The organism is Metallumcola ferriviriculae (assembly GCF_035573695.1).
Lineage (GTDB): Bacteria > Bacillota > JADQBR01 > JADQBR01 > JADQBR01 > Metallumcola > Metallumcola ferriviriculae.
Map to the genome: position 1 here is coordinate 2,930,733 of NZ_CP121694.1, position 115,343 is coordinate 3,046,075.

At 45.4% G+C, this 115,343-nt stretch carries 122 protein-coding genes, 2 pseudogenes and 2 riboswitches (2 of these 126 cut by a window edge); of the genes and pseudogenes, 17 read left to right on the plus strand and 107 right to left on the minus strand.

What is annotated here, in order from left to right; all coding sequences use genetic code 11:
* The 7 genes from MFMK1_RS14445 to cobC form a co-directional block, all read right to left on the minus strand.
* A protein-coding gene (locus tag MFMK1_RS14445) for a site-2 protease family protein (RefSeq protein WP_366922393.1) crosses the window boundary here: on the minus strand, window positions 1–298 show its 5' portion. The gene continues 323 nt to the left of window position 1, outside the view; the window shows 298 of its 621 coding nt (coding positions 1–298); it begins with the start codon at window positions 296–298; the stop codon falls past the left edge of the window.
* Window positions 299–2,926: a CBS domain-containing protein gene (locus MFMK1_RS14450; RefSeq protein WP_366922394.1), complete on the minus strand. Its 2,628-nt coding sequence runs from the start codon at window positions 2,924–2,926 to the stop codon at window positions 299–301.
* Between the two features lie 108 nt (window positions 2,927–3,034).
* Entirely contained in the window at window positions 3,035–3,757 is a 723-nt protein-coding gene (locus MFMK1_RS14455; RefSeq protein ID WP_366924956.1) for an amino acid ABC transporter ATP-binding protein, read from the minus strand.
* 20 nt (window positions 3,758–3,777) lie between these two features.
* Complete coding sequence (locus MFMK1_RS14460) at window positions 3,778–4,434, minus strand: amino acid ABC transporter permease (RefSeq protein ID WP_366922395.1); 657 nt, start codon at window positions 4,432–4,434, stop codon at window positions 3,778–3,780.
* 155 nt (window positions 4,435–4,589) lie between these two features.
* Window positions 4,590–5,387 carry a glutamine ABC transporter substrate-binding protein GlnH gene (gene glnH, locus MFMK1_RS14465; RefSeq protein ID WP_366922396.1) on the minus strand — a complete coding sequence of 266 codons (798 nt, stop codon included), beginning with the start codon at window positions 5,385–5,387 and terminating at the stop codon, window positions 4,590–4,592.
* Between the two features lie 183 nt (window positions 5,388–5,570).
* A complete protein-coding gene (lysA, locus tag MFMK1_RS14470; RefSeq protein ID WP_366922397.1) occupies window positions 5,571–6,914 on the minus strand; it encodes a diaminopimelate decarboxylase in 1,344 nt (447 codons plus the stop codon).
* A 134-nt stretch (window positions 6,915–7,048) separates the two neighbouring features.
* Window positions 7,049–7,234, minus strand: a riboswitch (Lysine riboswitch).
* A gap of 122 nt (window positions 7,235–7,356) precedes the next feature.
* Window positions 7,357–7,968, minus strand: a complete 612-nt coding sequence (cobC, locus tag MFMK1_RS14475) for an alpha-ribazole phosphatase (protein WP_366922398.1) — start codon at window positions 7,966–7,968, stop codon at window positions 7,357–7,359.
* Between the two features lie 230 nt (window positions 7,969–8,198).
* Between cobC and MFMK1_RS14480 the strand changes: the two genes are divergently transcribed.
* Window positions 8,199–8,957 carry an HAD family hydrolase gene (locus tag MFMK1_RS14480; protein ID WP_366922399.1) on the plus strand — a complete coding sequence of 253 codons (759 nt, stop codon included), beginning with the start codon at window positions 8,199–8,201 and terminating at the stop codon, window positions 8,955–8,957.
* A 228-nt stretch (window positions 8,958–9,185) separates the two neighbouring features.
* On the opposite strand, the gene MFMK1_RS14485 is transcribed toward MFMK1_RS14480, so the two are convergent.
* The 4 genes from MFMK1_RS14485 to MFMK1_RS14500 all read right to left on the minus strand — a co-directional run bounded on the left by MFMK1_RS14485 (window position 9,186) and on the right by MFMK1_RS14500 (window position 13,740).
* Entirely contained in the window at window positions 9,186–10,550 is a 1,365-nt protein-coding gene (locus MFMK1_RS14485; RefSeq protein ID WP_366922400.1) for a TrpB-like pyridoxal phosphate-dependent enzyme, read from the minus strand.
* Window positions 10,551–10,703: 153 nt separating this feature from the next.
* A complete protein-coding gene (locus MFMK1_RS14490) occupies window positions 10,704–11,666 on the minus strand; it encodes an acyl-CoA dehydratase activase (protein ID WP_366924957.1) in 963 nt (320 codons plus the stop codon).
* Window positions 11,667–11,668: 2 nt separating this feature from the next.
* Window positions 11,669–12,763, minus strand: a complete 1,095-nt coding sequence (locus tag MFMK1_RS14495; RefSeq protein WP_366922401.1) for a CoA protein activase — start codon at window positions 12,761–12,763, stop codon at window positions 11,669–11,671.
* A complete protein-coding gene (locus MFMK1_RS14500; RefSeq protein WP_366922402.1) occupies window positions 12,754–13,740 on the minus strand; it encodes an acyl-CoA dehydratase activase-related protein in 987 nt (328 codons plus the stop codon). The genes MFMK1_RS14495 and MFMK1_RS14500 overlap by 10 nt, the downstream gene beginning before the upstream one ends.
* 99 nt (window positions 13,741–13,839) lie before the next feature.
* On the opposite strand from MFMK1_RS14500, the gene splB reads away from it, so the two are divergent.
* Window positions 13,840–14,868 (plus strand): spore photoproduct lyase, encoded by a 1,029-nt coding sequence (gene splB / locus MFMK1_RS14505; protein ID WP_366922403.1) that lies wholly within the window; start codon window positions 13,840–13,842, stop codon window positions 14,866–14,868.
* Window positions 14,869–14,879: 11 nt separating this feature from the next.
* Here splB and MFMK1_RS14510 read toward each other — a convergent pair whose 3' ends face one another.
* The 26 genes from MFMK1_RS14510 to MFMK1_RS14635 all read right to left on the minus strand — a co-directional run bounded on the left by MFMK1_RS14510 (window position 14,880) and on the right by MFMK1_RS14635 (window position 43,111).
* Complete coding sequence (locus tag MFMK1_RS14510; protein WP_366922404.1) at window positions 14,880–17,084, minus strand: ECF transporter S component; 2,205 nt, start codon at window positions 17,082–17,084, stop codon at window positions 14,880–14,882.
* The gene (locus MFMK1_RS14515) at window positions 17,068–18,711 is read right to left on the minus strand and encodes an ABC transporter ATP-binding protein (protein WP_366922405.1); all 1,644 of its coding nucleotides are present in this window, start codon (window positions 18,709–18,711) and stop codon (window positions 17,068–17,070) included. Before MFMK1_RS14515 ends, MFMK1_RS14510 begins: the two co-directional genes overlap by 17 nt.
* A complete protein-coding gene (locus tag MFMK1_RS14520) occupies window positions 18,693–19,592 on the minus strand; it encodes an energy-coupling factor transporter transmembrane component T (protein WP_366922406.1) in 900 nt (299 codons plus the stop codon). The genes MFMK1_RS14515 and MFMK1_RS14520 overlap by 19 nt, the downstream gene beginning before the upstream one ends.
* 18 nt (window positions 19,593–19,610) lie before the next feature.
* On the minus strand, window positions 19,611–20,579 hold the full coding sequence (locus MFMK1_RS14525; protein WP_366922407.1) for a DUF4430 domain-containing protein: 969 nt from the start codon (window positions 20,577–20,579) through the stop codon (window positions 19,611–19,613).
* A 17-nt stretch (window positions 20,580–20,596) separates the two neighbouring features.
* Window positions 20,597–24,202: an S-layer homology domain-containing protein gene (locus tag MFMK1_RS14530; RefSeq protein WP_366922408.1), complete on the minus strand. Its 3,606-nt coding sequence runs from the start codon at window positions 24,200–24,202 to the stop codon at window positions 20,597–20,599.
* A gap of 125 nt (window positions 24,203–24,327) precedes the next feature.
* Window positions 24,328–24,493, minus strand: a riboswitch (cobalamin riboswitch).
* A gap of 140 nt (window positions 24,494–24,633) precedes the next feature.
* A complete protein-coding gene (locus MFMK1_RS14535; protein WP_366922409.1) occupies window positions 24,634–25,818 on the minus strand; it encodes a Na+/H+ antiporter NhaA in 1,185 nt (394 codons plus the stop codon).
* A gap of 258 nt (window positions 25,819–26,076) precedes the next feature.
* The gene (locus MFMK1_RS14540; protein ID WP_366922410.1) at window positions 26,077–27,594 is read right to left on the minus strand and encodes a spore germination protein; all 1,518 of its coding nucleotides are present in this window, start codon (window positions 27,592–27,594) and stop codon (window positions 26,077–26,079) included.
* Window positions 27,591–28,172 carry a stage V sporulation protein SpoVABEA gene (gene spoVAEA / locus MFMK1_RS14545; protein ID WP_366922411.1) on the minus strand — a complete coding sequence of 194 codons (582 nt, stop codon included), beginning with the start codon at window positions 28,170–28,172 and terminating at the stop codon, window positions 27,591–27,593. The genes MFMK1_RS14540 and spoVAEA overlap by 4 nt, the downstream gene beginning before the upstream one ends.
* A 2-nt stretch (window positions 28,173–28,174) precedes the next feature.
* Window positions 28,175–28,531, minus strand: a complete 357-nt coding sequence (gene spoVAE, locus MFMK1_RS14550; RefSeq protein ID WP_366922412.1) for a stage V sporulation protein AE — start codon at window positions 28,529–28,531, stop codon at window positions 28,175–28,177.
* A 65-nt stretch (window positions 28,532–28,596) separates the two neighbouring features.
* Window positions 28,597–29,550: a stage V sporulation protein AD gene (gene spoVAD / locus MFMK1_RS14555; RefSeq protein ID WP_428846311.1), complete on the minus strand. Its 954-nt coding sequence runs from the start codon at window positions 29,548–29,550 to the stop codon at window positions 28,597–28,599.
* A gap of 97 nt (window positions 29,551–29,647) precedes the next feature.
* A complete protein-coding gene (gene spoVAC, locus MFMK1_RS14560) occupies window positions 29,648–30,136 on the minus strand; it encodes a stage V sporulation protein AC (protein ID WP_366922414.1) in 489 nt (162 codons plus the stop codon).
* A gap of 100 nt (window positions 30,137–30,236) precedes the next feature.
* Window positions 30,237–30,452, minus strand: a complete 216-nt coding sequence (locus tag MFMK1_RS14565) for a dodecin family protein (RefSeq protein ID WP_366922415.1) — start codon at window positions 30,450–30,452, stop codon at window positions 30,237–30,239.
* A gap of 236 nt (window positions 30,453–30,688) precedes the next feature.
* Window positions 30,689–31,471 (minus strand): RNA polymerase sporulation sigma factor SigF, encoded by a 783-nt coding sequence (sigF, locus tag MFMK1_RS14570; protein ID WP_366922416.1) that lies wholly within the window; start codon window positions 31,469–31,471, stop codon window positions 30,689–30,691.
* Window positions 31,472–31,485: 14 nt separating this feature from the next.
* The gene (spoIIAB, locus tag MFMK1_RS14575; RefSeq protein WP_366924958.1) at window positions 31,486–31,884 is read right to left on the minus strand and encodes an anti-sigma F factor; all 399 of its coding nucleotides are present in this window, start codon (window positions 31,882–31,884) and stop codon (window positions 31,486–31,488) included.
* A 54-nt stretch (window positions 31,885–31,938) separates the two neighbouring features.
* Window positions 31,939–32,277, minus strand: coding sequence for an STAS domain-containing protein (locus tag MFMK1_RS14580; protein WP_366922417.1), 339 nt, complete (start codon window positions 32,275–32,277; stop codon window positions 31,939–31,941).
* A gap of 198 nt (window positions 32,278–32,475) precedes the next feature.
* Window positions 32,476–33,618: a D-alanyl-D-alanine carboxypeptidase family protein gene (locus tag MFMK1_RS14585; protein WP_366922418.1), complete on the minus strand. Its 1,143-nt coding sequence runs from the start codon at window positions 33,616–33,618 to the stop codon at window positions 32,476–32,478.
* 90 nt (window positions 33,619–33,708) lie between these two features.
* Window positions 33,709–35,034 (minus strand): pyrimidine-nucleoside phosphorylase, encoded by a 1,326-nt coding sequence (locus tag MFMK1_RS14590; protein ID WP_366922419.1) that lies wholly within the window; start codon window positions 35,032–35,034, stop codon window positions 33,709–33,711.
* A 25-nt stretch (window positions 35,035–35,059) separates the two neighbouring features.
* Window positions 35,060–35,872: a purine-nucleoside phosphorylase gene (locus MFMK1_RS14595; protein WP_366924959.1), complete on the minus strand. Its 813-nt coding sequence runs from the start codon at window positions 35,870–35,872 to the stop codon at window positions 35,060–35,062.
* A complete protein-coding gene (locus tag MFMK1_RS14600) occupies window positions 35,869–37,095 on the minus strand; it encodes a phosphopentomutase (RefSeq protein ID WP_366922420.1) in 1,227 nt (408 codons plus the stop codon). The genes MFMK1_RS14595 and MFMK1_RS14600 overlap by 4 nt, the downstream gene beginning before the upstream one ends.
* 18 nt (window positions 37,096–37,113) lie before the next feature.
* Window positions 37,114–38,004, minus strand: coding sequence for a site-specific tyrosine recombinase XerD (xerD, locus tag MFMK1_RS14605; protein ID WP_366922421.1), 891 nt, complete (start codon window positions 38,002–38,004; stop codon window positions 37,114–37,116).
* 77 nt (window positions 38,005–38,081) lie between these two features.
* Window positions 38,082–38,402, minus strand: coding sequence for a hypothetical protein (locus MFMK1_RS14610; RefSeq protein WP_366922422.1), 321 nt, complete (start codon window positions 38,400–38,402; stop codon window positions 38,082–38,084).
* An 88-nt stretch (window positions 38,403–38,490) separates the two neighbouring features.
* A complete protein-coding gene (locus MFMK1_RS14615) occupies window positions 38,491–39,855 on the minus strand; it encodes an alanine/glycine:cation symporter family protein (RefSeq protein ID WP_366922423.1) in 1,365 nt (454 codons plus the stop codon).
* A gap of 40 nt (window positions 39,856–39,895) precedes the next feature.
* Window positions 39,896–41,011, minus strand: coding sequence for an alanine dehydrogenase (gene ald / locus MFMK1_RS14620; RefSeq protein ID WP_366922424.1), 1,116 nt, complete (start codon window positions 41,009–41,011; stop codon window positions 39,896–39,898).
* 193 nt (window positions 41,012–41,204) lie between these two features.
* Window positions 41,205–41,825 (minus strand): stage II sporulation protein M, encoded by a 621-nt coding sequence (gene spoIIM, locus MFMK1_RS14625; RefSeq protein WP_366922425.1) that lies wholly within the window; start codon window positions 41,823–41,825, stop codon window positions 41,205–41,207.
* A 48-nt stretch (window positions 41,826–41,873) separates the two neighbouring features.
* On the minus strand, window positions 41,874–42,560 hold the full coding sequence (locus MFMK1_RS14630; RefSeq protein WP_366922426.1) for a hypothetical protein: 687 nt from the start codon (window positions 42,558–42,560) through the stop codon (window positions 41,874–41,876).
* Window positions 42,561–42,586: 26 nt separating this feature from the next.
* Complete coding sequence (locus MFMK1_RS14635) at window positions 42,587–43,111, minus strand: NUDIX domain-containing protein (protein ID WP_366922427.1); 525 nt, start codon at window positions 43,109–43,111, stop codon at window positions 42,587–42,589.
* Window positions 43,112–43,189: 78 nt separating this feature from the next.
* On the opposite strand from MFMK1_RS14635, the gene MFMK1_RS14640 reads away from it, so the two are divergent.
* Window positions 43,190–43,321 (plus strand): hypothetical protein, encoded by a 132-nt coding sequence (locus tag MFMK1_RS14640; protein WP_366922428.1) that lies wholly within the window; start codon window positions 43,190–43,192, stop codon window positions 43,319–43,321.
* Between the two features lie 26 nt (window positions 43,322–43,347).
* On the opposite strand, the gene MFMK1_RS14645 is transcribed toward MFMK1_RS14640, so the two are convergent.
* The 12 genes from MFMK1_RS14645 to MFMK1_RS14700 all read right to left on the minus strand — a co-directional run bounded on the left by MFMK1_RS14645 (window position 43,348) and on the right by MFMK1_RS14700 (window position 55,270).
* Window positions 43,348–44,427 (minus strand): DUF3866 family protein, encoded by a 1,080-nt coding sequence (locus MFMK1_RS14645; protein ID WP_366922429.1) that lies wholly within the window; start codon window positions 44,425–44,427, stop codon window positions 43,348–43,350.
* A 204-nt stretch (window positions 44,428–44,631) separates the two neighbouring features.
* Complete coding sequence (locus MFMK1_RS14650; RefSeq protein WP_366922430.1) at window positions 44,632–45,453, minus strand: hypothetical protein; 822 nt, start codon at window positions 45,451–45,453, stop codon at window positions 44,632–44,634.
* Window positions 45,446–46,135: a glycosyltransferase family 2 protein gene (locus tag MFMK1_RS14655; RefSeq protein WP_366922431.1), complete on the minus strand. Its 690-nt coding sequence runs from the start codon at window positions 46,133–46,135 to the stop codon at window positions 45,446–45,448. The genes MFMK1_RS14650 and MFMK1_RS14655 overlap by 8 nt, the downstream gene beginning before the upstream one ends.
* A gap of 14 nt (window positions 46,136–46,149) precedes the next feature.
* Window positions 46,150–47,268, minus strand: coding sequence for a putative cytokinetic ring protein SteA (gene steA, locus MFMK1_RS14660; protein ID WP_366922432.1), 1,119 nt, complete (start codon window positions 47,266–47,268; stop codon window positions 46,150–46,152).
* Between the two features lie 127 nt (window positions 47,269–47,395).
* Window positions 47,396–48,166: a sporulation transcription factor Spo0A gene (spo0A, locus tag MFMK1_RS14665; RefSeq protein ID WP_366922433.1), complete on the minus strand. Its 771-nt coding sequence runs from the start codon at window positions 48,164–48,166 to the stop codon at window positions 47,396–47,398.
* Window positions 48,167–48,281: 115 nt separating this feature from the next.
* Window positions 48,282–49,652, minus strand: coding sequence for a SpoIVB peptidase (spoIVB, locus tag MFMK1_RS14670; protein ID WP_366922434.1), 1,371 nt, complete (start codon window positions 49,650–49,652; stop codon window positions 48,282–48,284).
* A 364-nt stretch (window positions 49,653–50,016) separates the two neighbouring features.
* A complete protein-coding gene (gene recN / locus MFMK1_RS14675) occupies window positions 50,017–51,684 on the minus strand; it encodes a DNA repair protein RecN (protein ID WP_366922435.1) in 1,668 nt (555 codons plus the stop codon).
* A gap of 9 nt (window positions 51,685–51,693) precedes the next feature.
* The gene (gene argR, locus MFMK1_RS14680) at window positions 51,694–52,146 is read right to left on the minus strand and encodes an arginine repressor (RefSeq protein WP_366924960.1); all 453 of its coding nucleotides are present in this window, start codon (window positions 52,144–52,146) and stop codon (window positions 51,694–51,696) included.
* Entirely contained in the window at window positions 52,143–52,727 is a 585-nt protein-coding gene (mnmM, locus tag MFMK1_RS14685) for a tRNA 5-(aminomethyl)-2-thiouridylate-methyltransferase MnmM (RefSeq protein ID WP_366922436.1), read from the minus strand. Before mnmM ends, argR begins: the two co-directional genes overlap by 4 nt.
* On the minus strand, window positions 52,714–53,586 hold the full coding sequence (locus MFMK1_RS14690) for an NAD(+)/NADH kinase (RefSeq protein WP_366922437.1): 873 nt from the start codon (window positions 53,584–53,586) through the stop codon (window positions 52,714–52,716). The genes mnmM and MFMK1_RS14690 overlap by 14 nt, the downstream gene beginning before the upstream one ends.
* 5 nt (window positions 53,587–53,591) lie before the next feature.
* The gene (locus tag MFMK1_RS14695) at window positions 53,592–54,110 is read right to left on the minus strand and encodes a hypothetical protein (protein WP_366922438.1); all 519 of its coding nucleotides are present in this window, start codon (window positions 54,108–54,110) and stop codon (window positions 53,592–53,594) included.
* A gap of 116 nt (window positions 54,111–54,226) precedes the next feature.
* Entirely contained in the window at window positions 54,227–55,270 is a 1,044-nt protein-coding gene (locus MFMK1_RS14700; RefSeq protein WP_366922439.1) for a GGDEF domain-containing protein, read from the minus strand.
* Between the two features lie 186 nt (window positions 55,271–55,456).
* Between MFMK1_RS14700 and MFMK1_RS14705 the strand changes: the two genes are divergently transcribed.
* The gene (locus MFMK1_RS14705; protein WP_366922440.1) at window positions 55,457–55,867 is read left to right on the plus strand and encodes a hypothetical protein; all 411 of its coding nucleotides are present in this window, start codon (window positions 55,457–55,459) and stop codon (window positions 55,865–55,867) included.
* Window positions 55,868–55,913: 46 nt separating this feature from the next.
* Here the strand turns inward: MFMK1_RS14705 and MFMK1_RS14710 are convergent, their stop codons facing one another.
* Window positions 55,914–56,849: a magnesium transporter CorA family protein gene (locus tag MFMK1_RS14710; RefSeq protein WP_366922441.1), complete on the minus strand. Its 936-nt coding sequence runs from the start codon at window positions 56,847–56,849 to the stop codon at window positions 55,914–55,916.
* A 119-nt stretch (window positions 56,850–56,968) separates the two neighbouring features.
* Here MFMK1_RS14710 and MFMK1_RS14715 point away from each other — a divergent pair, with 119 nt between their 5' ends.
* Complete coding sequence (locus MFMK1_RS14715; RefSeq protein WP_366922442.1) at window positions 56,969–57,391, plus strand: c-type cytochrome; 423 nt, start codon at window positions 56,969–56,971, stop codon at window positions 57,389–57,391.
* Window positions 57,391–58,806 carry a cbb3-type cytochrome c oxidase subunit I gene (locus tag MFMK1_RS14720; protein WP_366922443.1) on the plus strand — a complete coding sequence of 472 codons (1,416 nt, stop codon included), beginning with the start codon at window positions 57,391–57,393 and terminating at the stop codon, window positions 58,804–58,806. Before MFMK1_RS14715 ends, MFMK1_RS14720 begins: the two co-directional genes overlap by 1 nt.
* An 85-nt stretch (window positions 58,807–58,891) precedes the next feature.
* Here the strand turns inward: MFMK1_RS14720 and MFMK1_RS14725 are convergent, their stop codons facing one another.
* The 9 genes and pseudogenes from MFMK1_RS14725 to MFMK1_RS14765 form a co-directional block, all read right to left on the minus strand.
* Window positions 58,892–59,023 carry a rubredoxin-like domain-containing protein gene (locus MFMK1_RS14725; protein WP_366922444.1) on the minus strand — a complete coding sequence of 44 codons (132 nt, stop codon included), beginning with the start codon at window positions 59,021–59,023 and terminating at the stop codon, window positions 58,892–58,894.
* 2 nt (window positions 59,024–59,025) lie between these two features.
* Window positions 59,026–59,517, minus strand: coding sequence for a ferritin-like domain-containing protein (locus MFMK1_RS14730; RefSeq protein WP_366922445.1), 492 nt, complete (start codon window positions 59,515–59,517; stop codon window positions 59,026–59,028).
* A gap of 5 nt (window positions 59,518–59,522) precedes the next feature.
* Entirely contained in the window at window positions 59,523–60,137 is a 615-nt protein-coding gene (locus MFMK1_RS14735; RefSeq protein WP_366922446.1) for a flavodoxin family protein, read from the minus strand.
* A gap of 53 nt (window positions 60,138–60,190) precedes the next feature.
* Window positions 60,191–60,730, minus strand: coding sequence for a rubrerythrin (gene rbr, locus MFMK1_RS14740; RefSeq protein ID WP_366922447.1), 540 nt, complete (start codon window positions 60,728–60,730; stop codon window positions 60,191–60,193).
* 36 nt (window positions 60,731–60,766) lie between these two features.
* Window positions 60,767–61,146, minus strand: a pseudogene (locus MFMK1_RS14745) (desulfoferrodoxin).
* 13 nt (window positions 61,147–61,159) lie between these two features.
* Window positions 61,160–61,324: a rubredoxin gene (rd, locus tag MFMK1_RS14750; protein ID WP_366922448.1), complete on the minus strand. Its 165-nt coding sequence runs from the start codon at window positions 61,322–61,324 to the stop codon at window positions 61,160–61,162.
* A 225-nt stretch (window positions 61,325–61,549) separates the two neighbouring features.
* Window positions 61,550–62,980 (minus strand): sigma-54-dependent transcriptional regulator, encoded by a 1,431-nt coding sequence (locus MFMK1_RS14755; RefSeq protein ID WP_366922449.1) that lies wholly within the window; start codon window positions 62,978–62,980, stop codon window positions 61,550–61,552.
* 3 nt (window positions 62,981–62,983) lie between these two features.
* Window positions 62,984–64,588: a GAF domain-containing sensor histidine kinase gene (locus MFMK1_RS14760; protein WP_366922450.1), complete on the minus strand. Its 1,605-nt coding sequence runs from the start codon at window positions 64,586–64,588 to the stop codon at window positions 62,984–62,986.
* Window positions 64,589–64,623: 35 nt separating this feature from the next.
* Entirely contained in the window at window positions 64,624–65,772 is a 1,149-nt protein-coding gene (locus MFMK1_RS14765) for an iron-containing alcohol dehydrogenase (protein ID WP_366922451.1), read from the minus strand.
* A 427-nt stretch (window positions 65,773–66,199) separates the two neighbouring features.
* On the opposite strand from MFMK1_RS14765, the gene MFMK1_RS14770 reads away from it, so the two are divergent.
* From MFMK1_RS14770 to MFMK1_RS14780, 3 genes are all read left to right on the plus strand, one after another.
* On the plus strand, window positions 66,200–67,363 hold the full coding sequence (locus MFMK1_RS14770) for an iron-containing alcohol dehydrogenase (RefSeq protein WP_366922452.1): 1,164 nt from the start codon (window positions 66,200–66,202) through the stop codon (window positions 67,361–67,363).
* A 305-nt stretch (window positions 67,364–67,668) separates the two neighbouring features.
* Window positions 67,669–69,393, plus strand: coding sequence for an aldehyde ferredoxin oxidoreductase family protein (locus tag MFMK1_RS14775; protein WP_366922453.1), 1,725 nt, complete (start codon window positions 67,669–67,671; stop codon window positions 69,391–69,393).
* Window positions 69,394–69,404: 11 nt separating this feature from the next.
* The gene (locus MFMK1_RS14780) at window positions 69,405–69,641 is read left to right on the plus strand and encodes a MoaD/ThiS family protein (protein ID WP_366922454.1); all 237 of its coding nucleotides are present in this window, start codon (window positions 69,405–69,407) and stop codon (window positions 69,639–69,641) included.
* Between the two features lie 141 nt (window positions 69,642–69,782).
* On the opposite strand, the gene MFMK1_RS14785 is transcribed toward MFMK1_RS14780, so the two are convergent.
* The 12 genes from MFMK1_RS14785 to MFMK1_RS14840 all read right to left on the minus strand — a co-directional run bounded on the left by MFMK1_RS14785 (window position 69,783) and on the right by MFMK1_RS14840 (window position 81,234).
* A complete protein-coding gene (locus tag MFMK1_RS14785) occupies window positions 69,783–70,340 on the minus strand; it encodes a hypothetical protein (RefSeq protein WP_366922455.1) in 558 nt (185 codons plus the stop codon).
* A 64-nt stretch (window positions 70,341–70,404) separates the two neighbouring features.
* On the minus strand, window positions 70,405–71,199 hold the full coding sequence (locus MFMK1_RS14790; RefSeq protein ID WP_366922456.1) for a TlyA family RNA methyltransferase: 795 nt from the start codon (window positions 71,197–71,199) through the stop codon (window positions 70,405–70,407).
* Between the two features lie 6 nt (window positions 71,200–71,205).
* On the minus strand, window positions 71,206–73,110 hold the full coding sequence (gene dxs, locus MFMK1_RS14795) for a 1-deoxy-D-xylulose-5-phosphate synthase (RefSeq protein WP_366922457.1): 1,905 nt from the start codon (window positions 73,108–73,110) through the stop codon (window positions 71,206–71,208).
* 4 nt (window positions 73,111–73,114) lie between these two features.
* The gene (locus MFMK1_RS14800) at window positions 73,115–73,693 is read right to left on the minus strand and encodes a CNNM metal transporter family protein (RefSeq protein WP_366922458.1); all 579 of its coding nucleotides are present in this window, start codon (window positions 73,691–73,693) and stop codon (window positions 73,115–73,117) included.
* 884 nt (window positions 73,694–74,577) lie between these two features.
* Entirely contained in the window at window positions 74,578–75,468 is an 891-nt protein-coding gene (locus tag MFMK1_RS14805; protein ID WP_366922459.1) for a polyprenyl synthetase family protein, read from the minus strand.
* A complete protein-coding gene (locus MFMK1_RS14810; RefSeq protein WP_366922460.1) occupies window positions 75,468–75,707 on the minus strand; it encodes an exodeoxyribonuclease VII small subunit in 240 nt (79 codons plus the stop codon). The genes MFMK1_RS14805 and MFMK1_RS14810 overlap by 1 nt, the downstream gene beginning before the upstream one ends.
* The gene (gene xseA, locus MFMK1_RS14815) at window positions 75,686–76,918 is read right to left on the minus strand and encodes an exodeoxyribonuclease VII large subunit (protein ID WP_366922461.1); all 1,233 of its coding nucleotides are present in this window, start codon (window positions 76,916–76,918) and stop codon (window positions 75,686–75,688) included. Before xseA ends, MFMK1_RS14810 begins: the two co-directional genes overlap by 22 nt.
* Before the next feature lie 94 nt (window positions 76,919–77,012).
* Window positions 77,013–78,404 carry an NADPH-dependent glutamate synthase gene (gene gltA, locus MFMK1_RS14820; RefSeq protein WP_366922462.1) on the minus strand — a complete coding sequence of 464 codons (1,392 nt, stop codon included), beginning with the start codon at window positions 78,402–78,404 and terminating at the stop codon, window positions 77,013–77,015.
* Window positions 78,395–79,237 carry a sulfide/dihydroorotate dehydrogenase-like FAD/NAD-binding protein gene (locus MFMK1_RS14825; RefSeq protein WP_366922463.1) on the minus strand — a complete coding sequence of 281 codons (843 nt, stop codon included), beginning with the start codon at window positions 79,235–79,237 and terminating at the stop codon, window positions 78,395–78,397. Before MFMK1_RS14825 ends, gltA begins: the two co-directional genes overlap by 10 nt.
* A 335-nt stretch (window positions 79,238–79,572) precedes the next feature.
* Entirely contained in the window at window positions 79,573–79,785 is a 213-nt protein-coding gene (locus MFMK1_RS14830; RefSeq protein ID WP_366922464.1) for a hypothetical protein, read from the minus strand.
* Between the two features lie 92 nt (window positions 79,786–79,877).
* Complete coding sequence (locus MFMK1_RS14835; RefSeq protein WP_366922465.1) at window positions 79,878–80,744, minus strand: sensor histidine kinase; 867 nt, start codon at window positions 80,742–80,744, stop codon at window positions 79,878–79,880.
* Window positions 80,725–81,234 carry a hypothetical protein gene (locus MFMK1_RS14840; protein ID WP_366922466.1) on the minus strand — a complete coding sequence of 170 codons (510 nt, stop codon included), beginning with the start codon at window positions 81,232–81,234 and terminating at the stop codon, window positions 80,725–80,727. Before MFMK1_RS14840 ends, MFMK1_RS14835 begins: the two co-directional genes overlap by 20 nt.
* Before the next feature lie 736 nt (window positions 81,235–81,970).
* Between MFMK1_RS14840 and MFMK1_RS14845 the strand changes: the two genes are divergently transcribed.
* Together MFMK1_RS14845 and MFMK1_RS14850 are read left to right on the plus strand one after the other, a co-directional pair.
* Complete coding sequence (locus tag MFMK1_RS14845; protein WP_366922467.1) at window positions 81,971–82,486, plus strand: C39 family peptidase; 516 nt, start codon at window positions 81,971–81,973, stop codon at window positions 82,484–82,486.
* Between the two features lie 89 nt (window positions 82,487–82,575).
* Window positions 82,576–83,586 carry a hypothetical protein gene (locus tag MFMK1_RS14850; protein ID WP_366922468.1) on the plus strand — a complete coding sequence of 337 codons (1,011 nt, stop codon included), beginning with the start codon at window positions 82,576–82,578 and terminating at the stop codon, window positions 83,584–83,586.
* Window positions 83,587–83,825: 239 nt separating this feature from the next.
* On the opposite strand, the gene MFMK1_RS14855 is transcribed toward MFMK1_RS14850, so the two are convergent.
* Entirely contained in the window at window positions 83,826–84,536 is a 711-nt protein-coding gene (locus MFMK1_RS14855; RefSeq protein WP_366922469.1) for a LytR/AlgR family response regulator transcription factor, read from the minus strand.
* Between the two features lie 237 nt (window positions 84,537–84,773).
* Here MFMK1_RS14855 and MFMK1_RS14860 point away from each other — a divergent pair, with 237 nt between their 5' ends.
* From MFMK1_RS14860 to MFMK1_RS14870, 3 genes are all read left to right on the plus strand, one after another.
* On the plus strand, window positions 84,774–84,914 hold the full coding sequence (locus tag MFMK1_RS14860; RefSeq protein ID WP_366922470.1) for a cyclic lactone autoinducer peptide: 141 nt from the start codon (window positions 84,774–84,776) through the stop codon (window positions 84,912–84,914).
* A 100-nt stretch (window positions 84,915–85,014) separates the two neighbouring features.
* The gene (locus MFMK1_RS14865) at window positions 85,015–85,647 is read left to right on the plus strand and encodes a hypothetical protein (protein ID WP_366922471.1); all 633 of its coding nucleotides are present in this window, start codon (window positions 85,015–85,017) and stop codon (window positions 85,645–85,647) included.
* A 15-nt stretch (window positions 85,648–85,662) separates the two neighbouring features.
* Window positions 85,663–86,043, plus strand: a complete 381-nt coding sequence (locus MFMK1_RS14870) for a hypothetical protein (RefSeq protein WP_366922472.1) — start codon at window positions 85,663–85,665, stop codon at window positions 86,041–86,043.
* A 731-nt stretch (window positions 86,044–86,774) separates the two neighbouring features.
* Here MFMK1_RS14870 and MFMK1_RS14875 read toward each other — a convergent pair.
* From MFMK1_RS14875 to MFMK1_RS14885, 3 genes and pseudogenes are all read right to left on the minus strand, one after another.
* A pseudogene (locus tag MFMK1_RS14875) lies at window positions 86,775–88,249 on the minus strand (IS5 family transposase).
* Between the two features lie 631 nt (window positions 88,250–88,880).
* Window positions 88,881–89,129 (minus strand): LytTR family DNA-binding domain-containing protein, encoded by a 249-nt coding sequence (locus MFMK1_RS14880; RefSeq protein WP_366924961.1) that lies wholly within the window; start codon window positions 89,127–89,129, stop codon window positions 88,881–88,883.
* A complete protein-coding gene (locus tag MFMK1_RS14885) occupies window positions 89,110–89,301 on the minus strand; it encodes a response regulator transcription factor (protein ID WP_366922473.1) in 192 nt (63 codons plus the stop codon). The genes MFMK1_RS14880 and MFMK1_RS14885 overlap by 20 nt, the downstream gene beginning before the upstream one ends.
* Before the next feature lie 282 nt (window positions 89,302–89,583).
* Here MFMK1_RS14885 and MFMK1_RS14890 point away from each other — a divergent pair, with 282 nt between their 5' ends.
* The 3 genes from MFMK1_RS14890 to MFMK1_RS14900 all read left to right on the plus strand — a co-directional run bounded on the left by MFMK1_RS14890 (window position 89,584) and on the right by MFMK1_RS14900 (window position 91,287).
* The gene (locus MFMK1_RS14890; protein WP_366924962.1) at window positions 89,584–89,670 is read left to right on the plus strand and encodes an AgrD family cyclic lactone autoinducer peptide; all 87 of its coding nucleotides are present in this window, start codon (window positions 89,584–89,586) and stop codon (window positions 89,668–89,670) included.
* Between the two features lie 72 nt (window positions 89,671–89,742).
* On the plus strand, window positions 89,743–90,891 hold the full coding sequence (locus tag MFMK1_RS14895) for a Spi family protease inhibitor (protein ID WP_366922474.1): 1,149 nt from the start codon (window positions 89,743–89,745) through the stop codon (window positions 90,889–90,891).
* Window positions 90,892–90,957: 66 nt separating this feature from the next.
* Window positions 90,958–91,287 carry a hypothetical protein gene (locus MFMK1_RS14900; RefSeq protein WP_366922475.1) on the plus strand — a complete coding sequence of 110 codons (330 nt, stop codon included), beginning with the start codon at window positions 90,958–90,960 and terminating at the stop codon, window positions 91,285–91,287.
* A 249-nt stretch (window positions 91,288–91,536) separates the two neighbouring features.
* Here the strand turns inward: MFMK1_RS14900 and MFMK1_RS14905 are convergent, their stop codons facing one another.
* The 32 genes from MFMK1_RS14905 to MFMK1_RS15060 all read right to left on the minus strand — a co-directional run.
* Window positions 91,537–91,962, minus strand: a complete 426-nt coding sequence (locus tag MFMK1_RS14905) for a PIN domain-containing protein (RefSeq protein ID WP_366922476.1) — start codon at window positions 91,960–91,962, stop codon at window positions 91,537–91,539.
* A complete protein-coding gene (locus tag MFMK1_RS14910) occupies window positions 91,952–92,194 on the minus strand; it encodes a CopG family transcriptional regulator (RefSeq protein WP_366922477.1) in 243 nt (80 codons plus the stop codon). Before MFMK1_RS14910 ends, MFMK1_RS14905 begins: the two co-directional genes overlap by 11 nt.
* 202 nt (window positions 92,195–92,396) lie before the next feature.
* Window positions 92,397–92,849, minus strand: coding sequence for an N-acetyltransferase (locus MFMK1_RS14915; protein WP_366922478.1), 453 nt, complete (start codon window positions 92,847–92,849; stop codon window positions 92,397–92,399).
* Window positions 92,850–92,924: 75 nt separating this feature from the next.
* Window positions 92,925–93,887 carry a Kae1-like domain-containing protein gene (locus MFMK1_RS14920; RefSeq protein ID WP_366922479.1) on the minus strand — a complete coding sequence of 321 codons (963 nt, stop codon included), beginning with the start codon at window positions 93,885–93,887 and terminating at the stop codon, window positions 92,925–92,927.
* 36 nt (window positions 93,888–93,923) lie between these two features.
* A complete protein-coding gene (nusB, locus tag MFMK1_RS14925; RefSeq protein WP_366922480.1) occupies window positions 93,924–94,334 on the minus strand; it encodes a transcription antitermination factor NusB in 411 nt (136 codons plus the stop codon).
* Between the two features lie 43 nt (window positions 94,335–94,377).
* Window positions 94,378–94,593 carry a DUF2273 domain-containing protein gene (locus tag MFMK1_RS14930; protein ID WP_366922481.1) on the minus strand — a complete coding sequence of 72 codons (216 nt, stop codon included), beginning with the start codon at window positions 94,591–94,593 and terminating at the stop codon, window positions 94,378–94,380.
* A 17-nt stretch (window positions 94,594–94,610) separates the two neighbouring features.
* Window positions 94,611–95,150 carry an alkaline shock response membrane anchor protein AmaP gene (amaP, locus tag MFMK1_RS14935; RefSeq protein WP_366922482.1) on the minus strand — a complete coding sequence of 180 codons (540 nt, stop codon included), beginning with the start codon at window positions 95,148–95,150 and terminating at the stop codon, window positions 94,611–94,613.
* Window positions 95,151–95,164: 14 nt separating this feature from the next.
* Window positions 95,165–95,590, minus strand: a complete 426-nt coding sequence (locus MFMK1_RS14940; RefSeq protein WP_428846275.1) for an Asp23/Gls24 family envelope stress response protein — start codon at window positions 95,588–95,590, stop codon at window positions 95,165–95,167.
* 72 nt (window positions 95,591–95,662) lie between these two features.
* Window positions 95,663–96,283 (minus strand): SpoIIIAH-like family protein, encoded by a 621-nt coding sequence (locus MFMK1_RS14945; RefSeq protein ID WP_366922484.1) that lies wholly within the window; start codon window positions 96,281–96,283, stop codon window positions 95,663–95,665.
* 9 nt (window positions 96,284–96,292) lie between these two features.
* Window positions 96,293–96,859, minus strand: a complete 567-nt coding sequence (locus tag MFMK1_RS14950) for a hypothetical protein (protein ID WP_366922485.1) — start codon at window positions 96,857–96,859, stop codon at window positions 96,293–96,295.
* Window positions 96,840–97,514, minus strand: a complete 675-nt coding sequence (locus MFMK1_RS14955; RefSeq protein WP_366922486.1) for a stage III sporulation protein AF — start codon at window positions 97,512–97,514, stop codon at window positions 96,840–96,842. The genes MFMK1_RS14950 and MFMK1_RS14955 overlap by 20 nt, the downstream gene beginning before the upstream one ends.
* Window positions 97,515–97,520: 6 nt before the next feature.
* Complete coding sequence (spoIIIAE, locus tag MFMK1_RS14960; RefSeq protein ID WP_366922487.1) at window positions 97,521–98,687, minus strand: stage III sporulation protein AE; 1,167 nt, start codon at window positions 98,685–98,687, stop codon at window positions 97,521–97,523.
* Between the two features lie 13 nt (window positions 98,688–98,700).
* Window positions 98,701–99,090: a stage III sporulation protein AD gene (gene spoIIIAD / locus MFMK1_RS14965; RefSeq protein WP_366922488.1), complete on the minus strand. Its 390-nt coding sequence runs from the start codon at window positions 99,088–99,090 to the stop codon at window positions 98,701–98,703.
* 10 nt (window positions 99,091–99,100) lie between these two features.
* Window positions 99,101–99,301, minus strand: a complete 201-nt coding sequence (spoIIIAC, locus tag MFMK1_RS14970; RefSeq protein ID WP_366922489.1) for a stage III sporulation protein AC — start codon at window positions 99,299–99,301, stop codon at window positions 99,101–99,103.
* 15 nt (window positions 99,302–99,316) lie between these two features.
* Window positions 99,317–99,838, minus strand: a complete 522-nt coding sequence (locus MFMK1_RS14975; RefSeq protein WP_366922490.1) for a hypothetical protein — start codon at window positions 99,836–99,838, stop codon at window positions 99,317–99,319.
* Window positions 99,835–100,845: a stage III sporulation protein AA gene (gene spoIIIAA / locus MFMK1_RS14980; RefSeq protein WP_366922491.1), complete on the minus strand. Its 1,011-nt coding sequence runs from the start codon at window positions 100,843–100,845 to the stop codon at window positions 99,835–99,837. Before spoIIIAA ends, MFMK1_RS14975 begins: the two co-directional genes overlap by 4 nt.
* Window positions 100,846–101,120: 275 nt before the next feature.
* Window positions 101,121–101,603: a CD1247 N-terminal domain-containing protein gene (locus MFMK1_RS14985; RefSeq protein WP_366922492.1), complete on the minus strand. Its 483-nt coding sequence runs from the start codon at window positions 101,601–101,603 to the stop codon at window positions 101,121–101,123.
* A 75-nt stretch (window positions 101,604–101,678) separates the two neighbouring features.
* Window positions 101,679–102,236, minus strand: a complete 558-nt coding sequence (gene efp / locus MFMK1_RS14990; protein WP_366922493.1) for an elongation factor P — start codon at window positions 102,234–102,236, stop codon at window positions 101,679–101,681.
* A 31-nt stretch (window positions 102,237–102,267) separates the two neighbouring features.
* Window positions 102,268–103,335: a M24 family metallopeptidase gene (locus tag MFMK1_RS14995; RefSeq protein WP_366922494.1), complete on the minus strand. Its 1,068-nt coding sequence runs from the start codon at window positions 103,333–103,335 to the stop codon at window positions 102,268–102,270.
* A gap of 16 nt (window positions 103,336–103,351) precedes the next feature.
* The gene (gene aroQ / locus MFMK1_RS15000) at window positions 103,352–103,789 is read right to left on the minus strand and encodes a type II 3-dehydroquinate dehydratase (RefSeq protein WP_366922495.1); all 438 of its coding nucleotides are present in this window, start codon (window positions 103,787–103,789) and stop codon (window positions 103,352–103,354) included.
* Window positions 103,790–103,976: 187 nt separating this feature from the next.
* The gene (locus MFMK1_RS15005) at window positions 103,977–105,320 is read right to left on the minus strand and encodes a TldD/PmbA family protein (RefSeq protein ID WP_366922496.1); all 1,344 of its coding nucleotides are present in this window, start codon (window positions 105,318–105,320) and stop codon (window positions 103,977–103,979) included.
* Window positions 105,321–105,332: 12 nt separating this feature from the next.
* Complete coding sequence (locus tag MFMK1_RS15010) at window positions 105,333–106,724, minus strand: TldD/PmbA family protein (protein WP_366922497.1); 1,392 nt, start codon at window positions 106,722–106,724, stop codon at window positions 105,333–105,335.
* A gap of 218 nt (window positions 106,725–106,942) precedes the next feature.
* A complete protein-coding gene (gene ltrA, locus MFMK1_RS15015; RefSeq protein ID WP_366922498.1) occupies window positions 106,943–108,208 on the minus strand; it encodes a group II intron reverse transcriptase/maturase in 1,266 nt (421 codons plus the stop codon).
* A 779-nt stretch (window positions 108,209–108,987) separates the two neighbouring features.
* Window positions 108,988–109,710, minus strand: coding sequence for a stalk domain-containing protein (locus MFMK1_RS15020; RefSeq protein WP_366922499.1), 723 nt, complete (start codon window positions 109,708–109,710; stop codon window positions 108,988–108,990).
* A gap of 11 nt (window positions 109,711–109,721) precedes the next feature.
* Window positions 109,722–110,456, minus strand: coding sequence for a type IV pilus inner membrane component PilO (locus MFMK1_RS15025; protein ID WP_366922500.1), 735 nt, complete (start codon window positions 110,454–110,456; stop codon window positions 109,722–109,724).
* Window positions 110,457–110,469: 13 nt separating this feature from the next.
* On the minus strand, window positions 110,470–111,006 hold the full coding sequence (locus MFMK1_RS15030) for a PilN domain-containing protein (RefSeq protein WP_366922501.1): 537 nt from the start codon (window positions 111,004–111,006) through the stop codon (window positions 110,470–110,472).
* Window positions 110,993–112,075: a type IV pilus assembly protein PilM gene (pilM, locus tag MFMK1_RS15035; RefSeq protein WP_366922502.1), complete on the minus strand. Its 1,083-nt coding sequence runs from the start codon at window positions 112,073–112,075 to the stop codon at window positions 110,993–110,995. The genes MFMK1_RS15030 and pilM overlap by 14 nt, the downstream gene beginning before the upstream one ends.
* A gap of 24 nt (window positions 112,076–112,099) precedes the next feature.
* On the minus strand, window positions 112,100–113,473 hold the full coding sequence (locus MFMK1_RS15040) for a hypothetical protein (protein WP_366922503.1): 1,374 nt from the start codon (window positions 113,471–113,473) through the stop codon (window positions 112,100–112,102).
* Between the two features lie 23 nt (window positions 113,474–113,496).
* Entirely contained in the window at window positions 113,497–113,964 is a 468-nt protein-coding gene (locus MFMK1_RS15045) for a PilW family protein (RefSeq protein ID WP_366922504.1), read from the minus strand.
* Between the two features lie 5 nt (window positions 113,965–113,969).
* Window positions 113,970–114,341, minus strand: coding sequence for a type IV pilus modification PilV family protein (locus MFMK1_RS15050; protein WP_366922505.1), 372 nt, complete (start codon window positions 114,339–114,341; stop codon window positions 113,970–113,972).
* The gene (locus tag MFMK1_RS15055) at window positions 114,338–114,802 is read right to left on the minus strand and encodes a pilus assembly FimT family protein (RefSeq protein WP_366922506.1); all 465 of its coding nucleotides are present in this window, start codon (window positions 114,800–114,802) and stop codon (window positions 114,338–114,340) included. Before MFMK1_RS15055 ends, MFMK1_RS15050 begins: the two co-directional genes overlap by 4 nt.
* Window positions 114,803–114,904: 102 nt before the next feature.
* Window positions 114,905–115,343: the end of an O-antigen ligase family protein gene (locus tag MFMK1_RS15060; protein WP_366922507.1), read on the minus strand. Its footprint extends 1,457 nt past the window's final position; only the last 439 of its 1,896 coding nucleotides appear in the window; the start codon falls outside the window, past its right edge; its stop codon occupies window positions 114,905–114,907.

Here is a 115,343-nt window from a genome sequence, read left to right on the forward strand (position 1 = left end):
CCAGATTCATGACCGGCCCGGCCAGACTTACCATCATCATTCCCTTACGCCGGTCGCCGCGAAAGTGGAATGGATTGACCTGAACCGGTTTAGCCCAGCCAAATCCTACAACAATAAACATCAAGGCACCTAAAGGATCAAGGTGATTAAGCGGGTTTAAAGTCAGCCGTTTTTGATACTTGGGGGTTGGATCCCCTAGCATATAGGCTACCTTTCCATGGGCATATTCATGAAAGACAATGGCAATAAGAATAGCTGGGATTGCTGCCAACAATGAGTTGATATCCATACTGTGCATTTACAACACTCCTTTACTTTCCAACCAGTTACGAACAAACCGCTGCTGGTCCTGAACAGTCTCTACTTTCCCCTCAAGCACTGCGGCCTCCAAAGCAAATAAGACCTTGCCGTACACAGGCCCGGGCTCAATACCCATCTTTCCAAGCACCTTCCCATCCATTTTAAGCAGTTGCGGCAGCCGTGTGCGCAGCCGAAAGTATTGATAGACATTTTGTTCCACTTGTCCTTTTATAAATAAAAGAATTAGTGCCATCCCTAATGGAGAGCAATCCTTTAATAACTTATGCAGTTCACCCGGCCCCGGTGTTTCCAAGTCCTGCAGCATGGCTGCAGAATCCTCCTCTAAACAGCGCTTTAAGGAACTGCGCTGTTCTTTGGTAATCGAAAGCTGGTCTAGCCATGCAACCGCACTAGTTTCATCGGTTTCTCGTAAAATAACAGTGAGAAAAACCAACCATCGCTCTAACGAAACCCCAGTAATGTCTGCTACTGCGGTGATCACCGGAATTACTTTATTTAAGGACTCTTGTATAGAGTTTTTCCATTCTAACCCCGGAATAATCTGCGGCCAGATACCCAGCTCCGCCAACCGCCGTAAACTTTTCACCGGGTCGTTTTCTGCAAAGATTAATTTTAACTCATTCCATACCCGGTCTGGACTAATGTTTTTCAGTGCTTCCTCAGCAACAGCGTTGCTTAATACATGAGCAGTTTGTGGTTCCAATTGAAATTGATAACGTTGTTCAAACCGCACGGCCCGTAATATACGGGTAGGATCTTCGATGAAACTGAGGTTATGCAGTAATCTAATGCGCTGCTCTTCCAAATCACTGTAGCCGCAAAAAAAGTCAATCAGCAGGCCAAATTCATCGCGATTGAGGCAGATTGCCAAAGCATTAACGGTAAAATCCCGCCGATAGAGATCTTCCCTTAAGTTGGTTTCCTCTATGGTAGGCAAGGCTGCCGGATACTCATAAAATTCTTTCCTAGCAGTGGCAAAATCAACCTTAATGTCTGATGGCAAGTGTACGGTTGCGGTATTAAATTTTTCATGCACCCGTACGTTACCGCCAAACTCAGCGGATAGTTTTTCCGCTAATTTTGGGGCACTGCCTACCACAACTATATCTAAATCCAGATTGGGTACACCCAGAAGCAGGTCCCGTACGAACCCTCCCACCAAATAAGCACCCCAATTATTTTCGTCAGCCAAGCGACCAATTCCTGCAAGCAGCTTTAACTGTTCTCCCTCTAACTGCTCCCCCAGCAAGTCAAGTATATCCGGCATGGTCTGCCAATCACACCGATCCTGGTAAAGTGTATTAAAGGGATGCGCATAACCATCACCATGCATGGTGCGTAATATATCACTTCGGGAGATAATACCTACTATTTTTTCTCCAGCCATTACCGGCAGTCGGCCCACATCATACCTGACCATTAATCTCTGAATTTCCGGTAAAGGCGTGTCCGGAGAAATCACTTTAACCTGCCTGCTCATAAATCCTTTCACCGGCGCGTGGCCTAAGCCATGATGCAATGCCTTATCCACATCCCGGCGGGAGACCATACCGACCAGTTTGGCGTCTTCCCTTATAGGCAGCCCCGAATGTCCGTAGCGCAGCATCATCCGACCGGCCTCTTTGATAGTTGTATCAGGAGCCAGCACTTTAACTGGATAGGACATAATTCCGGCCGCGGTGACTAGGGGTCGTACATTTTGTTGAAGTAATTCTATCAATTGCTGGTTGATGGTGGCTGGGTCGCCGTTTTTCACTGTGGCGGCAGCCGCTTTTGGATGACCGCCGCCGCCAAACCCGGCCATAATGGTATGCATCGGAACACAGTCTAAGCTGGTACGCCCTACCAGATGCACCCTTTTGCCCATTTTCACCAGGGAGATGAAAGAATTAACGCCTGTAATTTCCAGTAGTTTGGCGGTAAGATAAGCGAGCCCACCTATGTAGTCTTCCACTTTTACTTTGCTCACCAAAATTAAAATGCCATTAATACTTACTTCAGTAATATTACTGAGCATACTATTAAGCAAGCCCTGTTGGGCCTCATCCAGATGCTGTTCCATAAATCGTGACACCACTGATAAGTTAGCCCCTTTGTCAAGCAGCAGTGCCACTGCCCGAACGTCCCTAGGTGTAGTTCCGGGATGAGTCATAGCCCCGGTATCCTGATAGATTCCCAAGGCAAATATGGTGGCTTCAAATGCAGAGATACTTTGACCTTGGGTTGCCAGTTCTTCCACTAAAAGCGTGGTAACGGCACCCATCTGCTCCTGTTTGAGCCTGTAGGCCTTAATACCGTCTTTTTGTGACGGGTGATGGTCATAGACAAGCACCTCCCGCGCGGAATCCAATGCCCACTCCATTTCTCCCAGCCGTTCTGGAGTATTGGTGTCAACAATAACCACCCGGTCTAACTGCTGCTTTTCCACCTGATGAGCGAATAAAATAGGGAGGCTGTCCTTATAAAGAGACAAAAACTCAGCCACAGCCGGACCGGCTTTACCGGACAGTACCATTTTCCCTTTGGGAAAAAGCTTCTTAGCGGCAACCATGGCCGCCAAACCATCAAAATCTATATTCCTATGAGAGAGAATTAATTGCAACATTTACCCCTCCGAACAGCCAAATACTGCCTTAGATTATATCATTAAAGCGGCGGTGAGGCCAGAAAAGCGCACATTAGAAAAGCAGCACCCAAAGGGTGCTGCCATGAGCTACAATATTTTTCTGAGAAAATCCTGGGTTCTGCTGTTCTTTGGATTGCTGAATATATCCTCAGGAGTACCCTGTTCGACAATTACCCCTTCGTCCATGAACAGCACCCTATCCCCCACTTCCCGGGCAAAGCCCATCTCGTGGGTAACAACTACCATAGTCATACCCTCTTTGGCCAAATCCTTCATAACCTCCAGCACCTCACCCACCAATTCTGGGTCTAATGCGGAAGTGGGTTCGTCAAAAAGCATCACTGCCGGATTCATGGCTAGAGCCCGAGCGATAGCTACCCGCTGCTGCTGACCACCAGAAAGGTTGTCCGGATAAGCATCGGCCTTATCGCTAAGGCCAACCTTAACTAGTAGCTCTAAAGCCTTTTCCTTGGCTTCAGCTTTGGAAAATCCCCGCACCTTGGTGGGTGCTAACATTAGGTTTTCTACAGCGGTCATATGCGGAAACAGGTTAAACTGCTGAAACACCATTCCGGTCTCCGCCCGCACTTTGTTAATATTAGTTTTAGGGTCAGTTAAATTGAAACCGTCAATAATTACCTCACCGGAAGTGATTTCTTCTAACATGTTTAGGCATCTTAAAAAGGTACTCTTACCGGAACCGGAAGGCCCGATAACACATACCACTTCCTGCTCCTTAATGCGTTCGGTAATTCCTTTAAGCACTTCAAGCTCACCGAAATTTTTGTGTAAGTCCTTAACTTCTATAATTGTACCCTTATCCGATTGGCTCAATTTACATCAAGCCTCCTCTCAACATATCGCAGCATTAATGTTATAGGAATTGTTAAGCTCAAATATAATACGGCCAATAGTGAATAAATCTCAAAGTAAGCGAAGTTTGACGCTACACTAATCTGCGCCTGCCTAGTCATTTCTGCCGCACCAATAATAGTAAACAGTGAAGTATCTTTTAAGCTGATAATAAACTGATTACCCAGCGAAGGAATCATGCGACGAAACGCTTGGGGCCAGATAATATGATACAAAGTGTGGTAATGGTTAAGCCCCAGGGACCTGCCCGCCTCTCTTTGTCCTTTAGGCACACCCTCAATAGCACCCCGCACTACCTCGGCAATGTAGGCCCCGGAATTAATGGCAATCGCAGTTATTCCGGCCGGTAATATGTCAAGATTTAGCCCCAATAACTGCGGCATGGCATAATAAATCCAGATTGCTTGCACCAGAATCGGCGTGCCCCGAATTACCTCTACATAAACTGTTGCCGCCGAAAAGGCGTATTTATTCTTGGCAGTACGGCCTAGGCCCACAATAGCACCTAGAAAAAAACCTATAGCCAGGCCGCCCACTGTAAAAATAATAGTAAGCTTCATTCCAGCTAATAAAAACGGAAGGGCCTGAGCGACATACTTGAATTGCAAATCCATTAAATCACCTCTGGGGATATTTACCACTTTTACTCATATAAATGTTAGAGCGTAACACTGGGTTACGCTCTATACTGCAGTTAGAACCAACAACTTATCCGTGAATAAATTTATCATCCACATATCATAGCAAGGTCCTTAAACACTAATAAAACCTATTTCTCCGGTTGTTTACCGAACCATTTTTCATAAATGTCGTTGTAAGTGCCGTCATCTTTCATTGCCTGAAGTGCTTCGTCAACCTGAGCAGTTAATTCGCTGCCTTTAGGAAAAGCAATACCGTAGGACTGACCTTCCATTAATTTGCCAACGGTTTTAACTTCGCCGTCACCAGCAGTCTTAATATAATATTTCACGTTAGGTGCATCATGGACAGCAGCGTCTACATTACCGTTTCTTAAAGCCATGTAAGCATCTGTGATATTCGGGAAAGGAGTGTTTTTCTTCACGCCGTCAATACTTGCTACGAAATCATAGCTGGTAGCACCGGTTTTTGTTCCTACCACTTTACCCTTTAGGTCTTCTTTACCCTGAATATCAGAATTATCGGCTCTAACCATGATTAATAATCCGGAATCATAGTAAGGCATGGAAAAGTCAACTTTCTCTCTACGTTCGGGCTTAATGGTCATACCCGCAATAGCTGCATCAATTTTATCCGTCTGCAGAGACGGTATTAAAGCGTTGAAATCCATGGGGCTTAACTCATAGTCTACTTCCAAACGCTTGGCAATTTCGGCCCACATATCAATGTCAAAACCTTCATAATTACCTGTTTCTTCATTACGGAATTCAAAAGGTACAAAGCTTGTATCAACACCAACAACTAGTTTTTCTGCCTTATCTTTCGGTTGTTCCCCTGCCTGTCCACCGTCGTCTCCTGTGCAACCGGCTAAAAGGCCAACCCCCAACAATAATACAATTGACAATACCAATATCTTACTCTTACGCATATTCTTCCTCCTCCATAAATTTGTCTGCCTCTCCACATCATAATCATATTATATTATACACGATGCTATGACAAAAGTAAATGAAGGTATATTATCATAAATACTGTATACAGTCCAGATTTTTTCTAAAAATCGACTGAAAAAATTTCTAGAAAACTTAAAAGGGCCGTATAGGCCCGTCTGCTAACCAATAGACTGAAGACAAACTTCTTTCTTTTTTGCCAATCTTTCCGGCATCACATCGTTACGAATTAAGTCCTGATAAGTCTCGGCCTTAATTATTAATTCCGCCTGCCCGTCTTTAACCAATACCGCCCCCGGTTTGGTAAGACGGTTATAATTATTGGCCATACTATAGCCGTAAGCGCCGGTACAGGGCATCAGCATGAGATCGCCGGCCTCAGTTTGGGGCAGTTCTACGTCCCAAGCAAGCATATCACCGGATTCGCAGCATTTGCCGGTAATCGAAACTGTTTGCTCCAATTCTCTATCAGCTTTATTGGCTAAGATAACCTCGTACTTAGCCTGGTAAAGAGCCGGGCGAATGTTATCCGTCATACCGCCATCCACAGCCACATACTTACGAACACCGGGTATTTCCTTGACTGAGCCGATGGTGTAAAGTGTGCTGCCGGCAGGACCGGCAATAGACCGGCCAGGTTCTACCAACACCCGGGGGGATAATAGCTCAAACTCCTCAGTTTTCTCTTTCACCCGAGCCATAACCATGTCGGCATATTCTTCAACAGCTGCCGGTTGGTCACCATCAGAATAATAAATACCAAAGCCGCCGCCCAAATTAAGTTCCTCAACAGCTAATCCTGTTTCCCGCTTAATGTCAGCAACAAACTGTACCATTACATCAACTGCATGCACATAGGATTCCATCTCAAATATTTGCGAACCAATATGACAGTGTACTCCCCGAAAAGAAACATGCTTTTCCTTGACTGCTTTCACCGCTTCCAAGGCCTGCCCGTTGGGTAAAGTAAAACCAAATTTAGAATCAATCTGTCCGGTCCTAATATAATCATGAGTATGCGCTTCCACACCTGGTGTAATACGCAGTAGTACTTCCGGCACGCAGTGACGTTCCCGAGCCAAAGCATCCAAAATCTCCAACTCATAAAAATTATCCACCACTATCCGGCCCACTTCATTATCCAAAGCCATGCGCAGCTCTTCAGGCGTCTTATTATTACCATGGAAGTAAACTCTGTCCATCGGAAAGCCGGCCTTAAGAGCTGTATATAATTCACCGCCGGAGACCACATCAAGACCCAGACCCTCTTCCTCAATAATACGACAGACTGCCGTAGTTAAAAATGCCTTGCTGGCATAAAGAACCTGGGCATTATGATACTTTTCGGTAAAAGCGTTATAATATTCTCTGCAGGTTGCCCGCATTTTCGTCTCATCAAAAATATATAAGGGTGTGCCATACCGTTTGGCTAAGTCTACGGTATCGCAGCCGCCCACTTCCAGATGTCCTAGGTCATTAATCTTCATAGTGCCATGAAATTTCATTTGGTTCCTCTCCTTTTTTGATGATTTTACCAATACTCTATGTAATATTATCTCTAAAAAAACAAAAAACGACAGTGAGCATTCCTCACCGCCGTATTATGGCGCACATAGAAACACCCATCTCTTTCCCAGGTAAGCGAGATAGTTCTCCACCGGACAGCCAGGGCAGCTACCAGTGACAGTCCTACACCTATTAAGCGTAGACCCAGCCCAAAAACAGCAGCGGTTTTTGGACTTCGGCGAATGCCCCTTTCCTATGAGATCACAGGTGCCCTCCTCACTCATAGTAGTAATGGCTAATTCGCGCCTCTACCTCACCTCCATCAAGAGATGAGGCATTAATATTCTTTTAAAATATATTAACACAGACACCACGTTATGTCAACTAATTTCCAGGCTAGCAATAACTTGACAAAATGGTGCCTGACACCATTTTGTCAAGTTATTGCAGATGGCATGTGCTGTTAAGCAGCGATATTATGGGTGGATGGTTTTTTGGAAATTTGATAATGTTCACTGCTGTATTCCCCTGCTCAATCTGCCACATGGCTTTAAGAGGCAAATCCAATACGGAGCAAAGAATGGTACGGATAGTAGCACCGTGGGAGAAGACTGCCACTTTACCGGCATATTCATTCTTTGCTACAATATCCTTCACCGCCTGATAGGCCCGTTTCTTAACCAGGGCAAAGCTTTCTCCCTCAGGCAGGTTTACTTCCGCCGGGTTTTCCATCCACTGCTTGACTATGTCAGGGAAAATCTTATTAATCTCTTTAAAGGTACGGCCTTCCCATGTACCGAAATTGATTTCCCTCAGTCGTCTATCTGCCGTTACTTTAATCGCTCTACTATCCGCAACTGCAGCAGCGGTATCATAGGCCCGAGATAAATCACTGGCATAGATGGCGGTATATCGCACTTCTTTAAGCCAGTGTGCCAATTCTTTCGCCTGTCTTCGGCCCACTTCACTTAAGGGTACATCCTGGTGTCCCTGATATTTATGGTCCTGATTCCACAATGTTTCGCCATGACGGACTAAATACATTTCAAGCATAATCCTTCTCCTTTAGCGTTTTAAATTCCTAATAGTTTAAGCATATAGCGGTAAGTATTACTGGGGCGTCCAACTCACAGCTTTAAGGCACGGGCTTCCTCATTAAAGTAATTCGGTTATCATGAGCTGCTAAGATTACTTTTACCTTTTATTTGTTATTCTAATTCATCATAATAATTCCTTGTTTTATTTGCCAACTTGCAGAGGGAAAAACCTTTTTGGGGGTAGTCATGAAGGAAAAAATATTGATATGGGAGAAACTAGTATATAATGCTTTAATCAAACAAGTATGCCAACTAAGAGGTGAAGAAAATATGTTAACAACAATTCTTTTTGATTTGGATGGTACAGTGACAAACTCACTGCCGCTGATCAAACAAACGTATGCTAAAGTTTTCAAGGAAATGGGTTTAAACTGGGGTAACGATGATGTCATGCGGCTGATTGGTCTGCCGCTTAAAGAAATCGGGCGGCAGTTTGCCGGTGAGCTTCGGGTAGAAGAGTTTTTTGATCGCTACCAATACTTTTACCGCCGAGAACACAACCGCTGTATGGAGGTTTACCCGGGCACCGAAGAATTACTTAACCAACTGGGCAAACAGTTTACTTTGGCTATCGTAACTTCAAAGAGCAAAGTGGGCACGGAAATGACCTTGGATTTCCTAAAGCTTAAAAATAAGTTTTCAGTGGTGATTACTGCTGATGATGTGGAAAAGCATAAGCCAGACCCGGAGCCAGTAGAAAAGGCACTTGCATCATTAGATGCTCATCCTGATGAAGCAGTTTTCATCGGCGATAGTCCCTTTGACATTGTCAGCGGTAACAATGCCGGCGTTACCACCATTGCCGTCAGCTGGGGCATGGCTGATGCAGCAGAACTGAATACACATCTGCCAAACTATCTAGTGTCCAGCCGTGAGCAGTTGAGTGTAGTTATTGAAAAAATCGCCCAGGAGGGCGCACTGCCCCAGAGGGTCTCTAAAAAATGAATACCTACCTTTAACGTGACTGCTTTAATACTATAAAGTAGGGTAAAAAGATATTCCGGAGGAAATTTCGCATCCGGAATATCTTTATTAGTGTAATTTTCTTTTAGCAATCAAATAATAATTATCGCCATCGTAGCTGCCATGAGGCTGATGGTGCTACGCAGCGGTATGGAAGTCTATATATAAATAAAGAACCCTGCAAAATGCACAGGGTTCATAGCTTCTTATTTATATTTTAGGGAGACAGGCCAGGCTCTGCTTGACACTTTCTTCAGCATAGTCCGCATCTTCCAGTTTATTACCCAGGTAAGCGTCGTAAGCAGTAAGATCAAAATGGCCATGACCGCTAAGGCCAAACAGAATGGTCTTTGCTTCACCCGCTTCTTTGCACCTTAAGGCCTCGACCACCGCACCATGAATCGCGTGGGAAGATTCCGGTGCCGGTACTATTCCTTCACTGCGAGCAAAACGGATAGCCGACGCAAATACTTCATTCTGACCGAATGCCTGCGCTTCGATCAATTTATCTTGGTAAAGCTGACTAACCAATGATGAAGCACCGTGGTAGCGAAGCCCGCCCGCATGAATTCCCGGTGGTACAAAATCATGGCCCAGGGTGTACATCATAGTGATAGGCGTCAATTGAGCCGTATCGCCAAAATCATAGGCAAAAGTACCCTTTGTCAAGGTAGGACATGCACTAGGTTCTATCGCTATAACCCGCACTTTTTTATTTTCAGTCAAATTATCTTTTATAAAGGGAAAACCCAACCCGGCAAAATTACTGCCGCCGCCGCAGCAACCGATAACTATGTCGGGATATTCGTCTACTTTAGCCAACTGCTGACGCGCTTCCAGACCAATAACTGTCTGATGCAGCACCACATGGTTAAGTACGCTGCCTAAGGCATAATTAGTATCGTCGCGCTGGGCTGCGTCCTCCACAGCTTCACTAATAGCGATACCTAAACTGCCCAAGGACTCAGGGTCTTTGGCCAAAATACTCCGTCCTGATTCAGTATATTGACTGGGGCTCGCTATTACATTGGCCCCGAATACTTCCATGAAGGATCGTCGGTAGGGCTTTTGGCTGAAACTAATCTTCACCATATAAACCGTACACTCTAGACCAAAGAACGCACAGGCCTGGCTCAGTGCTGTTCCCCACTGACCGGCGCCGGTTTCCGTGGCCAATCTCTTGATACCCGCCTGCTTGTTATAATAGGCCTGCGGTATAGAGGTATTGAGCTTGTGGCTGCCTGAAGGACTGACGCCTTCGTATTTGTAGTAAATCTTTGCTGGCGTATCCAACTCTTTTTCCAAACGGACAGCACGATAAAGAGGTGCCGGCCTCCAAGTACGGTAAATATCAGCTACCTCTTCAGGAATATCTACCCACCTGTCGGTGGTTACCTCCTGTTTTATCAGTTCCATTGGAAAAATTGCGGATAAATCTTCAGGTCCGGCAGGTTGCTTGGTGGCAGGATTCAACGGTGGCTTTGGCAGATTAGGCATATCCGCCTGAATGTTGTACCACTGTCTCGGCATTTCCCTCTCATCCAACAAAATCTTCACAGCTTCTTTTTTACTCATCTTACTCATCTCTCCTCTCCTAATCTAAAACTAAACTAAACTCATGTTTCCACTATTTTACTAAAAGCCGTCACCATTGTCCAGAGGTTTTTATGGTATTTCTTTGCAATTGCAATAACTTGACAAAAAGGTGCCTGGCACCTTTTTGTCAAGTTATGCGGAGAGGGATTGTTCCCATTTGCCGCAGCGGTCGCCCCAGCGGGCCAGCGGCTGTCCGTCCATACTGATCTCGATTACTTCGCAGGCGTTGGCGCAGCCGGAACATTCAAAACTTCTGGTATCGAACTGTTGGTCTACCAAAGAGAAGCCGCGGAAATCTGTATATCCTTTCTGCTTTACTTTTTCCTGGGCTAAGATTGCGGCCCCCACGGCCCCCATAACATTGAAATACTTCGGGATGATTACTTCCTGGCCCAATGCTTTGTTAAAGGCCTTGTGCATACCGGCGTTAGCGGCTACCCCGCCTTGGAATACCACCGGTCCCAAAATTTCCTTTCCTTTACCCACATTATTTAAGTAGTTGCGCACCAGTGCCTCACAAAGTCCGGCGATTATATCGGGCAGACTGTGCCCCATCTGTTGTTTGTGGATCATATCAGATTCGGCAAAAACCGAACAGCGCCCAGCCACCCGAACGGGGTTATCGGTACGCAGAGCCAGATCGCCGAACTCTTCGATGGCCACGTCCAGCCGTGCCGCCTGCTGGTCAAGAAAGGAACCGGTGCCCGCGGCACAAACGGTATTCATGGCAAAGTCACTGACAATCCCGTTACGAAGAATGATTATTTTAGAATCCTGACCGCCAATTTCTAAAACCGTCTGTACTTCGGGAACCATCTCGATAGCAGCAATGGCGTGAGCGGTAATCTCATTCTTCATCGTATCCGCACCTACAATCACCGCCGACAGGTTGCGGGCACTGCCGGTAGTACCTACCCCTGCTACTTGATAAGTCTGCCGCATATCCTTTTTTAATTTCATTAACCCGTTTTTCACTGTCCTAATGGGCTGACCCTGCGTGCGCAGGTAGAGTGACTCCATTATTTCCCTATCTTCATTCATCAGCACTAAGTTAGTGCTGACTGAACCCACGTCTAATCCCAGAAATACCTTCATCACTACATCACTCCTGTTTGAGCATATTTCTGCCGATAAATTAAATCTACAAATGCCTCCAAGCGCGTCACCAATCCAGCTTTCCCCGTTTGTTCATCCACGTAGATGCTCATTACCGGTATGCCGTGGTCCTTACTCACCCGCGGCAATATAGTCTGGGCCACAATTTCCGGCATACAGGTTAAAGGTGCCAATTGGATGACGCCGTCAAAGCCCTGCTGCGCATAGTCAACGGTTCCGCCCACCGTTTCCCAGCCGTGGCCACCGACAAAATGGTTAAGATAGGGCTTGGCCAGCTTTCGCAATCTTTTATTGCTTTTAATTGGGATAATACCTCGGAAAATATGATCATTTATCCACTCACTGAGATAAACTGAACGACTTACTTCAGCGCCCATTCGGCCTAAATGCCTTTCCATATCCAGATTTACAAAGGGTTCTAAAATGGTATAAATTTCTCCCACCACAGCAATTTTTACCGGCTGGAACTCCGTCTTTTGGGGCAGCTCCCCCATGTCTGCCATGGCCCGGTGGGCAGCTGCATAAATGTCATTCCTATTATCTACCTGTTCTATTTCCACAACCGCTTTATCGAAAATACGGTCTGCTCCTCCTTGGCTTTTCTCTCTCGGTCTTATCTGCTGCAGTTTTATTTCCGCCAAATCAATAGCCCGCGCCTTATACCAGGCCAGTTGTACCGCCTTTATTATTGTCGGCCAAGATTTACCGTTTGCCAGGGTGCGCACGTCGTACATCAAGTCGCTGAAACTTGTATCCGGCGGCTCTAGCACCACCATCTTCATATCTATTCCCAGATCATACAAAATTTCGCGCTGCACTTGGGCATAATAGCCAAAACGACAGGGCCCTAGACCCCCTGCCATGAGGATAGTGTCCGCCCCTATTTCTCGGGCTTCCAGATAGTTGCCCAAGTTAATCTTCAATGGAAGGCACGCAGATTCAGGGGAGTGCTGGGTACCTAAGGATAGTGTTCTTCTGCTACATAGAGGGGGCACAATCACCTCCAGCCCCACATGCTCCAACATTGCTTTAATAGGAATATGTATGTATCCCATACGGGGAACGGTTATTGGCAAAGAGTATCCCTCCTTACGATCATGTCCCAAAATGCTTCCAATCGGGTAACTAATCCTGCTTCTCCGGTGTGTTCATCAATGGTCAAAAATAAAAACGGCATAGTGCCGGCACGCCGGATATAGCGTTCCACCAGCTCACCGACAAGGGAATCGGGGCCGCAGCCGAAGCTTGCCACATGAATAATCCCTTTAATATCCGGTCGCTTCATTAAATGCAGCGCCGCCCCTATCTGGCGCTTACCCAGGGTCCAAAACATACGCTTAGGCAGCTTGGCTGCTTCATTTTCGATGATAGCATCAGGTATGTTTTCAGCCGTCACCACCCGCGCTCCCTGCTTGTGCAGCCGTTGAATAATGTCCATACTAATATGGCGATCGTAAATGTTATAGCCATGTCCCAGCAGACCAAGCACCGGTCGCTCCGTTTCCTGCTGTTCCTCATGACAATAATCTCTTTCGCCGGTCCACAATTCCAGGGCCTGCATAGGAGACTGCCCCTTTTCCAGAAGCAGTTCATACTGTTGCTGGGAGAAACGAGCCAGATGCCAGGCCTTACGTATTTTAATCCGACTGTTAGTGAGGTAGCTGCCCATTGTTACTGCCGCCTTCTGAGCTGCTTTTTCTGTTTTACTTAAATCAAAATCTACCTCTATCAAGTGGGGGAGCTTAATATCTGCCGCCTTAATCATGTCCGGCAGGCCCATGAATTTGGGACAAATATATTCTTTCTGGGCTGTACTTACCAACCGGGGCAAAAATAAATAGTCCACCTTATCAGCCAAATCTACCACATGCCCATAAAACAATTTAACCGGTAGGCATGCTTCATCAACTGCTAGAGAAACGCCCCGATTTAGAATTTTTTTATTAGTCGGTTGAGATAGCACCACTTCGGCCCCCAGATTATGAAAGAAATCACACCATAAAGGGAAGAAATAGTAGTAGAACAATCCACGCGGGATGCCGACTTTAACCATATAAGATACCTCCTTATATCTCTCATAGGGTTACCGAAAAACGCATGGAATATTCTGCTATCATCTCAAAGTATCGTCAAGTCTAAAACTAACGTAGGAGTGATTGAATTGTTTAAGCCGAAAAGAATCTTTTTCGAACAAGGTGCCCTGGAATATCCAATAGGTGAAAGACTATTTTCTTTATTTAAAAACAAAAACATTCCGGTGTCTATGCTCAAATCGCATAATCGCGTGACAGGTATTCCGGGGAAAAATCCCCGTGAGGCGTATCTCGAAGGCAAAAAAACTATGGTAGTAGGGGTGCGGAAAAGTCTAGACTTTGCAACCTGCAAGCCCTCGGCCCACTTTCAACTGCCCTTGGTAACCAGCTGCATGGGAAAATGCCAGTATTGTTACTTAAACACTCAATTAGGCAAGAAACCCTATATTCGGCTGTATGTAAACATAGAGGAAATTCTCGGCAAAGCAAAAGAATTGATTGAGGAGAGAAAGCCTGAGGTGACAGTATTTGAAGGCGCGGCCACTTCCGATCCGATACCCGTTGAACCATATACCGGCGCTCTACAGCAAGTAATCCAATTCTTTGCCCAAGAGCCCCTGGGAAGATTTCGATTTGTCACTAAATTTACCGATGTGGACTCCCTGCTTACCAGCACCCATGAAAAGCACACCACCGTCCGTTTTAGTATCAACAGCCAGCCCATTATATCTACTTTTGAACAGGGCACTCCCCGCTTAGAAGCCCGAATTGACGCCGCCAAAAAGGTCTATAGTGCCGGATATCCCCTGGGTTTTATCGTGGCACCAGTATTTCTCTATAAAAATTGGCAAACGGATTACCATACTATGCTGGAAAAACTATCCCAAGCTTTAGATAATACCGATGATAACCCGCCCCGCTTTGAAGTAATCAGTCATAGGTATACCCTGCGGGCGAAAAGCACTATCCTTGAAGTGTTTCCTGACACCAAGATTCCCATGAAGGAAGAAGATAGGCAGTTTAAATACGGTCAGTTCGGTTACGGCAAGTACCTTTACCCCAAAGAAAAAAGAAAACAGGTTATTGATTTCTTTACAACAGAAATCAATAACCTGTTTCCCAATGCAGCAATTGATTATATTATTTGATTACCGCAAATCTATTCTAAAACCTTATCTCTCAATACTGCCACAGCGGCCGCGCATTGAGCCCGGGTGGCATCTTTCTTCGGGCTAAACCCGGGGTAGAGTAACCCTTCTTCTTCGGCTGCCTTGATATAACCACTGTACCAATAATCACCACTACTGCTTTGTGCCCGTGCCTCTAATCCTAAGGCCCGTACCAGCATGGTGGCCACTTCCGCGCCAGTGATATTGTCACCCGGTGCAAAAATATCCTGGGCTTTTCCTTTGATTAATCCTTTATCAACGGCAGCCTTGACCACCGGATTAGCCCAGTGCGAAGCAGTCAAGTCTTTAAATTTATATGTTTTACCTGCTGCCTCTTTAGCATAACCCAATCCGTAGACTAAGAACTTGGCAAACTCTGCCCGGGTCACCAGTTTTTCAGGTTTAAATGTACCATCAGGATAACCGTTAAGTGTCCCGTCTTTGACCAGCTGCTTAACCGCCGGATATGCCCAGTGACCCTCGTTAATGTCCGTAAATTTACTCAATAAAGATAACCGGCGCAGCCGCAGGTAAACAGAATCACCATTTAAATAGTCACTCAAGGCAATCAAAGCCTGTTTTGTAGCCATCATATCCGTACGTCCACCGGGTATGTGGGCAAAAGAGCCGTCCGCCAATTGATAATCGATTATGGCAGTGATAGGATTGCTGCCGTCCGCCTTGGTCCAGCGCGGCGCAGCCGGATCCATTCCCAGCGCCATCAATCCCTGCACCACACTGGCGGTAGATTCCAGGTTTTCTGTGCCCCAATTAGCAAAACCACCGTTAGCAAGCTGCTCTTCTTCAAGATATGTCAGCGCCTTTTTAACTTTCTCACTGTCCTCGTCTTCGCCTAACAATGCCATCGCAACTAAGCTCAGGCCGGTCATATCCGACTCAGACTGTTTAACCGTGCTATCAAAATGAAAACCACCATCGGCATGCTGTCTATCTTTGAGCCACTGCAGGGCCGCCCGCTTATCAGGGATATCTTCACCGGCAGCCAAGAGGGAGATAATGCCCCATACGTGGGCATTAACCAGATACTCGCCGCCCTGGGTAATAGTATCAGCAAATTTACCGTCTTTAAGCTGAGTGGACCTGATCTCCCCAACCAAGTCATGACCGGCAAAATCCGTCGGGTCACCACCGGCGGCAAGAACACCTAACAGTGTACGCTGATAATCAGTGTTCTTCTCATCGTTAAAGGTATTGCCTGCTTTGACCTGTTGAGCTCGCCAGGAAAGCGGTGTATTAATGCCTTGCCGCCACCTATCGCTGTTCAAATCTTCCCCCGCGGCAAAGAGTCCTACGGCCCCCCAATCCAGTACCCCTTGAAAATCCTTTGCCCGATAATAGCCATGTAAAAAGGAAACCGCTTCCTCTTGGGCAGTGGCAGCTCCATTATCACCCGCTGCTGCAGGCAAAGGAACTGCAATTATCGTCGCAAGTAAAAAGAAAACTATTAAGAATTTGCTAAACCGTACCACTGAATCCCCTCCCACATTCTCCACATTATCATCCAAATATATCACCCGAAATTTGCGGTCAAAACGCCGCAGTATCTTTACCAAATCCGCACCAAACAAGCGCATAAATAAGACGTTGCTGACAGCGTGCATGGTATCCGGCCAAAAGCTGGTGATGTTGGTGGCCATAAATGACTGCCAGGTCAGGGGATAGACAAAAGCCAGCCAGTTCCACAAATTCATAAACCAACCGAATAAATACCCCCAAACAAAAGCAGATACCATCAACAAACCCTTAGCCCAGGACTTATCTTGGTACCGCCCCAATAGGCCGCCGGTCACGCCAACCAATCCCCAGGCCAACATCTGCCACGGTGTCCACGGCCCTTGGCCCAAAAACATGTTAGATGCAAGTGCTGCCGTAGCCCCGACCACAAACCCGGATTCCGCCCCAAATACAAGACCGGTAATCATTACTAAAAAAGTAGTTGGCTGCACACTGGGAATAGCTGCAAAAGGTATTCTTCCAGCAGCCGCCAGGGCAGCTAATGTGGCCACCAATGCTAATTGTCGGGCATCAGTGTCACCCTGCTCATAGCGAAAGAAAAAGTATGCCAAAATCGGGATTAGAATAAATAAAGATAGTAATCCCCAATTTGCTGCCCTGTAAGCGGACCATGCACCAGCGATGCCTATGGTAAGGATGACACTAAAAATTTTGGGCATTGCCGACACCCCCTGTCACTGTCATGGCATCTTCAAAGGTTAGCACACCGCAGCTGTTAAAAGCCCTGCTCAGTTGTGGTGTATACTGATGGTCACTGCCTAATACCTGATACCGATCGCCATCAGCGATAATGGCTCCGTCTTCCAAAATAATTACCCTGCTGCCAAACTTTGCAACAAACTCTACATCGTGGGTAACCATCATAATAGCGATTCCCTGCTGCTGCAGTCGGGCGATTAAATGGCCCAACTCTTGCTTCAGCGCCATATCTAACCCACGAGTAGGTTCATCTAAGAGCAACAATCGCGGTTCACTAACTAATACCGACGCCAGTGCTACCCGCTGCCGCTGGCCGCCACTCAAATCCCGTGGATAGCGATGACGAACCTCCCATAACCCCAACTGCCTCAGAGTGCGCTCCACTTGGCCATTGTCGGGGAGCTTCATGTTAGTCAGGGTAAATAAAAGCTCCTCTGTGACAGTATCCCGAAAGAGATAATCATTGGGATTCTGGGATAAATAGCCGACACTTCCCACCAATGCCCCGGCACACCCGTTTTCCACCGGCACACCGCAGACAGAAAGAGTACCTTGATAATGGGGCATAAATCCACACATGGTTTTAAGCAGGGTGCTTTTTCCCGCTCCGTTCGCGCCAAGCACCGATACAAACTCACCGGCAGACAGCCCAAGCTTTATTTCCTTAATGACGGGCTCTTCTTTGACATAACCTGCAGCCAAACTTTTAGCCCGAACCAGTAAGTCTTCTTCATCTGCACTAATGAAGCCCTTTTGACTGGTGAAACTTTTTGGCAGACGTTGGCTGATGTCTAACTTTACCCGAGCGGGGTCCATGGGGACCCTGCCTCTGTTGATGGTGGCAAAATACTTATAAAAATCCGGGATAAGAACATCATGCTGCACGGCCCAATGTAAAAACTGCTGCACCCCTCCATCAAAGCGTGGGCAGCCATCATGGAAATGAACAACTCGCTCTACAAAAGGCAGCACCCGCTCCAAACGCTGTTCCGCAATTACCACAGTCACTCCCTGTTGTTTGCTTAGCCGCCGTACCAAAGACATGAATTCAGCGGCAGCCTGTGGGTCCAACTGCGAGGTCGGTTCATCAAGTAACAAAAGCTTAGGACGGACAGCCATGACAGCGGCCAGGACTACTTTTTGTTTCTGGCCGCCGGAAAGCTGCTGCAGCGGAATATTTAATAAAGGAGACAAATCAAAATAACCCATTATTTCATCCAGGCGATTTCCCATTTCCGCAGGCGAGCAGCCGATATTTTCCATACCAAAAACCAGTTCCCGCTCTAGGCCGGTCATTAGCAGCTGTTTTTCCGGGTCTTGAAAGACAATTCCTATTTCCCGAGCCAGTTCCGGCCCTGCTAAGTTCCGCATGTCCTGGCCCATATACAAATATTTCCCCGCCAAGGTACCGCCGTAAAATTCCGGTGCCAAGCCGGCAAGCAGGCGCAGCAAAGTTGATTTACCGCTCCCAGACGGCCCGGCAAGCAGTGCCGTCTCACCCCGCTCGAGTGAAAAATCGCAGTCCTTGAGGGCAGTTTCCCCCGTGGGGTAGGTGTAAGTTATTTTTTTTACTTCGCATACCGCCATCGCTTCCACCCCCAATCCAACAAAACAGGTAAAATAATCAAAATTAGCATCCAGGTAAATAGGTACAACTGTTGTCCTTTTAAGCCAATATTGCTCATCCGGGGAAAATAGGACATGCGCACGATAGATCCAAATACAAACGTTGCTATTATGAGCACTAATAAGTAAAAGCTCGCTATCATATCCAAAGCCCCGAAACTATCCGGATTATAGGAGCTGCGCCTACCCTGCCCGTAACCCCTGGCACGCAGGGCCTCAGCGGCATCTAAACTGTTCTCCAATGACGATAGAACTAACACCTTTAGCAGTGGCAGCCGTATGCGAATCTTCTCTATTAACCCTCCCTGCTCTAGATTGACACCGCGGAGCTGCTGCACTCTGATGATTTCCTCCATCTCTCCCTTAAAGCTTGGTATCAACCGTACCGTCAATGCTAATGTCAGTCCCGATTTTGGCATAATCCTAGAAAGCAGTACCATTAGGCGATCAGGACCCACCAGTAGGTTAAAAAGAGCAAACAGCAAAATAACAGCTGCAATTCGCAGTGCCATCACTCCGCCAAAAGCCACTGCTTCCAATGTCACTCTAAACCCCTCGATAATCGGCCAGCGGGGCGCCCGCCACAGCACCGTAGAACCGCTCCTGTTTACCAAGGAATTGATTATTACAATCATAACCATCATAAAGGCGGCCATCCTGCCATAACCTAACAGCGACTGCAGCCCACCATTAATTACCAGAAAGGCAGCGGTGGCTGCAAGAAAAGCTAGCAGCAAGAGTGGATGGTCCAGGGAAAGAACCAATGCCACTTGTGCCAATATCAGGCATAATAAAGTAGCAGGATTAAGTTTAGTCAATAGCCCTTTCCCTTTCCCTTCCATTAAATGAATCACCTCGATCTATTCACCTATCGGCACCGGCAACAATTTATCAGCAGTCACTATTAGTCCTGTCCGAAATTTCAGGCGTTCCGGTTCTTCAGTCATCAATCGAACAGCACGTTCCAATCCTTCCTGGTCAACGCCTATCACCATCCACAACGGGGTCTGATCCCCCTGTCCCGTGCCTGTGGCAATAATTGCCGCGCTGCCGGAACCATAGACCTTTCTTTCCGTACGATCCAGTCCCATTGCCACCAAACCGTCAGGCACGGGCTTCACAAACATACCAGTTCGATCCAAATTTTTAACCAGATCATTCATGGACGGCAGCAATGCTAATTGCGACCATGTACCCATTACCAGAGTAGGGCGTTCCCTGTCTAAAATATGACTGTCATCCACTGGAACTAAATCTACCTTTGCCCCCTGGTTTCCAAAATAACCAGCCAGTTTTAGAGCCAAAACTTTGGTATCGCCATTATGCATAATAAGCCAGGGCATATCAGCTTCCTCTTCGCCAAATCCGGAGGTAAAAGGTTTGGGATAAGCCCCGATCACTGCCGGCATGTAGGTAAGATGCTGCCAGTCATGATAATCCCACCAGATATTGTCACCGGGCTTAGGATAATAAGAAGCACCGCCAACATTACTCTGAATGCCGTTTAACCAAAAAAACCAGTCATTTTTACGACGGCCGGCACCGCCAACATTGCTATATGCGGACTGTAGACCATTAATAGCGTTGACAAAGCCACCACCATATTCTGTTTCCACATCTACATGACGTGCGAGTACATCAAGGACTGTATCATCTTCTTCCAGCGGCACTTTTTCTTGAAAAAGCACTTCGCTGCCAAAATCCTCAGTTACCCACAAGGTCACTTCCGCTTTCTGCGGATTGCCCGCATCCATGTTGTCAGGGTTGGCGGCGCAGCCTGACACCGCTAGAACAAGTATCAGGCTTACCGCTAAGATAACTTTTCTCAAGGGTTTCCCTCCAGTTATTACTCTATGTTGTTAACTGCCCGCCAGATAATCACCGCTGCCTGGGCGCGGGTGGCAGTGCCCAGCGGGGCAAATCGGCCATTTCCTACACCGTTTACCAAACCTGTATCCACTGCGGCATTTACCGCTGGCGCCGCCCAAGTCTGAACCTTTGTCTTGTCGGCAAACTCCAATGCATCCGCAGTAACCGTTTCATCTACACTTAGCTCAACGGCTCGCACCACCATGGCAGTCATCTCCTGCCGGTTAAGGACCGCATTGGGCTTAAAGGAATTATCTTCGTATCCGGTAACCAGTTCCTGTCGGAATGCCGCCCCAACAAAAGGAGCATACCAGCTTCCCGCCTCTACATCCTCGAAGACAATATCTGCCGTTTCATCGGTCTCTATCTCTAGGGCGCCAACCAACATTTTGATAAACTCTGCTCTGGTCACCGCCTTATTAGGTGCAAATAACCCTTCTCCCACGCCGTTAAGCACACCCTTGGCGGCTAACTCCTCTACTGCTTCGTATGCCCATGGATATTTCTCCTGGCTAAAATCCTCAAACCGCCCACTCTTTTCCTTAATCACTGCAAACTTAGTGAAGTGATTTACAAGTCCTGTAACTTCACCGTTGGCTACATCCACCACAGTAGGAACCGGCTGCCATTTGTTATTTTCTTCGTCATACCAAGCCAGGCGCACCTGGCGGGCATTGTTACCGTCAAACACCGTCTTAAGCCGAAGCTGTACCGGCTTTTTAAAGACGGTCCCATCTGGGCCAAAATTATAAACACTGGTTAAGCGGTTTACACTATCTTCGTCGTCAAAGTTTGCCTGTTCCCGAACCGTAAGGGAAGTCCTTTCCGCCAAGGCCCCGGCGGGAAGCGCCAAGTTCACCTCTTCGTTGTCATCACTAATAATTGTATCTTCATCAGTTTCCACCATCCCGTCAACATCTACCTCATTATCTTCTAATAACTGCTGCCAGTATTCGATTTCGTCTTGGGTCATGGCGTCACTCTCACCTAGTACCAAGGCGCTGCCCGGTTTTCCGACTAACTGGGCCAATTTTTCCTTGGCTTCCTGGCGGATCGCCTCCCGTACCTCTTGTAGTTGTTCAGATATTTCCGGTTGAATAATATCATCAAATTGGCGGCCCGGGTTATCGTCAGTGCTGTTTTCTGCAAAAAACCAAATTATTTCATCTTCATCCTCAATGGTCCAAGAGCCGGCACCGACGTTCGCCGGTACATAGCCATTGACAGAATACTTCCAACCGCCTGTCCCTGAGATGGTTTCCTCGACTCCTTCGATGGAGGAAACATAGCTACCGCCAAACCCCGTCTCCACATCAAGCCCTAATCCCATTAACGCATCCATAACCGTGGATCCTGCCGGAAGCTGCAGCTGGTCCTCAACTACTGGCGAAATGTCCTGAACTTCGATGTTTACGCTAATTGTGTTGTCGTCTGAGTTGGACGGAGGCTCAGGGTCGTCCGGGGAATTAGTAATTATGCCTGATAATGCCGGCATAACCCTGCCATAATGGACCTGAGTCGGATATTCCTCGGTAAAGCTTGCTAAAGCCAACAGGGTATCCCACGTGGTATAGGCTTCTACCCCCATCGACTTAAAGGCCCCGGTTGCTGGGTTTTGATTCTTTAACAGTGCCGTAACTAAATTCCCCTCAGCTTTTTGCCAAATGCCCATCGTGGGGTTTATGCCCAGTTTGGATAAGGTCAGTACTACCTGGGCGGTGGAATCATAGTTTGCACCGTACATATCTGCAATAGCACCGCTGTCGTCCTGTTTTCCATTAAACGCGGCTATTGTTTCCTGGGCGATCGTGTCCCCGGAATCTACACTTAATGCATTGAAAGCTCTCAATATCATCGCACTAGTATCTATATCCTGGTAAACTACCTCATTACCATCATAACCCGTGTAACTAGCCGTCCATAGTCCTCCGTCACGGTCTAAATTTTTAAAATAACTTTCTGCCGCCTGGGGATATGTCACAGCTTCTCCTGCCTCGACAACAGCTATCACTGCCTGAGCATTATCTGCCGTTGATTTAGCCCCGTCAAATTCGCCGCTGCTTTGCTGTCTCCCTTTCAAGTCAGCTGCTAAGTTTTGACCATTAAAGTCCGAAGCATCCATTCCTAAAGCATTTAAAATATTAATCGCTGTAATTAACTTCTGCGTGTCGCTAAAATCAAATCCGGCCAGATAATCTAAATAGGTATCGCCGCCATTTGACAAATTTACCAGATCAACCCCGGATGCCGCCAATGCGTAGGCCACCTGGTCATCCACGCCAAGTGAACCGTCCCAGCCGCTGTAAGCGAATGACCCGTCTGACTGCTGCAGGTCTGTTAAATAACTTTCTGCCTGGGTCATAACCGGCCCTACCTTATCTACATTGGCCAAAGCCAACAGGGTATCCCACGTGGTATAGGCTTCTACCCCCATCGACTTAAAGGCCCCGGTTGCTGGGTTTTGATTCTTTAACAGTGCCGTAACTAAATTCCCCTCAGCTTTTTGCCAAATGCCCATCGTGGGGTTTATGCCCAGTTTGGATAAGGTCAGTACTACCTGGGCGGTGGAATCATAGTTTGCACCGTACATATCTGCAATAGCACCGCTGTCGTCCTGTTTTCCATTAAACGCGGCTATTGTTTCCTGGGCGATCGTGTCCCCGGAATCTACACTTAATGCATTGAAAGCTCTCAATATCATCGCACTAGTATCTATATCCTGGTAAACTACCTCATTACCATCATAACCCGTGTAACTAGCCGTCCATAGTCCTCCGTCACGGTCTAAATTTTTAAAATAACTTTCTGCCGCCTGGGGATATGTCACAGCTTCTCCTGCCTCGACAACAGCTATCACTGCCTGAGCATTATCTGCCGTTGATTTAGCCCCGTCAAATTCGCCGCTGCTTTGCTGTCTCCCTTTCAAGTCAGCTGCTAAGTTTTGACCATTAAAGTCCGAAGCATCCATTCCTAAAGCATTTAAAATATTAATCGCTGTAATTAACTTCTGCGTGTCGCTAAAATCAAATCCGGCCAGATAATCTAAATAGGTATCGCCGCCATTTGACAAATTTACCAGATCAACCCCGGATGCCGCCAATGCGTAGGCCACCTGGTCATCCACGCCAAGTGAACCGTCCCAGCCGCTGTAAGCGAATGACCCGTCTGACTGCTGCAGGTCTGTTAAATAGCCCAGTGACCTTCCGATAGCAAGGTCCACCCAATCAGCATAGGTCGTTATATTTATTTCTGCTTCGTAAACATCTTGATATACAGCCTTTATTACTTGGTCCTGCTTAAATGATTGCGGGGACATCAAAGTAATATCTAATTGAGGTCCACCTGTATACGTGTCCAATTGGTTGTTATCTTCGCCAAGGTATAACCAAGTAATACCGGAATAAACCTGACCATAGACGCTGTCATAAACGTCAGCATTTATGGTAACTTCCTGTCCCGCAGCAAATACCCCGCCGTCTGCAGGGGAAATAATATCTACGGTTACCCCGGCTAACGCCATGCCGGTCATGTTCAGCACCATCACAACTACCAACAACAAGACAAAAAACTTTCTTCTTTTCACTTTCTTCCCTCCCAGTTGTACTTCGGTTTTACGGGGAGAAACTTCCATTAAATATAAAAAAACCCGGCCACGGCCGGGTTTAGGTAAAACGGAATAGTATCCCCATTTCCTTCCCACCGAAGGTTGTTGAATTCTCGTCACCGGCAGTGATCTCCTGACTTGCACTTCACCCTAGTCCCTGTGCCTTCCCGGTTTCCCAGTGGCTTGATACAGGTTTCGTCCGTGCTTACAGTAGCGGGGGCTGTAGCGGATTTGCACCGCTTTCCCACAACAGGTAACAATATTTATTTTCTTTATTTTACCTTATTTATAGCATTTCAGCAACAGTTTTCGCAAAGTTCTGAAAAAAAAGAGAAACTAAATCGACGCTTACCTTGAAATTTCCACACACATAAGGACTTGGGGTTTTCACCCCAAGTCCTTATTTTTTATCAATGTTCCTCAACTACAGGGGTTGCTTCCTCGTTTATCTTTCTGATACCCAGCATCTTTCCAACCGCCAACGCCAGGATGGCCACAAAACCGCTGAATAAAGCGCCCATCTTGGCAGCGCCTTGGATGGACGGGTCAACAAATGCCGCCCCGGCCACAAATAATGCTACCGTTAGACCAAGCGCCGCTACCAAGGCTGCGGTAAACAGTTCTTTCTGTCCCATACCCTCAGGCAAAGGAAAACCTACCAGCTTGCCCAAGTTGGCCAGAGTAACTATACCCACCGTTTTACCTAGCAGCAGGCCCACAAAAACCAACCATGTGGCGGCACCGATGCCGGACAGCTGTACACCCGCATTGGAAAGGCCAAAGAAAAATAGCCCAAAATCCACAATAACCTTCCATTCATGTTCAAACCGCGCCAGGGTGGAATGCTCTTCCTCTTCCTCTTCTGCTTCAAACAGATGCCCGCGCGCAGTAACAGGATGGGGTAAAAACGGTACAATAAATACCAAAGCCAGTGCCGGGTGCAAATGAGTATTATGAAGTCCGGTCCAGCTGAGCAATCCTGCTACCAATAAATATGGCCAATAATTACGCACATTAAATTTCCTCAGTGCGAAGGCAACGATCACTGCCGCCAGCACCAACAACAGCCAAATAGGTTCGGCGGGCTGCAAAGGATCGGGGTAGAAAACGGCTATGATAACTAATCCAATGGCATCATCGGCAATTGCCAGTAATAAGAGAAACTTTACGGCAGGATGCGCTGCGCCGAATACAAAACGAGCCACCAACCACGCCAAGGCAATATCGGTTGCGGTGGGAATACCCCACCCTCTGACCAGCTCGGGTGAGCCAAAAACTGCGTTTAACCCTAAGTACACCGCTACAGGACCGACAACCCCGCCAATAGTGGCTAAAAGAGGGTTAATTGCCTTTTTGAGCGGGTTAAGGTCCCCGCCTGGCATCAAGCTCTGGGTTATCTCCACACCGGCTATCGCAAAGAAAAATACCATAAAAATATCGTTAACTAGAAAATGAAAATTGGCACCAAAGATTAATTCCGTTTCCATCAATTCATGATAGCTGTGAGGAGAAATGTTTGCCCAAATAAGTGCTGCGAATACGCCCGCAATTAAAGGAATTGAAAACTCTTGAAGCATTTGAATTGTTTTTTTCATTCATATCCTCCCTTGATAAAAGATTTCTTTGTTTAATTATTTGAAAAAAGTAGTTTCCTTTTTCTACACTTATCCTTTTTGTAGCTTATTTCCGACTCCAATTTTTATTCTTCTTCCTTATCAAGCATCAAACCTTTATTTTATTCATCCAAATGTTCTGCAAATCCTGCTAAAAAGAAAATCTTCTTATATTCAAACTAATTATCCACAATTTTCTATGCATTAAGAAACCCGGTTGAAATGACCAACCGGGCAGTGCTATTCTTTTTCGTCCGGGTCATCTTTTGGCTTCATAGCCACCGCCGGCTGGCGATCAGGGTCTATGGGCTTTAATATCGACGGTCTGAGGTTTTGGATTGGTACCGGAGAACGGATAATAATCGATTTAAACGCTTTGTAGTTAAAAGGTATCAACGGCCATAAATATGGCACGCCAAATGATTTAGTTAGGGCTAAGATCATAAAATATAACACAGTAACACCGGCGAATCCCGGCAGCCGCAGCAGACCTGTACCCACCAGCAGAGCAACGCGTACCAATCTGTTAGCCATACTCATCTCATAACTGGGAGTGGCAAAAGAACCGATAGCTGCTACCGCCATATATAGTATCACTTCGGGAGCAAATAGGCCGATGTCAATGGCTACTTGCCCTATCAAAACTGCGGCAATAAGGCCCAAAGCAGTAGCCAAGGCTGAAGGTGTATGCACTGCTGCCATGCGCATCAAATCAATACCCAACTGGGCAAACAAAAATTGCCACATCAAGCCCACTTTTCCGACATCGGTGGGCCCAATAAATTTTAAGCTTTCCGGGAGCAGGGACGGTTCCAGAGAGAACAGCAGCCATAATGGGGCGATAAACACACTGCCAATCATGCCGATAAAGCGCACCCAACGTAAATATGCACCTACAGGTGGGGCTTCACGAAATTCCTCCGCATGCTGCACATGATGAAAAAAAGTAGCCGGTAATATAATTACACTGGGCGAGGTATCAACAATAATTAGGACATGTCCCTCCAGCAAATGTTGGGCAGCCACATCAGGCCTTTCGGTATATCTTACCCGGGGAAACGGATTCCAAAAACTTCCGGGCGTTATCAATTCCTCCACCGATTTTTCTGCCATGGGTAAGCCGTCAATATCGATCTCAGTGAGCTTGCTTTTCACCTTTTCCACAAGTCTAGGATTTGCTATATCATCAATATAAGAGATACAGATATCTTGCTTGGAGCGTCGACCCACATTCATAATTTCCATTCTTAACTTTGGGTCACGAATACGGCGGCGAATTAAGGCCGTATTGAAAACAATAGTCTCTACAAAACCATCTCTAGAGCCCCGCACCACCCGTTCAAGGTCAGGTTCCTGAGGGCCACGCGCCGGGTATGTTCTGGCATCAATAACTATGGCTTGATCGAGGCCATCCACAAACAGGGCAATAGGACCGGATAAGATGGTATCTACTACCTTATGTAGGTCATCCACTCCATCCGTTTCAAGATAATTAATTTGTTTTTTTACTATCTTTTCAAAGGTATTGGGAGTAATTTGGTCACGTTCAATGGAAGTAAGACGGCGCATAATCCAAAGCATAATATCGTCTTTGGCAAAACCATCAACAAAAAGTAATGCCGCATCTTTGCCGGCAACAGTGATTTCCCGCCACATCAGGTCAAAACTGTTATCCGGACTTAGTTCGTTATATATCCATTCCTTATTATCGGATAGCTTTTTGCTGACAGGCATTTTTTCATTAATGTTTTCCGTCATACCTGATATCCACTCCTAGCTAATATTTCCTCCACCGCCCGGGTAGTGATAGGCGCACCTTTATGACTGCGGTCAGATCCCTTCATTTTTCCTACATCACCGACCCCAACAATTATTGGTATATTGTAATCATTTAAAACATCCACCGTATCCCCCTGGAGCTTGGGGCTGTGATCTGTTCGAGGATAACCATCCTTATCAACTGCTTCCTGAATAAGTTCACCGTCCCTTGTTATTGAACAATCTACCTTTACGCCACGAATATGGTCTGTATTAGAGGCAACTGCCACCACTCCCAACACTTCCACCTGACCGTTTCGTACAATTTCGGCCAACGCCTGCTCACCCTGGGCTTGGCCCCGGTCACCCCTGTCATCCAACATCACAAGTACTGGATCATAAGGTGTTTCCAATATATGGGATATTATTTCATCGCCGGTAATGGGGGTAGGATTCCCCGCAGATAAAGAGATGCATCGCCCGCCTACCCTGTGGGCCACTTCCTCCACGGCCTTTCGGGCCACCTTATCACCATCGGTAATAAGCACTACTCGTTTCTTATCGCCTGTGGTCCGCATAATTATCCTTGGGGGTTAAACATGACTGCCATCATGTAACCAAAGACCACTGCTGCGGCAATACCTACCGAAGTAGCCTCAACACCGCCTCCGAAAGCACCCAGCAAACCATTAACTTTGACAGAATCCATGACCCCCTGCGCCAAAGTGTGGCCAAAGCCGCTTAGTGGAATTGTCGCCCCCGCACCCCCTAAATTTACTAAAGGTTGGTATAATCCAATTGCACTGGCCACCGCACCAAGAGTCACATAACCCACCAACACATGACCCGGAGTGATATCATAAGGTGTTAAGTCCATTATCAGTTGACCGACCAGGCATAGAGCTCCACCTACCAAAAATGCCATCAATATAGTCAAGATATCTTCCTCCTTTGATAAATTTAATAACTTGACAAAAAGGTGCCAGGCACCTTTTTGTCAAGTTATTGCATTTCGAATGCGACGGCGTGGCCGATGCCAGGTATTGATTCTCCCTGTTGACAGGACAATGGGCTGTGCAGTGCACCGGTGCCAACGCCCAGTATTCTCTTGAATTTACCTGCCATCATCTCTTCTATTAAATAGCCGCAGGTTACTACCGCGGAGCAAGCACAACCACTGCCGCCGGCATGTACATCTTGAGATGGGTCGAAAATGAGGATACCGCAGTCAGTATAGTTATTGCTTAAATCGGTATTCTGTTGTTGGGCAAGTTTCTCCACCAGTGCCTTACCGACTGTGGCTAAATCGCCGGTGACGATTAAATCATAATCTTCCGGCGTACGGCCAGTATCCATCAGATGGGTCAGGATGGTATCTGCCGCGGCTGGAGCCATAGCCGACCCCATATCGTTGGCATCTTTAATGCCCTGATCTACGATTTTACCGATTGTAGCATGGGTAATCTTTGGCCCCGAGCCCTCTTTGCCAATCAACATTGCCCCCGCTCCTGTTACCGTCCATTGGGAAGTCATAGGGCGCTGAGCGCCCAACTCCGTTGGATAGCGGTACTGCCGCTCTGCCGTATCGTGATGGCTGGAAACCGCTACCACCACTTTTTCGGCATAACCTCCGTCCACCATCATCGCCGCCAGGGCAATTCCCTCGTACATGGTCGAACAAGCGCCGTAAAGCCCTACGAATGGGATTGTTAGCTGCCGAGCGGCATAGTTAGCAGAAATAATCTGATTCAGCAGGTCTCCCGCCAGCAAATAGTCTATATCCTGAGGCGTTAATCCCGCCTTCTTAATCACCGTTTCTACAGATTCTGTCAGCAATTTGCTTTCTGCTTTTTCCCAGGTCTTTTCACCGTGATAAGTATCTTGAACAATTTTATCAAAGCTATCTGCGAGCGGCCCTTCGCCCTCTTTAGGACCCACAATTGATGCGGCAGCCATTATCGCCGGCGGGTCAGCAAACCGTATCGTTCTTTGACCGATGCGTTTGTTTCTATCCAATCCATTTCACTCCAGTCGTGCATTGTTAACTGCTTTTTCATTGCAAAAAAAATGTCACCAGACCAATAATCACCGAAACTACAAATCCATAAACCAATACGGGACCGGCAACAGTAAACATCTTAGCAGCTACTCCATAGACGTAACCTTCTCGTTTGAATTCCAATGCCGGAGCAACTATGGAATTTGCAAATCCGGTAATTGGCACAATAGAACCCGCACCAGCAAATTTCCCCAGGTTATCATAGATACCCAAGCCGGTAAAAAATGCTCCCAAGAATACCATTACCACCAAAGTGGAAGTACCTGCTTCTTTTGAGGTCAAGCCCCCAGCCTGAAAGAGATTTTGAATAATTTGTGCGATTGCAGTAATGGCTCCCCCCACCACAAAGGCAGCCACAGCATTTTTCAGCCAAGTCTGGCTAGGTTTAACCTGCTGGGCCAACTGCTGATACTCTTGCTGTTCCGCTTGTTTCTTTGCCTGCTGAAATTGTTTATCCAATAAATCGCCTTCTGTTGCTGCCATAAAAGCACCTCCGTATTTTAGTGTTTCCTTAGTAAGACAGTTTCATGCCAATGTAATTAGTAAAGCACCTACCGTTTGGCAGGTGCTTTTAGTTTCTCTTTTATAACGAGGCATTACCGCCATCATCGGCATAGGCAATTTTCACATTAGCTTTGTACTCGTTAAGTTTGCCGTTATGAACATTAGCGGTCAAATTGTAGACTTCCACACCAGTAATGTTGGGGATACCCCGGGAAGCTTCATTCACCGCTGCCTGCACTGCATCCTTCCAGTTATAAGCTGATTCACCAACTAGTTCAACTACTTTTACATGCATGTTTATCCCTCCTTATCAAATTTCTGTTTTTAGTTTTAGCTCATCTTGCAAATTATATACCAAAATAATGTGACCAAAGTCACTTTTTTATCATGACCTTGGCCCGTTGTTAATTGTTTAAATTGTTTGATAATATGGTGATAAGTAATAGCAGGTCTGAGGCCGGGAATGGAGCCCGGAGACCCAGAGTCCAGAGGCTCCCGCGAAGGCACTGTTATTGCGCACACAACCCCATCTTACCTTTTTTCGTTATCCGCCAGTAACTGGCGGATTTGTTTTAGGGCCTGTCTTTCAATCCGCGAAACTTGAACTTGGGATAATCCTATCACTTCCGCTACTTCTGTTTGGGTCTTATCTTGGAAAAAGCGCATTAGCAACACTTTTCGATGCTTTTCAGACAATGACATCAGTAAATCCTTTAAAGCAATTTTATCAAACCAAACATTCTCGTCTTCCTTGGTGCTGCCTAGTTGGTCCGATACAAAAATGGGATCACCACTATCCTGATAAAGTGTATCATAGATGGAACTGGGCAATTGGGCTGCCTCCAGGGCCTCCACTATTTGTTCCTTTGGTATGTCCAAGCTCTCAGCAAGTTCATTAATGCTGGGTTCACGCCCCATATTTTTACTTAATTCTTCCCTCCGAATTCTAACCTTTCCGGCAATTTCCTTTAACGAACGGCTCACCTTCACCGGACTATCATCCCTAAGGAAACGACGGATTTCCCCGACAATCATGGGTACTGCATATGTAGAAAACTTCACCCCATAAGACATATCAAATTTATCAATAGCTTTAATAAGCCCGATGGTACCGATTTGAAAAAGATCATCCAAATCATAACCTCGATTGTCAAAACGCTTGACGACATTAAAGACTAATTTCAAGTTGCAGTTTATTAGCTGCTCCCGGGCCTCTTCATCTCCATTTCTGGTTTTCTCCAGCAAATCCACTTGTTGTTGATCAGAGAGAAGAGGGAAACGAGGCAGATTCATTTCGGATAAACGACCAACCATGGCGCTGCTCTCCCTTACTTACTTAACTTTTTTAACATGTGTACTAGCGTGCCCCGCCCGGGCTCTGATTTAACATCCAGTCCATCCATAAAAGACTGCATGAAAACGAATCCCAATCCCATCCGCTCGGGGTCTGAAGAATATGTAGGTTCCATGGCCTGTTGGACATCCTCAATACCTTTCCCCTCGTCCTGCACCACTATTTCCAGAAATTCCTCATAGCGATTTATTTCCAGGTTGATCTGCCCGTCAGGACTAGTCTCATAGCCGTGAATGATGGCATTAGAAACTGCCTCGGATACTGCAACCTTGACTTCTTCCAGGTCATTTAAAGTAAGGTCAGACTGGGCGGCCATGCTGGCCACCGTAACCCTGGCAAGCGCCACGTTATCCGGCACGCTTGTAAATTCCATTTTTAAGCTGTTTAATAACTTGCCCAAATTTTCGTATTTCACCGTTCTTCCCCCTTAGGATAGTTGGGATAGTGCATCGGACTCGGTTGGGTAAACGCCGATGATCTTCATAATTCCCGATAACTCCAAAATACGCTCCACCACAGGCCGGGCACCGCTGATTACCATCACCCGACCGTCTTTAATCAGCTTCTTGTACCTGCCAAGTATTACACCAAGACCAGAACTGTCAATAAAACTAACCCCTGACAGATCCAATAACAAATTTGAATCCGGATGCTGTTCTAATCCTCTATCCAGCACCTGCCGGAATCGTTCCGCGACCTTCATATCTAATTCGCCGCTGACGGATACCTTTAATGTATTGCCATAATGTTTGACCTTTAAATTCAAACTAAGGCCCCCCTTTTTTCGGTGCTCTGCCATGGATTATTCGATAGATCAGTTGGCAAATCCTGCTAAATTACTTGGCTAAGAATGTCGAAGTACGGTTTTCTAAAGAATAGAAAAAATAACTTGACAAAATGGTGTCAGGCACCATTTTGTCAAGTTATTGCACAAAAAAAGCAGCCGAAGCTGCTTTTAAAATATCTATTTTCCTAATATATTACGAAAAGTCTTCTTTAAAATGTGGAAAAATCCCGCCCGTTCAACAGCTTGAGCTGCCACCAGGTCTACCCGATTTACCTCTTCCCCCTGATTGTACACCACCACTTCCCCCAATTTCTGCCCAGCTTCAATCGGCGCCTCCACATATTGCTCAAGATTAACTTTTGTTTCCACTTTTACTTCTTCCCCTTTTTCCGAGAGGAAACCTACATTATCACTGGCAACGGCATCTATCTGTTCAAGCAGTCCTTTGCTCACATCCACGATACCCACTTTATCACCCTTGCTGTAAGTTGAGTGGAATTTAAAGGTATTAAAACCATAGTTTAAAAGATTCATAGCGTTGGAAAAATGGCCGTTTCTTTTCTCCACACCCATTACCACCGCGACCAGTCTTAGCCCCTCCCGTTGAGCAGTAGCGGTAAGATTGCGCTTAGCAATAGAGGTGGTACCGGTCTTAAGACCGTCTGCTCCCTTGTACCACCACAGCAGCTTATTTAAATTCCAAAGCTTCAATTCCGGTTCCGCCCTGAACTCATAATATTCCGTTGAAACAATTTCCATCATCTTTGACATGGTTGTGGCGTGCCGGCCGATTACAGCCATGTCGTAGGCAGTGGTGTAATGATCATCATCGTGCAGTCCGTGAGAATTAACAAAGTGGGTATTCTTCGCACCCAACTCCTTAGCCCGCTTATTCATCATGTCTACAAAATTTTCTTCCGTACCGCCAATGTATTCGGCTACTGCCACACTGGCATCATTTGCCGAACCCACCGCCACCGCAATCAAAAGCTTTTCCAGAGTAAATGTTTCCCCGGGTTCAAGCCAAACCTGGGAACCGCCGTAACTGCAGGCATTTTCGCTGGCCGTGACTTTGTCGGTCAACTGCACTTTGCCCTGCTCCACCGCCTCCAAGGCCACTATTAGAGTCATCATTTTAGTCATACTTGCCGGGTACCATTTTTTATGGGCATCCTGGTCATAAAGCAACTTTCCGGTAGCCGCGTCCATTAAAGCAGCACTTTCCACATCCAAATTCAAATCAACGGCATACGCGCCGCTTACAACCATGACAGAAAACAACATAGTGAATATAAGTGTAAAAGCAAGTTTCCTTTTCACCGGTATTCCCTCCCGGAAATTAAGGTTAAGGCCCGTTCAACGGGCTTCATACCTCTACTTTATTATCCGGCAAGGGGAAATATGACAAGTTTAAGGCGCATTCCGGTATTCCCCAGTATCGGTGACAAAACCTAATATTAAAGGATGTTTCTCCGGCTGCCCATAGGTAAATGCTTCAGCCAACATGTCCGTTGCTTGCGCCGCACGCCTCTCATCTGCGGCATGAATTTCCGCGAGTTGCTCACCCACGGCAACCTTATCCCCTCTTTTAGCTTTTAAAACTATTCCGGCCGCCAGATCAATTTCGTCCTCTTTCCGGCTGCGACCGGCACCGGCCGCCATTGCCGCCAAGCCAACCTTTTCCGCGTGCAAATGACTGATATAACCATTAGTTTTACTATAAAGTGGAATAATTACCTGCGCCCGAGGCAACAGATTATAATTTTCCAGGGCCTCAGCATTACCACCCTGAGTCGTAACCATTTCCCTGAGTTTCTTGAGGCCGGAGCCGTTACGCAAAAGTTCCGTCAGTATCTCTTTACCGCGGTGTTCGTCTGCTGCCTTTCCAGCAGCAGCCAACATCCGTGCACCTAGTTCAAGACAAAGCTGACGCAAGTCTTCAGGACCGTGTCCCTTCAAGGTTTCCACCGCCTCCACAACCTCTAAAGCATTGCCCACCGTCTTACCCAATGGTTGGTCCATGTCAGAGACTAAAGCAGTGGTCTCCCGCTTCATACTGCTGCCAATGTCCACCATAGCTTTGGCTAAGGCAAAAGCTTCTTCGGCAGTTTTCATGAAGGCACCGCTGCCGACCTTAACATCTAAAATAATCTTGTCCGCCCCCGAGGCCAACTTTTTACTCATGATACTAGAAGCAATCAAGGGTAGACTATTAACCGTGGCGGTAACATCCCTCAGCGCATAAAGCTTTTTATCCGCCGGTACCAGATTCCCCGTCTGACCCACCACAGCGAGGCCTACTTCTCTTACTTGGCGTAAAAATTGCTCCGGCGCCAAATCCACCTGCAAGCCGGGGATGGCAGCAAGTTTATCCAAGGTACCACCGGTATGACCCAGACCTCGGCCAGACATTTTCGCCACCGGAATGCCTGCTGCAGCCACCAACGGTGCTACCACCAGGGTAGTCTTATCGCCTACCCCGCCGGTACTGTGCTTATCTACCTTCACACCGGGTATGTCTGAAAGATCTATTTGGTCTCCGGACTGCAGCATCACCTGGGTAAAATGCGCCGTCTCCCGAGCAGTCATGCCTTGAAAAAAAACCGCCATGGTAAAGGCGGACATTTGATAATCGGGAATATCGCCGGCTGCATAGCCGTTCAATAGAAATTGTATTTCTTCTTGGCTGAGTTCCGCACCGTCTCTTTTTTTTGCAATAACATCATAAACCCTCATTGGTACACACTCCCGATTCTTAAATTTACAAACGCTGCACCACTAACCGCACCAATCCCAGAAACTTCGATTTTGTTTTTTCCGCAGTATCCATCACTTCATCATGACTTAACAAATGATGTCCTAGGCCAGCAGCCATATTGGTAATACAAGAAATTCCCAAGACTTTTATTCCAGCATGGCGTGCCACAATTACCTCCGCCACCGTACTCATGCCCACCATATCCACGCCGATAGTCTTGAGATAATTTATTTCCGCCGGTGTCTCATAGCTTGGTCCTGCCAGCCCGCCATAGACACCATCCTTCAGCGGTATGCCTTGTTCATCACCAGCTTCTTCTGCTGTTTTTCGTAACTCAGGAGCGTATGCCTCGGTCATATCCGGAAATCTTGGGCCAAATTCATCATAATTCGGTCCAATTAAAGGATTTGTCCCAGTTAGGTTAATATGGTCACTTATTAATACTAAATCCCCCGCCTCAAACTTCGAATTGGTACCACCAGCTGCATTAGTAACAATAAGCGTCTCAACACCCAACTTCTTCATAACACGAACCGGATATGTAACTTCCTGTATGGAATAACCTTCATAAAAGTGAAATCTTCCCTGCATTGCAACTACATCTTTACCCTGCAGTTTGCCAAACACCAATTGACCCTTATGACCTGTTACCGTTGACACCGGGAAGTTAGGAATATCCTCATAGGGTATTATAAAGGGCTCTTCGATTTCTTCTGCCAGTACTCCGAGACCTGAGCCCAGTATCAAACCTATCTGAGGATTAAAAGAAACTTTACCCTTGAGATATCCAATAGTTTGTTCCAGTTTAGCTATCATCTTGTCCAAGAGTCGTCCCCTCCTTTGAAATTATTGTTATCGGCTCTTATTGATTCTATTATTTCCCTAGCAAAGGATTCACCGTGAGCGGTGGAACCGCAGTGAAGAAGTTCCGCGATAGTGGCGCCCAAATCGCTAAAGCTTCTGCGGGTACCAATATCAACCCCGGGCTTAACCTGCCGACCGGCAACCAATACCGGCACATGCTCTCTAGTATGGTCCGTACCGGGAAAACCCGGGTCAGTGCCGTGGTCTGCGGTAATAACCAGGACATCCTCGGGAGACATCAATGCCATAATTCCCGGCAGTTCTTTATCAAATGCTGCCAATGCTTTGGCATACCCTTCTATATTATTGCGGTGACCATAAAGCATATCAAAATCCACCAAGTTGGCAAAAATAAGACCCGCCTTATCCTGCTGCAGGAATTCTTTAATGCGCAGTACCCCTTCTTCATTGCTGGTGCTGCTTAAGGAGTTAGTGATACCAACGCCGGCAAAAACATCCTTGATCTTACCCACCGCCATCACTTCTTCTCCGCTTTCCGCCACCAATTGCAGCAGCGTCTTTTCCGGTGGTTGTAAAGAAAAATCATGCCGTCGCGGCGTACGGGTAAAATTACCCGGTTGGCCGATAAAGGGCCGAGCAATCACCCGGCCGACAGCGTGCTCGCCGGTCAATATCTTTCTGGCGACACGGCACATGTGATAAAGGTCTTCTATGGGGATTACATCCTCGTGGGCGGCGATCTGAAGAACACTGTCCGCTGAGGTGTAAACTATCGGGAAACCGGTGTCCATGTGTTCCCTGCCCAATTCCTGAATTATTTCCGTGCCTGAAGCCGCTTTGTTACCCAAAATACCGCGCCCAATCTGCTGTTTGAAGGGTTCTAATATTTCAGGTGGAAAACCCTGTGGATAGGTGGGAAAAGGCTGCTCCAGTACCACACCGGACATTTCCCAATGGCCGGTAGTAGTATCCTTGCCCGCCGACCTTTCCTGCATTTTCCCAAAAGCACCTTTGGGCATGTCCATCGCCTGTATTCCGGGTACCTGGATAATATTACCTAGACCCAAATCGCTCATATTGGGGAGTGCTAGGCCGCCTACGCCCTCCGCCACATGAAGCAAAGTATTCGCACCTGCATCTCCATACTCTGCCGCATCAGGCAAAGCACCAATTCCCACACTATCCAGGACTATTAAAATTACACGACGTATCAAATAAAGACCTCCTGTCCGCTATGCGCGAGGGTGTGTTTCATCATACACTTCTTTAATCCGGCTTTTGGTAAGGTGAGTATAAATTTGAGTGGTGGTAATATCCGCATGCCCGAGCATTTCCTGCACAGCCCGCAAATCCGCACCATTCTCCAACAGGTGCGTGGCAAAAGAATGTCTTAAGGTATGCGGGGCAATATCTTTATTAATCCCCGCATCGACCGCATATTTCTTTAACAGCTTCCAAAAACCTTGACGGGTTAAGCGCCGTCCGTGTTGATTGACAAATAGTGCCGGCTCATCAAAATGCTTAATTAGTTTATTTCTTCCCTTTTCCAAATATTCATTAAGACAGCGGGCAGCCACCGAACCCATGGGTACAATCCGTTCCTTCGCCCCTTTGCCGAAGCAGCGCACGAAGCCCAGTTCCAGATTAAGATGGGGTACATCAAGGGCCATCAATTCCGACACCCTCAGTCCCGTGGCATAAAGCAGTTCCAACATCGCCTTATCCCGCAGCCCCGCTTTTTTGCCAGTATCGGGTTGATCCAGCAATGCAACAACTTCATCGGGGCTCAGCACATGAGGGAGTTTCTTTGCTAATTTAGGTGAATCTAAGTTAATTGTCGGGTCTTTTTCTACAGCACTTTCACGGGTAAGAAAATGATAAAAGGATTTCAAAGCTGCCAGGTGCCGGGATACTGTAGCCGGCGCACGCCCTTTTTGCTGCAGTTTAAGCAGGTAAGCCATGATATGGTTACGATGTACTGCTTCTACGCTTTTTATATCCCGTTCCTTTAGCCACTCCAGAAATTGGTGCAGGTCCCGATGATAAGAAGAAAGTGTATTTTCCGCCAGTCCTCTCTCCACGGCCAGATAATGCAAAAACTCCTCCACCCAATAATTAGCCATAAAAGCAGCATCCCTCTCCAAATTAACTTTGGTAGGGTTTTCTACAAAAAAAGAGGAAGTTCCTGCGTTAACCGCAATTATCTTCCTCCCTGATAATATTCTTTTAACTTTGATACAAAACCACCGAACCAGTCCTCCCCCGCTTCACCGTCGGCCGGCGTCGGAGTTAGGTCTTGCTCCACCCCAGGGCTTGCCTGAACCGCCGCTTTGCCTAAATCTTGTTTAGCCGGGTTTTCTACTCTGACCGGCTGACCGGGAGCATGGTTCAAGTCTTCATTCTCGGCTACATCTACCATCAGATTGTTAAAACTGAGGCCAATCAAAAGCAGCAATCCGAACAATAAGACTATCCGCAGCGCAGCCAGTTTCACCCGAGCATTGGTGACTACTATCAGCACCCTGCCTCATCCTTCCTGTTCACATTTATATACTGAAAAGATATGTGAACATGCCCAGGTTTAGAACATCAGCTGCCTTTTTGAATTGCTAACTTCGCCGTACTTTCTTACCCAACTCGCTTTCAGTAAGGAAACGATGGGTCTCCGCCACTACAACACCGCTAAGCCCCAATAAACCAATTAAGTTGGGGATGGCCATCAAAGCGTTCATGATGTCGGCCACGCTCCACACCAACGATAGGTTTATTGAAGTACCAAGAAAAACGGCCACAATCCAAGCATAGCGATACCACTTTATGCTTTTGAAACCAAATAGATATTCAAAAGATTTCTCACCATAATAAGCCCAGCCGAGAATGGTGGAAAAGGCAAAAAATACGATACCTAAACTAACAATTAATCCACCCGGCCCGGGTAACCCTTCCCGGAAAGATATCACCGTCAATGCCGCTCCGGTCTCACCTGAGTTCCACATGCCACTGGAAATAATAGCTAACGCAGTAATGGTGCAAACTACCAGAGTATCAATAAATGTCCCTGTCATAGATACCAAAGCCTGGCGGCCGGGGAAGTCTGTTTTTGCCGCCGCTGCGGCGATAGGAGCACTGCCCAAACCGGCCTCGTTAGAGAATACCCCTCGGGCCACACCCATTCTTATAGCCAATAAGACGCCTGAGCCGGCAAAGCCGCCCGCCGCGGCAGTACCAGTGAATGCCTGACCGACTATCATTCCCAAGGCCCGCGGGATCTCAGAGAAGTTAATGATAATAATTAACAGCCCGCCCAAAATATAAAACACGGCCATTAACGGAACCAACCAGGAAGTTACCCGGGCAATGCTTTTAATTCCACCAAGAATAACCATAGCCACCAGAGCCGCAAGAATTATCCCGGTAATTCTGGGGTCAATGCCAAAAGAGGTCTTAATAGCATCAGCCACAGAGTTTGATTGAACGGTATTACCGATACCAAAAGCTGCCACAGATGCAAAAACAGCGAATAAAGTGCCCAGCCATTTCCAGCCCAAGCCCCGGCTAATATAATACATGGGTCCGCCGGATATTTCTCCCTTTTCGTCTTTAATACGGTATTTCACCGCTAAGATAGCTTCCGCATATTTGGTTGCCATACCAAAAAGCGCGGTAATCCACATCCAAAATACCGCACCTGGGCCGCCGGCAGCAATAGCAGTAGCCACACCGGCAATATTCCCGGTACCGATGGTGGCTGCCAAAGCAGTCATCAGTGCCTGGAATGGAGTAATATCTCCTTCTCCCTGATCTTCTTTATCAGGTTTTTTAAAGACAAGTGAGAGCGCATATGGTAATTTGCGTATTTGTAAAAACTTCATCCTAAAGGTGAGGTAAATTCCCGTGCCAACCAACAGGGTCAACATGTAGGGTCCCCAGACCCAGCTACTTATATCACTTAGCAGTTCAGTAAATGCCGCCATTTTTTATCACCTCTCTGTTGATATTTAAAAATAGAATTTACTATATTAGCGTTTCCAAATCCACATATTCCATACCGTGGGCTTCCGCCACTGCCCGGTAGGTCACTTTACCCTTTACTACATTTACTCCGTTAGACAATGGTTCGTTTTCTTTTACGGCCCGAAGCCAACCCTTATTCGCCAACTGCAGCGCATAAGGAAGGGTTGAATTGGTCAATCCGAAGGTGGAAGTTCGCGCCACTGCACCGGGAATATTGGCTACGGCATAGTGGAGCACACCATACTTCTCATAAGTAGGTTCACTATGGGTAGTGACATGGTCAATCGTCTGGATACAGCCACCCTGGTCAATGGCAACATCAACAATAACTGCAGCTTTCTTCATACCCCGCACCATATCATCGGTGACAATATGCGGCGCTTTAGCCCCGGGAATAAGCACAGCACCAATAAGCAAGTCTGCAAAAGAAACAGCCTTTTGGACGTTGACAGAGTTGGACATTAATGTATTCACATTTCCGCCGAACAAATCATCTAACTGCCGCAAACGATTAGGATTAAGGTCAACGATAGTTACAGATGCGCCCAAACCGTGAGCCATCTTAGCAGCATTGGTACCGACTACTCCGCCGCCGATAATTACTACGTCCGCCGGCGGGACACCGGGAATACCACCCAACAGCACGCCGCGCCCCCCTTTGGGTTTCTCCAACAATTGAGCGCCTACCTGAACCGACATCCTGCCGGCTACCTCACTCATTGGTGTTAGCAGCGGCAGACTGCCATCATCCAGTTGAATTGTTTCATAAGCAATGGCAGTTACTTTCTTTTCTGCCAGGGCTTTTGTCAATTCGCCTTCCGCCGCTAGATGCAGATAGGTAAATAGCACCAAATCTTCCCGAAAATAGCCGTATTCTTCAGAAAGCGGTTCCTTTACCTTGATAATCATCTCTGCATTCTCCCAAACCTCTGCAGCAGAACCCAAGATATTTGCCCCTTGAACAGTGAATTCTTCATTAGTAATGCCGCTGCCCAAACCCGCATCTTTCTGCACCATTACCTTATGTCCCTGTTGGGTGAAAGCAGCTACTCCAGCAGGAGTAATCGCCACCCTGTTTTCGTTATTTTTAATTTCCTTCGGTATTCCTATTATCATAATTTGAAGCCGCCTTTCTTAAATGAAGTGACATTGTTACTAGTATCTTTTTACCCTAGCGAATAAATATGTATTTAAACTAATCTACTTCAAAATCACTGCGTAACATGGGGGTCTAAAAAAGAAAAAATACTCCACCGAAGGAGTATTTGAAATCGTACATATTATTTAAATTATTTCCTTAGTTCTTTGTTTAGAAGTAAACCGCAATCAGTTTGATGAATGCTGGCGAGATGTAGGCCTCAACCAACCCACCCAGGCTCACTACACCCATCACTACCCCAAATAAGACAGTATAGCCTAACAAATACTGAGACAGCACCAAGCCCCGAGAAAACTTGCCTTGTAAGAGTTGTAACGAAAAAGCTACTGAACTGATAGCAGCAAGCAGCAGTGCCGGTACAAAGATGAGATTTTGAGGAAGCACGGAAAGAATAGTTAGCAATACCCCGGCAAATGCTTTCTCTTGTACTAAAAAGCCCACAGTAAATCCCAATACCGCGCCGCGAAGAAATACCACTACACCTACCACCGGAATACCTACTACAGTCAATCCCAAAAACCAAATCAAAAGCATCAACTTAATATTTGACCAAACAGCCGTCTTGGCCAGCCCTAAACTGTCAACCTGCCAATCGCCGCTGCCCTGAAGCACTGTATCCACATAATTTAACAAGTCCAGTTGCTGCTGTTGGGATAGAGAATTTATGCCTAAAGCGCCGGAAATAATACCGGCAGCGAAGATAAAGACTATAAGGATGAATACTGCCAAATTAGCCTGCAGATATTGCCCAATTCGGCTTTTGAGTTTCATTCGCTCCACCTCACCTGCTTTAACTATATGTATGCAGGGGTGGATGGTTTATGCTTGCTGCGGTGGGACTTGACCGGACAAATTGCTTTGGATGATTTGGGCGATAAATTGGGCCGCTAATATATCTTCCCAAGAGTTGGCACTGGCAGCAACAACACTGACATTGCTGGAGTATTGCCGGGCTAAGGCCACTGCTCTGGCAGCACCAGAAAAGGATGGTTCTATCCCTTTTTTCGCTAAAGTACGGGCTACGGTAGCGGTGGTCACGATACCACCGGCATTGAAGGCCGCATCAAAGGCAGTGCCTCCCGTATCACTGACTACCACCAATACAGCACCCTCCAAAGTACAAAGCTTACAAATTTCCGCACCGGCATTGGGAACTATTTTACTGATGCTGCCGCCCTGATCACGGACACCGGAAATGAACCTTCTAGCATTTTGCTCCCGCTGGGCAGGACTGGCCCAACGTGGTTCAGTAGCGAGAATGATATCCCGCCCATCCTTAAGAGCTGATTTAGCAGCCTGTCGGCCAATATTTTCCGGCACTACCGGTACCGGCGGGTTAGCGTTATCGGGAGCGGCGCCAAATACCTGCCAGGCTCCTGCTTCTATGGCACTTTCTATAGTGGTAGACATGTCAATCACATCGACGATTACCACTATATCTCCCAGCAGTGCCGCCGCTGCCGCACCGCTGGCATCTGATACTACGCTCACCCTGGGCCTGCTCAAATACTATTCCCCCTTAGCTAATTTTCTTATTGATCGGGCCACAAAATGCCGGTAATAGTCTTACCATCCGTAATTTCTCCTTTGCTGATTTTTTCAACTGCTTCTTCCCGAAAAAGCTTGATTACCTGGACAAATTCATCTTCGTCACAGCATTGCTCTCCTTCTTCCAGATTCTCCGCCCGATAGAGATACATTATTTCATCGGAAAACCCTGGGGACGTATAAAACGTACCCAACAATTCTACTGTGCCTGGTTTATATCCCGTCTCCTCCTCTAGTTCTCTGGCCGCACATCGAGCCGGGTCTTCCTGGTGGTCTAGCTTTCCCGCGGGCAGTTCCAGAGTCTCTTGAGCGATCGGGTAACGATACTGGCGCACCATTAATAACTCTTTTTCCTCGGTATAGGCCAATATGGTAACAGCACCGGGATGCTCCACCACCTCCCGGGTGGATTCCTTGCCGTTGGGCAGCTCCACAGTATCTAATCTGAGGCTAATCATATTTCCTTGAAAAATTTGCTTCTGTGCGAGAGTCTTTTCTTTTAAAGACAATAGTTTCCCCTCCAGGTATATTTTGCCATTTAGAACCATAGTCTAATACTATCATACCGCGAAAAGGGGTATCAATAAATGATCGAACAGTTGGTAATGAAAAATCAGGTTTATTGGCGGGGTTCCATCAAGGAATTACTCCCTTATCTGCGTGAATTGGGTAAAACTCAATCTACGGTACAAGAATTCATTAATAAAAACCTTGCATAAATTTTGGGCGCTTCCTAGGATTAACTTTAGCGACCGCAAATACTCTTAGCCACCCTGCGGCCGGCTAATATACCGGCGGCACCGGCCGCAAGAAAAAACGCCGGATCTTGCTCGAACTCTCTTCCCATAGAATTAACTTTCAAATTACTTTTCATCAGTAAATGATGGGCCTGCATGCCGTCAACTTCAACCACCTTATGGCCTTGGGCAATTACTTCTACATCATCTTGGATTTCTTCCCATTCATCTTCTAGTTTGGGGAATACAACGGTTGCCTGGGAATGAACCATATCAAGAACTGTAAGGGTATGATGACTGACGCCCCGGTGCCTTGGTCTGGGATCGGCCATACTAAGACGTGGAATAACAAAAGGCCTGCCGCCCAACCGGTCTACGGTATCAATAAAAGACACCTGTTCCATACCGCTAAAACCAAAGGTGCTGCCCGTACCGGTGATTCCCGGCCCCATGGTAACCACAGCGACATCGGCCTTCAGCACATTCCTGGCTGCCAACAGCCCCGTATAAATGTTGACCGCCTCTAAATCACCGCCAAAAGCATGCCCAATGGTAACAGTTCCGTCCAAAAAACCCCTATGCTTGAGACTTGGTACCATTTTGCTAAAGCCCAGAGGCAGTGCCCCGCCGTCGCTCATTATATAAGCAACCCGTAATGTACTGTCAGCCGCTTTAATACCGGCAGCAGCATAAGGAAGCATGCTGTGCAGCAATCCTAACACCACAGGCATGCCGCCCAAATCCTCAGAAACTCTGAATTCCTCATAATACGGGCTGGCAGGCTCTTCCACCGCCAATACTTTAACCTGATTAGGGGTATACCGCAATTTTATAATATGCCCAGGTCGCAAGCTCTCCCGACCTGTATTATTGATGTTGGCCATGACGAAATGACAGCCGCCGCTGCCTAATCCAAGTCCCACGGCAGTGGTATTGACAAGCACTAAGTCGCCCACTGCTACAGTACCAGTGAGCAGGTCATAGTTTATTGCAGCAGCCTCACCAAGTTCCAATTTAATATTAATCTCTGTTACTCCCGGTCGATGACCCATAACTGCTGTCACTTCACCCTGACTAAAGCAAATCATTAATCTCTTCCACCTTTTCCCCAAAAGAACAGGCTGATAATCCAAAAGGTAAAATGCATTACTTAGTATACCTTTGACTGCAATGCTTTATTAATATTCTAAAATGGTCTCCTTACCTTAAGCACTGCGGCAGCAGTACCGCTTTCCTTACTCACCACACCAAGGCACGATAAACAGCAGCTAGTTCTTTTGCAAGCATATTGCTTAATCCCTTCCTAACCGATCCAACCTATTAAGAAGATTATTTCCCTCTATTACACGAGTAAAGGAAACTTTTTCCCCATACCAATGCAACGCAACCAATAAAGCAACCAGAGCCACTTTTAACATTTCCGGCAGAGCCCACATCATTGTCAACCCTAGCAATACCCCCAAAATATTTGCCCCTACATCACCTAACATAGCCTCGCCGCTTAAGTCCCAAGGAAAAAAAACCAGGGCCGGAGCAATAATCAGCCAGATCAGGCCTTTTGGCAAAAAAGGGCCGGGTATTAAAAGCAATAGAACACCGACAAAGAAAAATAGCTTTAACGCTCTCCCTGGCCTCAAGTCCATTAAATTTAAAAAATTAGTGGTCAAAGCAATCATCAGGGTATTAACAACCACCACCCAGGGAATAGAAGAATAAATAACTGCGGCAGCAAAAGCGGTCAGGCCCCCGCCAACTGCTTTTACAAACCCTGTGGTCATCTTTCTCTGACGCATCAGGGCCGATATGTGCCCTCTAAAACCTTTGCTGTCACCACCCCACAAGTCATCCAAAAACCCCACCCCGCCCATAATCATAGCAGCAACTAACAATAAAGCTGCCTCCCGCTTAACAGGAAGCAGCAAAGCTGCCAGATACAGACCCCCGGCCACGCCAAAAAGCGGGGTTAGTCCTCCTAAATACGGTATCTTATGACCCGCGTGATTGCTCCGGGTAATGTCACTATGATTCAAAAAGGCCATCAGGGGTGGCTGCATGGAGCGAGCCAAGGCATAATTAAACAACGCCAATAAATATACTGTTATTATTTCAGTCAAAGCCCCGCCCCCTATCCCGAGCTTTCTCTAAAAACACCCTGGCTACATGGCAGCACTGTCTGCCCCTATGGTAAAAGCCCCGCCAGTCCCGGCCCGTTTCCCGGTGAAACATCTCTACCGGTATTTCTATTACACGGAAACCTGCCCGATATGCATCAATGGTAAACGAAACTTCAACCCCAAACCCGTCCGCGAAGGGTGCAAGCCTCTCTGCTGCCCCTCGACTCATGGCCCGCTGTCCCGAGAGCGGCGATTGAAATTCCTTGCCGGTAAAAGAACGTAGGCCAAACCGGGCCAAATTTGTAACAACACCAAAACCGCCTTTAGATTTTGCAGGCGGAAATGCGGCGATAGCGATGTCAGCGTTACCTACTTTAATTGGCTGGTACAATTTGGCGGCGCATGCGGCACTTTCCCCTAAATCGGCATCCAAGAAACAAATATACTCCCCCAATGACTCCTGTAAGCCCCTGGTTAACGCCGCACCTTTCCCCTTATTGAAGGGTTGCACAATAACCTGGGCACCGGCAGCTTTAGCCTTTTCAGCGGTCCCGTCATTTGACCCATCATCCACCACCACAATTTCCTTGATATGCGGCAGGCTGTTTAAGGAATTAAGCGTGGCAGTAATTACAGCAGCTTCATTATAAGCAGGAATAATGACAGAGACATCGTCCTTCATACAGCAAACCACCTTTAAAAAAACAAAAATTTAAGCCGTATCAGCATTAGTCGAATTATTTGAAAAGTTTCCGGTGCTGCCAAAGCAATTAGTGTAATGGGCACCAGTGCTGCAACCATCAGCTGCGCCACATAGCCGACTTTCACCTGCTGCCGATATAATTTGCTAACGCCTTTGGCATCCACCAAGGCCGGGCCTATCTTCATCCTGGTTAGCATCGTGCTGGCCATACCCGGGCGGCCTTTTTCGAGGAAATCCAAGACATTAGAATGGCTGCCCACGGCTACTATTAAATCTGCTCCTTGTTGATATGCTAACAGCATGGCAATGTCTTCACTAGTGCCAGGAGCCGCGATGCTATGTCCAGTTAGACCCAGCTGGTGAAGCCGTTCCATTCCCGGGGCACGACCATCGGGATAAGCGTGGACAATCAATGTGGAGTTACACTTTAACGCGGCGTCGGACACACTATCCATGTCACCGACAATTAAATGCGGCTTAAAACCAGAATCCAATAGTGCATCGGCACCGCCGTCCACCCCGATTAGCACTGGTCTAACATCTCTGATATAGCTTTCGATCACACCTAAATCTTCCCGATAATTATGCCCACGCACCACTACCAGGGCATGACGCCCATTAAAGTCAACCGGTAGTGGCGGAACTGCCAGGTCGTCCAACAATAAGTCCATCTCTCTAGCAGCATAATCGAAAGTATTTTTAGCAAATTTAGTCAACTCATTGCGATAATTGCCCAAACTATCTTTCAATTGGCTGGTAACGGAACTTACAGTATGTATAGTTCCGGTGGCGATTTGCTTTTCCCCAAGGAAAATACCGCTGCCCTGGATTTCTACTACCTGTCCTTCACTTAACATATCAACCAGCCGCCTACTATCAGCATCCAACAGTGTTACCCCGCTCTTTACCAATAATAGCGGACCTTGATTAGGATATCGGCCGCTGATGGACTGACCTAGGTTAATAACCGCTTTGACCTTAGACGCTAATAAGCTTCGCGCCGCCAGTTCATCAATATCGCGATGATCAATGATGGCGATATCACCTGGTTTCAACCGTTTGGCCAAGTTTTTGGTTTTTTTATCAATTCTAACTTTTCCCCTAATTCGCATTCCTTTTCACCTAATAGTAGTATGGAACAATAATGATGTAACCTATACCCCTTTTTTAGGTTAAGAGAAAACATAAAAAAAACCGCCCCTTTATCGAGCGGTTCAAATTTATGATTTTTTTATTCTTTTAACTAACCTTACCGATTCTCAGCTTATCTGCCACCATGGCGATAAATTCTGAATTGGTGGGCTTGCCGCGTTCTACGTTGATGGTATAGCCAAAAAACTTATTCATCATGTCCACATTACCGCGATCCCAGGCCAATTCTATAGCATGTCGGATAGCCCTTTCAACCCGACTTGGGGTCGTATTATACTTCTTAGCAATCATAGGATATAATTCCTTGGTCACCGCACCCAATAAATTAACTTCATCAATCACGAATAGAATAGCGTCTCTCAAATATTGATAGCCTTTAATATGAGCAGGTACACCCATTTGATGAATAATCTTTGTCACTTCCACATCAAGATTGCGCGTTTTTACAAATGCGCCTCTGACACCATTTTCATTGCTAGGCATTCCATTTGCCAGCTGACGAATGCGCGTCCCCAGCACATCCAGGTCAAAAGGCTTAAGAATGTAGTAATCGGCACCCAATTGCATGGAGCGTTGAGTCATGCTTTCCTGTCCTAAAGCTGTAAGGATGATTACTTTAGGCTTTTTTCCATCAACGCTGGAAAGTTTCTCCAGCACCCCAATCCCATCCAAATGAGGCATTATGATATCCAACACTACTACATCGGGTTCGTTTTCCTGGATTAGGCCTATCGCTTCCGTCCCATTAAAAGCTGTACCTACCAGTGATAAATCTTCTTGCTCTGCAAAGTAACTTTGCAGAATATTGCAGAACTCCTTGTTATCGTCTGCAATCAAGACATTAATTGAATCATTCATGATATACATCCCGCCTCCTGTAAATATTTCAATTTAAAAGCAATTTCGACGACGAAATAAAATAATCCTGCTGTAAGTGGTAAAAAGTGCTAAATATCTAAATTCAGCTAAAGTTCTACGAATTTCGTGAAATATGTAAAAAACCAGGATCTATTTTGCTGATAGTCCTGGTTTTGGTAATTGATTCTGTCTCATTTAACATCCATTCGGCAGGTACCGCATATCCTCTTGTTGGATCGTTAATAAATACATGGGTAACCGCACCAACCAGCTTACCATTTTGAACTATGGGACTACCACTCATTCCCTGGATTATGCCGCCAGTAATGGAAAGAAGCTTCGGGTCGTTAATACGAATTACCATTCCCTTTCCTTCTATTCGATTGTACGGCATTACCCGCTCAATTTCTATAGAAAACCTTTCTATCTTGTTTCCGTCAACTACCGTGTAAACCGTTGCAGAACCAGGTTGAATTTGATTAACCAAAGCAACCGGTAGTGGACTATCAAAATAAGGGTTTTCTGGTATTTTGCTCATTTCCCCAAATATACCTACCGTAGTGTTCTTCTCTATATTTCCTCTAATACCTTTTTCTTGAAAGATCCCTATTTTTTCACCTGGCTGACCTTTTTTTCCTTGTTGAATACCGTGCACCGCTGCTGATACTACTTTACCATGCCCGAGGTCAATCTGTTTATTGGTTTCTGCATCAATTATCACATGGCCCAAGGCACCGTAGGTCTTGCTATTCGGCTCAAAAAAGGTGAGTGTACCTACTCCTGCAGCGCTGTCTCGAATAAACAGTCCAATTCGATAGCGCTCTGTTTCCTTGCAATACTCGGGAGCAATAGATACTTCAATTTTTCGGTCATTTCTTTTCAATATCATTTCCACCGGCAGTTTGCTGTCACCGGCCTTATCAATAACTCTAGCCGCTTCTTTGTCTGTAGCTACCTGAACACCATTGATGCTGATTATTTGGTCACCTATTTCCACACCAGCTTCTTTAGCGGGAAAATGGTTTCTGTCATCGTGCCCTTTTACCGGTGAATACCCAACAATGGATACTCCCTGGGCTTGAAGCATCACGCCAATAGACTGGCCTCCAGGGTAAACTTTATTTTGGGCAACTACATTTACTGTCATTTGACGCAAGGGAATTATACCAAATAGTTTTAAATTTAGCTTTACTTTTCCCGGTTGAATTGCCACCGGCCAAGTTTGAGAAAAACCTAACACTTTTTCTGATATCATTTCGCTGCCATCGATTTTGAGCACTCCGTCAGTTTCTGTCCTGACATCGAGGCTCAGCTTTTCCATGATCTCGTTAGGAAAGTCTAAATCCAGTCTTACTTGTTCGCCGACCGGAATTCTTTGTTGGGTGGGGAGGGTTAGAAAACTTCGTACCTGAGACGTAAAACTAACTGTGGTCATTAGAAATATCAAGCACAAACCTAAAAACGTGCTTTTTCTGAAATTCTGCACTTTTTTACCCTCCTGCCTTGTTCCCACGAGGACGCTTTAGTTACTCCTACCTCCTAAATGAAATGAGTCGGAAAATATTTCCCTGGAAAACTCTTCATCTTCTGCAGAAGTTGATTTAACTCGAGTTCTAACATTAAATTAACCTGTCTTGGTTGCTTTTATGCTATGAAACCCTTGTCAAATCTGCCGGTAAAACTTCCAGCAGCTATCTTTTTCAATAAATCAGGCGTCTGAGAAAGGTAGCTTCAATTTTTGACAAAATCAATTTTTCTTTAAAAATATTTTGCCGCTCACTTAAAATTTTATGAAAAAAGTATTAAAAAAAGACTGCCCTAAAAAGACAGTCCTTTAATATCTATTATCTCTACTTTTTTAATAAATTTTTTGCATGCTGCGTTGTTAACAGATCATTACCGCCTAACATTCTGGTAAGCTCTGCAATTCGTTGTTCTTCTTTTAAAGCTGAAATATTAGTGATTGTGCGGCCGCTGGCAATCTGCTTTTTAATAGCAAAATGCTTTCGGGCCTTGGCTGCAATACGTGGGCTGTGAGTAACGCAAAGCACCTGGCGATGTTTACCGATAGCTGCCAATTTTTCGGCTACCCGGCCAATGGTCTCACCACCAATACCTGCATCAATCTCGTCAAAAATTAACGTAGGCACTTGGTCTATCTCTGCCAGTACCGTCTTGAGTGCCAGCATAATCCGAGACATCTCCCCGCCGGATGCAATGCGCGCCAGCGGTTTTAATTCTTCTCCGGGGTTTGGCGAGATAATAAACTCTATAGTATCACGCCCGTCAGGGCCGGGTAAAACTTGGTCGATTTGGACCCGAAACTTTGTATCCTCCATACCCAAATCTTCCCATAGGGCGCCGAGATGTTTGGCTAATGTCTCACCGCCTTGATGACGCAAATCGCTTATTTTTTGAGCCAGTTTAGTATAATGCTGTTCCATATTGCCGGCTTCCCGGCGCAAAAAGTCCTTGTTTTCGTTCTTAAACTGTAATTCTTCCAAAGAAGCGGCCGCTTCTTGCCTAAAAGCCAATATCTCTTTTATGCTGCCGCCATATTTTCTTTTAAGCTGCCTGATGAGCTGTAGTCTATTTTCTGTCTCTTCCACCTGTTTCGGGTCAAGTGTCATTCCCTCACCATAATGCCGAAGCTCCGCTGCGCATTCTTCTATTTGGTAAAGCATTTGTTCCAAAGTTTCCGCCATTGGAGTGACACTATCATCATATTTTAACATGGTACGAATGTCTGCCAACGCTTGGCTCACCGAATCGTAGGCACTCTCCTTTGCAGCGCCGTTTCCATAAAGCAGAGCACGGACCTTTTCTACAGAACCCAGCAGTATTTCGGCTCCGTCCAGGCGACGCCTTGCGGCCTCTAATTCCTCTTCCTCACCCGGCGATAACTGTGCCTTGTCAATTTCCGTCACTTGGAATTGGAGAAACTCTTCCTCCCGGGCCAAGTCTCGGGCTTTTTTTTCTAAATCGTCAAGCCGCTTCAGTGTTTCCTGCCACTGCAAATATACTTTACCGATCTCCGCCACCGCAGCACTCAGTTCATCGCCACAAAAGCCATCCAACAGCTGTTTTTGCGTGTTGGCGATTAGGAGGGACTGGTGGTCGTGTTGGCCGTGGATATCCACCAAAATTTTCCCCAGCCGCTGATACATGGCAAGTGTAACAGCCTGGCCGTTGACGCGACAGGTATTTTTGCCGGCCGCGGATATTTCCCTAGACAGCAGCAAATTATCTTCTTCATCACGAGACAGACCCATCTCGGACAATAGCGTTTTAACCTCCGGCAGATGTGTCGTTTCGAATAGACCGCGCACCACAGCTGCATCAGCCCCAGTGCGGATATATGTTTGGCTCGCCCTTTCGCCCAATAACAAAGCAACAGCGTCAATAATGATAGATTTGCCCGCTCCGGTCTCACCGGTTAATACATTCAATCCGGCTGTAAATTCTATATGTAATTGTTCAATTAAGGCAAAATTCTCCACGCTTAATTCTCTTAGCATAGTATCCTCCTACGCCAATAGGCTGTCAAAACGTTCCAATATTTCACCCACTGCCTCTTTTGGTTTAATAATCACCAAAATAGTATCGTCACCGGCCACAGTTCCGATAACTTCTTTCCACGCCACATGGTCCAGGCAGGAAGCCACTGCATTGGCAGTCCCAGGCAGAGTACGAACTAAAATTAGGTTTTCACTGTAATCGATGGATATCATCGAATCCCTGAATAATCGCTCCAGTCGCAGGCGATAATTGCCGCCTCTTTGCTCCTGGGGCAGCGCATAACGATAGGCCTTATCCCCACCGGGCACCTTAACCAGACCTAATTCTTTGATATCCCGAGAAATAGTCGCCTGGGTAATGTCATACCCATCCTTTCTCAATACCGCTACCAGTTCTTCTTGAGTTTCTATCTCGAATTGTTCTATTAATTCCATAACTTTTTTCTGTCTCCGCGCTTTCAACACTGTTCACCTCGTTTCTGAATGGCCAGTAAAATCGGTGAGTTATTCTCCCGATTGGGAAAGCTAAATGAAATCACATCCCACCCATCCTGTGGCAAAGCATCCGCCCAAGCGGTTACCTTTTTGGCTTCCTCCTCACCGCCGGGGTGGCCGGTATAAAGCACTAAAGTAATCAGACCATAAGGGAGCATAAGCTCCGTTAATATATCAAGGGCCGCAACAGTGGTATTAGGCTTTGTTACCAATCCCTTGTTACCACCCGGTAAATAGCCAAGATTAAACATGGCTCCGGCAATTTTCTCATGAACATATTCTGCCATCTGCTGATGCCCGTCATTTATCAAGGATACCCTTTCAGCCACATTGGCCAGCTGGAGGCGTTTTTGGGTGCTGTCCAAGGCCATTTGTTGAACATCAAAAGCGAATACTTTTCCCTGGGCACCAACCAGATTCGCTAAAAAAAGGGTGTCATGTCCGTTGCCACAAGTAGCGTCAAGACATACATCACCAATGGCCACGGCCTGGGACATCAATCTTTTTGCCTCTTGAACCGCATTAATAAATAATCTATTTTTTGCCACAGCGGCCGTCCTCTCCTCTTAATTTTTCCCGCAGTACTTCGTAAAAGCCACGCCCATGCAAGCGCACCAATTTGGTGGTAAAAGGCGCTCTTTGAATGGTGATTTCGTCACTTTCTTCAAGTTTAAAACCGTGCTGCCCGTCTACAGTAAGCATAACTTCCGCGACTGCTGAACGCACCACTACCCGAACTGTCTCTTGAGACGATAATACCAGCGGCCGGGCAGACAGAGTATGGGGGCAAATTGGTGTTACTACCATCACTTCTACGTTAGGGCTGACCAACGGTCCGCCGGCAGAAAGAGAATAAGCCGTAGACCCGGTCGGTGAAGATATGATGACACCATCAGCTGGGTAAGTGGTATGATAATGTTGACCAACGTAGGTTTCTAATAAAATCATCCGGGAAAAAGCGCCTTTTGTAACAACTATATCGTTAAGTCCAAAAAATTTATCTACAACAAGACCCTCACGTAAAACCCGGGCTTCCAGCATCATCCGTTCTTCAACGGTAAAATTACCCTCAAGGTAATTTTCCAGTCCCTGAAACAGATCGGGCAGTTCAATTTCTGTAAGAAACCCCAACTGACCTAGATTAATTCCTAGCAGCGGTGTTTGTCTAGGTGCCACTGAGCGGGCAGTATTAAGCAAGGTTCCATCCCCGCCCAATACCAAGATACAATCGGCTTGACTGCTTATTTCCTCTTCGGGCAGCCCCAATTCCTCCCGACCCACCAGCTGAGCGTTAGCGAGCGGTAAAACAAGTCGAACTTCTCGCTTTTCCAGCCAGGTAATCATTTCCCCCGCAACTTCCAGCGCCCGTGGTTTTTTAGCATTTATTATCAATCCGATTACTTTCATTCTGCTCACCTGACCCTAAAATAAAAATATAAATATGTAACCAAAATTCCTACAGCAATAAGAGTAACGTCCCTCAGCCGCTGTTCTGTGCGGTTGACTGCCATCTGGAAACTAATATGACGTATCTTACCGTTATCTGCATCAAACAGGATAATACCGTCGGCTCGGCGCACGGAGTAATACTCCAACAGCTGCCTTCTGCTGCGAGCGCTGTTTAGGCGACGGGTCTGTTTGCCCGATTTCACTTCAACCAGATATGTCTTACCCTGCTTCGCCACTACTAGGTCTATTTTAACTACATGACGATACTGCCGGTCATCTACATTTACCAACACTGGATAGTTCTGTTCAACTTCCACAATACGGTAACCCTGCTCGCTCAATTCACTTGCTGTATTTTGCACCGCCTTCCGCGCCAGCAGCATTTTTTTTCCTGCTCGCCGCTGTCGCAAGCCTTTAGTAATATTATAAGTCAAAAATACAGCTAATATAAAGCCCAGTATAATTAAGTCGGAAGTGCGCAAATTATTCACCTCAATATCCTTTTCTACATGGATAAAATATATCCTGTCAATCAAGGCCAGGCAAAAAGAAAACTTGGTGCAGAATACCTTTATGCTAAAAAAAGAGACCAGGAATTTTACCTGGCCTTACGCTGTTTATGACTCTTTTTCATTTGATATAATCCGCGGTCAGCACATTCTATGAAACCGCTGGAACCACAGTTTACTCCCAGGTAAGTGGCCAGTCCATAACAAATGCTGATCATGCCGGTAAATTCTTGTCCCTGGTAATTATATCGATGCTCACTAACTGCTTTTGCCAGTCTTTCTGCCACCGAACTAGCTGTATCCCCGTTGGCGCCGGGTAAAATCACCGCAAATTCATCCCCGCCGTAACGGGCCACTTGGTCACCATCCCGTACTGCCACACTTATTACAGCAGCTACTTCCTTAAGAATAAAGTCACCGGCCACATGACCGTAGGTATCATTAAATTTCTTGAAATTGTTAATATCTATCATCAGCAGTGACACTATTTGGTCATCCTTAGTTCCTGTGTTGGCCATTTCCCTATCCAAGGCGGCACGAAAGTAACCATAATTAAAAAGCCCCGTTAATGCATCGGTGGACGCCGCTAACTTTAGTTGGTCCATCAATCGAGCATTCTCCACAGCCAAACCTAATTGAACCGCCAGCGCACTGAGAAAATCAACGTCTACTTGACCGAAATTGTTCTTTGTCTCACTATGAACAGTCGCAACCCCCAGTACTCGGTCCTTCACAATAATTGGAACCGCCAATACCGCTGCCACCTGAAACGCCTCAACTATTTTCGGCGTAGCTCTGGGGTCGTTAGCAGCATCATTAACCACTACAGGGTGAGCTGTTTCAAAAGCCAAACCGCTAATGCCCTTAGTCTCATCGGCATCCTTGGGAAATTGATAACCTTGCTTACTAAAAAAATACGCAGTTTCTAACCGTAATTGCCGGCGTACTTTTCGAGACAGGAGCAGATGACAACTATCTACCTCCATGATTGCCGCAATCTTGCGGGTGCTATTGCGTAAGATTGTATTCACATCGTGGCTTGAATTTAGTTCGAAGATGTATTCATTGAGCAAAACAAGTTTAGGATGCAACCTTTCCCCATCATCTGCATGCCAATACTTACCGGCTATCATTTGATTTCACCTCGCCCTAAATCCCTTAAAATAATAATTTAAAAAAGTGATTTAATACTTCTCCAAGGATACAGAAAATTCCTTTAGCCTATATGTAAAATTTTTCAAAAAAAGCAAATTAAAATAACTAACGGTTTATGAAAAAGTCTCAGTGGGACACACTAAGTGTGACAAGGAGGTGCCCTGATGGCACGCAAAAAAGACCGAACCGATATGCCCCACCGATCCGCCCAGGAACGAAGCAAAGATTTTGAAGAAGTATCGTTGGGTTATTCTAAAGAAATGGCCTTGGAAGAAGCACAAAGATGCCTACAGTGCAAAACTCCCACTTGCGAACAAGGCTGCCCTGTCGGCATTGGCATAAAAGACTTTATCAAACACATGCAGACGGAAGATTTGAACAAAGCCTCCGAAAGCTTAGAAAAGTCCAATACCCTTTCGGCCGTGTGCGGTCGAGTATGCCCCCAGGAAACGCAATGTGAATCAAAGTGTATCTTGGCCAAAAAGGGTCAACCAATTGCAATCGGACGGCTGGAACGTTACCTGGGCGACTATAGCATGAAAAAGAAACAGCATTCCAAGTCGAAATTACATTAGAATAAGTTTCCCATAACGGCAGAAGTAACAATTTAACAACCACTTCTCAAAACATATTCTTTTTCACCAGGTAAATGATTGCCGCCCCGGATAAAGTCAATGACAGCCCAACTGTAAAAATAAAAGCAAACGGATTATCCTGCATCGGTAGTACCACATTCATGCCGAAAAAACTGGCTACCATGGTGGGCAGCGCTAAAATAATGGTTACTGAGGCGAGGAATTTCATCACCATATTGAGGTTGTTGGAAATAATTGAAGCAAAAGCATCCATCATACCACTGAGAATGGAAGAATATATTTCGGCCATATCAATGGCCTGCTTATTCTCAGTAATAACATCCTCAAGCAGGTCCTGGTCCTCGGGGTACATCTTAAGAAAGGGGGATTTTAGCAATTTTTCCATCACTATTTCGTTAGCCTTTAGCGATGTATTGAAATAAACCAAACTTTTTTCTAAATCGAGCAATTTGATTAATTGCTCGTTTCTCATAGAACGGTGCAGTTCTCTTTCAATGTCATTGGTTTTCTTGTCAATTTCTTTGAGGTATTTAAGATAAAGTGCCGCGGTACGGTAAAGTATTTGAAAGATAAACCTGGTCTTTTTAAAGGTGTACCAGGTTTTTATCCGGCCGTTAACAAAATCCTCAAGCAAGATGTTATCTTCAAGACATACTGTAATTAAATTATTAGCAGTGACAATCATTCCAAAAGGAATAGTATCGTATCTTGTCCTACCCCGCTCGCTTTCAATGGTTGGGATATTAATAATAATGAGGATGGTACCCTCTTCAACTTCAATACGGGGGCGTTCCTCGTCATCTAACGGTGCCTTTAAGAAATCGAGCATTACACCGGTCTCACGATTCACCCGTTGGATTTCAGTCTCGGTGGGTTTAACCAAGCTAACCCAAGCTCCCTTATGATTAAGGTCTTCTGTCTCATGTAATTTATTTTCAACAGTTCTCCAAGCCTTTAACATGTCACCCCTCCTATTTTGCAACTACACTTCTTATGTTACACCTTTCCCCCTTTTGCTTCAAATAATTTCACCGTGATAGGAAACACTATAGAAAATCCTGATAATGGGGGAATTTCCAAGTGAAATATGTCATCATCTGTCTGGTTGTAGTCGCGTTGCTTTCCCCGGTGATATTCTTTTATCTATTGTACACTTCCACCGCACCGATGTTTAACGAAGAGCTGCCGGAAGAGGCGGTAATAGGCAAACGCCTGTGGCAAAGTAAAGGCTGCGTAGAATGCCATACGATATTTGGCAACGGCGGCTACAATGCCCCGGACCTTACCAATTCCTTCAGTATCCGGGGGGAAAAATGGCTGAAGCAGTTCTTTGCCAAGCCGCCAATGATGCGCCCCCATAAGCAAAGGAAGCATCCGGGATTAACCCCCAAAGATACAAGAGCAATGCTGGCATTTTTTAAGCTTCTTGACAATATCCCTAACTTGGGCTGGCCGCCAAAGCCCCACTACACTCCCGCTCCAAAACAGCAGGATGGTCAGTGATGTTCAGATTATTAAAACGCCTATTCAAAAAAACCACAGGTCAAGAACCAGAAAGTTTTACTACTCGCGCTGTTGCCTACCCCTTTTGTGTCGCGGCAGTATTGTTTTTCGGTTTTCAGGTTACTGTAGTTACCATGGGGTCCCTGGAGTTAATCTGGCCTAATCTGCCGGCGCCGGTACCCTTTCGCTCGGGACGGATGGTTCATCTCAACCTAAGTGTATTCTGGCCGCTAATGGCGACAATTGGTGCTGCTTTCTATTTTTTTCCCGGGGAAGCAAAGAACGAGTTGGCCCACCCAAGGATGGCTAGACTGCTGTCTTACGGTTTGCCCGTAACCTTGGTAGGAATTTTATTATCCTTCGTCTTTGGTTTAACGGAAGGGCGAGAGTACCTGGAGGCAATTCGGCCCTTTGACTGGGCCATTACACTGGCTCTACTATTGTTCTCCATAATCCTTACCCAGACCTATTTAAAAAAGGCTACCCCAAAGCTGCGGCCCGCCCTGCTGGGGATGCTTTTAGGCGCCTATTCCTTACTGGGTCTTTTTATACCAAATTTATTCTTTTACAGCCACCCGGCAGTGGATGAAGTAGTGAAATTCTGGGTAGTGCATTTATGGGAGGAAATGAGCCTTGAGCTTTTAGGCACCAGTATCATTGCCGCCTATGTATTATCTTCCACTCCTAGAAATCGCCGTGCGGTACATACTATATTATATCTTGATTTAGCTTTCGTGCTTATTACCGGTTTTTTTGCCACCGGACATCATTACTATTGGATAGGCTTGCCTCATTACTGGTTGTGGGTTGGCGGAATTTTCAGCACACTTCAGGTTCTTCCCTCGGTTTTTTTAATCTATTCCCAGTATAAAAGCTATCGGGCTGAGAAGTTTCAGTCCATGAGTCGGGCAGAAAAGCTTGGTTTTGCCTTTATAGTGTCGAGTCTCTTTTATCATTTCCTAGGCGCCGGGGTATTGGGGTGGATTCTAGCTATGCCCTTCATTAATAATTTCGCTCATGGCACCTATTTAACCTCGTCCCATGCCCACTTTGCCCTATTCGGCGTCTTTGGGTTTCTTGCTCTCGGATTTGCCGTGTACATCCTTACCAATGAATTTCCTTTGAAGAATAAGGACTATAAACGCCTCTGGTGGAGTATTGCCTTTTTGAACGTGGGGTTATTAATTATGGGATTAGCTTTGGCCATAGCCGGAACCTTGGAAACATACCTTTACCGAATTCTGGGCAACGACTTCATGGAGACACAAAGAATACTGATACCTTATCTAGTCATCAGAACGGCAGGAGGAGCCGTTTTTTCCGCTGGCGGTCTTATATTGGCCTGGACTATATTTAAACTAGCTATTGGCAACCTACACGGTATCATTTTCCTGCCACCCGAACGGCGTAAATAAAAAAGTCAACACCCTTGGTGAAAGACACAAGACACCACCGGCGTTGACTTTTTGCTTCTTAAGTAACGCTTTATTCAATCACTTATCACAGTCCACAATCAGGAGTGTAACAGTTATTATCAATAAACTGACATTTCTCCTTACATGACGGGCAAATTTCCGGCGGCACTTCCGCCTCTAACGTATAGCCGCACTTATCACATTTCCAATTGTTCATCCCTATTCCTCCCCGATCTGGCGCCTTAAAACCGCTAGTTTTTGCAGGTGACCTTCTTCCTCCCGAATGAGGTCATCAACCACCTGCTGCTTATTTTTACTTGTAAACCTGCGGAACCCGATAAAAAATAAGATAGAATCTTTTTCAAAGGAAGCAGCCAGCAGTAGTATTTCTTCCGGGGAAACGGCATCATCCACCATACGCGTTAGTCGGTGGTCATCATTAAACATATGGGTTTCTGCTGTACTTTTCATATAATCGAAGTACTCACCTGGGTAGCTCTCCCGTGGGTTGGTCCCCTCAAAATCCTCACCTAATTTGATAAAATCCGCCTGGTGGCGGTCCTCTTCTGCGGCCAAATAGCTTAAAAGCTTTTTAGCTTCTAGGTGTTCACATTTATCCGCCAACCGGCGATAGAACTCAGCCCCCTTTTTTTCGATCTCTGCTGCCAGATCGATCACTTCGCTGGGTTCAAATCTAGATAAATTCCACAAAATACTCACTCCTCTCCCCGATGAACTGCCCCGTAAGTTTTTAAGGCCTCCCGGGCAAAATCCTTACCCGCTTTATACACTTCCTCCAGCACCGCCGGCGCCTCAGCCACACTGCCAGGGTAATCAAAACCGGTATAGTGCAATTCGCCGGTTAACCGATAATTAATGCTAGTAAAATATACTTTAGCAATATCAGCCGCGTTTTGACCATAACTCTTATTTTTCCAAGCACCTACGGTCATAAAAAAGGCAGGCCTCTTTTCCTCTTTATTAACGAAAGGGCGCTTAAAGGTATACTTGGCATGCCACCAACACTGAAAGCGGTCAATAAAGACCTTCGTCTGCGCGGAAAGACTGCCAAAGTAAATTGGGGTCATTATCAATAAACCGGCCGCCGCGGCAATTTCTGCATAAATAGGCCGCAAATCATCACGCATCACGCAAAAGCCACTACCGGCGCAGGCATCACAGGCCTGGCACAAACGGATATCTAAAGCATTAAGGCGAATTAGTTCCGTCTTTGCACCGGCATTCTCTGACCCTTTCAAGAACTCAGCAACTAATGTTTCACTATTGCCCTCCCGACGGGGACTACCCACAAAAGCTAATATCTTTGCCATAATAACTCTCCTAAGAAAAGCCGGAGAAGCTGACAGCCTTCCCGGCTAAAGTGCTAATAATTTTCTGCCGTTACTTCAAAGAAAGCCTGGGGATGAGCACAAACAGAGCATACATCCGGTGCCTCGGGACCCTCATGGATATGGCCGCAGTTACGGCATTCCCACTTAACGGTATTTTCCTTCTTGAACACCTTGCCATTTTCTAGGTTCTCCAATAACTGCTTGTAACGCTCCTCATGCTTCTTTTCAATTTTGCCGATTCCTTCAAATACCTTGGCTATCTCTTCAAACCCTTCTTTTCTGGCTTCTTTAGCCATACGCGGGTACATATCCACCCATTCACCGTTTTCACCGGCCGCCGCAGCTTTCAAATTAGCTGCTGTATCGCCGATGCCCTGAAGAGTCTTAAAATGAAGCTTGGCATGCTCCTTTTCATTCGCTGCTGTCTCTTCAAAAATGGCGGCTATCTGCTGATATCCTTCTTTTTTGGCTACAGCCGCAAAATATGTATACTTATTGCGAGCTTGGGATTCACCGGCAAACGCCTCCCATAAATTCTTTTCGGTGTTGGTCCCTTTTAAATCTTTTGCCATTAATACTTACCTCCTCGATAAAATTTAGTATCTAACTTACTTGACAGACCAAAGACCATGCACATTACAATAGCTGCGTACCTCTTTTACCTCCTGCCGATTTACTGCAAATTCAGCAGCCGGTGCTTCTTCAGCGTTAAGCTCCGCCCGATGAATTTTATCAGCGGTAAGTATTTCAATAAACTTGATGTAATGTTTCTCTCCATGGGATGATGGACACTTCCCACTTCCACACGAATTCCACTTGTTTCTTCCTTGATTACCGGCAGGTGTTTTTCTTTTCCCTGATCTTCAGTCTTGGCAGTAAGTTTTTCCATTGGCTGACCGCAGCATACCAACGCATCAGCCCCGGCATGAGCTATTTCCACCACATTACCACAGATGTCACATTTGTAAATTTCCCTCAGTTTCGTCACGGTAACTCCCCTCCTAGTCTTCTACTTTTTCAAAGTCTTCTTTACCCACGCCGCATAGTGGGCACTCCCAATCCTCCGGCAGGTCTTTGAAAGCAGTCCCCGGCTTTATACCGTTATCGGGATCACCTACTGCAGGGTCATAAATGTAACCACAAGCGGTACATTCATATTGAGCCATTCTTATCACCCCCCAAAAAAAATGTCGTTACCTTAGCTTTCCTCAAAACGTGATTTGTTATTACTAATAATAATTACTAATAGCATTATTGTCAAGAGATATTTCTTAATTTTTTATTAATATGTTCTCTCCTTGATGACTTTATCCCAAAATAAAAACTCTTGACGTGACTAATCCAAGGGCGGCAGCACAATACAACACCTTGCACCGCCGCTGGTGACCGTCTTACTTTTCCCGCAGCAGATATCTCAGCGTGCGTGGGCTGATATTTAATTTTTTTGCCGCCTGGGTTCTGTCTCCCAGTGTATCCCGTAGAGCATCTATCAGAATTTTTTTTACAAGATAGTCCTCTGCCCGTTCGATATACCCCCGTACCTGCTGCAGGTCCGAAGCGCTGTTGGGGTGATAGCTTTCCGCCAACCATTGTTCTAGATGCTGCTGCAGCCGCATCTGGGGATCAGTGCTTATAACCGTCATTTCTCTGGAAGATTTACCGACAGCATTAATGCGCAGGTTACTTTCTTCGATAATATTTCCCGCAGTAAGGGCCATAGCCTGAGATATCACGTTGGCCATTTCACGAATGTTGCCCGGCCAGGAGTATATCTGAAGTTTATTAATAGCTCCCGGGGAAAAATGCACTGTGCGATTCCCTGATTGCCTCATAGCCAGGTGTTTGGCAAGATAAGGAATATCCTCCACCCGTTCACGAAGAGGCGGTAGCTCTAGAGTAACCACATTAAGACGGTACAGCAGGTCCTTACGGAAATTTTTTTTTGCCACCGCTTCCTCTAAATCCACATTGGTAGCTGCTATTACTCTACAGTCAGTCTGCAGCAGCCTTTCAGAACCGATACGAGTAAACTGTCCTGAATCCAACGCCCGTAGTAGTTTTACCTGAACGGACATACTGGCATCACCTATTTCGTCCAAAAACAACGAACCCCTGTCCGCTATTTCAAACACGCCCCGCCGAGCAGCATGAGCGCCGGTAAAGGACCCTTTCTCATGACCAAAAAGCTCACTTTCCAAAAGGGTTTCCGCCAGGGCACCACAGTTTACCGGAACAAATGGTTGATGCCTCCGTTTGCTGAGACAATGGACATACCTAGCTAAAACCTCTTTTCCGGTGCCGGTCTCACCCCGGATTAGCACGGTGATATTTTTCCCTGCCACCCTTTCGGCAACGGATATCAACCTTTTCACAGTTTCACTGCCGCCGGTGATAAAACCTAACTGCGCTCTGATTTCCCTGGACTCTTCAGTTTCTTCGGTTTGCCATGGCTTAGTACCCATAGCTCGAACAACCAGTTCTTCCAAGGTATCTAAATCATCAAAAGGTTTTTCTACATAATCAAATGCCCCAAGTTTAATAGCTTCAACCGCCGATTGCACCGTGCTGTACCCAGTCATGATTATCACATGGGTCCCGGGATAATGCTGTTTGATATCCCGAAGCAAATCCAGACCGCTGCCATCGGGCAGCTTTAAATCCAGCATTATAACCTGAAAACCTGATTGCTCCAATGACTGCCGTGCCTCTTTTATATTATGCGCTACCACAGTATCAAAGTTTAACTGCTTTAGAAAGTATTTAAAGAACCGGCCCACATCTTGTTCGTCGTCCACTACTAAAATTCGGTTTTCTTCTTTCACGGGTCACACCTCCTGCCGCGCCGGGGGCAGCAATAGTTTAAAAGTGCTGCCCTGATTTTTTCTGCTTTTGACTTCAATACTGCCGCTATGATTTTGAATTATTCCCAAGCTGACTGATAGCCCCAACCCATAACCCTTTCCATCGGCTTTAGTTGTATAAAAAGGTTGAAAAATTGATTCTTGGTCCTGTTGACTAATACCGCAGCCGTTATCGGACACGGAGATAAACACACTTTCCCTATCATCTTGATCAATGATACCTGTTCGAATGATAATTCCCCCATCCTCTTTTCCTTCCAGGGCATCCCGGGCATTAAGAATTAGATTGACCAACACCTGTTCAATCTGCTGTTTGTTCGCAAATATTTCCTGCCGCTGACCGCTAATTTGCTTAGTAATTTTAATTCCCTGCCGGTCCATTTGATATGATATTAAACTTAGTGCTTGGTCAATACATTCGGCCAGAGATACGTTTTCCCGAGGTGCATTGTCCTGGCGTGCAAAGGTGAGTAGATTTTGGATAATAGATTTACACCGTTTGCCACTGTTTACTATATTTTGAGCCAGCTCGTGTCGAGGGTCTTTTTCCATAAGTTCTCTAGCCAGCAGTTGACTGTTGCCCAAAATAGCGGTAAGCGGACTGTTGAGCTCGTGAGCAACTCCCGCGGCCATTTCCCCGGTAGCAGCTAGTTTAGCTGATTGTAGCAGTTGGACCTCCATATGCAATTTCTCCGTCACATCTCTGGCGTATTGAATAACTCCGTAGATTTCGCCCCGGTCATTATGAACAGGGTAGGCAGTGAGGTCAAAGATACAATCTTTTATTTCCTGCCTGTTCTGCCCCGACAACCCAGACTGCAATACCTGACGCGCTAAGCATTCCGGACAGACCTCATCCCTACCCCAGAATACGCGATAACACTTTTCCCCGGTGCGCGGCCGATCCAAATGATAGAAATCACTAGTTGCTTCGTTAACCCGAAGCAGGGTAAAATCTTTGCCGACTAGAATAATTTGTTCGGTGACGGCTTTAAAGGTTTCTTCCCAGCGCAGGTTTGCAAATACTACCTCCCGGTAGAGCCGAGAGTTCTCCAAACTGACACCAAGATGCTCCGTCAAGTGCTGCAAAAACGCCAGATCCCCGCTTGACATATCATATTTCCGACTGCAGCGTACTCCCAAAAGACCCTGGCAGCGCCCTTTCACCTTTAATGGAAAGAACGCCTCCCCGGTGTGGATGTCACAGACACCGCCATGACAATCTGTTTGAATTATCTCAGCGGCTGTTGGCGGTATTACCATGCTGCTCTCAGTTGTTAATTTTCCGCTTTGGCTAATAGTGACCACCGCTGCCGTTGGTTTGGCCTGTTTCAGGTAGATACCAAGCCGAGTAATGGGTATCAACCGACACAGCAGCTGGAATACTTTGCTGAGCATATCCTCCACCGTGGTATCAACATTAATACCCTTGGCCACCTGGTTGAGTATTTCAAGCTGAGCATTCCTCTTTTCAATTTCATTAATTTTTTCTTTCAGTTCGGTGTAATAGCTGAGCTTTGAAGCCCCAACCCCGGTCAAACTGTGTAGAAGTTCTTGCTTTTTCTGCATACTTTATGGCCTCCCCGGTTCATAATTAGCAAGCATCATAAAGCTTCCCGAAACAATCTTTCTATTTCCTGGCGAGACATGTCTCGGGGATTTGTCACCAGACACGCATCTTTAACCGCATTCTCACTTAGTTTGGGAATGAATTCATCAGTGAGGCCAACCTGGCTTAAAGATCGGGGAATGCCGATATCCCGAGCCATTTCTTCCACAGCGGAAATGGCTTTCTCCGCCATCGCTCTTTTGCCAACCCCCAAGCTGCTTTCACCAAATGCTTCAGCAACCTGGGCGTATTTTTCCATAGAAGCAATCAAGTTATATCGCATCACATAGGGAAGCAAAATGGCATTAGCTTCGCCATGAGGCATATCAAGCAGTCCGCCTAATTGGTGAGTCATGGCATGTACTGCTCCCAAAATAGCGTTGGAAAAAGCCAATCCTGCCTGAAGCGAAGCCATAGCCATGGCTTCTTTAGCTTGAAAGTCTGATTGACTGGCCACCGATTTACGGAGAAAGTTTGCGATCAAACGAATGGCATTAAGAGCTTGGACATCAGTGAGCGGCGTGGCAGCAACCGATGTATAGGACTCGATGGCATGGGTTAAGGCATCCATACCGGTATTGGCAGTGAGTTCAGCGGACTTCGTACCCAAGACCTCCGGGTCAATAATTGCAATATCAGGAACCAATGATTTGGAAATAATGGTCATCTTCAACTTTCTCTTTACATCCACAATAATAGAAAACTGCGATACTTCCGCTCCGGACCCCGCGGTAGTGGGCAGGGCAATAATGGGGGGCAGCGGGTGGCTAATCTTATCCACTCCTTCATAACTGCTGATATCCCCTTGGTTACTTACCAAAACAGCCACAGCCTTGGCCGCATCAATGGCACTGCCTCCACCTAAAGCTATTACAGCATCGCAGCCTTTTTCTTCATACAGCTGTCGCCCTTCCGCTACTTCACTGTCCTTGGGATTAGGGGTAACACCGGTCCACATGGTATATTCCAACCCGGCATCCCCGAGCACCGTAATGGTTTTATCAACCCAGCCCGCATCCAACACCCCTGGGTCGCTGACAAGGAATACCTTTCTGGCACCAAGACGACGTGCACTAAAACCAATTTGCTGCAGCGCTCCCCTACCAAAGATTATTTCAGGGGTAACAAATTTGAAAATATCCATATTAATAACCCTCCGTCTTACTATTTACTAGCTTTTATCTATCTTTCGGCGGCAAATACAGTTATTCCTGTCAACAAACCAGGTAACTTGTGCCAAACATTCGGCACAGTCGGCCATTGCATCGGCAATATAGGACAATCCTTCGGTTTGTGAAACATATCACAGCTATTGGAATTTTGCGAACTCCCAGACTATTTGCATTGTTATTGCCGACCTCCGTGGCTTATTTAAGGCATTTATTTGCGTTTTGATATTTATTGGCACGGTGTTTGCGATTACTTTATGGCACATGTTGCTTGACCCTAAACCACAAACCTTTATAAAGGTGGTGAATCATTGCAATACTGCTAGTGGCACCACAAACCCAAAACAGATGTATGCCCAAAAATGCAACCCATGCTTTAGTAAAAATAAGGAGGAATAAATTATGTCTATCGGTGAACAAATATTTGGTTATTATATGCCCACAGTTAACTTGATGGGAGCCGGTTCCGCCAAGCAAGTAGGCGAACAAATGAATGTCTTGGGTGTAAAAAAGGCGCTGATTGTAACTGATGCGTTTTTAAATAAAATCGGCATGGCAGATGATGTCAAAACTAACATTGAAGCCGCCGGCGCCCAGGCGATAATCTTTGATGGCGCCGAACCCAACCCCACAGATAAAAACGTTGAGGCCGGTCTAGTTGTTTTCAAGGAAAATGATTGTGATGTTATCATTTCTCTAGGCGGCGGCAGCAGCCATGACTGCGCCAAAGGTGTCCGCATTGTCGCTGCCAATGGCGGCAATATCAAAGACTATGAGGGTGTTGACCAATCAAAGGATGCTTCCATCCCCATGATTGCCGTTAACACCACTGCCGGTACCGCGTCAGAGATGACTCGTTTCTGTATCATTACTGATACGTCCAGAAAGGTTAAGATGGCTATTGTTGACTGGCGCTGCACTCCAACCGTTGCCATTAACGACCCTATTTTAATGATGAAAAAGCCACCGGCCTTGACAGCTGCCACCGGTATGGACGCACTTACCCACGCGGTAGAAGCTTATGTCTCCACCGCCGCTACCCCGGTTACAGATTCTGCAGCTCTGATGGCCATTAAGTTAGTTGCTGAAAATCTGAGAAACGCAGTAGCTAACGGCGAAAACTTCCCCGCCAGGGATGCCATGGCCTACGCTGAGTTCTTGGGCGGCATGGCTTTCAATAATGCCAGCTTAGGTTATGTTCATGCGATGGCGCACCAGTTGGGCGGTTTCTATAACCTTCCTCACGGTGTCTGCAATGCCATCCTGCTGCCCCACGTAGAAAAGTATAACCTAATTTCTAATCCCCAGCGTTTTGCCGACATCGCTGCGGCCATGGGTGAAAACATTGAAGGTCTGTCTGTGCGGGAAGCAGCCGATGTCGCTCTTGAAGCTATTAAAACACTTTCCGTAGACATTGATATTCCTGCGGGCTTAACCGAATTAGGCGTCAAAGAAACAGACCTGAAAATAATGGCTGAAAATGCTATGAAAGATGCCTGCGCGCTGACAAACCCCAGAACCGCTACTTTAGAAGATATCATTAACATCTACAAGGAAGCACTGTAATTAAGGGATCACTTGGCATTACTCCTCTATATGAGGGCGCTTAAATCGCGCCCTCACTTTTTATGTGCTTGATAATCCTTTAAATGGTGCCTATCTGCACCCTAGACATAATATCAGTCATACTGGCATTTATCTTGCATTATATATTAATACTGCACAATTAGGGAAGTAGTGGACAATGGACAGCCTTTGATACTATAGGGGCTTCCCCTTCCATTATTCTCAGCTCAAGTGTGCCAAAACAGAACAGTTTTTTGTTAACTGTTCCGTTATAAGACAAACAATCTAAGTGGAGGTGTTTGAAAATGAAAATCTACAGGATTGACATGACAGAAGGTAAGGTTGCTGCTGAAGAGGTAGCGGAAAAGTATGCCGCTTTAGGCGGCCGCGGCTTGACTTCCCAAATCATTGCCGACGAGGTCGACCCAAACTGCCATGCCCTTGGCGGCGGAAACAAGCTGGTCATCGCACCGGGACTCCTTTCCGGTACTAGTGCACCCAGTTCCGGCCGTTTATCGGTTGGTACCAAGAGCCCCTTAACCGGGACCATCAAGGAATCCAATGCCGGCGGTACTGCTTCTCAAAAGCTTGCTAAGCTGGGTATAAAGGCTATTATTATCGAAGGCCAGCCCAAGGACGGAAAGTTCTATACCATTAAAATTACCAATGACGGCGTTCAATTACTGGATGCTGCCAAACTGATAGGCAAAAGAAATTACGACGTGGGTGACTTAGCACGTGGTGATTTCGGAGAAAAGGTATGTGTGATGTCCATCGGGCCTGCCGGTGAATACAAGGTCTCCGCAGCCTCCATCGCAGTAACTGACGGTGAGGGTCGCCCGGTACGTCACTGCGGCCGCGGCGGTACAGGCGCAGTGATGGGCTCCAAGGGCGTTAAAGCCGTCATTATCGATGATGCCGGCGCTCCGGGAGTAGAAGTTAAGGATAAGGATAAATTTAAAGAAGCAGCCAGAGACTTCAGCAAAATGCTCCTTGACCACCCGGTATGCGGCCAAGGCCTGCCCACATATGGTACTGCAGTATTGGTAAACATTCTTAACGAGGCCGGTGGTCTTCCCACTAAAAACTTCCGTTCAGGGCGTTTTGACGGTGCGGATAAAATCGGTGGCGAAGCAATGTACGATATAATCAATGAACGCAAAGGTAATCCAACCCATGGATGCCATCCCGGTTGTGTCATGCGCTGTTCCCAAGTCTATAATGATAAGGAAGGCAATTACCTTACCGCCGGTTTTGAGTATGAAACTATCTGGGCATTCGGAGCTCACTGTACTATTGATGACTTAGATGCCATTGCCACCTTGGACCGCCTTTGCGATGACATCGGCGTGGACACCATCGAGATGGGCGTAACCGTCGGGGTGGCCATGGAGGCAGGTATTATCCCGTTTGGCGACGCAGAAGGCGCTATTGACCTGCTGCAGCAGGTCGGCGAAGGTACACCGCTGGGCAGAATTCTCGGTAACGGTGCATCCTTCACCGGTAAAGCGTACGGCATCACCCGAGTTCCTACTGTAAAAGACCAAAGCATGCCGGCTTATGACCCGCGGGCGGTTAAAGGTGTCGGCGTCACATACGCCACTACTACCCAGGGTGCAGACCACACTGCGGGCTATAGTGTTACCGCAAATATCTTAAAAGTGGGCGGAAACGTTGACCCCTTAAACAAAGAAGGCCAGGTAGACCTGTCCCGTAACCTGCAGATTGCCACTGCCGCTGTGGACAGCACAGGTCTCTGCTTATTTGTGGCCTTCGCAGTATTGGATGAACCTAAAGCACTACCGCGGGTGGTGGATATGCTTAACGCTCAATACGGCCTCAGCCTTACCCTTGATGATGTAACTGCTTTAGGGCAATCAATACTAAAAGTGGAAAGAGATTTCAACGCAAAGGCCGGTTTCACAAAGTCTCACGACCGTTTGCCTGAATTCTTTAAGGAAGTACTTGAACCCCACGGCACCACTTGGGACTTCACAGATGAGGAGCTTGATAATCTTTACAACTTCTAGGTGGGATTATAGTGGAATTAGAAGTACGTCTCTTTGCTAATTTGCGTGACAATTACCCAAAGGAATCTAAGGGTGTGCTGACGCTCAGTATGCCGCAAGGCAGCACCGCAGCACAGCTCGTTCGACAACTGAATATTCCCAAAGACCTGCCGTTAATAATTTTAGTCAACGGTCGGCGTCAGCGGGAAGATACATTATTGAATGACGGTGACCGGGTGGGTATATTCCCTCCGGTTGGCGGCGGATAATAATTAAGGGGCAGCACCTTTTATCAGGGTGCTGCCCTTGTTATTACTCTTTCTAGCTATATTTTTCGATTTTGATATAGAAGCGTGTTTCTACTTTATTCCCTGCGAGATTAATCTTTGACCAATTTAATGCCAATCGCTTTAGTCACTAGTATTCGAGCGCACGGGCCTATTTAGAAATAACCACAATATCTGACCCATGAGCAATGTTATTCCGACAACCAGGAAAATAAAGAAAACCCAAAAAGCAATACCTAACCCCTGCCAATTACCAATGATAACCTGCATACGAGCGTAACCCACGTAAGAAAGCAGCACCACTGCTGCTGCATTTATAAAGCGGCAGCCATTTAATGCCACCTTGACTGTCCCTTGGGCCCATTCATCAAAGGATGTCGCTGAGACGGCTGAATTTCCGGTGGGCAAATCATCATCTAGGCTTCTGCGTCCAATCCATATTATCGAAGAAAATATCACAAACAACACTAGCGCCGCTAATCCGTAAATATTAATGCTCCACCATGACTTAGCAATATGGCCGGGAATTCTCCCCCCCATAGTCAGCTGAACTGGCATTGACTGGGGTATATAAGGAGCAAGCCGATTAACCATATAAAAATTCCACACAATTATCGCTGCCAAAACTATTTCATCACGTACCTTGGGTATTTTCTTTTCATCCACCTTAATAATGTCCATCACCCCCAAGGATAGTATAACCCCGGATGCAGCCAATCAATCCAGAAAAAAACTGCTCAGCGGGTCATACATCCCGATGAGCAGCAGAAACAACCTCTTTAGTATTAGGATTTATTTGGCCATTTGCACTTACCCCTAAAAAAAGCAGATATTCTATATTTCCCTCGGGACCACGAATAGGCGAATGTTTCAGACCCAATACATGAAAGTCCAACTCCCTGGCACATTCGAGGATATTTTCTATCACTTCCCTATGGACATCCGGGTCACGCACCACTCCCTTTTTGCCCACCTTTTCTTTACCCGCTTCAAACTGGGGTTTGATTAACGCAACTACTTGACCTTCCTCTTTTAAGAGAAAAGGTAAAGCAGGCAATATCTTCTCTAAAGAGATAAAGGCCACATCAATCGTAACCAATCCAACCTTTTCCCCTAACTGTTCAATATTTAAGTATCGGGCATTGGTTCGTTCTAGACATATTACTCTCGGGTCCTGACGCAGTTTCCATGCCAACTGCCCATAGCCCACATCCACTGCGAAAACCTTAACAGCACCATATTGCAGTGCACAATCAGTAAAACCACCGGTAGACGCGCCAATATCTAAAACCACTTTACCTTCCAATTTCAATTGGAATGCTTCCATTGCCCCTGCTAACTTCAAACCGCCCCGACTGACATAAGGAATTGCTTCTCCAATAATACGAATGGCAGCACTATCGTGCACCTTGGTTCCTGCTTTATCAACCTTTTGTTCATCTACCAACACCTGGCCAGCCATAATATTGGCCTTCGCTTTTTCCCGACTGGGGAAAAACCCCCTGTCAACTAACAGCAGGTCCAGCCTGACTTTAGCCATCTGACTCTAACCCCTCTGCCTGACTTGCCTCAGATTTATTCCGGGAAAAAATCGTTCTACAACGGTCCGGCTGATTCCCGGAGCATCAAGACCGTATTTTGCCCGCATCATACTTTGACTTCCTTGCTGGACAAATTCATCAGGCACAGCTATATTAGAAACATCCGCGTTAATACTGTGTTTAGCCAACATTTCCAGTACCGCACTGCCAAAGCCGCCGGCCAGGACATGCTCCTCAACGGTGACGACCTTTCCGGTCTTATCTATTTGTTTTAATATTAAGTCCTCATCTAATGGCTTAACAAAACGGGCATTAATAACAGCAGCGGAAACGCCCTTAAGAGCCAGTTTTTCTGCTGCTTCAAGGGAAGGATGTACCATATTGCCGATAGCGACAATGGTGATATCTGTTCCATCGCGCAACACCTCGCCTCTGCCAATGGGTAATTGCTGCAGATCCCCTTCCATGGTGACACCTATTCCGGAACCTCGAGGGTATCGTAGGGAGATAGGTTCATTATGTTCGACCGCTGTATAAAGCATATGCCGTAGTTCATTCTCATCCTTTGGTGCCATTATTGTCAGGCCGGGAATATTTCGCAAATAAGCAAAGTCAAACAGCCCTTGATGGGTTTCGCCATCATCCCCGACTATACCGGCCCTATCCAAAGCGAATACCACCGGCAGTTTTTGCAAGGCTACATCATGGAGCACTTGGTCATAAGCACGCTGAAGAAAGGTTGAGTAAATGGCCACTACCGGTTTGTAACCACCTGCAGCCAATCCGGCACTCATGGTAACCGCGTGCTGTTCCGCAATACCTACGTCGTATGTTCTATCAGGAAACTCCTGCCCGAAAGCATCGATACCTGTCCCACCCGGCATGGCAGCCGTAACGGCGATCACCTTATCGTTTTCTCTGGCTATATCCCGCAGGGCATCACTAAACACCTGAGTATAAGATGGAGCACCCTTGGTTTTCACTGTTTTCCCAGACTCAATGTTAAAAGGCCCGATACCATGGAATTGGTCGGGATTTTCCTCAGCCGGCTGATATCCTTTACCCTTGGTAGTCAATACATGTACCAATACAGGGCCTTTAATGGACTTGGCACTAGATAAAACAGACTTGAGGCTGGTAAAATTATGCCCATCCACCGGTCCCAGATAGGTAAAGCCCAGCTCTTCAAAAAGCATGCCCGGGACAACCAGATACTTGAGGCTGTCCTTTACCCGTTCCATCACTTTTAGTACTCTACTGCCCACTGATGGCAACCGCTTTAAGAGATTTTCAATATCTTCCTTACCCTTATAATACATAGGGTCAGAACGCATTCTGCTTAAATATCCGGACATTGCCCCTACATTAGAAGCAATAGACATTTCGTTATCATTAAGAATAACAATTAAGTTAGTTCCTAAGTGTCCTGCATGATTCAGAGACTCGTAAGCCATGCCGCCTGTGAGGGCACCATCCCCAATCACGGCCACTACATGGTAATCTTTCTTCTGCTGATCCCTGGCCAAGGCAATGCCCGTGGCCGCAGAAATGGATGTGCTGCTGTGCCCGGTATTAAAAGCATCATGGGGACTCTCCTGAAATTTCGGGAAACCGCTGAGACCTCGGTACTGCCTCAGCGTTTCAAACGCTTCCTGCCTGCCGGTAAGAAGTTTATGTACGTAAGATTGGTGTCCCACGTCAAAAACAAACCTGTCCCGAGGTGAATTAAACATTTTGTGCAGGGCTATTGTTAATTCCACCACCCCCAAATTAGGGGCTAAATGCCCGCCGGTGCGGGAAACGGTGGATATCATTTCATCCCTGATTTCAGCTGCCAGTTTAATTAAACTTTTGTTATCCAACTGGCGTAGGTCATCGGGGTTTTTTATATTTGGCAAAATGTCGGCCACAAAATCACCTTCTTTTTCCGTTTGAAAATAGTTCCACCTTGAAGATTCTTTCCCACCAAAACAATAGCTTGCCCACCTGAAAGATAATATCTTCAGCCCTTTCAATGGCCAAAGATTTCCCTATAGCTTTGCCGCCCACGGTCAATGCAGCAACAATGGCGGTCATTACCGTACCTGCATATACCTGCGGGCCTGTTACCTGTGCCGTCAATAAGCGCAACACGATAACCGCACCTATGGCCCCGCTCAAAGTTCCAGAAATATCACCAACTACATCATTGGCGAAACTGGCAACCACATGGGAATTACGAATCATACCCAATGCCTGCCGAGCTCCCGGCACTCTTTTCGCTGCTTTAGCGTGGAAAGCTCGATCTGAAGCCACCGTTACAGCTACGCCGATAATATCAAACAGCACCCCCAACAGTATAATTAGGGCCAAAAGAATAAAAGCTAAAATCAATGATGTAATGTTGTCTAAAATCTTCTGGGAAATAAAACTGGCAAGTATTGCGATAAAAAAGGTACTAAAAGCTATCAAGAACCCGTGAAGGTGAAGACTGCGTTTTTTATTGTTTCCCAACAACATCCGCTCCATTCACTTTCCAGAGGTTCGGAATATGTAACAGATTGGTGGTAGCTAAGCAGGTAAACGCTGTGGCTTAGGTCCAGCAGGTTTTCCCAACCAGTCACCCGGCGTTGCCACCGCGGCGGTTTCCCTTTAAGACCGGTTCTGCACCGTCACCGGTTGCAGGGCTGGATTACCACTTAGCACACACTTTAATCCCTGCCTAGCTTTGCTCTCTATGGCAAACAGTCTAGGAGTTTTCCTCTACAGTAACCCGACTTCTAGCCTCTTTTGCAGTGTTGGTTTCAAAACAGGTCTCCGGACATATGGCCACTTATCCCGGTCGCCTTTGCGTTTATCCACCAACACCACTCAAGGCAGGCTACACTGCACCCAGCACTCTTCGCACCACATGCAGGTTTCTATCCCAAGCCGTAACACCTTCTCGCTGGAAGGCAACCACGTACTTGGGTCTCCGCGGGGGCGGGGTCAACGCCTACATGCCCTTGTAGATCGCCCCATCCCCCTTAACTCCCAGCACCAACCCCCGACGGGGCGTCGGCAGCCAGCACCAGGAACTTCATCGATGTGCCCGTGACGGATTTTTAGGCCCGCCTTCAAAGTCGGTATCCTGACTAGAATACTGCACCACCTTGTTTAATATCATCTGTGAAAGTTCAGGTAAAAACTGCATGAAGCCATGAAATGATTACCTCATATCTCACAAACGGTAAGACATTGCTTATTATATACAGGAATATAGATTATATCACGAATTAGAACAGTCTGCAATAATCTGCAATAACTTGACAAAAAGGTGCCTGACACCATTTTGTCAAGTTATTGCCATATATTGAAAAATGGCACAAGAAGACTATTCCTTCCCGGCCATTTCTATGCTAGTAACTTCTTGTCAGGAGAAATCTAGCCAGTTGGCGCAGCGGCTCTGCCTTTACGGTAAAATGCCGCAATGAGTCTACTGCCTTGGCTACATTCTCTTCCGCCATTCGGTAAGACATTTCCAAGCCGTATAAGGCCGGGTAAGTCGCTTTAGCATTTTTCTCATCGCTGCCCACCGGTTTACCTAATATCTTTGCTTCACCTTCTACATCAAGTATATCATCTGTAATTTGAAATGCCAAACCGAAATACTGCCCGTATTTATCCAAAGCGGCCACTTCCGAATCGCCTGCACCGGCCAGTACCGCACCAGCGCATAATGCGGCGCGGAACAATGCCCCAGTCTTATGGTTGTGGATATATACCATGTTATCTTTATCCGCGGGCTTGCCTTCCGCTTCCATATCCGCCACCTGACCGCCCACCATCCCGGCACAACCAGAACCTTGAGCTGCAATACTCACCACCCTAGCCACCGCCGCAGCAGAGACACCGGGTACTGATAAGTTTGCGCTGATAACTTCAAAAGCGCGGGTCAACAGGGCGTCACCGGCCAAAATCGCCACCGCTTCACCATATACCTTATGACATGTGGGCTGGCCCCGCCGTAGGTCATCATCGTCCATAGCAGGTAGATCGTCATGAATAAGGGAATAGGTATGAATAAATTCAAAGGCACAGGCAGTTGGCAGCACCAATTCTTTATCCTTTCCCACGCTTTCCGCCCCGGCCATTACTAGAATCGGACGAATGCGTTTTCCGCCGGCGAAAACGCTGTGACGCATTGCCTTGTGTAAAATATTAGGGAACTCTTCCTCCCCCGGCAGGTAACGGTCCAGTTCTTCATTAATCAATTTTTGTCGTTCTGATAGATATTCGTTAAGGCGCACTATTCCTCTCCATCCTCTGCAAATGCTGCCAATCTGATTTCGCCATTCTCATCCAAAAGAACCTTCATCTTTTCTTCTGCCTGATTTAACCGTTTACTGCAAAGCTGCAGCAGCGCCACTCCCTCTTGAAAATCCATCAAGGCCTCTTCCAAGGTGGCATCACCCTGCTCAAGTTTATTGACTATCACTTCCAGCTTTTCTACAGCGCTTTCAAAGTTTATGTCTTTGGTTTCTGCCACGGCAGTTCCTCCTTCACCTTCTCTATGGTACAATCCACTGCCCCCCGGGTCAAAAGAACCTCCACCTTTTGGCCTGGCAAGAGCTGTACAGCTTCGGTGATTACGGTACCATCCGACTTACGGCAGATAGAATAACCACGGCCCAACACCTTTAATGGGCTGTAAGCATCTAAATCTGCAGCCAAGCGGGCAAAATGAATTTGCCTTTCTGACAGTAGTTTCTGCATTGACCTACCCAAATCCTTTGCCAAAAGATCTATTGTCTGGTGTTTATCCTGAAACAGTGTTTGCGGTGATTGAAATACCTTTCGTTGGGACAAATACGCCAAACGTTGTTTCTCGGTACGCAGTTTTCCCTCAACCGCCTGATGCAGCCGCCGGGATAAAGTAAAAAGTCCCGCCTCTAATTCCTGATAATTAGGCACCGCCAATTCAGCAGCTGCTGAAGGAGTCGGAGCGCGCTTATCCGCTACAAAGTCGCTGATGGTAAAGTCTGTTTCATGGCCTACGGCGGAAATAACCGGTATCACGGATTGGTATACCGCTCTAGCAACAACCTCAGTATTAAAGGACCATAACTCTTCCAAGGAACCGCCGCCGCGGCCCATAATGATAGCATCCACATCAGTATGCCGATTAAGCATATCCAACGCCCGGGCAATTGCCGCGGGGGCTTCCCACCCCTGAACTGCCGCCGGTGATAATATCAATTCAACCCTGGGAAAGCGGCGCCGGATAACATGAATAATGTCCCTGAGTGCTGCCCCGGAGATAGAAGTAACGATACCGATTTTGCGAGGCAAAACCGGTATCGCCTTTTTATCAGCAGCAGCAAATAATCCTTCTGCTTCAAGTTTTGATTTTAACTGCTCAAAAGCAGCATATAAACTGCCATAACCATGAGGTTCCATGTCTTGAACATAGAACTGATACTGGCCCCCTTGAGGATAGACCGACACATAACCGTTAGCCAAAACCTGCATGCCATTCTCCGGACGAAAAGCCAAGCGACTGTTGCGCCCTTTAAACATTACGCAGCGCATACTGCCGCTGTTGTCTTTCAGCGTAAAATACATGTGTCCCGAATTATGGTGCTTAAAATTAGATATCTCACCTTTTAGCCATAAACCTGTTAAATTCGGGTCTGCTTCCAGCAAACTCTTGAGGTAATTATTCAGTTGACTGACGGTTACAATCCGTTTATTCTGCACTGCGCTTAACGGCCTCCAATGTATTGAACAACAGCATGCTAATAGTCATAGGCCCCACATCTTTATTTAAGTTCGTGTCTCAATTCAATAATATCTATGCTTTATTCTTCAAATACTCATCAATTGCCTTAGCTGCCTTCTTACCGGCACCCATAGCCAGGATAACCGTTGCCGCTCCGGTAACAATATCGCCGCCGGCAAAAACACCTTCCTTGGTAGTAGCACCGGATTCTTCATCGGCTTTGATGGTTCCTTTTTTGTTCAATTCCATGCCCGGGGTGGTTGTGGGAACTAAGGGGTTAGGACCCTGACCAATGGCCATAACTACGGTATCCACTTCCATAAAGAACTCCGAGCCCTCAATAGCAATAGGCCGGCGCCGTCCGGAAGCGTCTGGTTCCCCCAATTCATACTTGACACAGGTCATTCCTTTCACCCAGCCGTCGTCGGTAGCCACGATTTCTGTCGGACTGGTGAGTAGCTTAAACTGCACCCCTTCTTCTTCAGCGTGGTGTATTTCTTCAGTCCGAGCCGGCATCTCCTCGGCTGAACGGCGATAGACGATATATGACTCTTCGGCACCCAAACGCAGTGCGGTACGGGCACCATCCATAGCCACATTGCCGGCACCAACCACGGCCACTTTCTTACCAACTTTTATTGGCGTGGCATATTCCGGGAATTTGTAGCCCTTCATCAAATTTGTGCGGGTAAGAAATTCGTTGGCGGAATAGACTCCGTTTAGGTTTTCACCGGGTATATCCATGAAATATGGTAAGCCTGCACCGGTACCGATAAATACTGCATCGTAACCTTGTTCCAACAATTCATCCACGGTGCTAATCTTACCAATTACAGCGTTAGTGCGAATGTCCACACCAAGTTTACGGATATAGTCGATTTCCGTCTGCACCACTTCCTTAGGCAGACGGAATTGGGGAATACCATACATCAATACTCCGCCTGCTACGTGCAATGCTTCAAAAAGAGTCACTTGATGACCCAATCGTGCTAAATCCGCTGCCGCTGTCAAACTAGCCGGTCCGCCGCCTACCACAGCCACCTTTTTACCGGTGCTCGCAGGCACTTCCGGCGGCGTAACGCCCTTATTTAATTCATAGTCAGCGGCATAGCGCTCCAAGCGCCCAATACCCACCGGCTCATTTTTCTTGCCCAATGTACAGTACTTCTCACACTGACTTTCCTGAGGACAAACCCGGCCGCAGATGGCAGGCAAATTGCTTTTCTCCTTGATTTTGGCAATAGCACCATCATAATCTTTTTCTTTCATTTTTAGAATAAACGCGGGAATATCCACTTCCACCGGGCACCCTTGACGACATGGCTCATTTTTACACTGTATGCAGCGCTCCGCTTCTTTCAGAGCCATTTCCTCGGTATATCCCAATGCCACTTCATTAAAATTCCTGCTTCTTTCTTGGGGATCCTGTGACGGCATGGGTGTCTTTTCCTTGATTATTGGCATCCGCATCCACCTCCACAACTAGCTGCAGCTTCTGCTCTTTTTTCTTCATCCTTAAAAATTGCCAAACGGCGGATAGCCAAATCCCAGTCAACTAAATGACCGTCAAATTCAGGACCGTCCACACAGGCAAACTTAGTCTCATTTCCAACGGAAACCCTACAAGCACCACACATGCCGGTACCATCCACCATAATCGGGTTCATGCTGACGATAGTGGGGACCTCATAAGGCTTAGTGGTACCCGTCACTGCCCGCATCATTACCACGGGACCGATAGCCCATACGTGCTTAACGTCGCCTTTTTCCTCAATAACCTGCTTTAATAAATCAGTAACAAAACCCTTGTGACCATAGGAACCATCGTCAGTGGCTACCAGCAGAGTATCACTTACCGACCGCATTTCATCTTCAAGAATTAATAAATCCTTAGAACGGGCGCCGATAATGGAAATCACTTCATTGCCTGCTTCTTTGAGCGCTCGGGTAATCGGGTAAAGTGGCGCAACCCCTACACCGCCGCCCACACAAACAATACGTCCAAAATTCTCAATTTCGGAAGCTTGTCCCAAGGGACCAACGAAATCAACAAGACTGTCACCTTCATTAAGAGCACCGAGCTTTTTAGTGGTATAACCGATTTCCTGAAAGATAGTGGTTATAGTCCCTGCATCGCGGTTATAGTCGGCAATTGTCAAAGGGATCCGTTCCCCTTCTTCATCAACACGCAGAATAATGAACTGCCCCGCCTGCGCCTTGGCCGCTACCATTGGTGCTTTAATTTCAAAGAGCTTAATGGTTGGAGCTAAGACCTTTGTTGCAACAATTTGGTACACTTAAATTTCCCTCCTCGTTTAGGTAAATTGTAAATTGTACATATCATAACAGTATTCGCACCAAAATCTTTAATTTCCTGCTAAAGCTTTGGAAAAAGTCTCACTTTTCACAAACATCGTGATCTATACCAAACATAATGTCAGACAACAAGCCACCGTTCCTGATGGGCCTCCTGGAGAAGGCCACACCCTACTGAAAATCAAAACCGCCGGAGAATGGGCCCGGCAGCAGTTAAATTGATTTTTGAAAATGGTTTTTATATCCTTTTGCCCGTTCATAGCACAGGCCGCTATTAAGGTCTTCCGTCCAAAGAATGCTAACCCTAAGTTCTAACTTAAATTCCAATCCCTTGCATTATTTTATCTGCTTTAATTACTATAGTATCACCTAGGGATGTCAGCATAATCGTCTGAAAAAACAAGCCCATTGATGCAGCCATTATTAAAGATAACAAATTTTTGTCACTCGCTGCAGCTACAAAAACCAACATGATATTAAAGCTAAACACCCAGAAGCTATAAGCCCTTTTATATAACGCCGCCAGCACAATCAAGCCCGTTCTGGCAATGACACTTGCTGACTCTTATATAATTTAGAGATTATTACCGCAGATGTCTTTTCCATATTAAACATCTTTTCCTATGCCTCCAGCCTATGTTTGGGTATCTCTATTTTTAATCTGAATAGACTGTCCTGAATATCAAGCAGCATTTCACCATCCAACTTTTCAGTCAATCTTTTTATAATCGCAAGGCCGTCTCCCGTATGCTTACTTTTCCTGGTAGAAAAGCCTGCAGAAAAAAGCATTTCCGATGTAAAAATCTGACTTTGAGTAAAGGTATTGGTAATTTCAATAATATAATCTAAGGGGTCGTCACCAATTTGTACTGTAATCACCCCTTGGGATTGCTCCGGCATTGTTTCACACGCTTCTATGCCATTATCCAGTGCATTTCCTAATATGGAGACCAGGTCAAGTACGTATCTTTTGTCGCTTTTAATCATTGTACTGCATTTAAAGTCCACTGAAATATTTTTTTGCCTAGCTTCGGTAACCTTGGAAAAAAGAAGTACATCCAATTCTTTTAGACCTGTCTCGATGCTAATCATACTGTCATCTAAAGACTTTACATACTGAGATAAATAACCTTCCAGTTTTTCGTATTCTTTCTCTTTTGCTAAGTTAGAAATAACGCTTAAATGATTTTTAATGTCATGACGGTGCCGGCGGTAAAGGCGGTTTTGTTCCTGAATATGCTCAAACTTTAAACGCATTAGTCTATGCTGCTCTTCCTCCAAACCGGATGTATATAACTTTCGAATCAGAAAAATGGCGGCAATAATCAAAAAAAAGGTCACTATGCCAAAAATCAGCTCAAGAATATCGTCATTATTCGGCTGCAAAACATTATACCTTTTCATGAAGCTGTTATTGATTAACAGAACAATTAACGCCAACTGAGTTATATATAGTATAATCACAGCTTTATAATAATTCCTGGTCATGGTTCCACTCCTGGTCAGCTAATTGCTGTGGTTTGTTAAATAGAGATAGTTGGTAACGGATAATAACAAAAACTATAATAAAAGCAACCACAAGTTGAGGAATAAACCACAAAAATTGTAAAGTAGTATTTTCCAGCACCACAGCCGGATTGCTATGGTAAATAGACTGCAAAAGTTTAATGTTGAAAAACTCAATTATTAAGTAAATAATGGTTGACAGTATGACAGCTATAATCCTTTTAAACCAATCACCCATTTGAAAGAAAGTTAAAATTACCACTAATCCTGCGTTATAAAAAAACACATTTACGACATAACTAGCGGCGAAATGCCGGATAATATGGGCTGCTGCGCCCATGAGCAATCCTATCAAAAATACCTTTTTCCATGAGACTTTTAATCCCATTAAACTGCAGGCCAGCCAAGTTATAGCCACGGCTTCCGGTATGGAAAATAATAAAGTTTGCAGTACAGTCATTTTTCCCATCATGTCTCACCTACCTGAAAATTTCCTTGAGCCTAGTTTCGAAATCTTGATAAAGTCTTTTTGACAAATATGCAGTATACTCTTTTCCTTTAAACATGGATTCCCGGTAACACATAACGATATAGCTTTAAACCCTTGATACAACAGCATAGTTGACTCGTTAGGTGTTTAAACACATAACGATGTATACGAATACATCATATTGCTACAAGCCTTGCAAATAAAGCGATTGAACAATTCCTCGTTATGTATATGCGGGAATCTAGGTTTAAAGAAGATGATGAACGAGGCTCATGTAGAAGGGTCCACCAGTTGTCTTCCGTAATCATGGCCCGGATAACCAATACTCCCCCTCCTCTCGGTTGTCGAAGAATAGTTAATAATATCTATTTTCCGTATTTTCCATTTATATCCTGCCCCTTTTAAAAATATCCTATATATTAAAACTCACCTCCATTTATTTAGATTCAAAAAAGTGTCTTTTCGTTCCCGAAAATGACACTTTCGTTCCGTAAATCACATTTTTCCATTGCCCTATGCTACCATGAAATTGTAATAATTCGGAAAAGAAACCATTGATAGAGACTTAACCCCTAATGAAATTTCTGCTGCAAACGAAAAAGATGCTAAGATTAAGGCATACTTCAATTCGGGAAAACATAAGGCTAATGCAAGAAAAAACCTGGTTACTAAAGACGGGCAATTTTCTGTTCAAGCTTATAATTCGTTAGCAGTACCGATGCATCAACAGGAAACAACTTATTGGTGTGGTCCTGCAAGTGCTCTGCAAGCCATAGATTATATTATTGACAATAACGTTCCGAGTCAACAACAATTGGCCAATGAATGGGATCCCACAAATAATAAGTATGGGATGAATACTGATTTATATCATGGTACCACCAGTCCAGATATGGCTCGCGCCATGAATCATTGGATAGATACAACTTGGTATGTTGCCCGTGCAGAAGATAACTATGAGAACCTTTGGGCTAAACTTGTTTTTGCAGTTGATTATAGACATCCTGCAAATATTCTTGTTAATACACAGACTCTAAGTTGGTATAATGGCAAAGAGCTTACCCATTTCTTAACTGTTAGGGGATGGCATGACTGGAGTTCGGGAGAAAGAGAAGTTGATTTGGTTGACCCAAACTGGAATGACACTTACTTTGGTTACCAAAATTATGAACCCTATGATAATGTTTATAGTGCCGTTAATTCGCAAAGTTGGCGCGAAAATATTGTATATTAAACAGTTGAACCGCCATAAACTGAACGTTATAAATGACGACCCAGAAGACCAGATTAGTCATTACTAGATTATTGTTGGGGGCAAGCAAAGTGAAAAAAAGTATTTTATTTATCCTTACAATTTGCACGATACTTACCGTTTCTTCTTGTTACACTCCTCTGGAACAGAAAAGTTTTGTTATTAATAAGTTTGAGGTTAATACACACAATTTCAATGCAGCACAACCTGACATAAGTAATGGTAATTTGGTATGGGCAGGAGGTAATAATCGGGTATCTAGTAGTATATACCTATTGGACAAGGTATTTTTATATGATCTTGACACCAAGCAAATTACTACATTATTTCATACGCAATTTAATGGACAAACCGACGAAACTCAGATTAATAGTAAATGGGTTTGCTGGACAGATTGGAATGGTGAAAAAGGGGCTGTTTGGAAAATATATGCATATTCGCTTGAAAGGAAAAAACTCTATAAAATTGCTTCAGGTCAAAGTGACTTAAAACCAGACCAGAACACTCTTCCTAGGTTGACTCTATCCTCCAATGATTACTTAGCATGGTTTCAGACTAGCAACGCAGATGAAATATTGCAACGATCTTTAAAATTATATAATATTGAAACACGTGAAGAAAGGGATATAGCACTAGTTAAGTCACCTAAAGCAATGCCGAACATATCTAGAAAATATCTTGTTTGGTCAGAAGATAAAACTATTTTTGTTTATTCTTTAAGCAAAGAAAAAGTAATAGAAAAAATTATTACAGACCAACTAGCAATGTTTCCAAAAGTAAACGATGAATATGTGATATGGAATGAAGTTGGTGTATACCCCTTACTAAAAATGAAACGGATAGGGGAAAAAAAGAAAACTGACATCTTTACCGGTTCAGTATTCTTTTTTGATATTGGAACAGATTATATCGTATGGCAGTCAAAGCCGAATGGATCTATATTCGCTTATTCGATATCTAGAAATAGTACAGAAACAATTACATCATCGGGATTGTTGCCTTATATCAGAGGTAACAACCTAATTTGGGAGACTAAGGGTAAGGATAATAAGGTAATCTTTCACGTTGCAAAGCTGTTTTAATATAACTATAACCTAAAAATTTATTTTAGAGGAGAACCTTGTAACAAGGTTCTCCCTTTCGCACTAATTCCGTCCTTAGTTCCGTTTATCGGATAGGGAACCGGCCCTTTATGTCAAGGTATTAATAAGGCTATTTGGGTACATGAAAGAAGTAAGGACATCCTCAAATTATAGCCACGGTTTCCGGTATGGAAAATAAAAGTGTTTGTAGTACAGTCACCCTTCCCATCATATCTCACCTACCCGGAAATTTCTTTGAGCCTGATTCTGAATTCTTGATAAAGTCTTTTTGACAAATATGCCGTATAGTCTTTTCCTTTAAAGAAAATGGCAAACGAGGTTCTTGTGGAAGGTCTTACCGATGCTATTTTTGTAAGATTAACCAAATATGACCTACCGGTCTTAAAGAACAAGTCCTTATCCACCATTTCTTCCATGTCTTTAAGGGAATAGTTAGCTGTAATTACTTTAGCAGCGGTATAAACAAGCGTTTTCTTGTTATACGCCTCCACAAAATAAAGTTCATTTTGTTTAACTATCTCAACTGTTTCCCCTGTATTAAACTGAATTATTTTATCATTCCCGTTCAGTTTCCTTTTGATTCTAAACAGTGTCTGCTTCAACCGTTTTTTATCCAGGGGCTTTGTAATGTAGTCTGCGGCATAGAGAGCAAATGCTTCTTTCATAAACTGCTCATATGACGTGATAAAGATTATTTCCGTATCCCGCGACCGTTTCCGTATCACCCGTGCCACTTCAACACCGGAAATCTTAGGCATATTAATATCCAAAATAACTAGCTCAGGCTTGATATCTTCAAATACATTAAGAAACTCTTCACCGTTTGCGGCGGTAAATGCCACCTCTATCCCGTTAAATGATGCAATCTCATCTGCCAATTGCTCCCGAAACCACCGGTTGTCTTCCGCAATCATGGTCCGGATAACCACCAATCTCCCCCCCTCTCGCTTGTCGAAGAATGGCTCAATAATTTCTATTTTCCATATTTTACATTTGTATCCTGCTCCTTTTAAAAACATCCTTACATATTAAAACTAACCTACATCTATTTAGATTCAAAAAAGTGTCTTTTCGTTCCCGAAAATGACACTTTCGTTCCGTAAATCACATTTTCCCATTGCCATATGCTACCATTAAACTGTAATAATCAGGAAAGGGGGGAGGCTATGGAATTCCAAAAGGCGGGATTGTTAACGGCATTTTCTGGTTTGTTGGCTTTTGTCGCGACTCTATCAACGGTTACACCAAACTGTATAGGTTGGTTTTATGAGCCGAGAAAGCCTGAAACTCTATTAAAAACTGACTAATCTAGTGAAAAAGGGCTTTTTGGGGGGTGTCTAACGCTAAAAATATTATAGTAAGTTTTGCGTGTATAAATAAATTTGGTAAAATTAAGGAGGGGGAATTATGGCTAATAGAAAATTGTTATTAAGTTTTCTGATGTTTGCAGTAGGATTTATGCTACCTTTAATTCCGAAAGCTTATGCTGATTTAAGCTACCCAGACACAACTGTGAGCATCAATTATAATGGTGCTTACGATTATTATTATGCGGATGGTGCAGGTAATGTTGTCGATTTAACTTTTAGGGAATTTCCCACTGTACTTCTTGATCCAGGTGAAACTGTTACACTATCTGTCACCGAAAAAATTGTTTCTACTGGAGATTGGGCACCGGTTTTTAGGACAGGATGGGACCAATCCAAGTTAATTCTTTATGACATTCAACCTAAATCTGCAAATGACGCAGATCCTAAAGCATTATTTGCCACTGAATTTTATAATTCTGATGGACATATGGTGAAAACATGGTATTTCGCCGTTTCACAGGATCCAACGACTACCTTAACCCAAGGAGAACAGGCAGACTATTACATCTATTTCCAATATAATACTACGGGAGATTATGCTTGGGTTCAGGAAGCTGAAATGCATAGTGAGCGGTGGACGTTTAATTCTGGATACTATCAAGGCGACAGTGGCTTTATTTATGATGAAGTAGCATCAAAAAGCGGTATGCTCCTTGAGCATGGTTTATAAGGTGGAGGTGAAAAGATGAAAAAACTTATAGTTACTTGGTTTTCAGTTGGTCTAGTTGCTTCCCTACTCATGACCTCAAGTTTGGCATTTGCTACTCGCGATGCAAACAATCCAGAAGATGTCTTAGAAGACAAAGCTGAAGCACAGCGTATTTTTAAAGAAGTAAAGGAAGGTAAGCGAGAACGCATGGATTATCCTGTGAAAATATATAATGCAAAAGGTGATCTCGTACTGGAAACGACGGAAGGTTATCTTCGCAAACACCGAAAGGAAATTGAAAAAAAATATAATTTAGTTCCGAATCAATCTAACACCGATGCTCAACCAAGAGTAACTCCTGAAAAAATTCAAAAGTTTAGACAAATAAAACAAGAATCCCGGTTAGAAACAAAGTAAAATAGGTAATTTTAGAAAAGCCAGAGCTAAAACAATAAAGTTCTGGCTTTGATTTACTTTTTTGTAATTTAAAACTGATAGATTGTGATTCTCATTCATGTATAAAAAAGGATCTAAGTAAAAAGGAGGGATATCATTAAAAGAAGGATTATGTTTAGTTTGTTAATATGGGTAGTAGGTCTATTGTTACTTAACTTAGTACTTTCCACTTATATTGAAATTCGACAATTGTTAAAGAATTCTATTGTTCCATACTTATTATATTTTAGGTTGGGTATCTTGGAGGTCTTGTTTGGTTCTCTTATAGAATGGAAAAGAATAAGCAGGATATTTAACGGTGATATAGAAGTAAACTGGCTCCTTGCCCCAGGCCTATTATTACTAATTGCAGGGCTTATACCTGATGTAGTTTATACTCCTCTTGCACGATTTAGTTCTTCTCCACTGACGTTGCTGCGATGGCTAATAAACCCTCTGGGCCATACTGCGACTCGTACGTCTCTTCATGTACTAACAGGAATCATACTGGTCCGTTCAATTACCAGGATAGAAAGGGGATAAATAAAGAAGGAATAATTGGCAAAAGTTCGATATCAAATTCTAAATGAATTCAATATTAAAAAACGGAAATGACTGCCTATGAATAAATACCTTACGATTAACCTTTTATACTTTAAGGGGGCCTGAAATTTGGTTAATCTTGGGGTCGCTGAACAGTAGTAAATTGTGTTCTACCCCACCAATTCAGCGAACCAAAAACGCATCTTGAAAAAATGCCCAAAAAGAATCCGGAGCCTACGTTCCAGATTCATCACCAATAATTGCATAGCAATAACAGTCTCACTAGTTTCTTTAAGACGAGCCATGATGCGACCTAGACCATAGAAGCGCTTTCCTTCACCAAATACAGCTTCAACTGAATTTCTAATTTTAGCATCCATTCTTTCCTCAAGCTTTTGCTTTTTCAAGAGCTCAGCGTCCTTTGTGGGTCGGCCTAAAGGCGGACCGGAAAGGCGGATGCCCAATGACTTACAGAATTTAATGTTTTCTCGGTTTCGATAAATCTTATCTGCAATCACCACCTCGGGATAACAACCAAATCGTTGGTGATAATTTTCAATAGACTGAATGAGGGTTGTGCCCTCGTTAAAGGCATTAAAGCTTAGATGTTCCATGAAACTAAAGCCGTTGACAGTGCTAATTGCTAGCTTTGCACCAAATTCTACGTCAGCACTGGCTTTGCCGCGAACTATGGGGCGGATAAGATAAATGGCATGTGGAGGCTTACTATCCTATCTTCCACTTTATGTATGCGTTGCCGGTACATCTCTAGTTGCTGCCTGTAGATTTCATTACAGACCAAAAGATTACGGTATTGACGTTTGTCAAGAAGGGTCAAAGGACTTTTTAATGAGAGGTCTTTAACTATCTTTAGATCTCTTTTAATGTAACGTAATTGCTGACCAACACCTTTTCGTATCTTCTTGGCACTTTTACGTTTTTGCTTGTCAATGTTCAAATAATCCTTACGAGCTCTTTCTCGGTATGTTCTGGGTTTCTTATTGCTTCCGATGTGAGGTTCATGTAAGACATCTATGATTTCCTCCAGGGCTTCTCGTACTTCGTTAAGCAGCCATAGGTCTGTAGGATAGTGGATATCTGCGGGAGTACAAGTGGCGTCTAAGATCAGCTTCCCTGATTTTTCTGTTTCTTGTTTTTGGGGATTTGTATCAGTGCCTGATGCTCCGTTGCCACCAGGGCCGCCGCCATTTTCGTCACTACCATTACTATCGTTATCATCGGATTTCTTTGGCTTTGCGATCAATTCATTAATTTCATTAATGACGCTCTTCCCAAGCCGCTTACGGAAATGTACCATTAGCGAGGGGTCAAAAGGCTTCTCTTGAACGAAGCTTTTAAAGCCTAGGAAGTACTGAAGATACGGGTTCTCGGAGATTTCTTCTACAAGTTCTCTATCTGAAAGGGATTTTCGGTTTTGTATGATGAGTGCTCCTAAGGCAACTCTTACAGAATAGGCTGCTTGTCCGCTTTGGCTTTTAAAGTTTTTAGCATATCTGTCTTCGACTTCATCCCAAGGGATGATTGCTGCTAGTTGGCACCACCGGTTCTTAGGGTTAAGCTTTCCGCCAAAGGGTAAGCAAAATTCGTCAGGCAATATCATCTGTCGTTCGTTATGTTTATACATGAGATCAGCCTCCACAGGGGCAAGGTTTTAGTGGGGAAAATGCTATTTTCTATGCATCTATTATATCATAAATGGGGCTAAAACTCTGTATTTGCAAGGGCTTTGGGTTGTTCAGCAGCCCCTATTTTAAGCAAGATGTTGATGATAGTTATTATAATCTTCGTTTTAATAATTGGAGTCAAAGAGCACAAAGAAAATACAAATGTATATGTGGATGATTTTTATCATGAAAATTTATTCAAAATTGAAAACGATATAAAAAAAGTTTCGGTTTCGCGTAAATATCGTCGACAAACAGGAGTTACCTTAGGAGTTATCGTAGCTATCTATTTTGTCGTATGGTGTTTTTTATTACTCTTTATGAGCTTAAAATAGTTTAATATTATGACACATAAATATTATCAATAATAGGCTCATTATTAAGAACTAAATAACCAGAATCGGTTTTATCCCCACTATCTTCATATCATTCTTTCTTGTAGCTGTTGCTATTTTTGCCTTTCCTAAACTAATAAACGTTATAGCAAATTCAGACAGAGAATGCCCCGGATTTCCTGTCAATGTCAAAAATAAAGGAGTGTCAACCCCTTATTTCTATGCCCTTAATTAATACAGTTTATCCATGTCTTACCTAACCAGAAATTTTTTTGAGCCTTATTCTGAATTCTTGATAAAGTCTTTTTGACAAATATGCCGTATAGTCTGTTCCTTTAAAGGAGATGGCGAGCGAGGTTCTTGTGGAAGGCTTTACCGATGCTACTTTTGTAAGATTAACCAAATAGGATCTACCAGTTTTAAAGAACAGGTTCTTATCCACCATTTCTTCTATGTCTTTAAGGGAGTGGTTAACGGTAATGACCTTAGCAGCGGTATAGACCAGCGCTTTCTTTTTGTTCGCCTAACTCAGGCTTGATATCATCAAATACTTTAAGAAACTCTTCACCATTACCGGCGGTAAATGCCACCTCTATCCCGTTAAATGATGCAATCTCATCTACCAATTGCTCCCGAAACCACCGGTTATCTTCCGCAATCATGGTCCGGATAACCAACAATCTCCCTCCCCTCGCTTGTCTTAAAATGGTCAATAATTTTTATTTTCCATATTTTACATTTATATCCTGCTCCTTTTAAAAACATCCTGACAAATTAAACTCACCTCCATCAATTTAGATTCAAAAAAGTGTCTTTTCGTTCCCGAAAATGACACTTTCGTTCCGTAAATCACATTTTCCCATTGCCATATGCTACCATTAAACTGTAATAATCAGGAAAGGAGAGAGGCGCCTATGAAAGTCTAAAAGGCGGGATTGTTAACAGCATTTTCCGGTTTGTTGGCTTTTGTTGCCACTCTGTCAACGGTTTCACCGAATTGTATTGGTTGGTTTTATGAGCCGAGAAAACCAACTGAAAAAAAGTAAGTTATTAATAAACTTTCAAAATTTCAAAGGGAGAGTGAGTATTGTGAAAAATCATTAATTGTAGTTTCTGTATTGCTTATTTTGTCTCTATTCTTTTCAACCTTTGCATTTGCACAAAATAATTCCGCTATAGACAAAACGTTTATAACTAAAAACGTGGCAAAAAAGGCCGCACAGTCGTTTGTAAAAAACAGCCGGTATTCTTCCGAATGGAGCAAAGGAACTTTGAAATTTCAATCCTTGATGTATGATTTGAATGATAAAGTCTCTGGTTATTACTTTACTATTAATGATGATACTGATGCCACAATAGGTTATGTTTTAGTATCCGCATCAAAAAATTTACCCGCAATTCTTCAATACGGACAAGGACAATTATACGGTAATGACGATAAAAATATCGAACAGGGAAATAAATTTTATTATTTAGGTGCATTTAAGTTTTTATTTGCTGATAATGCACTAAACGCAAAAGCAAAATTCAATAAAGCTAAATTAGAGGCCCTTAAATCTCTGAAAGAAAAAGGATTAGAGGGAACTGAAAAGTATATTAAAACAAAAAACTACGTTCTTAAAGATCTTGAAAAGAGCTCCACTCACGAAAAAGGGTGGCAGGAACTCCTATCACCACAGACGAATACAATAACTGCAATAACATCAGGCGGGCAGGAGTTATCAGTAAGCCGCATGTGGCAGCGCACTTCAGGTGTTGATAATCCCAATTCAGCATGTGGACCAACTACGGGGGCTATGATCAGTAATTATTATAAATCTTTAGGTTATAGTGTTCGTGGTTCAAGTAATTATGGTGGAGATGCTGAATTTATTAACCATATGTATTTTGATATGAATACTGATATTTTTGGTACTTTTGTAGGTAATTTTGGAAACGGATTAGTCAATCACTTAAATGGGTTATATCTCCCTTCGTCACCTTGGTATGAGTTGCGGTATGACGGTGTAGGAAACTATCCAGAGTATGAAAGTGCAATCATGAATAACCGACCTGTTGGTATAATGTCAGACTTATACATGGAAGGCGGGTCAAGCTTAGAAAGTTGGCATTGGATAGTTGGTGTTGGATACGACTATGGAGCAGGCGATGAGGCATACTTTGGGATAAAAGATCCTGATGGCGGCCAATACAACATAGGAACACACTGGCACGTTTGGACTGTAAATGACCAGGATATGACTTTTGTTGTTACTGACTATAATTAACAGACAGTCAACTAACCTCTTTTATTTAAAGAGGTTAGTTGCTTACTCTTTTTGAGGTGAGTAAAATTGAGTGATAAAAAATATCCTATATGGTTTTTAATTTCATTTCTTTTATTTAACGCTTTTAGTATACTTGGGCCTTTTGTTTACTTAAAAAAAACGTCAGGTACTACGGCTGACATGCTTTTTTGGTATGTAAAGGTTGCAGTGATAATCTATCCGTCTTGGGTAGTTTTAATGTTAATTTTATTAGCCATTAGTAGAAGTTTGGGTAAGCTGCGTGAAACCTTATTAATCTTAGCATTTCCCTGTCTTTATTTTCTTCCTTTTCTTTGGCTGGTTTTAAGCCCAGAAATTCCGGAATTCATTAATTCAATACAGAGATTTCTTAATTAAAAAAATGATTCTCCTGCTGAAAGGGAGTGATTATCCCCTGTTAACCCCCGGAGACAATTTAATATAAGTTTCATTTTTGTCTAATTGCCTCCAAACTGGGAGTTTCTCAGCCGTAAATTATACTACCAAACAAAATGTCAGGCAACAAGCCACCATGGATCTTTCCTGATGAGCCGCCTGGAGAAGTCGATGCCTTTCTGAAAATTAAAAACCGCCGGAGGACCGGCCCCGGCAGCAGTTAAATTGATTTTATAAAAATGGATTTTGTACCTTTACGCCTTCACAGTACTGGCCATTGTTAAGGTCTTCCGTCCAAAGAATGTCACAGGCCAAGCTCTTCGCGCTGCAAACAATCATAGCATCCCAAAAGGATATCTTATTTCTCTTTTGAATGCCAATAGTTTCCAATACATCGACCATTTCAGGTACATGTAAATCCCATTGGCCCAAGTCACCAATAATTTGAGCTGCAGTCTCCGGCGGCATTGGTCTTGACAATTTTCGAGTAATATTAACATAGAACTCTTGTAGAACCTGGATACTTAAACAACCTTGTCCCTCTTCCCATAACTCTTTCATTAGTGCTTTTGCCCTGTTATGTTTTTCTTCGTCGGTTCTATTATATGCATAGATAATAATGTTTGTATCTATAAATTGCAGACTTTTACCTTTCATGTAGGTCATCCCGATTATAGTTGATTTTACCCTCAATACCCAAGTCAAAACCTTGTTCCATCAGGGCTAATTGCCTGCTCTTGGCAGTTTGAAATGCCTCGTCTTTACGTACAGTTTCTTCTAGGGCCTTTACCAAAAGCGCAGAAACCGAAGTCCGTTTATCCACAGCAAGATGCTTTATCTTTTGTAGAATCTCTTTAGGAACTGATAAAGTGACATTCTGACGTTCCATAAATACACCTCCACGTAAATAAGTATAGCACGTATTTCCGTGACAATCAATGAGCGCCGGTTTTGTTCCTGAATATGCTCAAACTTTAGACTCAGTAGTCGATGTTTCGAAAATCTTGATAAAGTCTTTTTAACAAATATGCCGTATAGTAAACAAAACGCCCGGCATTAACCGGACGCTCAGATTTTATGGTACTATTCGTTTATATTTCCTTAATCACCGCATGCTCATCGCAATCAGGAAACTTAGGGCAATTAATACATTCCTTCCACACCTTGTGCGGCAAATCCTTATTGGAAATCTCCGTATAACCACATTTAGCAAAAAAACCCGGCTGGTAGGTCAATGCGAACACCTTTGGTATCCTTAAATCCTTAGCTTGTTTTTCAAGTTCCTGAACCAGTTTGCGGCCGACTCCCTGTTTGACAAAATCCGGAGCAATGGCCAATGAGCGAATCTCTCCTAAGTCCGCCCAAAGGATATGCAATCCGCCCACTCCCACCACTTGTCCCTGATGCTCTACCACCGTATAATCACGTAGCGACTCATAGAACATACTGCGGGACCGGGCCAACATCAATCTTTCCTCTGCATATTTATTAATAATACCATGCATATATTCTACATCATCCATAACTGCTTTTCTTATAATCATTGGTATAACAGCCTCCGCTCCCAAATTTCGATATTGGTAATTATAACACCGCCTTGCATAATATACAATAGTTAATCATTTGAGAGATATGTTCGAATAATACTGCTTCAAACCCAGCAAAGCAACCCCTACCGCATTATCGGTACTGTAGTCAGGCTTGGCAAAAACCAGAGACGCACCCACGGCAGGATGGTGCAGCCTCTTCATTAATCTTTTCCTAATGTAACCGTTGGCTGCAACCCCGCCGGCCAGCAGCACCTCCTTTATGCCTTCTTTTTCTATAGCTCGGCGCAGCACCTTTTCTAACGTGGTGGCAATGCACTGTTCTACCGACCTAGCCACATCCGCTGCCGGGGCTCCCTGGGCTATTAAACGCTGGGCCTGGCTTTCCGGGCCGGAAAAACTAAATTCATAACCTTTTACCGCTGTGGCAAGGCCCAATCTTTTTACCGATTGCCGTGCCAGTGTTTCCAGTGCCGCTCCGGCAGGAAAACCAAAACCCAAGGCCACACCAATCCGGTCGACAAACTGTCCCGCATGAAGATCGATGGTGCCGCCCAAAAGTTTAATGGCATATCCATCTGGATTGCCGCTGACCAACAGCAGCTCCGAAGTACCGCCGGACAAATGCACTGCTAAAAATTGGCGCGGTATTTGCGTATCCGTCGACCAAAGAGCCGCTTCTAAATGGCCTTCCTGGTGGGTAGCAGCTATAAAGGGAACGTCTAAGGCAGAAGCCAAGATCTTCCCCTGACCCTGACTAACGGTAAAGACCGGCATATAGGATCCTTTGGTAGGCCGAGGTGCGGTACTAGCAGTAATCATTGCTATTTTTTCAGCACCTACACTGTTAAAGACATTCTCCAATATGATAGGTAAATTCTGCACATGCTGAAAAACCGCCTGGGATTGCTGTAAGCCCCTTTCGCCCGGGGGAACAGCTAATAACCGGCGGTCTTCAAATATCAGTTTTCTATTTCGGTCAACCACTGCGACCGATGTAGTATAGCAGCTGGTATCTATCCCCAAAGAGTACATAAGCTCTCCTTAATTAAATTCTTCAAAATAATCATATTAAGTAATAACCAGCTCATTTTTTCGTATGGCATCCAGCAGCCCATTGATAAATTTAGCAGAATCTTCATTGCTAAAGGCCTTGGCCAACTCAATTGCTTCATTAATGGTGACTGTGTGCGGCACTTCTTCCACATACTTCATCTCATAAATGGCCATACGTAGAATGCTCCTATCAACATTAGCCAATCTATCAACGCCCCACTGGACAGCATACCTGACTATGTATTCATCGCATTCTTTCAAATGTTCTACAGTGCCGGTCACTAACTGACGGGTAAATTGGGCATCTGTTTGCTCCAATACTGACTGTTCCAAGACATAGTCCACTGCTCTCTCAACTTTAGCGTTGACCAGGTCAATCTGAAATAATGCTTGCAGCGCCTTCTCTCTTGATATTCTCCGGCTCATTGACTACCCCTCTAACTATATTGTCTATGAAATATAAGTGCTATTATTTTAGTATTCTCTCCAGAATTTCACGAAAACTTTCATTTTCATCCATTCTCTTGCCAATCAGATAGCCAATAACGATACAGATGCTGATAAAAAGGGTCTGCCAAAAGCCTACTAGTGCGGTCAACAAACCAAAGGTCAGGCCAATTATTATACCCAGAAATTTACCTCGATGATTGTTCCACAGTTCCGCGATTATCTCGTACCAGTCCATCCTTTTATCCTCCCCTGTTACTCAACTCTGACTTTACCCTCATGGCTGACATTTTGCACAACCACCTTGATTTCCGCTACATCTAAGCCGGCCGCTTCCTGCAAGTAGTCCTTGACCTGCTGCTGCAGCTGCTCACTTACCTTAGGGATGCTTTGGTCAGGCAGGAGGATTGCCTGAATTAGAACTGTTACGCCGTCACTACCGGGCCGAACCCGGGGGTTTATCTCCTTAACGCCGGCAATCTTTCGTGACGCCCGATGCACCAAATTTTCCAATGCAGTGATGCTGAGACGCACTTCACCAAATTGAGTATGATGGCTTACAGCCGCAGGTACCGTCCGCCGTCGCTGGAAGTTTGAAAAAAACAAATTGAGGCCGACCAATAACAGTAAAGCTGCCGTAATACCAATAATCCAGCGGCTTTGTAGGTGATTAAAATAAATCTCCATATAATTAATCGGGGTTGTCCAGCCGGCAGCCATCATCAGTGCCAGCAGCGATAGCGCCACCAGCACCAAAGAGTATACCGCCAGCAGAACCCGGTCAAAAAGTTTCATAGGCCAGTTCCTCCTTATTTAACCCGCTGCTGCAGCTCTTCCTCATCCGCTTTACGCTCGGGCTCAGGGAAAGCTACCCCCTGAACATGCACATTTATTTCTACTACATTTAAGCCGGTCATACTGTCGATAGCCTGCTTTACATTCTCCTGAATTTTCAGGGCGACATCGGGAATTCGGATGCCAAACTTAACAATGAGGTAAATATCAATTGCCGCTTCTTTCTCTCCTACTTCCACTTTAACACCCTTAGAAAGGTTCTTCCTTCCTAAAATTTCAGCAATACCGCCAACTACGCCGCCGCTCATACCAGCCACGCCGTCGACTTCTGTCGCTGCCAAACCGGCAATTATCGCTACAACCTCGTCTGCTATACGAATTGAACCATTCTCGGTAACTTTATCCATTCCATTTGTCTCTGCCATTTTACACACCTCCATATTTCATGACCTTCTTCTATATTATACCAAAAGGGCGGAAATTAAACAATTCAAAAGGAAAATCAGAAACAATTAGTCCTTTTTGGGGATAACCACGATATCCTTAATATCATGCCCGGTTGAACGACTCACTACATCTGCAATTTTAGTAACATCCTCTTGCGATAGTTGGGTATTCTTCACAATCACCGTTACTCCCGATGGTTGGATAAAGAGCACCGCATCCTCATAACCCTTGGCAGTAATCAGGTGCTCCAACTGCAATTCCTTTTCCATACGCCGGGTGATTTCCAACAACACGGCTTGAGCCTCTTGACGGGTTTCCGCCACGGAGCTTGGATTTTGGATAATATCTTTGAGAAGTTCTATCTGCTGACTGCGTACCCGGTCTCTTTCCAGCCGATATTCTACGAAGAAATCCTTATCCCCCTGAGCAAGCTTATCTACTTGTTCCAGCAGTTCATAGTTTTCATCTAATGGAGCAACCTTTGCATTGGCATCAGCACCGCCGATATTGTCATTCATATCACCGGGGACCATGCCGGTGTTTACTGGAACCTCATTCCGGTTGAGAAGAGAAGAGGCCAGTTTAAATCCCCCACTCACCGCCATTAAGGCAATTACCAGTACAATAAACCCCATCACTATCCATAAACTTTTCTTTCTATTCAATACCAAATTGATTTTTGCCATAATAATCACCTACTTTCTTGGTAATACCGTTACCTGGTGGGCAGGAACACCCATTAAAGTCTGCACAGCTCTGCTCATTAATGCCTTCAAGTAAGGATTTGCCGCCCCTTCAGCGACTACCAGCACACCCTGTACTTCCGGCTTTGTTTCCTTAATTACTACCGGCTTTGCTCCGGCTGAACGGTTTGCCATCACCATCTGACTTTGTTCGGTAACCTCCGTAGTTACCCGTGCTCCTCCCTGCTGGTCCTGCTCTTCAATTGTGCGCTCACTGGTATTTAAATCTTGGGCGTAGCTATATTCTGGCCCGGCCGCCAAAAACAGGGTTACCTTTACTTCACCGGCACCTTGTATCTGAGCTAAAATCTCTTCCAGTCTGCTTTCCATCTGTTTTTCCATCTCAGCAATTCCCGAGGAAACAGTGATAGGCTGGGAGGATACTCCCTCGGTGAGTTGAGGGATTTCCGCCGTAGTGCCTCCCGTTTTTACCATACCATTAAGCGACATAAAGACTATCCCAGCCAGCAGCACTACGGCCGCCATAATTAATTTATCCTTACCCAGTTTTTCCTTCATCAACATCACCTCCAATCGCTTTACCAGTAATTACCGTAACCACCACACTATCAGGCTGCAATCCGTAAAAATTGGAAACCACTTCCCGCACCTGTTTCTTGATTGCCATTCTTTCATCCATCCCCAGGATTGCTGTAGAAGATGGTTGATGTTGGGCTGTCTCATCATCGATATTGACCCGTACAGGGTCCACCATATCCTCTTTCTTAGTGGACTGACCTACAGATACTACCATGGTAACCTGCCTAATAGAGCCATAATAGGCCTTTTCTCGTTTCTCAACCTGGACGTCTACCTGCACCCCCTTTACCCCAGGCACCAATCTGGCCAAGGAGACTATCTGTCTCTCCATACGACTTTTATAATCATGCCAGGCGGCGTTTTCAGCAACACCGGCAAGCTCCTCCCCATGTTGGAAAATGCTTTCCATCTGAGCCTGACCGCTTCTTTCATACTGCCAAGCAGTTACTTCAAAAGACTGCGCCAGGTTTAAAAAGGTCAATATCGGATTTAGTACGGAAATGATGATAAATAAGCCAACAATCAGTTTTAGGTAACGATCCATCTTCTGCCCCGGCATCAATAAATCAATGAATGAAGCAATCAATACCACCAACGACACATTTCGCACCAAGTCACGCAGCATATCCATCATCGTCACCTACCTCATCATTACAGTCACATTGCCAATGCCTACGATAAAACTAATGGCAAGGAAAAATGCCAAACCCACGCTGGCAACGGCAGCAAACACCATTAAAAGCATATTTCCTAAGCTATCTAAAACCTCAGCAATTTGGTTATCACCAAAAGGTTGCGCCAAGGCACCCACAAGGCGGTAAATCAGTACCAAAGACAAGATTTTTATCATTGGGTAGATTGCCATGGCAATAATTAATAGAAGCCCCATAATTCCTACCGCGTTCTTTAATAGCAGCGATGTACCCACTAAAGCCTCGGCCGCATCGGCCATCATCCCCCCCACCACCGGTACAAAAGCACCGGTGACAAATTTGGCAGTTCGCAGAGTGACGCTGTCCGCCACTGCACCGGCTACCCCTTGAAGCGCCATGAAGCCGGTAAAGGCAGTAAGTAATAGCCCAATAAGTATCTTACATGTGTCCTTAAACAGATTTGCAAGTCCATCAACTTTAAAGCGCTCTGATATCTGGCTGACTAAAGTTAGAATAGCCGCGAACAGGACCAATGGCAGCACAAGATTATTCATCACATTGCTGATTATTCCAACAGCCACTAATACCAGTGGGTGCATTACCGAAGCAGATATCAGCCCGCCCATTGCTGCTAAAAGACTAAGCAGTACCGGCAATATCGCGTGGAGAAAATCTACCATCTGCTGTATTGCGTCACGGGCGGTACCGATGGCAGCTGTAAATGACGATAAGGCAATAGTAATCAGCACCAAATACGCCACCATATATGCCGCCCTGCCACTTCCTGCCGAGCCGAAGGCATCCTGAAGGTTATTAAGCAGAGCACATAAAAGAGTCAACACTAAAAGCTGCGTCAGTAAATAGGAATGCGCTAAAAACTCGGAAAACAAATAACGAACCAACCCGGAAAGAAACTTGCCAAAGCTTAAGTCAAGCTTGCCCCTGCGCATATCCTGCACTAACTGTCGCACACTCAGCTGGGGTATGAAACGTTCCATCTCGCCGTCAACCTGGTCCACGAACTGCTGAATGTCTGTTAAATTTAATTTATCTATCTGCTCTTCAACTACCCGGTCAACCGTAGTATCGGCCATCCCGGCCGGGACAAAGAGCAACAACAACAGTAAAGCTAGGGAAACCGCTCTTATCCACATTAAATCAACCACCTTATGGAAGCAATTTGATCACCGTTTCAACTATAGCCGCCAATATGGGCAGAGCCAGCACCAAGACAAGAATTTTTCCGGCAAATTCCACCTTTTGAGCAATAGCGCTTTCGCCGGCATCCCGGCATACTTGAGCACCAAATTCGGCAATATAGGCGATACCGATAACTTTTAAAATTGTGCCTAGGTAAAATTGATTTACATTGGCTCGAAGGAACAGTTCCTGGACGATGTCCAGTATGTTGGCGATTTTGCCCAGCAGCAAAAGGAAAACCACCGCACCAAACACAACCCTAATTAGTGCTCCAAGGTGCGCTCCATCCAGCTGCTTTACCAGTACAATAAGCACCACCGTGATTAACCCGAAACCTACTATTTGGAATATTTCCATGGGGACACCTCTAATAAAGCTGGAATACCGACTTGACCTCGCGGAATAAATCAGCGATTACCGGCAGAACCCAAAGTACTGCCACAGCAAGACCGGCCAACAATGTCAAATAGGCTATTTCATCCCGTTCCGACTGCTTTAAATATTTAAACAGGATGGACATTACTATTCCCAACGCCGCTAATTGAAAAATCAGGTTTACATCTGCCATTGCTCATCCTCCTTGTTAAACAAATACTAGTACCAAGGCAAGCCCTACTAGCACGCCCATGGTCTTATAAAGCCGTTCATACTTAAGCCGTTCCTCCGCAGCTTCCCTTTCCTGATAGGCCAGCTGCTGTTGAGCTAGCTGCAAACTCTTTAACTGCTCATCCCGCCCCCCGGAGCTTAAGCCACTGCCAAACCGTTCTAGTATTTCGCAGTCCGCTTCCAGCAAATCCAGACGTCCTTTTATGACGGTGAGCGCCTCATTCCACGCCTCAGCCGCGGTCAATCCCTTTCCCGCCTCCAGACCATATTCAAACTGGGTAAACAGTTCCGTTACCGGAGGCCTTGCCACAGCTTTGAGGCGAGGAAGTACTTCCAGCATCGGTGTTGCAGTAAAGCCAATCTCCGACTGCATCAGCTGCAAAGCCGAAATCAACTGACGAAGCTGTCCCACCCGCCTGACATAGCGGCCGCCATAGGAAAATCCCACTAACGAACAGCTGCCAAGCACCATCAGAGCACCAAACGTCTTAATTATCACAAAATACCACCCCTTAACCGTAGAGGTGCAGTATTTAACTTTTTGCCACTACCGTCAAGCACCTGCTCCACCGTACCCACGCCTTGGGAACGGCTTAATATCAGATAGCGTTCAAAGATACGCTGGCTTATCAACGGTTCTACCTGGGGCCTTCTTTTTACTTCAGCCAAGTCACTTCCATGCACGGTAGTGATGATTTTCACTCCGGCATTTCGCATTTCTAGTACCGCAGCAACATCTTCCTGGCGACCAAGCTCATCCGCAGCTACAACCTGAGGCGACATGGACCTTACCAATAAAACCATGCCCTGGGCTTTGGGGCAGCGGTCCAATACATCCACCCTTGAACCCAAATCCAATTGTGGTACCCCCCGGTGGCAGCCCGCAATTTCAGACCGTTCATCCACTATCCCTACCTGGATTCCCCCTGTACCGCTCAAATGACGCACTATATCCCGCAATAAAGTGGTCTTGCCGCACTGGGGCGGGGAAATTATCAGCGTATTATTTGGCAAACCGGTGTTTGTTAATATATATGAAAGCACCCGCTGCGCGCAGCCGGTTACCTGTCTGGCCAAGCGAACATTTACCGCCGAGATGTGAGTTATGGTTTTTAGTTGGCTCTTTTCCATTACTGCCTGTCCGGCAAAACCCAGACGATGCCCGCCCGGGACAGTAACAAAGCCGCTTCTGAGCTCTTCCTCTAAACTGTACATCGCTCCACCGCTTACTTGGTTTAACAATACCTGCACATCACGCCGGGTACAGTGGTAGGCCTCAGCCTGGTTTCTGGTGGGACCACGTTCGCTAAGACACCACTCCCCTTCGGCGCTTCGCACTATCACCGGTTGGCCTATTCGCAAACGTATTTCCTCCACCGTAGCCTGGGTATCGCCGGGCAAATTAGTCAAATAATCCTTTATCGGTGCACCAAAGAGCAGCACCAGCTTTTCCGGTATCCCATCCATATGTTGTTGTACCTTAAGCTTTTTCATGGGTCTGGACAACCGGAACCCTCCTCATAATCCGTACTCTCCTATATAGATATTATGGTCTGTCCAACTTTATGCCAGATTAAAAAAAGTCGCGTAGTTCCACCCGTATTTATACTTGTAGATTTTCATGTGGTTTTTCTCGTTGCTTATTCGTTAATGTTTGGTTGACAATGCGTATCCGTCTCTTTCCCATCTCGTGCGAATGAAAATTATCCACAACCCATAATTTCCTATACATACAAAAAAACTCCCTCCAATAGGAGAGAGTCAGTCTAGTAATATGAAGTTTAAATATCGTCAGTACCCGGGCCTTCATCATCGCCCGGTTCATCTGTTATCTCGTAATCGTCATCATTGACGAATACTACCGTTTCACAATTGGGGCAGGTGACTTCCACATAGTCGTCATCGTCCAGGATATTCGCATCAAAGTAAAGCGTATCACCGCAATCCGGACACTCCACCTCAACCAGATCCATATCTTCTTCATCGTCATAAAATTCATCGTCAATATCTTCTTCAAACTCTTCATCAAAGTCTTCGTCAGCGAGATAATACTCGTCCTCCAGGTCATAAAGGTCCTCGTCGATGCTTTCCATGTAATCTTCCAGTTCGTCTTGATTGATGTACAAATCATCCATGGTCTCAGCCATTTCGTCAAGCACTTCGAGCATGCCCTGAAATAATTTTCCTTCCTTGGTAGCGGGGTCCATCTCCAAACCAGCCATCAAACCCTGCAGATAAGCAATCTTTTTCTTTAAATCTTCCATACTCATCCTCCTTTCATACCATAGTATTATTTCCCCAGCAATTAACTTTTAACCCCGGATAACGGGGAATTCTATCTACGCCCGGGTCATATAATCCCCTGTCCGGGTATCGATACGCAGTACATCACCAATATTGATAAATAAAGGCACCTGAACTGTGGCCCCAGTTGCTAGAGTGGCGGATTTGGTGGCTCCAGTAGCCGTATCACCCTTAATGCCCGGTTCCGTTTCCACTACTTCCAGCTCAACAAAGTTGGGCAGCTCTACATCTATGATGGTAGCGCCGTGCATGGCCACATCCAAGAGCATATTATCCTTCATATAATTACTTTTATCCCCAATTATATCCCTGGTGATCTGTAGCTGCTCGTAGGTACTTGTGTCCATAAAATGATAGAAATCACCGTCATTATAAAGATACTGCATCTGTTTTCTTTCGACATGGGCCTTAGAAACTTTTTCACCTGCCCGAAAAGTTTTTTCCACAGTGGACCCGGTTAAGAGGTTTTTTAATTTAGAGCGAACAAAAGCAGCTCCTTTTCCTGGTTTTACATGTTGAAAGTCTACAACCTGATACAATTCTCCATCAATTTCGATAGTCACACCAGTTTTAAAATCGTTGGTTGAAATCATTCATTTCCCCCCTTACATTGTTCATGTGAAACTACAAGTTTAAAAAATGCTTAGTGCTTCCAGTCAGGATTTCACACCCCTGAGAAGTTACCAGCACTATATCCTCAATTCTGACACCGCCCCACTCGGGGAGATAGATCCCGGGCTCCACGGTGACCACCATGCCAGGTTCCAATACCACATCCGACTTAGGTGCCAATCGCGGGCCTTCATGAATGTCTAGACCTACACCGTGACCCAATCCATGACCGAAGTAATCAGCATAACCAGCATCGCCAATCACTTTCCGCGCCACAGCATCAACTTCTGCACCGGTCAACCCAGGTTTCAAGGCGTTGATAGCTGCAAGCTGTGCTTCCAGCACTATATCATATATTTCCTCTTGTTTGGCATCAGTCCCTGCCACTGCTACACTCCGAGTTATATCGGAATGATATCCTTGATAGACAGCGCCAAAATCAATCACTACCAAATCACCGGCCTGAATGAACTTCTCCGATGCCACTCCATGAGGCAGTGCTCCTCTAAAGCCCGAGGCGACAATAAAATCAAATGCCGGCCCGCTGGCCCCATGACGCCGCATGTAAAATTCCAATTCCAAAGCCACTTCCTGCTCACTTTTACTCGGTGCCAGTACTTCAGAAGTAATGTGCCTGAAACCCTCGTCAGCAATGGCTATTGCCCGCTTGAGACATGCTAACTCATCTTCATCCTTTACCCGGCGAAGTTCCTCCACCCAACCCTGTACCGGCTGCAGGTCCACCGCAAGTTTGTCCCCGAACTCTCGATACTCTTGATAAGTAACATCTTTCTCCTCAAAAGCCAGCTTGTTAATTTTCAGTTTTCCTAAAAGATCTGCCAAATACTGTAGACGGTCGTGTCCGTGCTGACGCACTTCTAAATGCTGTGCCTGCTGCCCGGCTTGATCAGTATAGCGAAAATCAACAATTAAAAATGCCTGGCGGACAGTAATTAATATAATCCCGGCGGTACCGGTGAATCCGCTTAAGTAGCGGCGGTTAGTACCATTGGTCACTAAAAAAGCTTCAATGCGATTGTCTTTTAATTTTTGCTGTATCCTCTCTATACGCTGCTTCAACTTTTTCCTCCTATGATTAGCTTCCAATAAGCATTAATTTTGCAGCTTCCAGAGCAAGAATATAACTCCTTTTACCAAAGCCGCTGATTTGCCCCGCTGCCACAGGCGTGATTAGCGACCGATGGCGAAATTCTTCTCGGGCAGCAATATTGGAAAGATGTACTTCAATTACCGGAACGGCTATCGCAGCCACCGCGTCCCTGATGGCAATGCTGTAATGACTGTAGGCGGCGGGATTAATTATCAGGCAATCTGCCTCACCCGCAGCGGCATGAATTTTATCCACCAACCAACCTTCGTGGTTGGATTGATAACACTGCACCGCCAACCCTAGCTGGCGCCCCCGGTTGACAATTTCTTCATTCAGTTCTTCCAGAGTTCCACTGCCGTATATTTTAGGCTCCCTGTTCCCCAGAAGGTTTAAATTCGGCCCATTTAGTACCCATACCTTCACCAATCTTCCACTCCTTTAACCTGGTTGCATTCTACCACTTTTTTCTAATATAAACAATATATTTATAGGAATGGTGTCAGGCACCATGTCACTTATTTCGGTGTCAGGCACCTTGTCACTTATTTGTCACTTATTTGTCACTATTTTGGTGTCAGGCACCGTGTCACTTATTGGCCACTGGCTGGGTTTAAGCGCCGCTGATGGTCATACGGGCAATGCGTACTGTAGGCGAACCTTTCCCAACAAAGAAAGTCATATCACTACCAATACAGTCAATAGACTTGAGCAGGTCCATCACATTTCCAGCAATGGCTACCCCACGGACGGGGTGTGTAAACTTACCGTTCTCTATCCACAATCCTGAGGCACCCACGGAAAAGTCGCCGGAGATGGGGTTGGCCGTATGCATACCCATTACCTCTGTAATATAAAGCCCTTTATCAATTTCAGCCAATAATTTATCCCTGGGTGTTTCTCCCGGCGCAATATAGAAGTTGGTTGTGCCTATCTCCGGCGTGCCCTTGAAGGACCCCCTGGTACCATTGCCGGTAGAAGCCACACCGTCTTTGGCAGCGGTATATGTATTGTGTAAGAAACCCTGCAGGTCTCCCTTGTCGATAAGAACCGTTTTGCCGGCAGGGACTCCTTCGCCATCCATAGGTGCAGAAATCACGCCGCCTTTCATAGCACCGTCGTCGATAATGGTCAACAGGCGGGCCCCCACTGCCTGGCCAACTTTACCGGCAAAAAGAGATTTACCCTTTTGCACCGATTCTGCTGATAACGCCGGAGCAATAACCCCCAAAAAGTTTGTTGCTACATACGGATCCAATACGACAGTGGCCCGTTGGGTACTTATTTCCTTGGCTCCCAGCATACGAACCGCCTTTTCCGCCCCTTCATGGCCCACTTCCTTGGGGTTCAACTGATTATATTTCAGTCGGTACTGCATCCCAAAGCCGGTTTGCTGCTCATCATTTTCCTCAGCAACTAAAAAGGAGTAGGCCCCACAATAAGCGCCCTTGTATTCCTCACTAATACCATGGGAATTGACAATCGCCACCCGATAGGTGCTATCCTGGTAGGCGCAACGTTCGGTAATTGTTACCCGCTTATCATACTGACGGGCTTGGCGCTCGATTTCCTTGGCCAAACTTATCTTAGTTTCCACCGGTGTCTTGTCAATTTCCGGGTCAAAAAGGTCAAGACTGGTATAGTTACCCACGGGTTCAGGCAGAACATTATGTTCATCCACCGCTGACCTTTTGGCATTCTCCATCGCTTGAGCAGCTACAAAATCAAGACCTGTTTTTGACAGGTCCGCGGTGTAGGCAAAACCCATCCGCCCATCTTTAAAGACACGCATGCCCAGTCCGGCGCTTTCTGCCACCTTCATTGTCTCCACTTCTTGATTGGCAACCTCTATAGAAAGCTCACGGTCGGAAACCAAAAAACTTTCTGCCGCACTGGCTCCCAGCTTAAGCGCCCGGGATACAGTGTCGTCACCCAATTTAAGTAAATCAAAAGCCATGACAGTCACCTCCTAATCTTCGTCCAGAATTCCGCCAACCACCATTTCCGGAATACGAATGGTGGGTTGAGCATCAGAAACGGGCGCACCCTGTCCGTCCTTGCCGCAGGTACCGATGGCAAAACCCAGATCATTACCCACCCGATCCACTATTTGCAGCACCTTAGGTCCGTTACCGGTAAGGGTCGCACCCCGAACCAACGCACCTACCTGACCGTCCTCAATCAAATAACCTTCGGCCACATCAAAGACAAAATCACCGTTGGTAGTATTTACCTGGCCACCGCCCATTTTCTTTACCAGCAGTCCCGATTTGGTGTCCCTGATAATTTCCTCCGGGTCACTTTCTCCGGATGCAATATATGTATTAGTCATTCGCGGTATCGGCCGATCCTGATAAGACTGCCGCCGGCCGTTGCCATTAGACTCGCGCTTTTCCTTTATTGCGGTTAACTTATCGTACATGTAGCTTTTTAGCACTCCCTTTTCAATTAAGACACTTTTCTCACCCGGCGTTCCTTCATCGTCGTAGGCAAGGGAGCCATATTTACCGGGAATAGTGGCATCATCTATTACCGTAATTAATTCAGAAGCAACCTTCTCACCAACCTTACCACCGTATACTGACAGTTTCTTTTGGACCAAGTCCGCTTCCAGCCCATGACCGCACGCCTCATGTACCATGGTGCCGCCCGCCTCTCCGGCCATAACCACCGGCATTCTGCCTGCGGGTGCCGGTTTGGCACTAAGCAGCGCCACCGCTCTTTTAGCAGCATTGCGGGCGGTCTCTTCAACATTGGCAGTATCAAAAATCTCAAAGCCCTGTAACCCTCCGAGAGAATCAAAACCGGTCTGAATGGCATCCCCTTCCTGGGCCACTGCATTTATCACCATCCGTGTACGCACCCGTTGGTCCTCTACATAGACACCGTCACTGTTCGCAATCAGCACATCTTGTTCCACATCCCCGTAGCCCACCGCCACCTGCTTAATTCTCGGATCTGCTGACCTGGCCGCCTTGTCCATCTTTTCCACCAATGCCACCTTTGCCTCAGTGGGTACCGACCCCGGCTTTTTCTTAAAATCCGGGCGCCAGTTTGCAGGCCTATCGATGACTGGAATATCCTTTTGCCCATTGTGACCCTTTGCTGCCTTACTGACAATGTCAGCTAAAGCTTCAAGGCCCTTCAACGTCACATCATTGGTATGGGCAAAGGAAGTGCTGTCACCGGAAATAACCCTGATTCCCGCACCCACATCCAACCCGGAATTAACCCGTTCGATTTTCCCTGCCTCCAAGCTGATGGAAACATTCCGCTTCCTTTCCACAAAAATATCGGCGAAATTACCACCGTTTTGAAGCGCTATCTTCAGTATCCTATTGGCATCTTCCCTGCTAACCATCTTATCACCCCGTTATTCTGGCTATTGCCTAGTAGTATTATTCAAGGAAAAGCAAAATATTCCTGCCCAGCCGCCCCTAAGCTTGCCGGGGAACATGGTTCCCTTCACCTATACATGAATCGAGTAGCTAGAAAACAGGATAATTAGTCCTGTTTTCTTTGCTCTCACAGAACCGGACTTACGTTTGCCGTATCCGGCTCCTGAAATTTCTCACCGAATTAATAATGATTCGACAACAACCCAACTTCGTATTGGTGCATATCGATAAGACCTAGATTCTCAAAGTATTGATTTGGCAGTATCTGATGTATGATGTGAACATTAGAATTTTTCCATTTTGTCACAGCCATTTTTAATCCATTTCCTTTGATACCTAGCTTTCTCATCTCTTTATCCATTGCCTTGCAGGTTTTCCATTGCTTCATTTTCACCATTCTTAATCTTCTGCGTAGCCAACCCATAAAGTTTCGTGTAAATTCCTTAATGTTCGCTACTCGATAGTAATTCATCCATCCTCTTAACACTGGATTTAGCTCTTTGATTATGTTTTCAAGCTTTCTCCCTGAATTTCTCCTTGTAATTCTTCTCACTTTATCTTTGAAGCGTTTTATCCTTTTCGGATTGACTCCAAGTGTTTTCCTCCGAATTACAAATCCTAAAAATTCAACACCTTCATGCACGCTTGTAAGTTTGGTTTTCTCTTTGTTTATCTTTAGCTTCAGTTCTTCTTCTAAGACTTTTGTGGCATAGGCTCTATAGTCACCTGCTGTTTTCTTATCTTTTGCAAAGATAAGAATATCGTCAGCGTAACGTACTATCCTTATGCCCTTTTTCATCATCTTTTGGTCAAACTGATTGAGGTAGATATTACTAAGTAATGGTGAACAGACGCCGCCTTGCGGGCTTCCGACTTCTGTCTTTGAGAAGTTATCACTGTGCATTACGCCTGATTTTAGAAAGTTTCTAATCAGGTCTAATACTTGCCCGTCACTTATTTGTTCTGATACTGCTTTTATCATGATTTCATGGTCAAGGGTATCAAAACATTTACTTAGGTCCATATCTACCACATGCTCTAAACCATACTTATTCATAAAGCGTTCTGCTTTGGCTACTGCTTGGTGTTGTGAATGATTAGGTCGATATCCATAGCTTGATGGATGAAATGTTTTATCAAAGATTGGCTCTATAATATTTACAATGGCCTGCTGCACCACCCTGTCCTTTACGGTAGGAATGCCTAGTAATCTTACGCCACCTTCTGGCTTCTCGATTTCTACTCTCCTAACTGGACTGGGTTCGAAGCTTTTGGTTTTCAGTCTTTCATGAAGAAACTCAATATTTAGCTCTAGTTTAGCCGCAAAATCAGAAACGGTTTCCCCATCTATCCCAGGGGCTCCTTTGTTTCTCTTTACGTGCTTAAAGGCTAGTTCTAAATTTTCTTTTCGATATATTTTATCGATAAGGCTGTACCATTTCTTCATGACTTTCCTCCATTGTTGCTGTATCTTTCAGCATCTTTTGTTTGAGCTATATGTTCTTCATTAGGGTTACTTGACGTCTCTAGCTCTATGGCAATCTTATCTTCGTTCCCCTAATTATTCATATCCGTGTGGTCGAGGTAGTTCGCAAGTTTTCTTATGCCAACTATTCGTACCTTCTAGCGTTTCAGCTTTCTTTTAACTCCTTCACTCTTACAAAAGACCTTTCGGATACACTTTGAAATCTCTTCTGCCCTTCGCATCTGTCATAGGCTTTTGACCTAAAACAGTCACATCAACTTTGTGATGTGTCACTTAAGTTTTCTCCTCCTTGCGATTACTCGCTTTCATTGGCTTAAGTTTAATCACTACTACGGCTTCATCTGCATACTGCACCCTAATTTCACTTCTTGCTTTCGCTTGAAGTAAAGCCTACAGCTACGAGTACAGTACTTCCAAGGTTAAGTTGCTCTGCCTGTCGTTAAAACGACCATCATAACACATGTAGCTAAGCTAATTTTTGGGACGTTCCCACTTAATGGAGGGTTATCCGCTACATATGCCAACGTTGGTTCACTGACGTTCCGTTCCAACCACCGCCATCAGCTTCCTTCAGACCCTTTCGTCGCCGAAAACGCCCTTGCTTACAGCTTGTCTTCCCTTTAGCTAGGTGACAGGTTTTCTTTCAAACCATTGGCTCGGCAACATGCCTCGCAAACATTAAAGAGATAGACCGCTTGGCCTATCCCTAGAAAAAGTTGATTGATTTTCCTAAAAAGCTTTTACTGAAGCTTAAAATTCGCTAAAGCTGCCTTAACTTCATTATAGTCTCCAGTACTAACATCAAACCGCTCCACTTTGAAGATTAAGGTCTCATATCCGGAAACATTGGTTTCAATATAAGCGGGGTATTGCCCGGGTGAAAATTTAGAGCTTACTAACAACTGCTCCCCGTTGCCCAGAATTTCAAGTTTGAATCCACCTGAACTGTTTTGTGTGCTATCATCCACACCAACATAACCGGCTAATTTTTTATATTTACCTTTCAAGTCTATGACAAATTCAGCCTTTGGAGCGCCTTTGCTAATTTCTGCCGCCACCCCATGAGCGAAAGGACGGTGGGCAATAACAAACTGATTTTTAAAGAAAGGCCCCACATTCCTAAGCACCAACATATCTTCTAGATATTTAGTCTCGACCTTGGGCTTTGGTTGAGCGGGTACATTTATATTATGCTTACTTCCAATCAGAACCCTGTTGTTAACTCCATCCCAAACAACCGGCTCCCCCAATGCTTCACTAACCACTCTTAGTGGTACCATCGTACTGCCGTTATAGATGAAAGGTTCAATATCCGTTGACAAATGGTTTCCATCTATATATATCTGTATATTGCCGTAAATAACCCCAATCTGCTTCTTTACCCAAGCACTCCCGGCGATGGCCTGGCCGCTAATAAAAATCAATACTAACATTGTGCAAACTATCAGACTTTTTTTGCCCATTTCGTCACCTCCTACTTAACTGGGAAACTATATACAGGTGTGCGCCCTTTCTTAGGGTAATCACTTGATATAACAGCACCACTATTACCAGGCTTTTGCTCCCCGGTCAATGGCTCAAATTCTTGGTCTATAATACTTTGTAATGTAGGACTAAAAATATCAAATCTACCAAGTTCCCACTTCCCCCTGAGCTTACCGGGAACCGCATCATTAATACTGTATAATAGCAGTGTAATTCCGGACTGCAGTTCCGGGTAGGGACCCTTGTCGGCCGCTGCCATGCTTATCTGGGTGATTTCCGACATGGTGGGTAGGTTTTCCAGGGCCTTAATAAACTGAAGCTGCCCCACATAAGAACCCTTTAATTCCATCTGAACCGGCAGCACCTGGTACTGGCCCTTGCTTTCCGGTGGCCGAGGCAGGACTTTGGTTAAGGTCACCTTGTCCTCAGAGCGAAAGCCCATTTCCACATAAGGATTACCATCGTTGAGGGTTACCTCAAACTTTTGACGCACTTTAGCGGCCTCATCTGCCAGCGCAGCAAATTCTTGTTCCAGCTTGGGCAGTCTACCCGCCCGGGCTTTATCTTTGGCCAAAGCCACTCTTTCCGTCTGAAGCTTTGAAGTAATATCCTGCCATCTGGGCAGCTGACTTGTCCACACAAAGCGGTATAAAGCAAATATGGCCGTGATACTGATGAATACAATGATTAATCTTTTTTCTCTGGTTGAAAGGTTTTCCCACATAGCCGTCACCCCCCTATTTGGCCAGCCGCGCAGTAACTTTAAATGTCACGGCATGGGGATACTCGTCAGCTTGGTCCATCTGATTGAGAACTACCGTGCTAAAATATGACAGGTCATTAAGCTGATGTATCAGCACACCAACATCCTCCAAAGCAACGCTCTGTCCTTCAATAACCAACATACCGCCATCGCCGGTACTCAGAGATTGCAGCCATACCTTCTGAGGAAAGTTATCCTCCACATCTTCCAGCATTTGGGCCCAGCGCAATCGGTTGGTAGTAATTTGCTGTAACTGTGTAATTTCCGCCTGCCGATTGTCGATATCTTTTTCCAATTTGTCAACCTTGGCAAGGGTGGTTGTTAACTGCTTGCGCTGACTCTGAACCTGAGACAACTGTTGTTCTAGACTATTCATGTACCAAAACCATCCGCCCACCAAAGTAACAGCAATTATAACCAGCAAGCCGACTAGCACAGCACTAATAACCTTGGGATTATTTAATGGTGATTTGGGGCGCAGCTCAATCGGTAATAGGTTAATCTGTGCCACTAGCGGCCACCTCCCGCATTGCCAATCCAGCGGTTACTGCCCAAGCAGGATGTAGCAGACCTTCTTTTTGCCCGGGCATGTCCGCATCCAGCCATGAAAGGACCGGTTTCAACAGCATCACCGTTACCTCTAGTTCCTGCCGCAAGAATTCTTCCAATCCCGACAACGCTGCCAGTTCACCGCTAAGAAAAATCCGCCGTACAGTCTTTCCCTTGGACTGTACGCCATAGAAATCCAAAGAACGTTTTATTTCGTGCACCACTCGATTCATTTCCTCGAGAACAGTGAAATCCAAGTTAGATTGGCTTCCCGGTTCATCGGTGTTCAATGGTACCCGCACCTTATCCCACAGGGTCTCTTCGGCTGAAGCAGCATCAACCATCAAACTGCTAGCCAGCGAATTAACTAAATTATTAATGCCGATGCCAAAGGAACGGCTAAATTCTAAACGGCGGCCGTTGGCAATGGCGATTTCCGTGCTGGCAGCGCCAATATCCACCAAACCAACGGGCTCACTGTCCGCGTTTTGCAAAAATAAAAGCCGCCATAAGGCCAAGGGTTCAATATCTATCGCCAACAGCTCTAACCCTGCCAGAGAGAATATTTCATAGTACTGGTAGATAACCTTCTTAGGAACAGCCACCAGCAGGATATTAAGCTGGTTCCCTCCGGTACCGTCCGGTCCGAAGTTAATGTGTTCAATCACTAAGTCAGCTTCGGAGATAGGAATGTATTTTTCTGCTTCCCATTTTAAAGTTTGTGCTACTTCGTTATCTCTCATCTGCGGCAATTTTAAGTACCTGGTAATCACATGTTCACCAGGAATAGCCGTTACTACCTGACGCTGCTTGGAGCCTGTCTTTTCCACTACCTTGGCCAGAGTCCCCGCCAGCACGTCACCTTTCACTATTTTGCCGTTTTCCATTATTCCTGCAGGTATAGGTTCAATAGCCGTGCCGGTGACCATCAAACCACCCTTTGCTTTGGTAATCACCATGGCCTTAACCTCTCTACCGCCGAATTCAATACCCAAACAGCTATTATTCTTAAACTTATCCCAGATAGCCAACGCCTTCACCCTCTTTCACAGCTGTTAAAAAACAGAATAAATCTCACGCCACGCCTTCATTTTATATTCATTGCCGGGCAACCCCTCACCCAGAAGTTTTATGGTTGCTGTACTGTACTCAATGTTCAAATGCCCCGATACGTCAATTATCCGGGGTATCAAGCTGCCGTTAATCTCAACATCGCCATTGGTGCTATAGACGCCTTCACAAATAAATATACCCCCCAGCTGCAAGCCGCCGCCCGCAGCCATGTTACCCTTACTGATAAGAGCAAGGGAACTGTAGTTGGAATCATCCGGCAGCAGGTTGGAGTCTATGTCAATATCCCCTTCCGCCACAATCATCCCTACCCCGGAATAATTCTTGCCGGTACCGATATCAAGATTTCTTAATCTCACATTTCCCTTTATGTAAATGATATAAGGTATATCACCGGCAATTTGCATATCCTTTAAGTGTGCGCCTTCAAAGGTGACTATACTGCCTGTATTATTATAAATCTCATTTGCGTTAGCCAAATACCAACCATAATCCACCGGCGGTACCTCGGGCACTAACACCAATGTATGTTCCCGGTTGTAAAGTCGAGTTCCGTTGGGGGCCGTGCCGGAAAGAGAACCTCTGTAAAAGTAGTCACTGACAATAGAACCGCTGCTGTTTATCAAATTAGTATCTGTATGCACCACGCCGCCTGCACCGGTATAAATTGAGCCGCTGTTATCTATTTGCTCACCAGCCTGAACAATGCCTTCGCCCCCAGCATCAATGATGTTGCTATTTTCAATAAACCCGCCGGCAACCAAACTGCCGTTAACAGTACCAGCATTAATGATATCTCCTTTGGTAGTGATATCACCATGAATAACTGCACTTGAACTATTGATGTTAATCAATCCGTTATAAATGAAGTTTCCGCTAATCTCAGAGTTTCCAGTGATGGTAAGAGTATTACCCACGGTATTACCCTGCTGAACAGCCCCCACCGCGCCGGCAAAGGCAGCATCATATGGCGGTTTCAAGATAATCACCTGTACAGATTTTCGGGATCTCACAGACCCATCCGGCCCCTTTATTATGCCGGTGCTCACCACCCTCAGTCCGGTGCCCTGATCAGTCACGGTCAGGGATTCGATAAACCCATCGCCAACCGATATATTGGCAAAATCCGCTTCCCAGCCTTCAGCCCATGAAGGGATATCATGGTTTGCTTCAAGCTTGGCCATCAGCATGGAAATGCCGGCATCGGCAATATAAAGGGCCTTGGTTTCATCCAGGTGATTTAAGCTGATTCTGCTTTCCATTGCCGATACCTGTAATAGAGTAGCGGACGTAAAAAATATGATCAGCATGGCCACCATTACAGTAACCAATGCTGCTCCCCGTTGATTATGCCACAAAACGACACCGCCCCCCCTTCTTTTTAAAAGCCGGCAGCCCTGATAAATACATAACTATCAGCTGTATAGCGGCCGCTAGTAACGGAAACTGACAAAGCCGTATTTTCCTGATACACTGCATAATTTACCGCCGTAATACCATAGCCTACAATATTATTACCGGTTGGAACACCATTCTCATCCAAAACCTGCCTGACAATTTGGCCCGCATCGATATCAAAAGCATAGCGAATATTCCGCCCCTGATAATCTTTAAATTTAACACTTCTCCCATCCTCACTAACGTTAATCAATCTTTCTGCTTGACGAACCTCCCTCACAAGTCGGTCCATCATTATGCGGACATTCTGCTGCCGGTCTACCTGGGCTTCGCCACGCTGCCAGCTGCGTATGCCGCTCTGCATTACCGCAAATACTACAGAGAACAGAAAGACTAATATTATAGCTGTGACCAACAGTTCCACCAGAGTAAATCCGGAATCATCACGCATAACATTCACCGCTTCTTTATGTAAGTTGCCAACGAAAGGTTTTTGGCATTATTAACCATGGGATATTCTACAGTTACTTTCACCTGATAAAGGTCCGGAAAATTGACATTAGATATGTTTGTTATCTCAACATGATAGGTATATCCTGATATTGTTTGGTCGGAAACGACGCCCGCGGTAAGGGATCCGGAGTCCGCCTTTATCTCTTCTATAAGCTGTTGAGCAATATTCAGCGCCTGGGTACGGTCGCCCGCTTTCTGAGTTAGCACAAAGCCGGACTGATAGACACTAAGCATGCCCAACACTACTGCCACCAAGATAAACATGGCCACTAAAACCTCTACTAAGGTAAGGCCCCGCTCTTCCCGCCAAATCATTGTAACACCCGTCTTCCTTTATATACCTTAACCCGCCCGGTAACCGGCGTAATGCTGATTTCTCTGTATTGTCCCGCACCTTTTAGAATAATGTGCCCGCCCAAATTAGGCGTTCCCTTGGCGTTAAAACTGAGCCGGCTAGAGGAAGTGCCTACATAAGAAACTTCCTCAAAGGTTACTCCCTGCGGCAGATCAATCCTATGCTTGATAAAGTTGTCTTGTCGTAGAGGCAAATGGTAGTAGTTAAAGTCAGAGTAAAACTTTATCACATAGGAATCCTGCAGGGTGATAGACCACTGCTGCACTTCGCGGATTTCCTGGGCCATCTGCCGCGCTGCCGTATCTAGCCGATAACCCTCGATAATGCCACTCATATTAGGCAGCATTATGCTGCTAAGCAGCACAAGCAAAAACATAACCACCAATAATTCTATTAAGGTAATGCCTTCTTCCCGTTTCATAAATTACCTCTCAGTTTAAGGGAATACTGGTAGGCTTACCCTGCTGTCTCCTTAGCGTCTTTCGACAAACTGTCAGATTATCCCTCTTTTACGGATTGTTCGCTACGTTTTACCATCGTCCGCCCAAAACTGTATCTTAGTCAATATTTCATTTGCTTTAGCACTATAATGGCGCGCAGATTCTGTATTACCCAACTTCTCTTCAACTGCTGCCATACCTCGGTATAAGTCCACCGACGCCAATTGCAGCTTTACCCGCTGGCCGCTATCAGGTGCGGCGCGCAAGGCAGTGGAAAACCAATAAATTCCTTCAGCAAAAACCTCTTTGGCCAATAGATACCGCTTTTGGTCAAGATAAAAATTACCCAATTTCACCCGTGCCTGAGGATAAAAGCCGCTAGCCTCCACCGCCTGCCGGTAAAGCCGCTCAGCCTGTTTGGCTTGACCCTTTGCTTCAAAATAAGCAGCCTGGACATCCATCAAGTAACTGTTACTGGGATTGACAAGCAAAGCTTTGTCTAAAAACATGGTAGCCCTGTTG

Coding starts and splice junctions, on each gene's coding strand:
- glnH (WP_366922396.1), bottom strand. CDS start 5,387: ATGCGTAAGAGTAAGATATTGGTATTGTCAATTGTATTATTGTTGGGG.
- MFMK1_RS14790 (WP_366922456.1), bottom strand. CDS start 71,199: ATGGCTAAAGTCAGGCTGGACCTGCTGTTAGTTGACAGGGGGTTTTTC.
- MFMK1_RS14985 (WP_366922492.1), bottom strand. CDS start 101,603: ATGGAAGATTTAAAGAAAAAGATTGCTTATCTGCAGGGTTTGATGGCT.
- MFMK1_RS14910 (WP_366922477.1), bottom strand. CDS start 92,194: ATGGAACGTCAGAATGTCACTTTATCAGTTCCTAAAGAGATTCTACAA.
- MFMK1_RS14955 (WP_366922486.1), bottom strand. CDS start 97,514: ATGATGGATATGCTGCGTGACTTGGTGCGAAATGTGTCGTTGGTGGTA.
- MFMK1_RS14725 (WP_366922444.1), bottom strand. CDS start 59,023: ATGAACAATTGGAAATGTGATAAGTGCGGCTATACGTTAGAGGCGGAA.
- nusB (WP_366922480.1), bottom strand. CDS start 94,334: ATGAGCCGGAGAATATCAAGAGAGAAGGCGCTGCAAGCATTATTTCAG.
- MFMK1_RS14770 (WP_366922452.1), top strand. CDS start 66,200: ATGTCTATCGGTGAACAAATATTTGGTTATTATATGCCCACAGTTAAC.
- amaP (WP_366922482.1), bottom strand. CDS start 95,150: ATGAAACTTTTTGACCGGGTTCTGCTGGCGGTATACTCTTTGGTGCTG.
- spoVAD (WP_428846311.1), bottom strand. CDS start 29,550: ATGGCTGCCGCATCAATTGTGGGTCCTAAAGAGGGCGAAGGGCCGCTC.
- lysA (WP_366922397.1), bottom strand. CDS start 6,914: ATGAAATTTCATGGCACTATGAAGATTAATGACCTAGGACATCTGGAA.
- MFMK1_RS14785 (WP_366922455.1), bottom strand. CDS start 70,340: ATGGACATTATTAAGGTGGATGAAAAGAAAATACCCAAGGTACGTGAT.
- MFMK1_RS15005 (WP_366922496.1), bottom strand. CDS start 105,320: ATGGCTTTTGATTTACTTAAATTGGGTGACGACACTGTATCCCGGGCG.
- MFMK1_RS14565 (WP_366922415.1), bottom strand. CDS start 30,452: ATGCATGTAAAAGTAGTTGAACTAGTTGGTGAATCAGCTTATAACTGG.
- MFMK1_RS15020 (WP_366922499.1), bottom strand. CDS start 109,710: ATGGGCAAAAAAAGTCTGATAGTTTGCACAATGTTAGTATTGATTTTT.
- MFMK1_RS14520 (WP_366922406.1), bottom strand. CDS start 19,592: ATGGAAGGGAAAGGGAAAGGGCTATTGACTAAACTTAATCCTGCTACT.
- spoIIIAC (WP_366922489.1), bottom strand. CDS start 99,301: ATGGCAGATGTAAACCTGATTTTTCAATTAGCGGCGTTGGGAATAGTA.
- MFMK1_RS14870 (WP_366922472.1), top strand. CDS start 85,663: ATGAAAAAACTTATAGTTACTTGGTTTTCAGTTGGTCTAGTTGCTTCC.
- MFMK1_RS14865 (WP_366922471.1), top strand. CDS start 85,015: ATGGCTAATAGAAAATTGTTATTAAGTTTTCTGATGTTTGCAGTAGGA.
- MFMK1_RS14535 (WP_366922409.1), bottom strand. CDS start 25,818: ATGAAAAAAACAATTCAAATGCTTCAAGAGTTTTCAATTCCTTTAATT.
- MFMK1_RS14460 (WP_366922395.1), bottom strand. CDS start 4,434: ATGGATTTGCAATTCAAGTATGTCGCTCAGGCCCTTCCGTTTTTATTA.
- MFMK1_RS14485 (WP_366922400.1), bottom strand. CDS start 10,550: ATGAGTAAAAAAGAAGCTGTGAAGATTTTGTTGGATGAGAGGGAAATG.
- MFMK1_RS14940 (WP_428846275.1), bottom strand. CDS start 95,590: ATGGAGGTGTGTAAAATGGCAGAGACAAATGGAATGGATAAAGTTACC.
- MFMK1_RS14945 (WP_366922484.1), bottom strand. CDS start 96,283: ATGGCAAAAATCAATTTGGTATTGAATAGAAAGAAAAGTTTATGGATA.
- MFMK1_RS14450 (WP_366922394.1), bottom strand. CDS start 2,926: ATGTTGCAATTAATTCTCTCTCATAGGAATATAGATTTTGATGGTTTG.
- MFMK1_RS14845 (WP_366922467.1), top strand. CDS start 81,971: ATGCATCAACAGGAAACAACTTATTGGTGTGGTCCTGCAAGTGCTCTG.
- xerD (WP_366922421.1), bottom strand. CDS start 38,004: ATGGCTAATTATTGGGTGGAGGAGTTTTTGCATTATCTGGCCGTGGAG.
- MFMK1_RS14655 (WP_366922431.1), bottom strand. CDS start 46,135: ATGAAGGACGATGTCTCTGTCATTATTCCTGCTTATAATGAAGCTGCT.
- MFMK1_RS14905 (WP_366922476.1), bottom strand. CDS start 91,962: ATGAAAGGTAAAAGTCTGCAATTTATAGATACAAACATTATTATCTAT.
- ltrA (WP_366922498.1), bottom strand. CDS start 108,208: ATGAAGAAATGGTACAGCCTTATCGATAAAATATATCGAAAAGAAAAT.
- MFMK1_RS14595 (WP_366924959.1), bottom strand. CDS start 35,872: ATGATAGCTAAACTGGAACAAACTATTGGATATCTCAAGGGTAAAGTT.
- MFMK1_RS14720 (WP_366922443.1), top strand. CDS start 57,391: ATGTTCAGATTATTAAAACGCCTATTCAAAAAAACCACAGGTCAAGAA.
- spoVAC (WP_366922414.1), bottom strand. CDS start 30,136: ATGGCAGCAACAGAAGGCGATTTATTGGATAAACAATTTCAGCAGGCA.
- MFMK1_RS14640 (WP_366922428.1), top strand. CDS start 43,190: ATGATCGAACAGTTGGTAATGAAAAATCAGGTTTATTGGCGGGGTTCC.
- MFMK1_RS15025 (WP_366922500.1), bottom strand. CDS start 110,456: ATGTGGGAAAACCTTTCAACCAGAGAAAAAAGATTAATCATTGTATTC.
- MFMK1_RS15050 (WP_366922505.1), bottom strand. CDS start 114,341: ATGATTTGGCGGGAAGAGCGGGGCCTTACCTTAGTAGAGGTTTTAGTG.
- MFMK1_RS14765 (WP_366922451.1), bottom strand. CDS start 65,772: ATGGATATTTTCAAATTTGTTACCCCTGAAATAATCTTTGGTAGGGGA.
- MFMK1_RS14490 (WP_366924957.1), bottom strand. CDS start 11,666: ATGAAGGTATTTCTGGGATTAGACGTGGGTTCAGTCAGCACTAACTTA.
- spoIIAB (WP_366924958.1), bottom strand. CDS start 31,884: ATGGAATTTACAAGCGTGCCGGATAACGTGGCGCTTGCCAGGGTTACG.
- MFMK1_RS14615 (WP_366922423.1), bottom strand. CDS start 39,855: ATGGCGGCATTTACTGAACTGCTAAGTGATATAAGTAGCTGGGTCTGG.
- MFMK1_RS14540 (WP_366922410.1), bottom strand. CDS start 27,594: ATGACGGAAAACATTAATGAAAAAATGCCTGTCAGCAAAAAGCTATCC.
- MFMK1_RS14950 (WP_366922485.1), bottom strand. CDS start 96,859: ATGAAGGAAAAACTGGGTAAGGATAAATTAATTATGGCGGCCGTAGTG.
- spoIIIAE (WP_366922487.1), bottom strand. CDS start 98,687: ATGTGGATAAGAGCGGTTTCCCTAGCTTTACTGTTGTTGTTGCTCTTT.
- spo0A (WP_366922433.1), bottom strand. CDS start 48,166: ATGAATGATTCAATTAATGTCTTGATTGCAGACGATAACAAGGAGTTC.
- MFMK1_RS14480 (WP_366922399.1), top strand. CDS start 8,199: ATGAAGGAAAAAATATTGATATGGGAGAAACTAGTATATAATGCTTTA.
- cobC (WP_366922398.1), bottom strand. CDS start 7,968: ATGCTTGAAATGTATTTAGTCCGTCATGGCGAAACATTGTGGAATCAG.
- MFMK1_RS14840 (WP_366922466.1), bottom strand. CDS start 81,234: ATGATGGGAAAAATGACTGTACTGCAAACTTTATTATTTTCCATACCG.
- MFMK1_RS14700 (WP_366922439.1), bottom strand. CDS start 55,270: ATGATAGCCGGTAAGTATTGGCATGCAGATGATGGGGAAAGGTTGCAT.
- MFMK1_RS14705 (WP_366922440.1), top strand. CDS start 55,457: ATGGCACGCAAAAAAGACCGAACCGATATGCCCCACCGATCCGCCCAG.
- spoIIIAD (WP_366922488.1), bottom strand. CDS start 99,090: ATGGAAATATTCCAAATAGTAGGTTTCGGGTTAATCACGGTGGTGCTT.
- MFMK1_RS15045 (WP_366922504.1), bottom strand. CDS start 113,964: ATGCGTGATGATTCCGGATTTACTCTGGTGGAACTGTTGGTCACAGCT.
- rbr (WP_366922447.1), bottom strand. CDS start 60,730: ATGGCAAAAGATTTAAAAGGGACCAACACCGAAAAGAATTTATGGGAG.
- MFMK1_RS14500 (WP_366922402.1), bottom strand. CDS start 13,740: ATGGTTAAAGTCGGCATCCCGCGTGGATTGTTCTACTACTATTTCTTC.
- MFMK1_RS15055 (WP_366922506.1), bottom strand. CDS start 114,802: ATGAAACGGGAAGAAGGCATTACCTTAATAGAATTATTGGTGGTTATG.
- MFMK1_RS14920 (WP_366922479.1), bottom strand. CDS start 93,887: ATGTACTCTTTGGGGATAGATACCAGCTGCTATACTACATCGGTCGCA.
- MFMK1_RS14775 (WP_366922453.1), top strand. CDS start 67,669: ATGAAAATCTACAGGATTGACATGACAGAAGGTAAGGTTGCTGCTGAA.
- MFMK1_RS14835 (WP_366922465.1), bottom strand. CDS start 80,744: ATGACCAGGAATTATTATAAAGCTGTGATTATACTATATATAACTCAG.
- rd (WP_366922448.1), bottom strand. CDS start 61,324: ATGGCTCAATATGAATGTACCGCTTGTGGTTACATTTATGACCCTGCA.
- MFMK1_RS14515 (WP_366922405.1), bottom strand. CDS start 18,711: ATGGCGGTATGCGAAGTAAAAAAAATAACTTACACCTACCCCACGGGG.
- MFMK1_RS14690 (WP_366922437.1), bottom strand. CDS start 53,586: ATGAAAGTAATCGGATTGATAATAAATGCTAAAAAACCACGGGCGCTG.
- MFMK1_RS15010 (WP_366922497.1), bottom strand. CDS start 106,724: ATGGTTAGCAGGGAAGATGCCAATAGGATACTGAAGATAGCGCTTCAA.
- spoIIM (WP_366922425.1), bottom strand. CDS start 41,825: ATGAAACTCAAAAGCCGAATTGGGCAATATCTGCAGGCTAATTTGGCA.
- MFMK1_RS14590 (WP_366922419.1), bottom strand. CDS start 35,034: ATGAGGGTTTATGATGTTATTGCAAAAAAAAGAGACGGTGCGGAACTC.
- MFMK1_RS14735 (WP_366922446.1), bottom strand. CDS start 60,137: ATGGCAAAGATATTAGCTTTTGTGGGTAGTCCCCGTCGGGAGGGCAAT.
- MFMK1_RS14915 (WP_366922478.1), bottom strand. CDS start 92,849: ATGATTATAAGAAAAGCAGTTATGGATGATGTAGAATATATGCATGGT.
- MFMK1_RS14510 (WP_366922404.1), bottom strand. CDS start 17,084: ATGCCCAAAATTTTTAGTGTCATCCTTACCATAGGCATCGCTGGTGCA.
- spoVAEA (WP_366922411.1), bottom strand. CDS start 28,172: ATGCGGACCACAGGCGATAAGAAACGAGTAGTGCTTATTACCGATGGT.
- efp (WP_366922493.1), bottom strand. CDS start 102,236: ATGATTTCAACCAACGATTTTAAAACTGGTGTGACTATCGAAATTGAT.
- MFMK1_RS14710 (WP_366922441.1), bottom strand. CDS start 56,849: ATGTTAAAGGCTTGGAGAACTGTTGAAAATAAATTACATGAGACAGAA.
- MFMK1_RS14860 (WP_366922470.1), top strand. CDS start 84,774: ATGGAATTCCAAAAGGCGGGATTGTTAACGGCATTTTCTGGTTTGTTG.
- steA (WP_366922432.1), bottom strand. CDS start 47,268: ATGCGAATTAGGGGAAAAGTTAGAATTGATAAAAAAACCAAAAACTTG.
- sigF (WP_366922416.1), bottom strand. CDS start 31,471: ATGGTTGGTCGTTTATCCGAAATGAATCTGCCTCGTTTCCCTCTTCTC.
- MFMK1_RS14760 (WP_366922450.1), bottom strand. CDS start 64,588: ATGCAGAAAAAGCAAGAACTTCTACACAGTTTGACCGGGGTTGGGGCT.
- ald (WP_366922424.1), bottom strand. CDS start 41,011: ATGATAATAGGAATACCGAAGGAAATTAAAAATAACGAAAACAGGGTG.
- MFMK1_RS14930 (WP_366922481.1), bottom strand. CDS start 94,593: ATGGACTGGTACGAGATAATCGCGGAACTGTGGAACAATCATCGAGGT.
- recN (WP_366922435.1), bottom strand. CDS start 51,684: ATGCTAAGAGAATTAAGCGTGGAGAATTTTGCCTTAATTGAACAATTA.
- gltA (WP_366922462.1), bottom strand. CDS start 78,404: ATGCCAATAATCAAGGAAAAGACACCCATGCCGTCACAGGATCCCCAA.
- MFMK1_RS14645 (WP_366922429.1), bottom strand. CDS start 44,427: ATGATTTGCTTTAGTCAGGGTGAAGTGACAGCAGTTATGGGTCATCGA.